100 protein-coding genes, 1 tRNA gene, 3 rRNA genes and 2 pseudogenes (2 of these 106 only partly in view) are annotated in these 115,343 nt (G+C 66.8%); 62 read left to right on the forward strand and 44 right to left on the reverse strand.

Going from position 1 to position 115,343, the window contains the following annotated elements; genetic code table 11:
• Both FOE78_RS09070 and FOE78_RS09075 read right to left on the reverse strand, forming a co-directional pair.
• Positions 1–134, reverse strand: partial view of an ABC transporter permease gene (locus FOE78_RS09070; RefSeq protein ID WP_143985995.1) — the 5' end (the start) only. 817 nt of this gene lie to the left of the window's left edge; 134 of the gene's 951 nt are visible here — the first part of the coding sequence; it begins with the start codon at positions 132–134; the stop codon falls past the left edge of the window.
• Positions 134–1,231, reverse strand: a complete 1,098-nt coding sequence (locus FOE78_RS09075; protein ID WP_228266120.1) for an ABC transporter permease — start codon at positions 1,229–1,231, stop codon at positions 134–136. Before FOE78_RS09075 ends, FOE78_RS09070 begins: the two co-directional genes overlap by 1 nt.
• Positions 1,232–1,483: 252 nt before the next feature.
• Here FOE78_RS09075 and FOE78_RS09080 point away from each other — a divergent pair, with 252 nt between their 5' ends.
• Positions 1,484–3,670, forward strand: a complete 2,187-nt coding sequence (locus FOE78_RS09080; RefSeq protein ID WP_143985996.1) for a glycoside hydrolase family 5 protein — start codon at positions 1,484–1,486, stop codon at positions 3,668–3,670.
• 99 nt (positions 3,671–3,769) lie between these two features.
• Here FOE78_RS09080 and FOE78_RS24765 read toward each other — a convergent pair whose 3' ends face one another.
• Positions 3,770–4,225: a GrpB family protein gene (locus FOE78_RS24765; RefSeq protein ID WP_143985997.1), complete on the reverse strand. Its 456-nt coding sequence runs from the start codon at positions 4,223–4,225 to the stop codon at positions 3,770–3,772.
• Between the two features lie 19 nt (positions 4,226–4,244).
• Between FOE78_RS24765 and FOE78_RS09090 the strand changes: the two genes are divergently transcribed.
• A complete protein-coding gene (locus FOE78_RS09090; RefSeq protein ID WP_143985998.1) occupies positions 4,245–5,168 on the forward strand; it encodes a phosphotransferase in 924 nt (307 codons plus the stop codon).
• Between the two features lie 86 nt (positions 5,169–5,254).
• Complete coding sequence (locus tag FOE78_RS09095; RefSeq protein ID WP_143985999.1) at positions 5,255–5,596, forward strand: VOC family protein; 342 nt, start codon at positions 5,255–5,257, stop codon at positions 5,594–5,596.
• Positions 5,597–5,665: 69 nt separating this feature from the next.
• Here FOE78_RS09095 and FOE78_RS09100 read toward each other — a convergent pair whose 3' ends face one another.
• The gene (locus tag FOE78_RS09100; RefSeq protein WP_143986000.1) at positions 5,666–6,259 is read right to left on the reverse strand and encodes a nucleotidyl transferase AbiEii/AbiGii toxin family protein; all 594 of its coding nucleotides are present in this window, start codon (positions 6,257–6,259) and stop codon (positions 5,666–5,668) included.
• Between the two features lie 113 nt (positions 6,260–6,372).
• Here FOE78_RS09100 and FOE78_RS09105 point away from each other — a divergent pair, with 113 nt between their 5' ends.
• The 6 genes from FOE78_RS09105 to nrfD all read left to right on the forward strand — a co-directional run bounded on the left by FOE78_RS09105 (position 6,373) and on the right by nrfD (position 13,247).
• Positions 6,373–6,915 carry an AAA family ATPase gene (locus tag FOE78_RS09105; RefSeq protein WP_143986001.1) on the forward strand — a complete coding sequence of 181 codons (543 nt, stop codon included), beginning with the start codon at positions 6,373–6,375 and terminating at the stop codon, positions 6,913–6,915.
• Positions 6,916–7,130: 215 nt separating this feature from the next.
• Positions 7,131–7,616, forward strand: a complete 486-nt coding sequence (locus FOE78_RS09110; RefSeq protein ID WP_143986002.1) for a DEAD/DEAH box helicase family protein — start codon at positions 7,131–7,133, stop codon at positions 7,614–7,616.
• A gap of 61 nt (positions 7,617–7,677) precedes the next feature.
• A complete protein-coding gene (locus FOE78_RS23575; RefSeq protein ID WP_168207442.1) occupies positions 7,678–7,839 on the forward strand; it encodes a hypothetical protein in 162 nt (53 codons plus the stop codon).
• Between the two features lie 88 nt (positions 7,840–7,927).
• Positions 7,928–11,287 (forward strand): formate dehydrogenase, encoded by a 3,360-nt coding sequence (fdh, locus tag FOE78_RS09120; protein WP_266095011.1) that lies wholly within the window; start codon positions 7,928–7,930, stop codon positions 11,285–11,287.
• Positions 11,284–12,231 (forward strand): 4Fe-4S dicluster domain-containing protein, encoded by a 948-nt coding sequence (locus tag FOE78_RS09125; RefSeq protein WP_143986004.1) that lies wholly within the window; start codon positions 11,284–11,286, stop codon positions 12,229–12,231. Before fdh ends, FOE78_RS09125 begins: the two co-directional genes overlap by 4 nt.
• A complete protein-coding gene (nrfD, locus tag FOE78_RS09130; RefSeq protein ID WP_143986005.1) occupies positions 12,228–13,247 on the forward strand; it encodes an NrfD/PsrC family molybdoenzyme membrane anchor subunit in 1,020 nt (339 codons plus the stop codon). Before FOE78_RS09125 ends, nrfD begins: the two co-directional genes overlap by 4 nt.
• Positions 13,248–13,250: 3 nt before the next feature.
• On the opposite strand, the gene selD is transcribed toward nrfD, so the two are convergent.
• A complete protein-coding gene (gene selD / locus FOE78_RS09135; protein ID WP_143986006.1) occupies positions 13,251–14,246 on the reverse strand; it encodes a selenide, water dikinase SelD in 996 nt (331 codons plus the stop codon).
• A gap of 57 nt (positions 14,247–14,303) precedes the next feature.
• Here selD and FOE78_RS09140 point away from each other — a divergent pair.
• The 3 genes from FOE78_RS09140 (at position 14,304) to selB (ending at position 17,580) form a co-directional block, all read left to right on the forward strand.
• Positions 14,304–14,399: transfer RNA gene (locus FOE78_RS09140), tRNA-Sec, on the forward strand.
• A gap of 40 nt (positions 14,400–14,439) precedes the next feature.
• Positions 14,440–15,753: an L-seryl-tRNA(Sec) selenium transferase gene (selA, locus tag FOE78_RS09145; RefSeq protein ID WP_143986007.1), complete on the forward strand. Its 1,314-nt coding sequence runs from the start codon at positions 14,440–14,442 to the stop codon at positions 15,751–15,753.
• Positions 15,754–17,580: a selenocysteine-specific translation elongation factor gene (selB, locus tag FOE78_RS09150; protein WP_143986008.1), complete on the forward strand. Its 1,827-nt coding sequence runs from the start codon at positions 15,754–15,756 to the stop codon at positions 17,578–17,580.
• 6 nt (positions 17,581–17,586) lie between these two features.
• Here selB and FOE78_RS09155 read toward each other — a convergent pair whose 3' ends face one another.
• From FOE78_RS09155 to FOE78_RS09160, 3 genes and pseudogenes are all read right to left on the reverse strand, one after another.
• The gene (locus tag FOE78_RS09155) at positions 17,587–18,648 is read right to left on the reverse strand and encodes an MATE family efflux transporter (RefSeq protein WP_210414897.1); all 1,062 of its coding nucleotides are present in this window, start codon (positions 18,646–18,648) and stop codon (positions 17,587–17,589) included.
• A gap of 119 nt (positions 18,649–18,767) precedes the next feature.
• Positions 18,768–19,013: pseudogene (locus tag FOE78_RS24770) on the reverse strand (hypothetical protein); the annotation flags it as partial.
• Positions 19,014–19,115: 102 nt separating this feature from the next.
• A complete protein-coding gene (locus FOE78_RS09160) occupies positions 19,116–19,562 on the reverse strand; it encodes a MarR family winged helix-turn-helix transcriptional regulator (RefSeq protein ID WP_143986009.1) in 447 nt (148 codons plus the stop codon).
• 133 nt (positions 19,563–19,695) lie between these two features.
• Between FOE78_RS09160 and FOE78_RS09165 the strand changes: the two genes are divergently transcribed.
• Entirely contained in the window at positions 19,696–20,820 is a 1,125-nt protein-coding gene (locus tag FOE78_RS09165) for a serine hydrolase domain-containing protein (protein WP_143986010.1), read from the forward strand.
• Positions 20,821–20,823: 3 nt separating this feature from the next.
• Here the strand turns inward: FOE78_RS09165 and FOE78_RS09170 are convergent, their stop codons facing one another.
• The 4 genes from FOE78_RS09170 to FOE78_RS09185 form a co-directional block, all read right to left on the reverse strand.
• Positions 20,824–21,279, reverse strand: a complete 456-nt coding sequence (locus FOE78_RS09170) for an iron chaperone (protein WP_210414898.1) — start codon at positions 21,277–21,279, stop codon at positions 20,824–20,826.
• A 111-nt stretch (positions 21,280–21,390) separates the two neighbouring features.
• Complete coding sequence (gene ku, locus FOE78_RS09175; RefSeq protein ID WP_143986012.1) at positions 21,391–22,365, reverse strand: non-homologous end joining protein Ku; 975 nt, start codon at positions 22,363–22,365, stop codon at positions 21,391–21,393.
• Positions 22,366–22,486: 121 nt separating this feature from the next.
• The gene (locus FOE78_RS09180) at positions 22,487–23,707 is read right to left on the reverse strand and encodes an MFS transporter (protein ID WP_228266121.1); all 1,221 of its coding nucleotides are present in this window, start codon (positions 23,705–23,707) and stop codon (positions 22,487–22,489) included.
• 207 nt (positions 23,708–23,914) lie between these two features.
• Complete coding sequence (locus tag FOE78_RS09185) at positions 23,915–25,123, reverse strand: FAD-dependent monooxygenase (protein ID WP_210414899.1); 1,209 nt, start codon at positions 25,121–25,123, stop codon at positions 23,915–23,917.
• A 90-nt stretch (positions 25,124–25,213) separates the two neighbouring features.
• Here FOE78_RS09185 and FOE78_RS09190 point away from each other — a divergent pair, with 90 nt between their 5' ends.
• A complete protein-coding gene (locus tag FOE78_RS09190; RefSeq protein WP_143986014.1) occupies positions 25,214–25,897 on the forward strand; it encodes a TetR/AcrR family transcriptional regulator in 684 nt (227 codons plus the stop codon).
• 13 nt (positions 25,898–25,910) lie between these two features.
• Here FOE78_RS09190 and FOE78_RS09195 read toward each other — a convergent pair whose 3' ends face one another.
• From FOE78_RS09195 to FOE78_RS09210, 4 genes are all read right to left on the reverse strand, one after another.
• Positions 25,911–26,330: a VOC family protein gene (locus FOE78_RS09195; protein ID WP_143986015.1), complete on the reverse strand. Its 420-nt coding sequence runs from the start codon at positions 26,328–26,330 to the stop codon at positions 25,911–25,913.
• A 2-nt stretch (positions 26,331–26,332) separates the two neighbouring features.
• Complete coding sequence (locus tag FOE78_RS09200) at positions 26,333–28,522, reverse strand: elongation factor G-like protein EF-G2 (RefSeq protein WP_143986016.1); 2,190 nt, start codon at positions 28,520–28,522, stop codon at positions 26,333–26,335.
• Positions 28,523–28,674: 152 nt separating this feature from the next.
• Positions 28,675–29,445 carry an ankyrin repeat domain-containing protein gene (locus tag FOE78_RS09205; protein WP_143986017.1) on the reverse strand — a complete coding sequence of 257 codons (771 nt, stop codon included), beginning with the start codon at positions 29,443–29,445 and terminating at the stop codon, positions 28,675–28,677.
• Positions 29,446–29,462: 17 nt separating this feature from the next.
• On the reverse strand, positions 29,463–30,020 hold the full coding sequence (locus FOE78_RS09210; RefSeq protein ID WP_210414900.1) for a GlcG/HbpS family heme-binding protein: 558 nt from the start codon (positions 30,018–30,020) through the stop codon (positions 29,463–29,465).
• A 156-nt stretch (positions 30,021–30,176) separates the two neighbouring features.
• On the opposite strand from FOE78_RS09210, the gene FOE78_RS09215 reads away from it, so the two are divergent.
• Together FOE78_RS09215 and FOE78_RS09220 are read left to right on the forward strand one after the other, a co-directional pair.
• Positions 30,177–31,394 carry a sensor histidine kinase gene (locus FOE78_RS09215; protein WP_143986018.1) on the forward strand — a complete coding sequence of 406 codons (1,218 nt, stop codon included), beginning with the start codon at positions 30,177–30,179 and terminating at the stop codon, positions 31,392–31,394.
• Positions 31,394–32,029, forward strand: coding sequence for a response regulator (locus tag FOE78_RS09220; RefSeq protein ID WP_143986019.1), 636 nt, complete (start codon positions 31,394–31,396; stop codon positions 32,027–32,029). The genes FOE78_RS09215 and FOE78_RS09220 overlap by 1 nt, the downstream gene beginning before the upstream one ends.
• Positions 32,030–32,050: 21 nt before the next feature.
• Here FOE78_RS09220 and FOE78_RS09225 read toward each other — a convergent pair whose 3' ends face one another.
• Both FOE78_RS09225 and FOE78_RS09230 read right to left on the reverse strand, forming a co-directional pair.
• The gene (locus FOE78_RS09225) at positions 32,051–32,656 is read right to left on the reverse strand and encodes a TetR/AcrR family transcriptional regulator (RefSeq protein ID WP_143986020.1); all 606 of its coding nucleotides are present in this window, start codon (positions 32,654–32,656) and stop codon (positions 32,051–32,053) included.
• 29 nt (positions 32,657–32,685) lie between these two features.
• Positions 32,686–34,386 carry a 3-ketosteroid-delta-1-dehydrogenase gene (locus FOE78_RS09230; RefSeq protein ID WP_143986021.1) on the reverse strand — a complete coding sequence of 567 codons (1,701 nt, stop codon included), beginning with the start codon at positions 34,384–34,386 and terminating at the stop codon, positions 32,686–32,688.
• Between the two features lie 194 nt (positions 34,387–34,580).
• On the opposite strand from FOE78_RS09230, the gene FOE78_RS09235 reads away from it, so the two are divergent.
• From FOE78_RS09235 to FOE78_RS09295, 13 genes are all read left to right on the forward strand, one after another.
• Positions 34,581–35,951, forward strand: a complete 1,371-nt coding sequence (locus FOE78_RS09235; protein WP_143986022.1) for an MFS transporter — start codon at positions 34,581–34,583, stop codon at positions 35,949–35,951.
• 314 nt (positions 35,952–36,265) lie between these two features.
• Complete coding sequence (gene argC / locus FOE78_RS09240; protein WP_143986023.1) at positions 36,266–37,303, forward strand: N-acetyl-gamma-glutamyl-phosphate reductase; 1,038 nt, start codon at positions 36,266–36,268, stop codon at positions 37,301–37,303.
• The gene (gene argJ, locus FOE78_RS09245) at positions 37,300–38,451 is read left to right on the forward strand and encodes a bifunctional glutamate N-acetyltransferase/amino-acid acetyltransferase ArgJ (protein WP_143986024.1); all 1,152 of its coding nucleotides are present in this window, start codon (positions 37,300–37,302) and stop codon (positions 38,449–38,451) included. The genes argC and argJ overlap by 4 nt, the downstream gene beginning before the upstream one ends.
• On the forward strand, positions 38,448–39,479 hold the full coding sequence (gene argB / locus FOE78_RS09250) for an acetylglutamate kinase (RefSeq protein WP_143986025.1): 1,032 nt from the start codon (positions 38,448–38,450) through the stop codon (positions 39,477–39,479). The genes argJ and argB overlap by 4 nt, the downstream gene beginning before the upstream one ends.
• The gene (locus tag FOE78_RS09255) at positions 39,476–40,729 is read left to right on the forward strand and encodes an acetylornithine transaminase (RefSeq protein ID WP_143986026.1); all 1,254 of its coding nucleotides are present in this window, start codon (positions 39,476–39,478) and stop codon (positions 40,727–40,729) included. Before argB ends, FOE78_RS09255 begins: the two co-directional genes overlap by 4 nt.
• A complete protein-coding gene (gene argF, locus FOE78_RS09260) occupies positions 40,726–41,658 on the forward strand; it encodes an ornithine carbamoyltransferase (RefSeq protein WP_143986027.1) in 933 nt (310 codons plus the stop codon). The genes FOE78_RS09255 and argF overlap by 4 nt, the downstream gene beginning before the upstream one ends.
• Entirely contained in the window at positions 41,634–42,137 is a 504-nt protein-coding gene (locus FOE78_RS09265; protein ID WP_143986028.1) for an arginine repressor, read from the forward strand. The genes argF and FOE78_RS09265 overlap by 25 nt, the downstream gene beginning before the upstream one ends.
• Before the next feature lie 75 nt (positions 42,138–42,212).
• Positions 42,213–43,616 carry an argininosuccinate lyase gene (argH, locus tag FOE78_RS09270; RefSeq protein ID WP_143986029.1) on the forward strand — a complete coding sequence of 468 codons (1,404 nt, stop codon included), beginning with the start codon at positions 42,213–42,215 and terminating at the stop codon, positions 43,614–43,616.
• A gap of 35 nt (positions 43,617–43,651) precedes the next feature.
• Complete coding sequence (gene tyrS, locus FOE78_RS09275; protein WP_143986030.1) at positions 43,652–44,929, forward strand: tyrosine--tRNA ligase; 1,278 nt, start codon at positions 43,652–43,654, stop codon at positions 44,927–44,929.
• A 937-nt stretch (positions 44,930–45,866) separates the two neighbouring features.
• Positions 45,867–47,382 (forward strand): 16S ribosomal RNA (locus FOE78_RS09280).
• 317 nt (positions 47,383–47,699) lie between these two features.
• Positions 47,700–50,820: ribosomal RNA gene (locus FOE78_RS09285) — 23S ribosomal RNA — on the forward strand.
• A gap of 99 nt (positions 50,821–50,919) precedes the next feature.
• Positions 50,920–51,036 (forward strand): 5S ribosomal RNA (gene rrf / locus FOE78_RS09290).
• Together the 16S, 23S and 5S rRNA genes form the textbook arrangement of a ribosomal RNA operon.
• A 451-nt stretch (positions 51,037–51,487) precedes the next feature.
• A complete protein-coding gene (locus FOE78_RS09295) occupies positions 51,488–52,918 on the forward strand; it encodes a collagen-binding domain-containing protein (protein WP_143986031.1) in 1,431 nt (476 codons plus the stop codon).
• Positions 52,919–52,966: 48 nt separating this feature from the next.
• Here FOE78_RS09295 and FOE78_RS09300 read toward each other — a convergent pair whose 3' ends face one another.
• The 3 genes and pseudogenes from FOE78_RS09300 to FOE78_RS24775 all read right to left on the reverse strand — a co-directional run.
• Positions 52,967–53,311 (reverse strand): cupin domain-containing protein, encoded by a 345-nt coding sequence (locus tag FOE78_RS09300; RefSeq protein WP_143986032.1) that lies wholly within the window; start codon positions 53,309–53,311, stop codon positions 52,967–52,969.
• A 25-nt stretch (positions 53,312–53,336) separates the two neighbouring features.
• Positions 53,337–54,098 (reverse strand): hypothetical protein, encoded by a 762-nt coding sequence (locus FOE78_RS24140; protein ID WP_168207277.1) that lies wholly within the window; start codon positions 54,096–54,098, stop codon positions 53,337–53,339.
• Positions 54,099–54,112: 14 nt separating this feature from the next.
• Positions 54,113–54,214 (reverse strand): annotated as a pseudogene (locus FOE78_RS24775) (hypothetical protein); the annotation flags it as partial.
• A gap of 33 nt (positions 54,215–54,247) precedes the next feature.
• On the opposite strand from FOE78_RS24775, the gene FOE78_RS09315 reads away from it, so the two are divergent.
• The gene (locus FOE78_RS09315) at positions 54,248–54,856 is read left to right on the forward strand and encodes a TetR/AcrR family transcriptional regulator (protein ID WP_168207444.1); all 609 of its coding nucleotides are present in this window, start codon (positions 54,248–54,250) and stop codon (positions 54,854–54,856) included.
• On the opposite strand, the gene FOE78_RS09320 is transcribed toward FOE78_RS09315, so the two are convergent.
• Positions 54,837–55,253: a VOC family protein gene (locus FOE78_RS09320; protein WP_143986035.1), complete on the reverse strand. Its 417-nt coding sequence runs from the start codon at positions 55,251–55,253 to the stop codon at positions 54,837–54,839. The two genes, FOE78_RS09315 and FOE78_RS09320, sit on opposite strands and share 20 nt — an antisense overlap.
• Before the next feature lie 198 nt (positions 55,254–55,451).
• On the opposite strand from FOE78_RS09320, the gene FOE78_RS09325 reads away from it, so the two are divergent.
• The 8 genes from FOE78_RS09325 (at position 55,452) to FOE78_RS09360 (ending at position 64,517) form a co-directional block, all read left to right on the forward strand.
• Positions 55,452–56,723 (forward strand): MFS transporter, encoded by a 1,272-nt coding sequence (locus FOE78_RS09325; protein ID WP_143986036.1) that lies wholly within the window; start codon positions 55,452–55,454, stop codon positions 56,721–56,723.
• The gene (locus FOE78_RS09330) at positions 56,723–57,982 is read left to right on the forward strand and encodes an amino acid deaminase/aldolase (RefSeq protein WP_143986037.1); all 1,260 of its coding nucleotides are present in this window, start codon (positions 56,723–56,725) and stop codon (positions 57,980–57,982) included. Before FOE78_RS09325 ends, FOE78_RS09330 begins: the two co-directional genes overlap by 1 nt.
• Positions 57,979–59,295 (forward strand): D-arabinono-1,4-lactone oxidase, encoded by a 1,317-nt coding sequence (locus FOE78_RS09335; protein ID WP_143986038.1) that lies wholly within the window; start codon positions 57,979–57,981, stop codon positions 59,293–59,295. The genes FOE78_RS09330 and FOE78_RS09335 overlap by 4 nt, the downstream gene beginning before the upstream one ends.
• A 54-nt stretch (positions 59,296–59,349) precedes the next feature.
• Entirely contained in the window at positions 59,350–59,997 is a 648-nt protein-coding gene (locus FOE78_RS09340) for an FMN-dependent NADH-azoreductase (RefSeq protein WP_143986039.1), read from the forward strand.
• Between the two features lie 84 nt (positions 59,998–60,081).
• On the forward strand, positions 60,082–61,098 hold the full coding sequence (locus FOE78_RS09345; protein WP_143986040.1) for a LacI family DNA-binding transcriptional regulator: 1,017 nt from the start codon (positions 60,082–60,084) through the stop codon (positions 61,096–61,098).
• Between the two features lie 140 nt (positions 61,099–61,238).
• Positions 61,239–62,348, forward strand: coding sequence for a substrate-binding domain-containing protein (locus FOE78_RS09350; RefSeq protein ID WP_143986041.1), 1,110 nt, complete (start codon positions 61,239–61,241; stop codon positions 62,346–62,348).
• A 91-nt stretch (positions 62,349–62,439) separates the two neighbouring features.
• Positions 62,440–63,303 (forward strand): ATP-binding cassette domain-containing protein, encoded by an 864-nt coding sequence (locus FOE78_RS09355; protein WP_228266122.1) that lies wholly within the window; start codon positions 62,440–62,442, stop codon positions 63,301–63,303.
• Positions 63,300–64,517 carry a sugar ABC transporter permease gene (locus FOE78_RS09360; RefSeq protein ID WP_143986043.1) on the forward strand — a complete coding sequence of 406 codons (1,218 nt, stop codon included), beginning with the start codon at positions 63,300–63,302 and terminating at the stop codon, positions 64,515–64,517. Before FOE78_RS09355 ends, FOE78_RS09360 begins: the two co-directional genes overlap by 4 nt.
• A gap of 16 nt (positions 64,518–64,533) precedes the next feature.
• Here FOE78_RS09360 and FOE78_RS09365 read toward each other — a convergent pair whose 3' ends face one another.
• Together FOE78_RS09365 and FOE78_RS09370 are read right to left on the reverse strand one after the other, a co-directional pair.
• Complete coding sequence (locus tag FOE78_RS09365) at positions 64,534–65,034, reverse strand: YbaK/EbsC family protein (protein ID WP_143986044.1); 501 nt, start codon at positions 65,032–65,034, stop codon at positions 64,534–64,536.
• 11 nt (positions 65,035–65,045) lie between these two features.
• Entirely contained in the window at positions 65,046–65,603 is a 558-nt protein-coding gene (locus FOE78_RS09370) for a gamma carbonic anhydrase family protein (protein WP_143986045.1), read from the reverse strand.
• A gap of 81 nt (positions 65,604–65,684) precedes the next feature.
• On the opposite strand from FOE78_RS09370, the gene FOE78_RS09375 reads away from it, so the two are divergent.
• Entirely contained in the window at positions 65,685–66,395 is a 711-nt protein-coding gene (locus tag FOE78_RS09375; protein ID WP_143986046.1) for a lysoplasmalogenase, read from the forward strand.
• 331 nt (positions 66,396–66,726) lie between these two features.
• On the opposite strand, the gene FOE78_RS09380 is transcribed toward FOE78_RS09375, so the two are convergent.
• Positions 66,727–67,248: a rhomboid family intramembrane serine protease gene (locus FOE78_RS09380; protein WP_143988701.1), complete on the reverse strand. Its 522-nt coding sequence runs from the start codon at positions 67,246–67,248 to the stop codon at positions 66,727–66,729.
• Between the two features lie 224 nt (positions 67,249–67,472).
• Between FOE78_RS09380 and FOE78_RS09385 the strand changes: the two genes are divergently transcribed.
• Positions 67,473–68,369 (forward strand): alpha/beta fold hydrolase, encoded by an 897-nt coding sequence (locus FOE78_RS09385; RefSeq protein WP_143986047.1) that lies wholly within the window; start codon positions 67,473–67,475, stop codon positions 68,367–68,369.
• Here the strand turns inward: FOE78_RS09385 and FOE78_RS09390 are convergent.
• Complete coding sequence (locus FOE78_RS09390; RefSeq protein ID WP_168207445.1) at positions 68,341–69,636, reverse strand: glycosyltransferase; 1,296 nt, start codon at positions 69,634–69,636, stop codon at positions 68,341–68,343. The two genes, FOE78_RS09385 and FOE78_RS09390, sit on opposite strands and share 29 nt — an antisense overlap.
• Positions 69,637–69,919: 283 nt before the next feature.
• Here FOE78_RS09390 and FOE78_RS09395 point away from each other — a divergent pair, with 283 nt between their 5' ends.
• The 3 genes from FOE78_RS09395 (at position 69,920) to FOE78_RS09405 (ending at position 73,152) form a co-directional block, all read left to right on the forward strand.
• On the forward strand, positions 69,920–70,963 hold the full coding sequence (locus FOE78_RS09395) for a DMT family protein (protein WP_143986049.1): 1,044 nt from the start codon (positions 69,920–69,922) through the stop codon (positions 70,961–70,963).
• Positions 70,964–70,974: 11 nt separating this feature from the next.
• Positions 70,975–72,153 (forward strand): glycosyltransferase, encoded by a 1,179-nt coding sequence (locus FOE78_RS09400; RefSeq protein ID WP_143986050.1) that lies wholly within the window; start codon positions 70,975–70,977, stop codon positions 72,151–72,153.
• Between the two features lie 174 nt (positions 72,154–72,327).
• On the forward strand, positions 72,328–73,152 hold the full coding sequence (locus FOE78_RS09405; protein ID WP_143986051.1) for an endonuclease/exonuclease/phosphatase family protein: 825 nt from the start codon (positions 72,328–72,330) through the stop codon (positions 73,150–73,152).
• Between the two features lie 21 nt (positions 73,153–73,173).
• Here FOE78_RS09405 and FOE78_RS09410 read toward each other — a convergent pair whose 3' ends face one another.
• Positions 73,174–73,875, reverse strand: a complete 702-nt coding sequence (locus tag FOE78_RS09410) for a class III extradiol ring-cleavage dioxygenase family protein (protein ID WP_143986052.1) — start codon at positions 73,873–73,875, stop codon at positions 73,174–73,176.
• On the reverse strand, positions 73,872–74,747 hold the full coding sequence (gene folP / locus FOE78_RS09415; RefSeq protein WP_143986053.1) for a dihydropteroate synthase: 876 nt from the start codon (positions 74,745–74,747) through the stop codon (positions 73,872–73,874). The genes FOE78_RS09410 and folP overlap by 4 nt, the downstream gene beginning before the upstream one ends.
• A gap of 108 nt (positions 74,748–74,855) precedes the next feature.
• Here folP and FOE78_RS09420 point away from each other — a divergent pair, with 108 nt between their 5' ends.
• The 5 genes from FOE78_RS09420 (at position 74,856) to FOE78_RS09440 (ending at position 80,574) form a co-directional block, all read left to right on the forward strand.
• Complete coding sequence (locus tag FOE78_RS09420; RefSeq protein ID WP_168207446.1) at positions 74,856–77,165, forward strand: ROK family protein; 2,310 nt, start codon at positions 74,856–74,858, stop codon at positions 77,163–77,165.
• A complete protein-coding gene (locus FOE78_RS09425; protein ID WP_143986055.1) occupies positions 77,162–78,184 on the forward strand; it encodes a Gfo/Idh/MocA family protein in 1,023 nt (340 codons plus the stop codon). Before FOE78_RS09420 ends, FOE78_RS09425 begins: the two co-directional genes overlap by 4 nt.
• A gap of 64 nt (positions 78,185–78,248) precedes the next feature.
• Positions 78,249–79,466, forward strand: coding sequence for a Gfo/Idh/MocA family protein (locus FOE78_RS09430; protein WP_210414902.1), 1,218 nt, complete (start codon positions 78,249–78,251; stop codon positions 79,464–79,466).
• 248 nt (positions 79,467–79,714) lie between these two features.
• Entirely contained in the window at positions 79,715–80,203 is a 489-nt protein-coding gene (locus tag FOE78_RS09435; protein WP_143986056.1) for a fluoride efflux transporter FluC, read from the forward strand.
• Positions 80,200–80,574 (forward strand): fluoride efflux transporter FluC, encoded by a 375-nt coding sequence (locus FOE78_RS09440; protein WP_143986057.1) that lies wholly within the window; start codon positions 80,200–80,202, stop codon positions 80,572–80,574. Before FOE78_RS09435 ends, FOE78_RS09440 begins: the two co-directional genes overlap by 4 nt.
• 16 nt (positions 80,575–80,590) lie before the next feature.
• Here the strand turns inward: FOE78_RS09440 and FOE78_RS09445 are convergent, their stop codons facing one another.
• Both FOE78_RS09445 and FOE78_RS09450 read right to left on the reverse strand, forming a co-directional pair.
• Positions 80,591–81,592: an aldose epimerase family protein gene (locus FOE78_RS09445; protein WP_143986058.1), complete on the reverse strand. Its 1,002-nt coding sequence runs from the start codon at positions 81,590–81,592 to the stop codon at positions 80,591–80,593.
• Positions 81,593–81,682: 90 nt separating this feature from the next.
• Positions 81,683–82,444: a DUF4352 domain-containing protein gene (locus tag FOE78_RS09450; protein ID WP_143986059.1), complete on the reverse strand. Its 762-nt coding sequence runs from the start codon at positions 82,442–82,444 to the stop codon at positions 81,683–81,685.
• Positions 82,445–82,580: 136 nt separating this feature from the next.
• Between FOE78_RS09450 and FOE78_RS09455 the strand changes: the two genes are divergently transcribed.
• From FOE78_RS09455 to FOE78_RS09480, 6 genes are all read left to right on the forward strand, one after another.
• The gene (locus FOE78_RS09455) at positions 82,581–83,705 is read left to right on the forward strand and encodes a DUF4192 domain-containing protein (RefSeq protein ID WP_143986060.1); all 1,125 of its coding nucleotides are present in this window, start codon (positions 82,581–82,583) and stop codon (positions 83,703–83,705) included.
• Between the two features lie 48 nt (positions 83,706–83,753).
• Positions 83,754–84,692: a carbohydrate kinase family protein gene (locus tag FOE78_RS09460; RefSeq protein WP_143986061.1), complete on the forward strand. Its 939-nt coding sequence runs from the start codon at positions 83,754–83,756 to the stop codon at positions 84,690–84,692.
• Positions 84,693–84,748: 56 nt separating this feature from the next.
• The gene (locus tag FOE78_RS09465) at positions 84,749–85,627 is read left to right on the forward strand and encodes a class I SAM-dependent methyltransferase (RefSeq protein WP_143986062.1); all 879 of its coding nucleotides are present in this window, start codon (positions 84,749–84,751) and stop codon (positions 85,625–85,627) included.
• Between the two features lie 423 nt (positions 85,628–86,050).
• Entirely contained in the window at positions 86,051–86,950 is a 900-nt protein-coding gene (locus tag FOE78_RS09470) for a hypothetical protein (RefSeq protein ID WP_143986063.1), read from the forward strand.
• A 48-nt stretch (positions 86,951–86,998) separates the two neighbouring features.
• Positions 86,999–87,319 (forward strand): MazG nucleotide pyrophosphohydrolase domain-containing protein, encoded by a 321-nt coding sequence (locus FOE78_RS09475; protein ID WP_143986064.1) that lies wholly within the window; start codon positions 86,999–87,001, stop codon positions 87,317–87,319.
• A 72-nt stretch (positions 87,320–87,391) separates the two neighbouring features.
• Positions 87,392–87,832, forward strand: a complete 441-nt coding sequence (locus FOE78_RS09480; protein WP_143986065.1) for a DUF6918 family protein — start codon at positions 87,392–87,394, stop codon at positions 87,830–87,832.
• A gap of 1 nt (position 87,833) precedes the next feature.
• On the opposite strand, the gene FOE78_RS09485 is transcribed toward FOE78_RS09480, so the two are convergent.
• From FOE78_RS09485 to FOE78_RS09535, 11 genes are all read right to left on the reverse strand, one after another.
• Positions 87,834–90,113: a [protein-PII] uridylyltransferase gene (locus FOE78_RS09485; protein ID WP_143986066.1), complete on the reverse strand. Its 2,280-nt coding sequence runs from the start codon at positions 90,111–90,113 to the stop codon at positions 87,834–87,836.
• Positions 90,114–90,196: 83 nt separating this feature from the next.
• Positions 90,197–90,535, reverse strand: coding sequence for a P-II family nitrogen regulator (locus FOE78_RS09490; protein ID WP_143986067.1), 339 nt, complete (start codon positions 90,533–90,535; stop codon positions 90,197–90,199).
• A complete protein-coding gene (locus tag FOE78_RS09495) occupies positions 90,532–91,887 on the reverse strand; it encodes an ammonium transporter (RefSeq protein ID WP_143986068.1) in 1,356 nt (451 codons plus the stop codon). Before FOE78_RS09495 ends, FOE78_RS09490 begins: the two co-directional genes overlap by 4 nt.
• A gap of 159 nt (positions 91,888–92,046) precedes the next feature.
• Positions 92,047–92,670 (reverse strand): peptide deformylase, encoded by a 624-nt coding sequence (locus FOE78_RS09500; protein WP_143986069.1) that lies wholly within the window; start codon positions 92,668–92,670, stop codon positions 92,047–92,049.
• A gap of 115 nt (positions 92,671–92,785) precedes the next feature.
• Entirely contained in the window at positions 92,786–93,787 is a 1,002-nt protein-coding gene (galE, locus tag FOE78_RS09505) for a UDP-glucose 4-epimerase GalE (RefSeq protein ID WP_143986070.1), read from the reverse strand.
• A gap of 30 nt (positions 93,788–93,817) precedes the next feature.
• The gene (locus FOE78_RS09510; protein WP_228266124.1) at positions 93,818–94,534 is read right to left on the reverse strand and encodes a FadR/GntR family transcriptional regulator; all 717 of its coding nucleotides are present in this window, start codon (positions 94,532–94,534) and stop codon (positions 93,818–93,820) included.
• Positions 94,531–95,499, reverse strand: a complete 969-nt coding sequence (locus FOE78_RS09515; protein ID WP_168207447.1) for a dihydrodipicolinate synthase family protein — start codon at positions 95,497–95,499, stop codon at positions 94,531–94,533. Before FOE78_RS09515 ends, FOE78_RS09510 begins: the two co-directional genes overlap by 4 nt.
• Positions 95,496–96,776: a sialidase family protein gene (locus FOE78_RS09520; protein WP_143986072.1), complete on the reverse strand. Its 1,281-nt coding sequence runs from the start codon at positions 96,774–96,776 to the stop codon at positions 95,496–95,498. The genes FOE78_RS09515 and FOE78_RS09520 overlap by 4 nt, the downstream gene beginning before the upstream one ends.
• On the reverse strand, positions 96,773–97,915 hold the full coding sequence (locus tag FOE78_RS09525; RefSeq protein WP_143986073.1) for a winged helix DNA-binding domain-containing protein: 1,143 nt from the start codon (positions 97,913–97,915) through the stop codon (positions 96,773–96,775). Before FOE78_RS09525 ends, FOE78_RS09520 begins: the two co-directional genes overlap by 4 nt.
• 48 nt (positions 97,916–97,963) lie before the next feature.
• Positions 97,964–98,707 (reverse strand): ArsR/SmtB family transcription factor, encoded by a 744-nt coding sequence (locus FOE78_RS09530; protein WP_143986074.1) that lies wholly within the window; start codon positions 98,705–98,707, stop codon positions 97,964–97,966.
• A complete protein-coding gene (locus FOE78_RS09535; protein ID WP_168207448.1) occupies positions 98,697–100,124 on the reverse strand; it encodes an MFS transporter in 1,428 nt (475 codons plus the stop codon). Before FOE78_RS09535 ends, FOE78_RS09530 begins: the two co-directional genes overlap by 11 nt.
• Before the next feature lie 124 nt (positions 100,125–100,248).
• Between FOE78_RS09535 and FOE78_RS09540 the strand changes: the two genes are divergently transcribed.
• From FOE78_RS09540 to leuS, 6 genes are all read left to right on the forward strand, one after another.
• Positions 100,249–102,633 carry an FAD-dependent oxidoreductase gene (locus FOE78_RS09540; protein WP_143986076.1) on the forward strand — a complete coding sequence of 795 codons (2,385 nt, stop codon included), beginning with the start codon at positions 100,249–100,251 and terminating at the stop codon, positions 102,631–102,633.
• The gene (locus FOE78_RS09545) at positions 102,626–103,435 is read left to right on the forward strand and encodes a helix-turn-helix domain-containing protein (RefSeq protein ID WP_168207449.1); all 810 of its coding nucleotides are present in this window, start codon (positions 102,626–102,628) and stop codon (positions 103,433–103,435) included. The genes FOE78_RS09540 and FOE78_RS09545 overlap by 8 nt, the downstream gene beginning before the upstream one ends.
• Positions 103,436–103,495: 60 nt before the next feature.
• On the forward strand, positions 103,496–104,836 hold the full coding sequence (locus tag FOE78_RS09550) for an ABC transporter substrate-binding protein (protein WP_143986078.1): 1,341 nt from the start codon (positions 103,496–103,498) through the stop codon (positions 104,834–104,836).
• On the forward strand, positions 104,833–105,813 hold the full coding sequence (locus FOE78_RS09555) for a carbohydrate ABC transporter permease (RefSeq protein ID WP_228266125.1): 981 nt from the start codon (positions 104,833–104,835) through the stop codon (positions 105,811–105,813). The genes FOE78_RS09550 and FOE78_RS09555 overlap by 4 nt, the downstream gene beginning before the upstream one ends.
• The gene (locus FOE78_RS09560) at positions 105,810–106,703 is read left to right on the forward strand and encodes a carbohydrate ABC transporter permease (protein ID WP_143986079.1); all 894 of its coding nucleotides are present in this window, start codon (positions 105,810–105,812) and stop codon (positions 106,701–106,703) included. The genes FOE78_RS09555 and FOE78_RS09560 overlap by 4 nt, the downstream gene beginning before the upstream one ends.
• A 195-nt stretch (positions 106,704–106,898) precedes the next feature.
• Positions 106,899–109,418, forward strand: coding sequence for a leucine--tRNA ligase (leuS, locus tag FOE78_RS09565; RefSeq protein WP_228266126.1), 2,520 nt, complete (start codon positions 106,899–106,901; stop codon positions 109,416–109,418).
• Positions 109,419–109,506: 88 nt separating this feature from the next.
• Here leuS and FOE78_RS09570 read toward each other — a convergent pair whose 3' ends face one another.
• Genes FOE78_RS09570 through FOE78_RS09580 form a run of 3 tightly spaced genes read right to left on the reverse strand, consistent with a single transcriptional unit; the run spans position 109,507 to position 113,001 of the window.
• Positions 109,507–110,883, reverse strand: coding sequence for a cobyrinate a,c-diamide synthase (locus FOE78_RS09570; RefSeq protein ID WP_210414903.1), 1,377 nt, complete (start codon positions 110,881–110,883; stop codon positions 109,507–109,509).
• A 43-nt stretch (positions 110,884–110,926) separates the two neighbouring features.
• Positions 110,927–111,955 carry an endonuclease/exonuclease/phosphatase family protein gene (locus FOE78_RS09575; protein ID WP_143986081.1) on the reverse strand — a complete coding sequence of 343 codons (1,029 nt, stop codon included), beginning with the start codon at positions 111,953–111,955 and terminating at the stop codon, positions 110,927–110,929.
• On the reverse strand, positions 111,952–113,001 hold the full coding sequence (locus tag FOE78_RS09580) for a GNAT family N-acetyltransferase (protein ID WP_143986082.1): 1,050 nt from the start codon (positions 112,999–113,001) through the stop codon (positions 111,952–111,954). The genes FOE78_RS09575 and FOE78_RS09580 overlap by 4 nt, the downstream gene beginning before the upstream one ends.
• Positions 113,002–113,277: 276 nt before the next feature.
• Between FOE78_RS09580 and FOE78_RS09585 the strand changes: the two genes are divergently transcribed.
• A complete protein-coding gene (locus tag FOE78_RS09585; RefSeq protein WP_143986083.1) occupies positions 113,278–114,303 on the forward strand; it encodes a helix-hairpin-helix domain-containing protein in 1,026 nt (341 codons plus the stop codon).
• Positions 114,300–115,343: the beginning of a ComEC/Rec2 family competence protein gene (locus tag FOE78_RS09590; RefSeq protein WP_143986084.1), read on the forward strand. 1,284 nt of this gene lie beyond the right edge of the window; only the first 1,044 of its 2,328 coding nucleotides appear in the window; it begins with the start codon at positions 114,300–114,302; its stop codon lies off the right edge, out of view. The genes FOE78_RS09585 and FOE78_RS09590 overlap by 4 nt, the downstream gene beginning before the upstream one ends.

Consider the following 115,343-nt stretch of genomic DNA (forward strand, 5'->3'; position numbering starts at 1 on the left):
TCGATGGCATCGGCCGGCATCTGCAGGACGTGGTTGACGAATGGCGGCCCGGCGATGGCCACGAGGATGAAGATGGCCAGAATCGCAAAGCCGATCCGGGCACGCCAGGAACGGAACAGGCGTCGTACGGACATCAGTTGCTCTCCCTGGTCCGCGGATCGAGCAGGACGTACAGCGAATCGGCGAGGAAGTTGGCCGCCAGCGTGGTCAGCGTGATCATCAAGAACACGGTCTGCATCACGGGGAAGTCGTGGGCGCCGATCGCCTTCAGCAGCAGGTAACCCATGCCCGGGTAGGTGAAGACGATCTCGGTCAGCAGCACACCGCTGATCACGCCGCCGATGGACAACGCCAGGCCGGTCACGTTCGGCAGCAGGGCGTTGCGGGCGGAGTACTTGAACAGCACTCGCCGGCTGGACAGGCCCTTCGCGCGGGCCAGCAGCACGTAGTCCTCGGCCACGGTGGTGACCATCACGTTGCGCATCGAGAAGAACCAGCCGTTGAAGCCGACGAAGATCAACGTGAAGGCCGGCAGCGCGCCGTACTTCAGCACCGACAGCAGGAACCAGATGTTGTTGAGCTGGAACGGGACGCTGGGGTCGTAGCCGCCGGCCAGCGGGAACCAGCCGAGCACGAATCCGAACAGCCACAGGGCGAGCAGGGCGAGCCAGAACGGCGGAACCGAGTGCAGGAAGGTGGTCACCGGGGTGAAGATCGTGTCGACGCGGCTGCCCGGCCGGGTGCCGATCCAGGCTCCCAGGAAGGTGCCGATGACCCAGGCGAAGATCGTGGTCACGCCGACCAGCAGGACGGTCCAGGGCAGCGCCTGGCCGACCAGCTCGGAGACCGGGGTGGGGAATTCGCTCAGTGAGGTGCCGAAGCGGAACCGGGCGATGTCGGCCCAGTACTGCAGGTACTGCCCGAACAGGTTTTCCGTGGGATCGCCGTAGAAGGTGTGGATGGCGGCGATCTGATCGGGGGTCGGGGTCTGCCCGGTCTGTTGCTGCAGGTTGTTCAGCAGATCCTGGGCCGGATCGCCGGGGACGAAACGCGGAATCAGGAAGTTCAACGTGATCGCTGCCCACGCGGTGAACACATAGAAGCCGAACCTGCGGGATAGGAAACGCAGTGGATTCTTCCGCGCCCGGCCCGCGGTCGCGGTCTTGGCGTCGGACGGTTCGCCGGCTTCGGCGGGCAGTGGCTGGGCAAGCCCGGGCTGTGACGCGGTCACTGGTTGAGTCCGAACGGCGTGACTGCACGGACGGCAGCCCGGTCCGTGGCCGTGATCAACATTGAGAGCCCCCCGTCGCGCTCGGCAGCCGTGAGTTGGCCGCCCGGAAGAAGCGATCGTGATCCCCGGACGCCAACCGATCTAGCATGTCTAGTCAGGGCTACATATATAGTCACACCGGAGCAGGGATGTCAACGCCGACCCCCGCGATCTGGACCGGAGCCGTCAACCGTAGGAGTAGGAGCCCAGACCATGAGCAACGGCGACCCTCACGTTCGGCCGGCGCCGTACGTTGTCGATCATCACCAACGTGCCCGGTCGGAGGCCGATCTGTCGCACCTGCTCGACGCGCCGGCCGGCCGGGACGGGTTCATCGGCGTCCGTGACGGCCACCTGGTCCAGCCGGACGGCCGTCGGCTGCGCATCTGGGGTGTGAACCTGACCGGGTGGACGAAGGGCTCGACCCTGCTGCCGCCGAAGGAGGAGGCGCCGATCTGGGCGGCCGCGCTGGCCCGCTTCGGCATCAACTGCGTACGGTTCCACTTCCTGGATCTGCCCACCCTCGACGAGGAAGACGTTGATCACCAGCAGCCCGGCGGGTTGATCGACCGGCGCCAGGAGCACACCCGGTCCTTCGATCCCGAACAGCTGGACCGGCTCGACTTCTTCGTCGCCGAACTGAAGCAGCGTGGGATCTACACGAACCTGAACCTCAACGTGGGTCGCACCTACACCGAGGGCGACGGCGTGCCGGACTGGGACGCGGTGCGGATCTGGAAGGGCATGACCTTCATCGGCGAGCGGCTGATCGAGCTCCAGCGAGACTATGCGCGGGACCTGCTGACCCACCACAACCCGTACACCGGGAACGAGTACCGGCATGAACCGGCGGTGGCGATCGTCGAGATCGTCAACGAGAACTCGCTGTACGAGTTCTGGATGCGCAACTGGCTGAGGGGAGAGCGGACGAAGGACAATCCGGACATCCAGCTCGACTTCACGCCGTTCTATGCGGAGCAGCTCGACGCCAGGTATCAGGACTGGCTGGCCGGCAACCGAACCGAGGACCAGCTCGCCGAGTTGCGGAAGCTCGCGGGCGTCGCGGCGGATGCGCCGATTCCGCGGCTGCGGGTGGAGCAGTTCGCCGAGGCACCGGCGCCGCTGTTCCATGCCGAGGGCGAGTTCTACGGCGCGGTCGAGCGCGACTTCTTCCTGGACATGAAGCGATATCTCACCGACGACCTCGGCGTCGCGTCGCTGATCGTCGGCTGCGCCGACCACACCTACTGGATCCCCAACCAGCCGATTGTGCAGGGCACTTCGCAGCTCGACATCGTCGACGGGCACGTCTACTGGCAGCACCCGGCCATCTGGGGCGCCCGGAACACGCCGATGGTCGACGATCCGCTGAACTCGACGATCGTCAAACTCAGCCGGTCACCGGTCGCCGGCAAGCCGTTCATGGTGAGCGAGGTGAACCACCCCAATCCGAACGAGTATGCAGCCGAGATGATCCCGATCCTGGCCGCATACGCCGCCTTCCAGGACTGGGACGGGATCTTCTTCTACACCTTCGAACCCAAGGCGCTGGGCGACTACCAGCGCTATGTGGCCGACAACTTCGACATCACTCTCGATCCGGTGAAGCTGATCCAGCTGGCAGCCGGAGCCCTGATCTTCTGCCGAGCCGACGTCCGGCCGGCGCGCCGGACCGTCACCCGGTCCTATTCGGCCGAGCAGGTGCTGGAGAGCATCCGGCTGCCGGAGTCGGCGCGGCCCTACTTCACGCCCGGCTTCCCGACCTCGACCGCGTTGCGCCACGGTCTGCGGATCTCCTCCTTCGACGGCGAGCCGACCGCCGCCTTCGCTGCGGATGAACCCGGCCCCTACCTGACCGACACCGGCGAGCTCGGCTGGCACGTCTCGCCCGAGCACGGCGGCCTGGTCACCATCGACACCGATCGCACTCAGGCACTGGTCGGCTTCGTCACCGCCAACGGTCGCACGACACGGCATCTGGCAGCCGACGTCGCCAACCGGTTCTGCGCGATCACCCTGAGCTCGCTGGACGAGCAGCCGATCGCCCGTAGCGAGAAGCTGTTGCTGACCGCGTGTTCGAGGATCGAGAACACCGGTACGCAGTGGAACGCTCGGCACACCTTATGGGAGACCTGGGGCCACGGGCCCACGCTGATCGAACCGGTGACCGGTTGGCTGGTGCTGACCGACCTCCAGGGGCCCATAGACATCCAGGTGACCCCGCTCGACGGCTCCGATCGGCCTATCGTCGAGCCCGTCCACGCGCGCCGGCTGGAGATCGGCTGGGAGATCCCGCTCGGCGATCCCGCCACGACGCAGTACCTGATCCACCCCGTACGCTCTGCGGAGCAGGCCAAGCGACTCGCGCGGGGTGGTCCGCGGTCCGAATTCTTCGGCTGACCCGTCGGGCCGCGGCAGGTCCGAACCACCTTGTCGGCTGGGGTCCGTTGGACGCGTTGACCTACCGGGTTTGGTCGTCGGACCAGCGCCGAGCGGGGTTCATGATTGCGTCGCCGATGGGGATCTTGTTGTCCACGTACCAGTCGCGGTCGCCGGCGCACTCCTGCAGAAGTGGCCGTTTGCGGCTGCGTACGACGTCGCCGCCTCCGGATGACTCCGCAGGTAGTCACGAAACGCCGGATAATCCCGTGCCACGCGCGAGCCGGCATCGACGACGTGGAGGTGCTCTCGTCGACCAACTTGCTTGTCCCGAAAGAAAGACGACGCTCGGTGCTCTCCGCGGAAGATCGCACACTGGCAGAGCGGCCAGTCGAAGCGCGCTGACCTGCTCGACGAAATTGCGAGGATTCGGCGCTTGACAAAGAGGGGGAAACCGCACTTTCGTCGAGCAAGTTCAGTTGGCTCGGATCGAGGACCGGATCTCGGCTGCCCGGTGGCTGCGCTGGCGCCGCAGGCAGGGCCGCGCGTGTGCGGCGACGGACGGTGAGTCCTCATCCAGGCTAATGTCCAGCGGATGGATCTTTCGTTTCTGGGAGTGCCGGTCGCGCCGATGGTGCGAGTCCACGGCGGGGCTGCCAACCGGATGTTCCGGCTCGATACGGAACAGGGTTCGTTCGCGGTGAAGGAGTTGAACGTCGTCGATCGGCGCGAGGCCTACCGGGTCGAGGACGTGTTCAGATTGGAGCGTGCCGCCTTCGCCGCCGGGATCCCGATGCCGGAACCGATCGCGGCCGACTCTCAGATCCTTGTTCACCGGTGGGTCGAGGGTGAGAAGGTGCCCGAGGCGCCCGTTTCGGCGGCGTACGCGTTCGAGATCGGTGAGATCCTCGCACGCCTCCACGCTCTCGACGTCGACTGGCCGCAGGAGCCGGTCGAGCCACTGACGCCGCGGGATTGGCCCGAGCTTGCCGAGCGGGCGATGGCGACCGGCCAGCCCTGGGCGGACGACCTCGCCGACCGGGTCGAGACGTTCCTCGCCATCGCAGACTTCGTCGACGACTGTCGGCTGCCGGGCCCGATGGTGCTGACGCACAAGGACATCCAGCCGTGGAACCTGCTGGCCCGAGAGGGACGACCGGTGCTGCTGGACTGGGAGCTCTCGGGGATGTCGGACCTGTCCGGTGAGCTGGGCTCGACCGCGCTGGGGCTGGCGAAGGGGCCTGGTTTCGACGACATCGAGCCGGCCATCTTCGGTTCGGTGCTGGAGGGGTATGTCGCCGGCGGTGGAGTGCTGCCGCGGCCGGGTCCGAGCTGGTTCGTGTTCATGATCGGTGGCTGGCTGGGCCACACGCGATGGAACATTCTCCGCTGCCTGGCCGGAGTCGAGGCCGGCAGCGGCCCTGAACTCGCGCAGTCACAGTTGTCCGCGGGTGCCGGGGTACGCGGTCTCCCGGACATGTTCGGCCGGCTTGCGGAGTTCCAGACGCTGCTGGTGTGACGCGGGCCTGATCCTGACGCGGGATGTCCGGGATGCGGCCGATAATCTCGGTCGACCCAGCGGTCGCCGGCCGGTACGTTGAGGCGGTGACAGCATTCGTCAAGTCGGTCACCTTTGATTGCCACGCGCCGCTCGTCGTCGCGGCGTTCTGGGCCGCAGCGCTGGGTTCAAATGTTGACGAGGACAGCACCGAGAACCGTGCCTGGGTTGAGCCGCCGGGCTGGGGTGGCCCGAGTCTGTGGTTCCAACGCGTGCCTGAGCCGAAGACGGCCAAGAACCGCCAGCACTTCGATCTGAGGGCGATCGGCGATTTGGGTGCAGAGGTCGACCGGCTTTGTGCGCTGGGTGCCACGAGGGTGCGCGATGATGGCGACGATCTTGTCGTCATGGCCGACCCCGAGGGAAACGAGTTCTGCGTCGAGGCATGAGCGCCCGGTGACTTCGCCACTGGTGATCAGTCGGTACGGGGTCGAGGTTTTTGTTGCAGGCAGGCATGTTCAGTGGTTGGCTCGCGGAGCTTCCAGCCAGGTGTCCAGGGCTGACGGGAGATCTCGTCCGCGGTGGTAGCCGCGCCCGGTGATCACAGTGATCAGGTGACGGGCGTCCCGGAGGTCGTCGGCGTTTGCGCGCTCGATCAACGCGCGCAGGTCGCGGTCGCGTTTTTCGCTACGCCGCCAGCAGAGCTTGACCGCGATCAGGTGCCCGATCCGGGCAACCGGGATTTTCAAGCCCGGCCGGACCTCCAACCTCTCCGCCGCGGTCACGGTCTCGACTTCGACGCCGGAACTGGCAAAGAACAGGTCGACGGCCACGTCCTCGCCGGCGACAGTCGCGAGTAACCGTACCGTCGCGAGTCGACCCGTCTGGTCATGCACGATCGACTCCCTCGGCCGGTAGCCGATCGAAATCAGGTCATCGACCCGTGCTTTGGCGGTCGCATCATCGGGCACGGCGACGGCGATGTCGACGTCCGCGGTCGGTCGCGATTGTGCCCGGGCGCAAACAGCGAGGCCGCCGACCAGCGCCCAGGGCGAACGGAGTCCGTGAAGGTCATCAACGATTCGCGGGAGGGCATCCTCCGGCATGATCATGAGGACACCCTTGCAGTCACCGCCGGCCGTGGCCACAGATTTTCGCGCAGCACAAGCAGGACTCGCATGCCCGCGGAAGCCGGGACGGGCGGCGAAGGTGGAAGAGTCTGCGTATGCGACCAGTCCTTGTGGTGATCGGTGGCCTGCCGGGCACCGGGAAGTCGACGATTGCGGCAGCGCTCGCCCGCGAGACCGCGACCCCGTACCTGCGGGTGGACCGGATCGAGCAGGCGATCGTCGCAGCGTCGTCCTTGTCTCATCCACTGGGGTCGGTCGGCTACGCGGTGGCACACCAGTTGGCGACAGAACAGCTTCAAGCTGGCCTGGATGTCGTCGTCGAGTGTGTGAACCCGCTCGCACTCACTCGGGACGCCTGGTCCCAGACGGCAGCGAGGTCCGGTGCGGCGATCGTAGAGGTCGAGGTCGTCTGCTCGGATCGGGCGGAGCATCGTCGACGAGTGGAGACGCGTGACTCGGATGTGGACGGTCTGGTGAAGCCGACCTGGACCGAAGTGATCGAGCGCGAGTACGAACCATGGGCGAGGCAGCCGGTCAGAGTCGACTCTGCCGAAACCCCCGTAGCACGCGCGGTTCAGCAGATCGGAGAGCAGATGCGGGCCGTACGCGAGGGTCATCACCCGGCGTCAAGGGGGTGAATCGCCGCCGGCGATCTGGTGCTTTGCCAAGAAGGAAGAACAGAGGCAGAGCCTTCCCGCGATTCGTCGACTCCAGGTCGCTTGGCGAAGTTGCGTAACGAAGGTGCAAGGGATCGACGCCAGATTTCGCATTTTCGTCACGCAAGTTCGGGGTCGGCGCATGCCGACGCAAACGGGTGGCTGCTGACTGGTGGGTCGGGTTAGCGTCGTCGATCGTGATCAACTACGTCCTCGGCGCGCCCGGTGCCGGCAAGAGCCTGATCGTCCCGCGGCTGCGCAGGCTGATGCCCGGTCGGGTGGTGCTGGACTGGGACGCTTTGATGGGGCCGGCCGGCGAACTCGCAGGCGCTCCGATCCCACAGACGCCGCAAACCTGGGAGCCGTACGGACGGCTGATCCGAGCGATCGCCGACGTGATTCTCCCGGCAGACCTGGTGCTGCTCGGCGTCTGCACTCCGGGCGAGCTGGCTGATTGGCCGGATGGGCCGTGGCTTCTGCTGGACTGTGCCGACGATGTGCGGCGGCAGCGTCTGACGGCACGCAACGAACCCGACGACATCGAGGAAGTGCTGTCCGATGCCGCCGATTACCGGAACCTGGGGCTACCGGCGGTCGACACGACCCAGCTCTCGCCGGACGAAGTCGCCAGGGCAGTCGCTGCCAAGATCATCGAGTCCTCAGCAGCCGTCCCGCCCGACTGACGCGTCGCGAAACCGCACAGTTCTGGGCGGTCGAGTCTCGCCCTGCTCGGCGTTCTTGATCATGGTCAGTACGAATCTGGCGGTGCCGCTGGCCACCGCCTGCTCGGCGCCGGCGTTCGGACTGGCGTTGCTGCTGTCGTACCGCTTCTTCCGACGAGCCGTGCTGGCCGCCGGCCTCGTCCTGGACTGGGGTGGCGGCGCGCGGCCCCCGGCTGAGGATTGAGGGCTGCCCCCGCCGGGCAGATGTCGTTATGGTGAGCAGGCGAGCAACGCAGCAGAATCACGCGGCTGGACGCCGACGGAGGTGACCGATGGGTAGGGGCAGGACCTTCCTGGACTGGCCGGTGGTGCGCCAACTCACCGGGGCCGATCCGCTCGGCCGCGGGGCTGCGGTGGAGTCGGCGCGAACGCGGGACTGGACCGCCCGGACCGAGACCGCGGACCGCGTGGTCAAGAGCGTGTGCCCCTACTGCGCGGTCGGCTGCGGCCAGAACGTGTACGTGAAGGACGATCACGTGGTACAGATCGAAGGCGACCCGGATTCGCCCGTGTCCCGCGGCCGGCTATGCCCCAAGGGATCGGCCAGCGAACAACTGGTCAACGCCGACAATCGACTCAAGCACGTGCTCTACCGTCGACCGGGAGCGGCCGACTTCGAACGGCTCGACGCCGACACCGCCTTGGACATGATCGCCGACCGGATGGTGGAGTCCCGGCGGCGATGGTGGCAGGACACCGACGAGGACGGCCGGCCGCTGCGCCGCACCATGGGCATCGCCGCACTCGGCGGGGCGACCCTGGACAACGAAGAGAACTACTTGATCAAGAAACTCTTCACCGCCCTGGGCGCGATCCAGATCGAGAACCAGGCGCGTATTTGACACAGTGCAACGGTTCCCAGTTTGGGAGCCTCGTTCGGCCGTGGCGGCGCCACCGGCTTCCTGCAGGACCTGCAGAATTCTGACTGCATCGTGATCCAGGGCTCGAACATGGCCGAGTGCCATCCGGTCGGGTTCCAGTGGGTGACCGAGGCCAAGGCGCGTGGTGCGACGGTGATCCACGTCGATCCGCGATTCACTCGCACCTCGGCGTTGGCCGACGCGTACGTGCCGATCCGGGCCGGCAGCGACATCGTCTTCCTGGGCGCCATCGTCAACTACATCCTGAGCAACGAGAAGTACTTCGACGAGTACGTCCGCGCCTACACCAACGCCAGCCACATCGTCAGCGAGGACTTCGTCGACGTGGACGACCTGGACGGGGTGTTCTCCGGCTACGATCCCGAGTCCGGTACGTACCAACCGGACAGCTGGGCTTATGCGGGGCAACAGGAGGAGCACGCCGCGGCCGGCGATCGCAAGCCGCACGAGGATCCCGAGACCGAGTCGCCTGGATCGACCGGCGATCTCGAACATCCTGAATCCAAGGCGTCGCGCGGCTCCGGCCACGAGCTCGGCGGTCACGGGCCGGCCGTGGGTACGTCCGGGATCGAGACCGACCCGACCCTGCAACACCCGCGCTGCGTCTTCCAGATCCTGCGCCGGCACTTCGCCCGCTACACACCCGAGTTGGTGCAGGAAACGTGCGGGATCAGCCCCGAGCAGTTGCGGATGGTGTGCGAGGCGGTCACCGCCAACAGCGGTCGTGATCGGACCACGGCCTGGGTCTACTCGGTCGGCTGGACACACCACACGGTGGCCATCCAGTACATCCGGACTGCGGCGATCATCCAACTGCTGTTGGGAAACATCGGCCGTCCGGGCGGCGGCATCCTGGCGTTGCGCGGCCACGCCAGCATCCAGGGATCCACCGACATCCCGACCCTGTTCAACCTGCTGCCGGGCTATCTGCCGATGCCGATGGTCGGTTCGCACGAGACGTTGGACGACTTCGTGGCCGGCATCGTCAGCCCGGACCAGAAGGGGTTCTGGGCCGATGCGAAGGCCTACACGGTCAGTCTGTTGAAGTCCTGGTGGGGCGATGCTGCCACCGCCGACAACGACTTCTGCTTCGACTACCTGCCTCGGCTGACCGGTGATCACGGCACCTACCAGACCGTGATGGACATGCTCGAGGACAAGATCGACGGCTACTTCCTACTCGGGCAGAACCCGGCGGTCGGCTCGGCCCACGCCAAGATGCAGCGGCTCGCGCTGTCCCATCTGCAGTGGCTGGTGGTCCGCGATCTCAACCTGATCGAATCGGCGACCTTCTTCAAGGACGCGCCGGAGATCGACACCGGCGAGCTGAAGACCGCCGACATCGGCACCGAGGTGTTCGTGCTGCCGGCGGCGGCCCACACCGAGAAGTCCGGATCGTTCACCCAGACGCAGCGGATGCTGCAGTGGCATCACAAGGCGGTCGAGCCGCCCGGTGACTGCCTCAGCGATCTGCAGTTCATGTTCCTGCTGGGGAAGAAGATCAAGCAACGGCTGGCCGGCTCCGACGACGACCGAGACCGCCCCTTGCTGGACCTGACCTGGGACTATCCGACCGACGCCGCCGGGGAGGTGGACGCCGAGGCGGTGCTGGCCGAGATCAACGGCAGCCACCTGACCGGCGAGCAGGCGGGACAGCCGCTGTCGAGCTACACCGAGATGGCCGAGGACGGTACGACCTCGGGCGGCTGCTGGATCTACACCGGTGTTTATGCGGACGGGGTCAATCAGGCTGCGCGCCGCCGTCCCGGCTCCGAACAGTCCTGGGTGGCGCCGGAATGGGGCTGGGCGTGGCCGTCCAACCGGCGCATCCTCTACAACCGGGCCTCCGCCGATCCGGACGGGCGACCGTGGAGCGATCGCAAGGCGTACGTGGTCTGGGACCAAGATCAACAACGCTGGACCGGTCCGGACGTGCCGGACTTCGAGGCCGACAAGGCCCCGTCCTATCGACCGCCCGAGGGCAGTAGTGGGGTGGCGGCGCTGGCCGGCGACGACCCGTTCATCATGCAGGCCGACGGCAAGGGCTGGTTGTATGCGCCGACCGGACTGCTGGACGGTCCGCTGCCCAGCCACTACGAGCCGCAGGAGTCACCGGTACCGAATCGGCTGTATCGCCAGCAGGCGAACCCGGCACGGCAGACGTTCCCGCGTCCGGACAATTTGCAGAACCCGTCCGGTGACGCACCGGGCGCCGACGTCTACCCGTACGTGTTCACCACCTACCGGCTGACCGAACATCACACCGCCGGCGGGATGAGTCGCTTCCAGCCCTATCTCGCCGAACTGCAACCGGAGTTCTTCTGTGAGGTGTCTCCACAGCTGGCCGCCGAACGTGGGCTGGAGCAGCTCGGCTGGGCCACCATCGTCAGTGCGCGGACCGCCATCGAGGCTCGGGTGTTGATCACCGAGCGGATCCGGCCGCTGCAACTGGGTGATCGGACGGTGCATCAGGTGGGTCTGCCGTATCACTGGGGCGTGGGCGACCAGGCCGTCGTGAGCGGTGACTCGGCCAACGATCTCTTCGGGGTCACGCTCGATCCGAACGTGCACATCCAGGAGAGCAAGGTCGCCTCGTGCGACATCCGACCGGGACGACGCCCGCGGGGCCCGCAGCTGCTGGCCTTTGTGGCGGACTATCGTCGCCGGGCAGGGATCACGTTGGACACCGGCCAGGCCCACCGGACTCCGCCGCCGGACGTCGCGGACAGCCCAGCGAAGGGGGACCGATGAGTCGCTCGTTCTTTGATCACGCGTTTGCCGCCGGCCCGACCGGCCCGGCTCCCGACGCCGGCTGGTCGGAACCCCCACCACGCAAAGGATTCTTCACCGACACGTCGATCTGTATCGGCTGCAAGGCCTGCGAGGTTGCCTGCAAGGAGTGGAACGGGGTGCCGCAGGACGGCATCTACGAACTGCTCGGCAGCTCGTACGACAACACCGGGGCGCTCGGCGCAAGCACGTGGCGACACGTCGCCTTCATCGAACAGCCGGTTCGGCAAGCTGATCATGAAGGGGCTGATCATGATCGGGCGGTCGACCTCGGGATGCCGTCGTTCGACAAGCCCGGTGACAGCGACGGCGAACGGACCGAGTTCCGCTGGCTGATGTCCTCCGACGTCTGCAAGCACTGTACGAACGCTGCCTGCCTGGACGTCTGCCCGACCGGTGCGTTGTTCCGGACCGAGTTCGGCACCGTGGTGGTGCAGGACGACATCTGCAACGGCTGCGGCTACTGCGTGCCGGCCTGTCCGTATGGGGTGATCGAACGCCGGGAAGGTGAGCCGGAGGTGAAGAACGTCGGCGTCGCCCAGAAGTGCACGTTGTGTTACGACCGGCTGGGTGCCGGGATGACGCCGGCGTGTGCGAAGGCCTGTCCGACCGAGTCGATCCAGTTCGGCGATCTGGACGAGTTGCGGGAGCGGGCCGATCAGCGGGTCCGGCAATTGCACGAGTCCGGCGTCGCCGATGCCCGGTTGTACGGCGCCGACCCCGACGACGGGGTCGGTGGTGCGGGTGCGTTCTTCCTGCTGCTGGACGAGCCGGAGACCTACGGACTGCCGCCGGACCCGCAGGCGTCGACCAACGATCTGCCGGCGATGTGGAAGCGGGCCGGACTGGCCACGTTGGGCATGCTCGCCGCGGCCGGCGCCGCTTTCCTGGGGAGCCGGCGATGAGCCCGCGCGGCAGCGGCAACAAGGGCGAACGACCGGTGGTCCCGGACGCCGACTTCGGCTCCTACTACGGCCGGCCGATCGTCAAGGCCGCTCCCTGGAAGGCGGACATCCCGCTCTACTTCTTCTTCGGCGGGTTGGCCAGTGGGTCGTCGCTGCTGGCCGCCGGTGCCGACCTGACGGATCGGCCGGCGCTGCGCCGGATCGGTCGTTTCGGCGCGCTGTTCGGAGTCTCGGCCAGTCTCTACACACTGGTCCACGATCTGGGCAAACCGTCGCGGACGTTGAACATGCTGCGGGTGATCAAGCCGACCTCGCCGATGTCGGTCGGCACCTGGTCGCTGGCTGCGTTCGGTCCGCCGGCAGGCCTGGCCGCGGTGGCCGAGCTGTCCCGGCTGCTGCCGGTCGACCTCGGCCGCCCCGGCCGGTTGCTGCAGGTCGCGGCCCGGCCGACCGGCCTGATGGCCGCAGCGGTGGCCCCGGCGGTCGGCACCTACACCGCGGTGCTGATCAGCGACACGGCGACGCCGGCCTGGCACAGCGCCCGACGTGAGTTGCCGTTCGTCTTCGCCGGCTCGGCTGCCAGCGCTGCCGCCGGCCTCGCGATGGTCGCGACCCCGACCGATCAAGCCGCACCGGCCCGCAGGCTCGCGGTGATCGGCTCGGCCGTGGAGTTGGTGTTCAGTCAGCGGATGGAACGATCGATGGGGGTGACCGCGGAGACGCTGCATCGCGGCCGGGCTGGTCGATTCATGGCGGCGAGCCGGATCCTGACCGGGGTCGGCGCCGCCGGCGCACTGTTGCTCGGCCGACGCAGCCGGATCGCGTCGGCGCTCAGTGGGGCGGCTCTGCTGGCGGGATCGGTGTGCACCCGGTTCGGAATTTTCCAAGCAGGGCAGGATTCTGCGGCCGATCCGAAGTACACCGTACGACCTCAGCGGGAGCGACTTGCCCAACGTGAACGGGTGGCGGAGCGGGAGCGGCTGTATCGCCAGCGCACCAACGAGCCGAAGGCGTGAGCCTCAGCGGACGATCAATCGGCGTTCCGCGGCCGGGACGATCTCGCCGATGATCGGGTAACCGGGCAATTCGCCGGCCACCAGCAGACCGCCGCTGGTCTGCGCGTCGGCCAACAGCAGCAACTCGTCCTCGTCCAGCCGGGTGTCCAGTTGACCCTGGACCCAGGCCAGATTGCGGCGGGTGCCGCCGCTGACGTAGCCGTCGGTCAGTGACTGCCGCGCGCCATCGAGGTAATCGACGGCCGCATGGTCGATGACGAAGGACACGTCGGAGGCTCGGGCCATCTTGTAGCCGTGACCCAGCAGCCCGAACCCGGTCACATCGGTGGCCGCGAGTACGCCCCGGGTGTGGGCGGCGTCGGCGGCGGCTGCGTTCAGCGTCGTCATCGTCTCGATCGCCTGGTCGAACACCTCGCCGGTGGCCTTGTGCCGGTTGTTCAGCACGCCGATGCCCAGCGGTTTGGTCAGCGTCAGCGGCAGACCCGGCTCGGCGGCGTCGTTGCGGAACAGCCGGTTCTCGTCGGCCAGTCCGGTCACCGCCAGGCCGTACTTCGGCTCGGGGTCGTCGATGCTCTGCCCGCCGGCCAGGTGCAGGTGTGCCTGCCTGGCCACCTCGGCGCCGCCGCGCAGCACCTCGGCCAGCAACTCCATCGGCAGCACCTCCCGCGGCCAACCGACCAGGTTGAGCCCGATCAGCGGCTCGGCCCCCATCGCGTAGATGTCGGAGAGTGCGTTGGCGGCGGCGATCTGGCCGAAGTCGTACGCGTTGTCCACCACGGCGGTGAAGAAGTCGGTGGTGGCGACCACGGCCCGTCCGCTGTGGTCGATGCGGACGACGGCGGCGTCGTCGCCGGTGTCCAGGCCGACCAGCAGATCAGGTGTCGTCCACGGCGCCAGACCGGCCAGCGTCTGCTCCAGCTCGCCCGGCGGGATCTTGCACGCGCATCCGCCGCCGTGGGCGTACTGGGTCAGTCGGTAGTCGCTCAGCTCGATGGCCATGTGACGCACTCTAGGGGCCGCGGTCCGGACCGGATCATGATCGCTACGCTGCTGCGCGGAGGCGTACAGGTGCCTGGTGGCCCTCCCGGTCTTCAAAACCGGTGAAGCCGAGTAGCTCGGCTTGGCGGGTTCGATTCCCGTCCGTCTCCGCCAAGTACGTGCGGGTTGTTGCCGGACACGGAGGGTGCCGAGGATGGCGCACGACGAGCAGGATCCGCGCCGGGCGGTGCCACGCACCGACCTGGTGCTGGCAGATCCGCGCCTGCAGCGGGCCGGTTCGGCGCTCGGCCCGCGGCTGATCAAGCAGGCGGTCCGGACCGCGCAGGATCGGGCCCGAGCCGGGATGATCGCACCGTCGGAGGTCACCGACGTGGCCGTCGGACTGCTGCCGTCGGCGGCCACCAGCATCCAGCCGGTGCTGAACGCGACCGGGATCGTGCTGCACACCAACCTCGGCCGGGCCAGGTTGTCGACGGCTGCCCTGCAGGCGATCGAACGCGCCGGTGGTGCCACCGACGTGGAGTTCGATCTGGACACCGGCCGGCGAGCCCGGCGCGGCCGCGGAGCACTCGCCGCGTTGCGGGCCGCCGTGCCCGCTGCCGGCGCCGTGGCGGTGGTCAACAACGGGGCGGCCGCGTTGCTGCTCGCCGTGACCGCGTTGGCGGCCGGTCGTGAGGTCGTGATCAGCCGAGGTGAGCTGGTCGAGATCGGTGACGGATTCCGGCTGCACGAGTTGATCACCTCCACCGGCGCCCGGCTGCGTGAGGTCGGCAGTACGAACCGGACCAAGCTCAGCGACTACGCCGACGCGATCGGCCCGGACACCGGCTGCATCGTCAAGGTGCATCCGAGCAACTTCAGCATCTGCGGCTTCACCTCCAGCGTTGCGGTCGATGATCTTGCCGGCCTGGGCGTGCCGGTGGTGGCCGACATCGGCAGCGGGCTGCTGGCTGCCGATCCGCTGCTCGCCGACGAACCTGATGCGGATTCGATGTTGCGGTCCGGCGCTGCGGTGGTCACCGCAAGTGGCGACAAGCTGCTGGGCGGACCGCAGGCAGGTCTGCTGCTCGGCGAGGCGGAGATCATCGAACGACTCCGGCGACATCCGATGGCACGTGCCGTACGCGTGGACAAGCTGACGCTGGCAGCGCTGGAGGCGACCGTGTCCGGCCCGGCCACCCCGACCTGGCACTCCCTGCACGTCGAGCCGGAGGCGCTGCGGGCTCGGACCGAGGCCGTCGCGGCAGCGGTCGCCGACGTTCTGGGCGCCTCCGTGGTGCCGTCCGACGGTGCGGTCGGCGGTGGCAGCGCGCCGGGTTTGTCGTTGCCTGGTTGGGCTCTCGCGCTCCCGGCCCCGTACGCGCATCGGTTGCGGACCGGACAACCGCCGGTTGTGGGCCGGGTCGAGGACGGGCGGTGCCTGCTGGATCTGCGCTGCGTGCCGGCCGAGTGTGATCCGCTGATCATCGACGCGATCAACAACGCCGCTCGGCAGGAGGCGCGCTAGGTGCACGTGATCGCGACCGCGGGTCATGTTGATCATGGAAAATCGACCCTGGTCCGGGCGCTGACCGGGATGGATCCGGATCGGCTCGCCGAGGAGAAGCGGCGCGGGCTGACCATCGAACTCGGTTATGCGTGGACCACCTTGGATCCGGAAGGTCTCGCCGATCCGCAACTCGCCTTCGTCGACGTGCCCGGCCACGAACGCTTCATCGCCACCATGCTCGCCGGTCTCGGACCGTCGCCGGCGGTGATGTTCGTGGTGGCCGCGGACGAGGGCTGGCGGCAACAGTCCGAAGATCATCTCGCGGCCGTGGACGCGCTGGGGATCACCGACGGACTGCTGGTGGTCAGCCGCAGTGATCTTGCTGATCCCGAACCGGCTCTGGCACAGGCGGCCGCGCGGATCGCCGAGTCGAGCCTGGGCACGGTGCCTGCGGTCGCGGTCTCGGCAAAGACGGGCGCAGGACTTCCGCAACTGCGTACGGAGTTGGCCGGGCTGGCCGGCCGGCTCCCGAAGCCGAACCTCGACGGCCGGGTCCGGCTGTGGATCGATCGCTGCTTCTCGATCCGGGGTGCCGGGACCGTGATCACGGGGACGCTGGGCTCCGGTCAGCTGGCCGTCGGCGACCAGCTCGAGCTGGACGGTCGCCGGGTCCAGGTGCGTGCCCTGCAGTCACTCGGTCAGGATCACCAGCGGGTCGACGCGGTGGCCAGGGTGGCGGTGAATCTGCGCGGAGTCGGCACCGGCGAGGTGGGCCGCGGAACCGCCCTGCTCACCCCAGGCGCGTGGCCCCGGTCGGCGGTCGTTGACGTCCGTTGCCGGGCCGCGATGCCGCCCGAGGGCCTCCCCATAAACCTGGTCGGTCACCTGGGCACGGCCGCGGTCCCGGTCCGACTGCGACCGCTCGGCGGACCGATCGTCCGGCTCACCTTGCAGCACCCGTTGCCGGTCGCAGCCGGGGACCGGTTGGTGCTGCGCGATCCGAGTCGGCACACCGTCGCCGGTGGGGCGATCGTGCTCGACGTCGACCCACCGGAGTTGCGCCGGCGCGGCGCAGCACGACAGCGTGCGCAGGAACTGCTGGAGCGTGAAGTCGCGCCGGACGATGCCGTGCTGGCCGGGGAGGTCCGCCGCCGTGGCGCGGTCCGACGGTCCGAGCTGGAGCTGCACGGGGTGCCGGTGTCCGATCCGGGCGAGTTGATCTTGGTCGACGACTGGCTCGTCGACCCACAAGCCTGGCTTGGCTGGCAGCAGGAGCTGCGGAGGGTCGTCGGCGACCGGGCTCGTACCGATCCGCTCGACCCGACTGTGACCATCGACGCCGTCCGGCACTTGATCGTGGTGCCTGATCGACAGTTGATCCCACAACTCGTGCGTGCCTCCGGGCTGCTGATCCGTGACGGCCGGGTCACCGACCCAGACGTGGCCGCCCGCGGTCTGGGCGCGGCCGAGCTCGGCCTTGGAGAGCTGGCCAGGCAACTCGACGCGGCACCGTTCGCCGCGCCGACCCAACCCGAGCTCGACGGCTGGGGGCTCGGCCGGCAGGAGTTGGCCGCAGCTGAACGGGCCGGCCGGATCATCCGGCTCACCGACGAGGTGGTGCTGCTGCCGGCGGCACCCGAGCTCGCCGCCCGCATCCTGGCCGAGCTGCCGCAACCGTTCACCGCCGGCGAGGCCCGGCAGGTGCTGAACACGACCCGCCGGGTGATCATCCCGCTGCTGGAGCACCTGGACCGTCGCGGTTGGACCACCCATATCGACCCGAATCACCGGCAGGTGCGGGCCGATCGGCCCAGCACATCCGATCGCCCCAGCACACTTGGGTGATCGCGATCAGGCGTGTTCGAGGACGGCCTCGGCGCGTTGCAGACTTCCTTCGCCCAGCCCCCGGTTGATCGCCGTACGGGAGATCATCCACATCGTGACGCCGGCGACCAGCACCAGACCTTCACTGACGGTCAGCGCCCAGATGATCCCGTCGAGCCCGAACCAGAGGTTCGCCAGGATGACGATCGGGATGAACAGGATCCCCTGTGTCGTCGACATGATCGTGGCCGGCAGGGCATGTCCGGTGGCCTGGAACAGCGAAGTGATCAGGCCGCTGAACCCGTTGAAGATCATCGAGACGAGCTGTGCGGTGATGATGGTGGCGCCGAGCGTCAGCAGGGAGGGATCGGCAACGAACGCGGAGAAGACCTGGTCGCGGAAGCCGAAGACGATCACCGAGAAGATCAGCGCGATGCCACCGACCGTGATCGCGGCCCCGCGCAATGATGCCGACAGGCGCTGACGGTCTCCTTTCCCGAACGCGTACGCGAGCAACGGCAACACGCCGAGGGTCACGCCCATGATCAGGAACTCGGGCACTTGAGCGATCCGGACCGCGACCCCCATCGCCGCCAGCGGGCCGTCCCCATAATGTGCGGCAAGGTTGTTCAGCACCAGCGAGGTGACGATCAGGAAGCCGGCCTGCACGAGCTCACCGACGCCGACTCCGAGGACGGGCTTGAGCACGTCGGGGGAGAGGGTGAACCATTTCGGCGCAAGGCTGACGTGCTCGCCGTGCCGGGACAGCCAGCCGACGAAGTAGATCACGCTGATCAGATTGGCCAGGCCGACCGCCAGCGCGGCCCCGGCAACACCCAGGGGCAGGACCAGGATGAACAGCACGTCGAACACCAGGTTGCCGAGGGTCGACAGGATCAGGCCGATCATCACCTGCCGGGCTGCTCCCTGCGCTCGTACGAGTTGTTCGAGACAGAACGCGGTGGCCAGCACCGGTACGAACGCGAGCAGCAGGCCGACGAAATCGCTGGTCGCCGGTAGTGCGGTCGAGTTCGCGCCCAGCGCGGAGACCAGCGGATGCAGGAAGACGAGCCCGATGCCACCGAGCACGGCTCCGACTCCGGCGGCGCCCCAGACCGAGAAGGCTGAGACGTGCTTGATCCGGGCTGCCTGGCCGGGTCGTGCTCGGATGCGCCGAGCAGCCGGGACACCAGTGCACTACCGCCGCTGCCGAAGACTCCGCCGACGGCCATCACCAGGCCGAGAATCGGCGAACCGAAGGTCACTGCGGCCAGCAGCGTGGGATCGTGAAGTGAGCCGATGAAGCCGGCGTTGATCACGTTGTAGACGGCGCTGACGATCAACGCGGCCGCCATCGGCACACAGAGGTGGATGATCGCGCGCACGATCGGCGCCGACGACAGATACCAGCGGTTGGTGCCGACCGTGTCGGCACTCGTGTTCGAGGTGCTCATGGTGCTCCTTCAGGGCAGGATGCAGCGATTCGGTTGCCTTATGGGCGTGGTTGGGTGCGCGTCGACAGTCTCGACGCGATCAAGGGGCTGTCCGGCCCGCGGCTACGAGCGGGTGGGTCGCGGCAGCGCCGAGGTCACCTTGGTCAGCAGGGAGTGCAGGGTGTCGCGTTCGTCTTGATCGAGCGGGGCGAGGATCGTTTCCTCGGCATGCTGCATTGCGACGTCGAAACCGGAGATGAGCTCGGCCCCGGCGTCGGTCGCATAAACCCGTTTGCTGCGCTCGTTTCCCTTCTCCGTACGGCGTTCGATCAGGCCTCTGCGCTCCAATCCCTGCAGCAGGCTGGAGACGCTGGCCGCGGTGGTCCGGGTCAGTTCGACGAGGTCGCGTTGGATCGCGCCCGGGTTCTGCGTGACGTAGCCGAGCACGAAGCTTTGCTGATGGGTCAGATCGCGCTCACGGATCCACTCCATCCCGGCTTGCTGCTGCGCCCAGCCGACCCAGCGGAGCAGCTCGAGGTTGCTGGTGGGATCCATCTCGCGCTCGGTCATAGTAAGAAGTATGACTGTTAGAGCTCTAACTGTCAAGCTTCGAACTGTGCGCTGAGCTGACATCCGTTCAAGACCCACCCGGGCGACGCCGGGATGCTGACGACATGACTGGTCCAGGTAAGGAGAAACGCTGATGTGGGTGAAGTCCTGCGCCGCAGTTGTTGCAGCGCTGATCATGGTCGCCGGGCCGACTCCGGCTCGCGCGTCGGCTGACGCGTCACCTCGGCCCGGGCTGCGGGCCGAGCTCGGCAAGCTGGTCGAGGTCGACCGCATTCCTGGCGCCGCTGCCGTGGTCAGCCAGGACGGGCGGCCGGTCCGGCGCGCTGCTGCCGGTCTGGCCGACATTCCGGCGGGAAGGAGGATGCGGGCCGATGATCGCTTCCGGATCGCCTCGGTGACCAAGACGTTCGTGGCGACGGTCGTCCTGGAGTTGGTGCAGGAGCACCGGCTCGCGCTCGATCAGCCGATCGCCGGGCTGCTGCGAGAACCCGTACCGAATGCCGACAAGATCACCGTTCGCGAGTTGCTCAATCACAGCAGCGGGCTCTTCGACTACTCGTACGCGACCGGTTTCGATCCAGGTGCCGACTACACGCCGGCTCAGTTGATCGCGATGGCCGTCCAGCACCCGCCGTACTTCGCGCCCGGCACGGGATTCTTCTACTCCAGCACCAACTACATCGTGCTGGGCGAGGTCGTCCGGCAGCTGACCGGGCACTCGATCGCGTACGAGGTCCACAGCCGCCTGATCGACCGGCTCGGGTTACGCGGCACCAGCTTTCCCAGCACGGCGACGCCCGTCCCCAGGCAGGCTCGTGGGTACGCGTTCGCCTCGCCGCTGCCGTCGGACCGGGGCCCGGCCGTCGACGTGACGACCCGGACCAGTGCCAGTGCGGCCGGTGCGGCAGCGGCCATGGTGGGCACCGCCGGCGATGCCGACCGGTTCCTCGCCGCGCTGTTGGGCGGTCGGCTGCTGTCGCGCAGCCTGCTCGCCCAGATGAAGGAGCCGACGCCCGGATCGGTGGCCTTCTTCACCGCCGCCGGCCTGCCGGGGATGAGCTACGGGCTCGGGCTGATGATCGGTTCGACCTCCTGTGGCACGGTTTATGGGTCGATGGGAGACATCGACGGCTATGCCACCAGCGTGCTGCAGTTGCACCGCCGGCAGGTCGCGTTGTTCCTCAACACGAACTCGCTGCAACCCACGCTCTACCAGCGCACGATCGCCATCGCCGAAGCGCAGCTCTGCCCGCGCTAGAGGTCAGCCGGCGGCCCGGCGCACCAGCTCGATGATCTTCTTCTCGGTCGCCGGAGTGATCTTGGTGATCGCGTACTCGGTCGGCCAGATGTCTCCGTCATCCAGCGCGGCCTGATCACTGAATCCGATGGTGGCGTAGCGAGTCTTGAACTTGGCCGCGTTCTTGAAATGACAGACGACCTTGCCGTTCTTGGCATAGGCGGGCATCCCGTACCAGGTCCGCGGCGTCAGCTCGGGTGCGGTCTCGCTGACGATGTCGTGGAACCTCGTCGCCAAGGCCCGGTCGACGTCGTTCATCTCGGCGATCTTGGCCAGTACGTCGGCCTCGCCGTCGGTCTTGCTCGTGCTGCCGCCTCGGCTGCGTTGGGCCTTCAGCTCATCGGCGTGTGCCTTCATCGCGGCTCGTTCGTCGGCGCTGAATCCGTCGTTCTTCGCCGTGCCGGTCGTCTTGGTTGCCATGATCATTTTCCTTCCGTGGTGATCAACAAGACCAACCTACGGGGGAGCAGTGGTGGGGTGCTTCTTGAATCCTGATCGGTTCGCCGACTCGATCACCATCGGCGACCAAGATCAGGATGCGGCCTGAGTCGACTGAGCGTCGCGGATCGCCTGTTCGAGATCCTTGCGGTTCATGCCGGACCGGCCACCGATGTCCAACGACTTGGCCAGGTCGTACAAGTCAGACTTGGACAGATCGGCCAATTCCGGCTCAGACTTGGACGACTCGCCCTTCCCGCCGGACTTGCCAGATTTGGCGGATCCACCGGACTTCCGCGCTCGTTCCACCGACGCCTTCAAGGCGGCTGTCAGGTCGACCACCTTGGCCTCGGGCTCCTCCTCGCCGGTCTCGAACTTCTCGTCCTTGCTCTTCGCCGCGACGAGTTCGTTGACCCGTTCGGTGTAGCGGTCGCGATACTTCTCCGGCTCCCAGTCGCTGGTCATCGAACCGATCAGGTCGGCCGCCATGTCCAGGTCGCGCTTGGACAGGGACTTCGCATCCGGCGGATTGTCGATCACCGACTTCACCGATCGCACCTCGTCGGCGAAGAACATCGTCTCCAACATCAAGATGCCCTGGTACGGCCGGATCACTGCCAGATGTTCCTTGTTGCGCAGCACGAACGAGGCGACGCCGGCGCGACCGGACTTGTCGATCGCCGCCGCCAGCAGAGCGTACGGTTTGCCCGCACCCTCACCGCGCGGAGCCAGGTAGTAACTCTTCTGGTAATGCACCGGGTCGACCGCGGCGAGATCGACGAAGTCGTTGATCTCGATCGCCTTCGTCCGCTTCGGCTCGACCTCCTCCAGCTCCTTGTCGGTCAGCGTGACGTATTCGCCGTCGGGCAGTTCGGCACCCTTGACGATGTCGGAGTAGTCGACCTCCTCGCCGGTCTCGGCATTCACCCGCCGGTAGCGGATCCGCGACGTGGTGCCCTTCTCGAACTGATGGAAGCGCACCTCGTGTTCCTGCGTTGCGGGGTAGAGCCCGACGGGAATGCTGACCAGGCCGAAGGACAAGGTTCCGGTCCAGATCGCGCGTGGCATCGGGTGATCACCATCCTTGACGATTTCGGTCGACGGCCAGACCTCAGCATCGCACGTGGCTCGTACCCCGGCTGGCATCGCTGACACGCGACCGGCCGCGAGGCCGAACCGATCTGCTTGCTCAGGCCGCGGCGGCCGCGGTACGACGTGCGGTCAGCCGAGCCACCACCAGATGCAGGATCAGGGTTGCGGTGAGCACGATCGCGGCTACCCCCAACAACTCGTACGGCGCCAGCCCGGCGGTCAGCGACGCGCCGCCGAGTCCGCTGCCGAGGGCAGATCCGAGCGAGATCGCACTCGCGTTCAGCGCCATCACGATCGCCGCGGACTGCGGTGCCATCGACGCCAGCCGGGCCTGCTGCGGCACCGCCGCGCCGCCGTTGCCGATGCCGGCCACGAAGAACCACACCAGTCCCAGCACGGCAATTGCCGACAGTGACGCGACCTGGAAGGCGACCGCGCCGACCAGACTGTTCAGCAGCAACCCGATCAAGATCACCGTCAGCACCCGCAGTGGAGTGAACCGGTCGGCCAGCCGGCCGGTGAACGCGTTGCCGAGCATGCTGGCCAAGCCGTAGCCGAACATGATCAAGATGATCATCCAGCCGGCTCGATGGGTCGGACCCAGGATCAGCACCGCATAGGTGAAGCAGGTGTAGCTGGCGCACAGGATCCCTGTGGTGACAAGGAGTCCGGCCACCAGCCGCGGCTGTCGCAACGGCGTCAGCCGCTCCGCCAGGGTGGTCACCGGCAACCGGAGATGGGGAAGTTTGATCATGATGCCGATCAACGCGATCGTGCCGACCACGGCGACCATGATCAACGGGAAGCGCCAGCTCGACTGGCCGAGCAGCAGCCCGACCGGCACTCCCAACGCGGTGGCCGTCATCCAGCCGCCGAGCACGAAGGACAGCGCCTTGCCGCGATGTTGTTCGGGGGCGAGGTGGATCACGTAGGAGGAGATGGCTGCGTTGAGCAGGCTGGCGCCGAGAGCGGCGACGACTCGACCGGACAGCGCCACCGAATAGCCAGGGGCAAGACCGACGATCAGGTTGCCGAGGACGAAGACGGCCAGCGACAGCACGATCGTCCGCCGGCGTTCCCAGCCGCTGGTGGCCGCACCGAGCACCGGCGCGGCGATCGCAGAGGTGAGCGCGAACACCGAGACCAGCTGGCCGGCCAGCGCCTCGGTCACGCTCAGGTCGGCGGCGATCTTGGGCAGCAGACCGGCCAGCACGTAGCCGTCGATGCCGGTGGAAAAGGTCGCCACCGCAAGCCAGATCAGCGAACGATAGGGCAGCGGCGAGGTCGTCGTCGCCGTCATCGGCTGGGTTGTGTTCACCGGTGAATCCGATTCATCTCGTACTCGGCAAGAGTTGTCAGGTTAGCGGCAACGGCCCGTCCGCGGTCAATCGTTTAGGTTCTGTTCGCAAGCTGGACTCATCGACGGTCGGCCCCGGGGAGATGACAAGGATCCTGCACCAGTGACCCCGAACCCCTCGAAAACGGCGGCCAGGACCCGACTGGTGCAGGATTCTTGTCATCGAGGTCAACTCATGGCCGACTCGGCGTAGTCGGGCAGCTCGATGTCGGTGGCGAACTTGTCGGTCATCCTCATCATCAGCCCGAACAGCGTCCGGTTGCGGAAGGTCAGGTCACGCAGCTTGATCCGCAGCCGGCTCGGTGGCGCCAGAAACGGTCCGGCGCTGCCCGACCGGGCGACCTTCGCGTAGCGGTGCATGATCCGGTCGTACCCGGCGAGTGCTGCATTCAGATCGCCGTTCGCGGTGGCCAGTTCGCCGGCCAGTACGTAGGCGCCGACGACGGACATGCCGGTGCCGAAGCCACCGAGGGTGTTGCCGTAGGCGGAGTCGCCGACCAGCACCACCCGGGGACGGGTGTAGCTGTCCATCCGGACCCGGTTGATCCCGTCCAGGTAGAACTCCTCCGCGTCGGCCAACCCGGCCAGCATTTCCGGCACCCGCCAGCCGACATCGGCGTACCGGTCCATGATCAACTTCTTCTGCTGCCCGATGTCGCCGCGGACGTAGGCGTTCTTCGGCGCGGAGAAGACGTACAGGTTGGGTGCCTTCGGCCCGCCGATCGCCGCCAACCGTCCCGGCACGTTGTACCAATAACCGATCGCCCGGCCGCGTCGATTGTAATCGCCGGATTTGATTCGATCATGGTCACCGGACTCGATCGCCGCCGCGGAGTTGCTGCCGACCACCGCGTAGCAGTTGCCGAGGAACTCGACGAAATCGTCCTCCGGACCGAACGCCAGCCGCCGGACGCCGGAGTGGATGCCGTCCGCGCCGACCACCAGGTCGTAGCTGTCCCGGCGGCCGCTGCGCAGCTCGACCTCGACCCGATCGGCGTACGAGGTCAGTGCGGTGATCCGATCATCGAAGACGTACTCGGCAGTGTCGGCGGTGCGTTCGTACAGCAGCCGGCCGAGATCACCGCGCAGCACCTCCACGTCGCCGCCGGTGAACTCATGCGGGATCACCGCCCGGACGTGGCCCGCGGCATCCACGATGTGCTGGTCGACCGGAGCCGGCCGAATCGCCTGGATGTCATCCCACAGACCCATCCGCTCCAGCACCAGCCGATGCGTCGCACCCTTGAAGTCGACTGCCTGGCCACCGGCCCGGACGGTCGGCGCCTGCTCGACGACGGTCACCTGATGGCCCTGCCGCACCAGCCAGTAGGCCACCGCGGGCCCGGCGATGCTTGCCCCCGAAATCAGCACCTTCATGATCAACATCCCCTTGTCGGATCAGAACTGTGTCTACCGGAAACAGATTAGTATCTGGTAGACACAGTTGGCAAGGGGTGAAGTGCACAAATGTCAAACGAGTCGGTGGCCGCCGTGCTGTGGTCCGAGCCCACGCTCGGCAGCCGTGGCCCGAAACCGCGGGTCGATCGCGCGCTGATCGTGGCGACGGCGATCCGGATCGCCGATGCCGAAGGGATCGAGGCGGCGTCGATGCAGCGGATCGCGGGCGAGGTCGGCGTGACCAAGATGGCGCTCTACCGGCACGTGCCGGCAAGAGCCGAACTGGTCGCGCTGATGATCGAGGCCGCGATGGGGCCGGCGCCGGATACGTCCGGTTCGTGGCAACAGGGGTTGCGAGCCTGGGCCGACGCGATCCGAGCGGGTTTCGGGACGCATCGCTGGTTGTCCGCGGCCGCGTCCGGCGGCAGGCTGATCGGGCCCAACGAACTCGGCTGGATGGAGGCCGGCCTGGCCGCACTCGACGAGTTGGAGCTGACGGCGGCGGAGCGGCTGGACACCCTGGTGCTGGTCAGTTCGCACGTACGCGGGATCGTTCAGCAGCAGGGTGCCGACGATCCGGAGCAGGCGATCGGGGCGCCGCTGGCGGCGGTGGTCGGGGACCGGGCCGCCGACTTTCCGCTGAGCATCGGGGCCTTCGCCGCATCGGCCGAAGCCGGACAGACCGACCAGGCCTACGAGTACGGCCTCCAGCGGATCCTCGCCGGAGTCGAGGCGCTGGTCAGCGACCGCTGATGGCGAGCGTTGATCACTCCGCGTCGAACGCTGCTTGCTCCCGCGCTTCGGGGATCGTCGGCTGGAAGAGTTCGATCGGATTCCCCGACGGGTCCTCGGCCAGCGCTTGATTGCCGCCGATCCCGAAGACGATCTCGCTGCGGAACCGGACTCCGTGCTGCCGCAGCCGCTCGACGGTCTCGGCAAGGTCGTCCACCTCGAGCGCGAACCGGTTCCAGCCGCCCGGTCGCTGGGTCGTGCCGTCGGCCATCGGCCGGGAGCCGCCGCCCGGATGATCGGCAGCCACCGGCGAGGAAAGTGTCAGCCGCAGGTCACCGGCGGTCAGCATCGCGAACTCCGGCGCGGGATGCATGATCAGCCGGAAGCCGAGTTCGTCACGGTAGAAGTCGACCGCGGCCTGGACGTCGTCGACGATGTAGCGAACGGTGGCCATGATCAGCCGGCAAGGTCATACTGGGTGCCGGTACGGGTGAAGGTCGCGGCTCCGGCGGTCATCGCGCGAAGATCGACGGCGTACCGCAACAGCTCCGTGCGGGGCACCACCGCGCGGATCAGGGTCCGGCCCGGGCTGACCAGATCGGTGCCGTGGACCCGGCCGCGGCGTCCGGACAGGTCCGCCAACACCGCGCCCAGGTGGTCGTCGGGCAGCAGCACCGACACCTCGTCCAGCGGTTCCAGCACCACCGTGCCGGCGTCGGCGGCTGCTTCCTTCAACGCCAGCGCGCCGGCGGTCTGGAAAGCCGCGTCGGAGGAGTCGACGCTGTGGGCCTTGCCGTCGACCAGGGTCGCCTTGATGTCGATCACCGGCTGTCGATCCTCGGTGACACCGCGTTGCATTTGCTCCCGGATCCCCTTCTCGACGCTGGGGATGAACTGATGCGGAACCGCCCCACCGAACACCTTCGACTCGAAGACGAAGCCGCTGCCCCGAGGCAACGGCTCGAATTCGACCTGACAGATCGCGTACTGGCCATGGCCACCGGACTGCTTGACGTGCCGCCCGGTGGCCTTGGTCGACCCGGCCAGTGTCACCCGCAGCGGGACCCTCACCGGTTCGGTGTCGACCTCCGCTCCGCCCGCCCGCAGCCGGGACAGCAACACGTCGGCATGTGCCTCGCCCATGCACCAGACCACTGTCTGGTGGGTCTCCGAATTTCGTTCCAGCCGCAACGTCGGGTCGGCGGCCACCAACCGGGCCAGGCTTCGTACCAGCGCGTCCTCGTCGCTGCGGCTGTGCGCCACGATCGCGATCGGCAGCTGCGGCTCGGGCAGATCCCAGATCTCCAGCAGCAGCGGATGGTCCTTGGCCGAGATGGTGTCACCGGTCTCCGCCGTCTCCAGTTTGGTCAGCACGCAGATGTCGCCGGCCACGCAGGACTGGATCTCCCGCAACGTCGCGCCGAGTGGCGAGAAGAGGTGGTTGATCCGCTCGTCGTCGTCGTGTTCCTCCTCGTCCGGCCCGGCATCGTCGTCGGCGCCGGGATTGGCCGAGGTGGCCGGCAGTCCGGCCAGATGATGCCCGCTGATGTGCACCGAGACATCCGGACGCAGGGTGCCGGAGAACACGCGTACCAAGGAGACCCGGCCGACATAGGCGTCGGCCGAGGTGTGTACGACCTCGGCCGCCAGTGGTCCGCCGGGATCGGTCGTCAGTGGCGGATGCGGCCCGCCGTGCAGCCGCGACACCGGTTGCGGACGTCGTTCCAGCGGGCAGCCGAGACCGCCGGCCAGCACCTCCAGCAGCGCATCCAGCCCGATCCCCGCCGGCGCGCAGACCGGGATCACCGGATAGAAGTTGCCGCGGGCGACAGCCGTCTCCAGGTCGGCGATCAGAGTGTCGACCTCGATCGTTTCGCCGCCCAGGTAGCGATCCATCAGGGTCTCGTCCTCGGACTGTTCGATGATGCCCTCGATCAGCTCGGCGCGAGCGTCGTCGGCGTTGCCGGACGGGGCATGGTCGGCCGGGGTCTGGGAGAGCAGTCCGTAGAGTCCGGTGACCCCCTTGGCATCGTTGTTCGGGCCGTCCTCGCGGATCGGCAGATAGAGCGGCACCACGCCGCCGCCGAACGCCTGCCGACAGGCCGCGACGGTGGCCTCCGGATCGGCCCGCGGGTGGTCGACCTGGGTGATGACGACCGCACGGGGCATGCCGACCGCCGCGCATTCCTCCCACTCGGTGATCGTCTTCGGATCGATGGCTCCCTCGCCGCCGCGCTGACCGGACACCTCGGTCGCCGAGATCACGAACAGGGCCGCGTCCGCGGCCCGCAGCCCGGCCCGCAACTCACCGACCAGATCCGGGTATCCGGGGGTGTCGATCAGGTTGATCTTGACGCCCTCACAGAACAGCGGCGCGACCGCGATCGACACCGAACGCTGCTGCCGGATCGCGGCCGGATCATGATCACAAACCGTGTTGCCGTCGACGACGGTGCCGGCCCGATTGATCACCCCGGTGTGCGCCAGCAGCGCCTCGGCCAGGGTCGTCTTGCCGGCGCCGGACGGGCCGACCAGCGCGATGTTGCGAATCGTGGCCGGATCGTCGGGCGCCAGTTCGCCCGATCTGCCCTTCGTCCGCGCGCCGGAACTCTTCGTTCCCGCTTGAGGTTCTGTCTTGACGGCCATCGACGACCACCCCTCCGCACCATCGCAGCGCAACCCCGGACGTCCCCGCGTCCTGGCCCCATGACACTCCGGTTGCCGTCCGCCCGCAAGGGTTCGCGGCAGTCGGCCCGGACAAAGCGGATGCCGATCCACGGACCGAATCGTCGGGACGGTCAGTGGTGCCGATCGATCTCGGTGGCGATCTTGTCGAAGCCGCGATCGGCGGCCAGTTGCCTGGGCAACCGCCCGTTGCCGTCCGGGAGCGACGGATCAGCTCCCGCGGCCAACAGCATCCGCACGGCTTCGACGTAGCGGTCGGAGCCGGTGCCGAGCACGATCGCCTCGTGCAGCGCGGTCCAGCCGAGGTTGTTGACGTGGTTGACCGGTACGCCGGCGTCGATCAGGATCCGGATGGTCTCCAGTTGCGCGTGCTCACCGGCCGGGATCAGCGCGGTGCCGCCGTACCGGTTGATGCTCTTGACGTCGGCACCATGCTCCAGCGTCAGCTTCAGGATCTCGTCGAGTCCCTCGGCACCGGCGTAGAGGAAGGCCGAATCCCGGATCGAGTCCTCGGCGTCGGGATCGGCACCGGCCTCCAACAGTGCCCGCACGATCGCGACCCGGTTCGCCCGAGTCGCGATCAGCAGCACCGGCCGGTCGGCCTGGCTGCGGGCATCCGGGTCGGCACCCTCGGCCAGTGCCTTTCGTACGGAGTCCAGGTCGCCCGAGCGAGTGGCCCGGATCAGGTCCCGGTTCGCCGCCGCCCGACTGCGTCCCGATGGCCGAGCTGTCGGAGTCGGCTCCGTCGGCTGCGGCGTACCCGCCGAGGATTTGCTGGCAGGCGGCCGATCCGGCCCGGAGGTCGGGCCGGTGCACGCCGACAGGATCAACGCTACGGCCGCCAGCGGTATCAAGATCCGGCGCCGGCGGGGGAATCGAGTCATCCTGAGTCCGCTGCTGCTCACTTGGCGATCGCGGCCAGTCCGGCGGCGGCGCACTTCTGGTCCAGCATGCCGTCCGGCGCGCCCGCCACACCGATCCCGGCGATCGACGCCTTGCCCTGCTTGACCGAGACGCCGCCCGGCAGGAACAGGGTGTCCGGCAGATCGCGGAGCCCGCCCTTGTCGGCCCGTTCGACCAGATCGCTGGTGTCGGCGCCGAACGCCGCGGCGGTGTAGGCCTTCAGCCGGGACGACTCGATCGTGTGCTGGGCCGCGGTGTCTCCGCGTACGAAGGCCTGCAACTGTCCGGCACGGTCGACCACCGAAACACTGACGAAGCCGAGCCCGTCCGCCTTGCACTGGGTCAGCGCGGCCCGGGCCGCCGTCATCGCGGCGTCGTCGGTCACCCGCGGCAGGGTGACGGTGTTCTTCTTCGCCACCGTCACCGGGGTGGCCGGCTTGTCCGCTCCGCGGCCCCGATCGGCGGGATCGGCGCTTGCGGCGGTGGCGCAACCGACCACGGTCAGGCCCAGTACGACGCCGGCAGCGGCGAGCGGAGCGAATCGGATCTTCTTCACGGCAATTCTCCTTGCAGGCTTGGGAAATCCAACGCACTCCATGCTGGTCGGCCAAGAACGAGGAGACATCGAGCGATCGGCCAGGAACAGATCAATCGAACGATTGATGCGTTGCCGGGGCGGAATGCCTGCCTGCTGCGGCAATACTTGCCGGTGATGTCGACCTCCCAAGCCCTCGCCAACCGGCCGGCCGAACTGCGCCGGATCGACCGGGTGGTGGACGTCGCGCTGTTCTTGATCACCGCGATCTGCGCGGCCCGCTTCGTCACCAACCACGGCCTGAGCACGCGCGGCACGGTGATCTTGGTCGCCGCCGGGGTCTGCCTGCTGGTGTACGCGCTCGGTGTCGTCGGCGAACCCTCGCCGCTGCGGCAGCGGGTCGCGATCACGGCGGCGGCGGTGATCTGGATCGGTCTGGTGATCAGCGCGTCCAGCTTCGCCTGGTGCGCGTTCCCGCTGTTCTTCGCGATCCACCGGGTGCATTCCGGGCGGACAGCGACCGTGCTGAACGCCGGCCTGGTGGCTGCGGTGGCGATCAGCCTGTATCTGTTGTCCGGCGGCCGGGACTTCGGTCTGGTGATCGGGCCGATCGCCGGTGGAGTGGTGCTCTCGATGGCGTACGCGACTCTCGAGCGGCTGTTCGACGCCCGGCAGAAGTTGATCAACGACCTGATCACGACCCGTGATCAACTCGCCGCCTCCGAACGCAACGCCGGCATGCTCACCGAGCGGCACCGGGTCGCGGTCGAGCTGCACGACACCGTCGTCCAGGGCACGGCCAGCGAGTTGCTGCTGCTGGAGGCCGCGGATCAGACCTGGGCAGAAGATGATCATGGTCCCGCCCGGACCTCGGTCCGGGAGGCGGAGCAGGTGCTCCGGGACAACCTCAGCGAGACCCGGCGGATGCTGCACCGGCTGGCCAGCGAGCGACTCAGTGGTCAGGATCTCGGCCCGGCCTTGCAGGACCTCGCAGACGAAACCGGCGCCGAGCTGCAGCTGGTCGGCAATCGGCGGGCCTTGCCGGCCGAGGTCCAGCACGCGTTGCTGCGGGTCGCGCAGGAGGCGATCACCAACGCCCGCAAGCACGCCGAGGCGTCCATGATCAAGATCACTCTGACCTTCCACCACGACGAGGTCGGTGTCGACGTCGCCGACAACGGCATCGGCTTCGACGCCGATCAACCGGGGGAATCGGATGAACCGGGCGAACCGGGGGAGCGGGGCGGTTACGGCCTGCGGGCGATGGCCTGGCGGGTGCAGAACCTGGGCGGCGAGTTCACCGTGGAGAGCCGGCCCGGCGGCACGGTCATCGCCGCCACCGTCCCGATCGACGACACTCCTGCCGACGTGCCCGATCCTGCCGGAGAGAACTGATGATCAAGATCATGTTGGTGGATGATCATCCGGTGCTGCGTCACGGGATGACGTCGTTGCTGTCCACCCAGTCCGACTTCGAGGTCGTCGGTGACACCGGTGATCATGATCAGGTGCTCGAGCTGGCGGCTCGGCTGCGTCCCGACCTGGTGCTGATGGATCTTGATCTTGGTGCCGAGGTCGGCGGCGTGCAGCTCACCGGGCAACTGATGAAGACCGAACCGGGCATCCGGGTGCTGGTGTTCACCACGTACGACTCGGACGCCGACATCGTCGGTGCGCTCGACGCCGGCGCGGTCGGCTACCTGCTGAAGGAGAGTCGACCGGCCGAGTTGTTCGACGCGATCCGCAGCGCGGTCGCCGGCGGCACCGCGCTCTCACCATCGGTCGCCGCGCGCATGGTCGGCCGGCTGCGTACCGGCTCGGATGCCTTGACCAGCCGGGAGATCGAGGTCCTCGAGCTGCTCGGCCAGGGCCACTCCAATCGGGCGATCGGCCGCGAACTGTTCGTCAGCGAGGCCACGGTCAAGACCCACCTGCATCACATCTTCACCAAGCTCGGCGTGGACAGCCGGGCCGCGGCGCTGGCCGAGGCCAATCGGCGCGGCATCATCCAGCTGCACCGCACTTCGTGACGCCGAGTCGGCCGGCCAGGATCAGGAACGGTCCTCCAGAAAGGGGTCGGCAAGATCGAGATTGGCCAACACGTAGGTCGATGCCGGCGCGTCCCGCGGTGAGTCGAGCCAGCCGTCGAGTCCGGTGATCATGGCGACCAAGATCAATCCGGCTCGCAGCCGCCAGACGTCGCCCCGACTCGGATCGGCAGATTCTCCTGCCGGGCGGAGGATGTCGGCGATCCGATCCTGCTGCTCGAACATGGTGGCCAGCCAGGTCGCCCGCGCCGCCGGATCATCGGCGGCCTGCCGCAGCGGCGGGCGGGAGACCTCGTCGATGTCGTCCAGGTCGAGAGCACCGATCGCCGAGCGCAGTCGCTCGTTGATCGGTGCCTCGGCCGGTGTCTCGGCCAGCCGGGCGGTGAAGGCGTCCGCCCAGCCCTGCGCCGAGGCAGCGACCAAACCGCTCTTGCTGCCGAAGTGCCGGTAGATCGTCCGCGGGGACACGTCGGCCGCGAGCGCGATGGACTCCACAGTCACTGCCGCGTAGCCGTGCCGGCGGAATTCTTCGGCCGCCGCCTCCTCGACCCGGCGGCGTACCGCCGCGTAGCGTTCCTTGGCCGGTGTCGGCTGATAGCGCTCTGCCATGGCTGGAGTATGGCGGACCGGGCCGCCGATCAGGCCGCCGATCGGGCTGCGTGCCGAGCCGCGACGTAGCCCATCACCAGGCCCTGACCGATGGTCGCGCCGGCGCCGGGATAGTAGTGCCCGTAGGCGTTTCCGGCGGTGTTGCCGATGGCGTAGAGACCCTCGATCGGGGTTCCGTCGGCACGCAGAGCCCGGGCCTGCCCGTCGGCCCGGACGCCGCCGCAGGTGCCGAGATCGGCGAGCACCACCTTGACCGCGTACAGCGTGTTGCCGGACAGAGCGCGCAGGTTGGGGTTCGGTCGCTGGGTTGGATCACCGTAGTAGCGGTCGTAGGCACTCTGGCCGCGGCCGTGATCATGATCAACACCGGACCGGGCCAGGTTGTTGAACCGGTCGAAGGTGCCGCTGAACGCGTCGAGGGGCAGCCCGACCGAGGCGGCCAGGTCGGTCGCGTTGCCTGCCCGGTGGGCGATGCCGGCCCCGTACCACGCCTTCGGCAGCGGCTGCCGCGGGAAGATGCCGGCGGCGAAGACATAGCTGTTGCGATAGGCCTGATCGAAGATGAGCCACATGCTGGTGATCGGATCGCCGGCCTTCTCCCGGGCGATCACCGCCTGCCCGAAGGACATGTAGTCCCTGGCCTCGTTGGTGAACCGTCGACCGTGTTGATCAACCATGAAGCTGCCTGGCAGCGATCGCTCGGCCAGCAACACGGTTGGTGAGCCGCCGTCCAGCGGCGCGACCGACGGGAACCACCAGGCTTGGTCCATCAGCGCGGTGTCGGCGCCGGCCTCCTGGGCGATCCGGATGCCGTCGCCGACGTTGCCCGGGTTGCCCAGGCTCCAGTCCTGCAGTCCGGCGGACTGGTACTGCCGACGCCAGGCGACGTTGTGATCGAATCCGCCGGTGGCCAGGATCACCCCGCGGCGAGCGGTGACGGTGGCCTCGCGACCGTGATGATCAAGGACCGCACCGCTGACCCGGCCGTCGGTGGTGATCAGCCTCGTCAGCGCGGTCTCGGTCCAGATCGGGATGCCGGCGCCCAGCACCCCGGCATACAGGCCGGCGGCCAGACCCTGCCCACCGGCCACGTACTCGCGGCCGACGGCCATCCCGCCGATTCCCTGGACGGCCCGGCGAACGATTGCCGGGACGCCCTTGGACGGCAGCTTGGTGACCAGGTTCATCAGCCGGTAGTCCACGCTGGTCACCGGCATCGGCACGGGTGCCTCGAGATTTCCCTTGCGCAGAAGGCGTCTGGACTCCTTCAACCGTTTGGCGTCGAACGGTTTGGCCTCGCAGGTCCGGCCGGTGGCACTGCCGCCGGGGTGTTCGGGGTGGTAGTCGGAGTAGCCGGGTGCCCACATGAAGCGCAGCGGAGTCGTCCGCCGCAGCAGGTCGAAGGCGGCCGGACCATGATCAACTGCCGAGCTCCAGCGCTCGACGGGTGAGCTGTCGCCGACCAGGTCGCCGACGTAGGTCTTCGCGTCCTCGATCGAGTCGCCGGTGCCCGCCTCGCCCAGGGTCGAGTTGCCGGGGATCCACAGCCCGCCGCCGGAGAGAGCAGTGGAGCCGCCGACGTACTCCGTCTTCTCCACGATCAGCGTGTCGAGTCCCTGATCGGCTGCCGCGAGTGCCGCACCCATCCCCGTACCGGATCCGACCACGAGCACGTCCACCTCGGTGTCGACCACCCTCGGCGTCGCCGGTGCCGGCGCTGACTTCCTCATCCTGTTCCTCCTTCGAACCGTACGCAGCAGACCTGCACACTCCTGTCAGGATATGACACTGTCGCAATCTGACAACTTCCTCGATTGGCGCTCGGTCCTATTTCCTATACGATCCCGAGTCTGTGTCCGGACTGAAGGGGCGCCCTGCGGCGCTCTTGGGTGTCCGGCATGTGCCGCCGATCAAGGGAGAGACGATGTCCACGCCAGGACGAGCTGCCGGCACAGTCGACACCAGCAGTCCGCAGCTGAAATCAGCGATCAGCAAGACCGCGCGGCACCTGATGCCGATGTTGGTGATCTTGTACTTCGTCGCCTTCCTGGATCGTACGAACGTCGGCTTCGCAGAGGAGGCGTTGCAGGTCGACCGTGGTGTCTCCGACGGCGCGTTCGCGCTCGGTGCCGGCATCTTCTTCATCGGGTACGCGATCTTCGAGATTCCCAGCAACCTGATGCTGAAGAAGTTCGGTGCCCGGTTCTGGCTGGCCCGGATCTCCATCACCTGGGGGATCGTGGCGTCGCTGTTCGCGTTCACCCATAACGACACCATGTTCATCATCCTGCGGTTCCTGCTCGGTGTTACCGAGGCCGGCCTGTTTCCCGGCGTGATCATGTACCTGTCCGAGTGGTTCCCGAACAAGGTCCGGGTGCAGATGCTGGCGATCTTCTATCTGGCCCAGCCGTTCTCGCAGATGATCGGCGCACCGCTCAGCGGCGGCCTGATCAGCTTCGGCGAGAAGGTCACCCCCTGGGAGGGGTGGCAGGTGATGTTCATGGGCGAAGGAATTCTGGCGGTCGCGGCCGGCATCGTCGCCGTCTTCGTGTTGATCAACGGCCCCGCCGAGGCCAAGTTCCTGACCGATCCGGAACGAACGGCGCTGACCGACTCGATGGCTCGAGAGGATCACGCGAGGACCTCCGACGGGCCGTCAGGCATCTTGAAGGCATTGACCAGCTGGAAGGTCTGGTACTTCACGATCATCTACTTCTGCCTGCAGATCGCGGTCTACGGCACCACCTTCTATCTGCCGCAGCAGGTGTCGTCGTTGATCGGCCAGGACATCGGCTGGCAGGTCGGCCTGGTCTCCGGCATTCCGTGGCTGGTCGGTCTGATTGCCTGCTACCTGGTCGGTCGCAGTGCCAACACGGTCTTCCGCCGCCGGACCTGGGGTACCGGCTTCTACCTCGCCACCGGACTCTTCATCTTCGGCTCGGCCTGGGCCGGCGCGAACGGTCAGCCGCTGCTCGGCATCGTCTGCATCGTCTTCGCAGTTGCCAGCTTCCTCTCGGTCGGCCCGATCACCTGGGCCTACCCGACCGCGTTCCTCACCGGCGCCGCCGCCGCGGCCGGCATCGGCCTGATCAACTCGCTCGGCAACCTCGGCGGCTTCGTCGCCCCGCTGATGCGCACCGCGATCAACAAATCCGTACCGACCGACAGCGGCGCCTGGGGCGTCGTCTCCCTCGGCGTCTTCGCCTTCCTCGCCGCCGCCCTTCTCTTCGGCACCAAGTTCTTCCGCCAGAGCAAGAGCGACCAGATGTTGGCGGAGGAGGTCTCGGGAGTCTGATTCGCGCTCGGGTTTGTACGGCTGCCGCGGTCGTGGTCTGGCGTCCTCCGTGTGCGGGGAGGGCCCCGCGCCCCCGGCCGTGGTGGCGTAAGCACCGCCAGCCCCACCCCGATCCGTCTCGCGCCCCACAGCCGCGCGCGAACGATGCCGCCGCGCGCGAAAAGTCCCGTGCCCTCCACAGCCGCGCGCGAAAGATGCCGGCGCGCGCGAAATTTCGGGTGCGGCGGCATCTTTCGCGCGCGGCTGTGGTCGCCACTGCGGTGCCCGCCCCAAACCAAGTGGCATAAATATACAGAACCTGGCATAATCATGCCGTGACCACATACAGAGCGGCGGTGGCCGGAGCCACCGGGTACGCCGGGGGTGAACTGCTGCGGCTGCTCCTCGGCCACCCGCAGATCGAGATCGGGGCGGTGACGGCGGCGAAGAGTGCCGGCAGCCGCCTGGGTGAACATCACCCACACCTGGTCCCGCTCGCCGACCGACGCGTCGAGCCGACCGACGCCGAGCACCTGGCCGGTCACGACATCGTCTTCCTCGCGCTGCCGCACGGCGCCTCCGGCGAGATCGCCGAGCAGCTGGGCGACGAGGTGCTGGTCGTCGACTGCGCCGCCGATCACCGGCTCGTCGACGGGAACAAGTGGCAGCAGTACTACGGCTCGACCTACCACGGCAGCTGGCCGTACGGCTTGCCCGAGCTGCCCGGCCAGCGGGAGAAGCTGACCGGCACCAAGCGGATCGCCGTCCCCGGTTGCAATCCGACGGCCTCCACGCTGGCCCTGTTGCCGGCGGTCGCGGCCGGTCTGATCACCGTCGACGACATCGTGGTGGTGCTCGCCACCGGACCCTCGGGCGCGGGCAAGAAGCTGGCCGTCACCTACCTTGCGGCAGAGATCATGGGCTCGGCCACCCCGTACCAAGTGGGCGGGATCCACCGGCACACCCCGGAGATGGAGCAGAACCTGATCGCCTGCGGAGCGGCCGATCCCAAGGTGAGCTTCACGCCGATGCTGGTGCCGATGGCCCGTGGCATCCTCGCCACCTGCACGGCCAAGCTGGCGGATCCGACGATCACCGCCGACGACGTGTACGCCGTCTACCAGCGGGCGTACGCCGACGAGCAGTTCGTGCACCTGCTGCCGCAGGGCAGCTGGCCGCAGACCCAGGCCACCGTCGGCGCCAACACCGCCCACGTGCAGGCGACTGTGGACCCGCACACCGGCCGACTGGTCGCGATCGCCGCGATCGACAATCTGGCCAAGGGCACCGCCGGCGGGGCCATTCAATGTACGAACATCGCCCTCGGCCTGGACGAGGCCACCGGGCTGACCACGATCGGAGTGGCACCGTGAGCGTCACCAAAGCCTTGGGTTTCACCGCCGCCGGGATCGCCGCCGGTATCAAGGAGAACGGCAATCCCGATCTTGGGTTGGTCCGCAATCTCGGACCCGATCACACCGCCGCCGCGGTCTTCACTTCCAACCGGGTGAAGGCCGCGCCGGTGCTGTGGTCGGAGCAGGTGATCAAGGACCACAAACTGCAGGCCGTGATCTTGAACTCCGGCGGTGCCAATGCGTGTACGGGGCCGGACGGCTTCGCCGACACTCATCAGACCGCCGAGACGGTAGCCGCCGGGCTGGAGATCGGCGCCATCGACGTGGCGGTCTGCTCCACCGGACTGATCGGCACCCGACTGCCGATGAACAAGATCACCGAGGCCGTGCCGACGCTGATTCAGCAGGCAACACCGGAGGGCGGCGCCGACGCGGCCCGGGCGATCATGACCACCGACACCCATCCCAAACAGGCCGTGGCGCACGGCGACGGCTGGGTGATCGGCGGGATGGCCAAGGGGGCCGGCATGCTGGCGCCGGGTCTGGCCACGATGCTGGTCGTGATCACCACCGACGCGGTGATCGGCGCCGATGATCTTGACTCCGCACTGCGCACCGCGACCGGAGCCACCTTCGACCGGCTGGACAGTGACGGCTGCATGTCCACCAACGACACGGTGATCGCGATGGCCAGCGGCGCCTCCGGCGTCGACGTGTCCTGGCAGCCGTTCACCGCTGCGCTGACCACGGTCTGCCATGAACTGGCGCAGCAACTGCTCGGTGACGCCGAAGGCGCCTCGCATCAGATCTCGATCAACGTCCGCGGCGCCGCCAGCGAGCAGGACGCGATCACCGTCGGCCGGACGATCGCCCGCAACAACCTCTTCAAGTGCGCGGTCTTCGGCCAGGATCCCAACTGGGGAAGGGTTCTGGCGGCCATCGGCACCACCGACGCGATCTTCGAACCCGATCACCTGGACGTGTCGTTCAACAAGATCAAGGTGTGCATCGGCGGCTCGATCGGTGAGCCTCGCGAACTGGTCGACCTCAGCGGCCGGGCGGTCGAGGTCGAGGTCGACCTGCATGCCGGCGAGCACGAGACCACGATCTGGACCAACGACCTGACGTACGACTACGTCAAGGAGAACGCGGAGTACAGCTCATGACGATCATCAGGAAGGCGGAGAAGTTCTCCCTGGTGGAGAAGGCGTCCATCCTGACCGAGGCGCTGCCGTGGCTGGAAACGTACTCGGGCAAGACGGTCGTGATCAAGTACGGCGGCAACGCCATGATCGACGAGGATCTGAAACGCGCGTTCGCCCAGGACATCGTGTTCATGAAGCGCTGCGGCGTCCATCCGGTGGTGGTACACGGTGGCGGCCCGCAGATCTCCACCATGCTGAACAGGTTGAACATCGAGTCCGAGTTCAAGGCCGGCCTGCGGGTCACCAGCCCGGAGGCGATGGAGATCGTCCGGATGGTGCTGGTCGGCCAGGTCGGGCGCGATCTGGTCGGACTGATCAACGAGCAGAGCGCGCTCGCGGTCGGCATGTCCGGCGAGGACGGCGGCCTGTTCACCGCGGTGAAGAAGCTCGCGGTGATCGACGGCGAAGAAGTTGATCTTGGGCTGGTCGGCGAGGTGGCGAAGGTGCGGACCGAGGCCATCAACGGTTTGATCTCGGCCGGGCACATCCCGGTGGTGGCCAGCATCGCGCCGGACAGCAACGGTGTGGTGCACAACGTGAACGCCGACACCGCCGCCGCCGCGCTGGCCATCGCACTGCAGGCCGAACGGATGGTGATGCTCACCGACGTCGAGGGCCTGTACGCCGATTGGCCGAACAGCACCGACGTGATCAAGGAACTGCCGGCATCCCAGCTGCGGGAGCTGCTGCCCACGCTGGAGTCCGGGATGGCGCCGAAGATGGCCGCCTGTCTGAAAGCCGTCGAGGGCGGACTGACCCGGGCCACCGTGATCGACGGCCGGGTCTCGCACGCCCTACTGTTGGAGATCTTCACCAACGCCGGCATCGGCACCATGGTCACCCAGGACGGTCTGATCCGGTTGGGCAGCCGCGTTTTCCCAGCTGCGGAAGGGATTCCGCCGGAGGAGCTGGCCAACGGCGAGTTCAGCTTCACCGATCCGGCGGAGCCGATCGCTGCGACTGTCGACGACTCGGAGGACAACTCATGACCGGCACCGACCTGCCCGGCGAGCTGTCCGCCGTCAGTGATCAACTTGCTGCTGCCGGTGGCCGGAGTTCGGCCGCCGTGCTGAAGAGCTATGACGACCATCTGATGCGCACGTTCGGCCCGCCCAAACGGGTCTTCGTCCGCGGCGAGGGCTGTTACGTCTGGGATGCGGACGGCCGCCGGCACCTGGACCTGCTCTCCGGCCTGGCGGTCAACGCCCTCGGCCACGCGCACCCGACGGTGCTCTCCGCGATCACCGGCCAGATCGCCACCCTGGGCCACGTGTCGAACTTCTTCGCCACCCCGTCCCAGGTCGCCCTGGCCGAGCGGCTGGACCGGATGGTGACCGGCGGCGACGCCGGGGCCCGGGTGTTCTTCGCCAACTCCGGCACCGAGGTCAACGAGGCCGCGTTCAAGATCACCCGGCTGACCGGCAGGACCAAGATCATCTCGACCGAGGGCGCCTTCCACGGCCGGTCGCTCGGCTCGTTGGCGCTGACCGCGAGCGAGAAGTATCGCAAGCCGTTCGAACCGCTGCCCGGTGACGTCGAGTTCATCCCGTACGGCGATGTCGCGGCACTCGAGGCTGCCGTCGATGACCGGACCGCCGCCGTCGTGCTGGAACCGATCCAGGGTGAGAACGGTGTGGTCGAACCGCCGGACGGTTACCTCGCGGCCGCGCGCGAGATCACGTCGGCAGCCGGCGCCCTGCTCTGGATCGACGAGATCCAGACCGGCATGGGCCGGACCGGCTACTGGCTGGAGTCACAGAGATCCGGCGTGGTCGGTGACATCGTCACCGTGGCCAAGGGGCTCGGCAACGGTTTCCCGATCGGCGCCTGCATCGCCACCGGGCCGGCTGCCGACCTGCTCGGGCCTGGATCCCACGGCAGCACGTTCGGCGGCAACCCCGTTGCCTGCATCGCCGGTCTGGCGGTGATCTCGGTGATCGAACGCGACAACCTGCTGACCAACGTGACCGAGCAGGGCGCTCGGCTGGCCGACGCGATCACCGCTGTTGATCATCCGCTGATCGATCATGTCCGCGGCCGTGGCCTGCTGCGCGGGGTGGTGCTGAGGAAGGACCGCGCCCAGCAGATCACCGACGCCGCCCTGGATGCCGGCTTCATCATCAACGCGCCGCGGCCGAACGTGTTGCGGATCGCACCGCCGTTGATCATCACCGCCGATCAGATCGACAGCTTCGTCCAGGCGCTACCCGGGTTTCTCGATCAAGGAGCACGTGCATGAGCAAGATCAGAAGTTTCCTCGCCGACGACGACCTGAGCCCTGCCGAACAGGCCGAGGTTCTTGCCCTGGCAGCGAAGTTGAAGGCCGACCCGTACGGGCACAAGCCGCTGGCCGGCCCGGTCAGTGTGGCCGCGATCTACGACAAGCCCACACTGCGTACCCAATCCTCGTTCGGCGCCGGCATCGCCGAACTCGGCGGATTCCCCTTGCAGGTGGACGGAAAACTGGCCGGCATCGGCGTACGGGAGTCGGTGCCGGATGTCGCCCGAGTGATCGGACGGCAGGCCGGCATGATCGTCTGGCGTACCTTCGAGCAGTCCAAGATCGAGGAGCTGGCCGCCTTCGCCGGTGTGCCGGTGGTCAACGCGTTGACCGACGAGTATCACCCGTGCCAGCTGCTTGCCGACCTGCTGACCGTGCAGGAGCACAAGGGCAGACTCGCGGGCCTGACCGCAGCCTTCGTCGGAGACGCGGCCTGCAACATGGGCAACTCGTGGGCGCTGGCCGGCGTCACCGCCGGCATGAAGATCAAGTTCGGCGCACCGCACGGCTACACACCGGACCGGGCAGTTCTGGACCGCGCCGCCAAGATCGGCGAGACCACCGGCGGGTCGGTGGATGTTGATCATGATCCGGTTCAGGCGGTTGCCGATGCCGACGTGGTGATCACCGACACCTGGGTGTCGATGGGCAAGGAGGACGAGGCCGCCGCCCGAACGGCGATCTTCGCGCCGTACTCGGTCACCGCCGAGCTGATGGCCACGGCGAAGCCGGATGCGATCCTGCTGCACTGCCTGCCCGCCTACCGGGGCAAGGAGGTCGCCGCCGAGGTGCTCGACGGACCGCAGTCGGTGATCTGGGACGAGGCCGAGAATCGACGACATGCACAGAAGGCGATCCTGACATGGCTGTACCAGCAGCCCCGATGACCAAGTCCGCCCGGCACGCGAAGATCATCTCGCTGCTGGAGCGGCATCAGGTCAGGTCCCAGGCCGAGTTGGCCGAGCTGTTGTCGACGGAGGGAGTCACGGTCACCCAAGGCACCGTCTCCCGCGATCTGCTGGATCTCGGCGCGCTGCGGGTGCGGGGCGAAGGCGGGCAGTTGATCTACGCCGTCCCGGGCGAGGGCGGCGACCGGACTCCGGTCGTCGGCGAGCAGGTCGCCTTCAACGAGCGGCTGGCCAGGATGTGCGCGGAGATCATGGTCTCGGCCGAGGCCTCGGCCAATCTGGTCGTGATCCGTACACCGCCGGGCGCCGCGCAGTACTTCGCCTCGGCCATCGACCGGGCGAGTTGGAACAGCATCCTGGGCACCATCGCCGGCGACGACACGATCATGGTGATCACCCGGGACCCGAACGGCGGCACCGACCTCGCCGAAGAATTCATCCGCCTGAGCGCACGATAATCACCGATTTGTCAGCGTGAGGACGCGTCATAGCGCCTTCTGCCGCTGACAAGTCGGGGGAGAGGAACGAGAGATATGACCGGGACCGCGAGCGGGCAGTTGTGGGGCGGGCGCTTCTCCGGAGGCGCCGCCGACGCGATGTTCGCGTTGAGCAAGTCCACCCAGTTCGACTGGCGCCTGGCCCGCTACGACATCGCCGGCTCGCGCGCGCACGCCGGCGCCCTGCAGCGTGCCGGGCTGTTGACCGGCGACGAGCACAACGCCATGATCAACGCCCTCGATCGACTCGAGGCGAACGTCGTCGACGGCACCTTCACACCGGCCGACTCTGACGAGGACGTGCACGGCGCACTGGAACGCGGCCTGCTGGAGATCGCCGGTCCCGAGTTGGGCGGCCGGCTGCGAGCAGGCCGGTCCCGCAACGACCAGATCGCCACGTTGTTGCGGATGTATCTGCGCGACACTCTCGGCGCGGTACGAGCCGACGTGGCCGATCTGATCACGGTGCTGCACGACCAGGCCGAGAAGTATCTCGGTGCCCCGATGCCCGGCCGCACGCACCTGCAACACGCCCAGCCCATCCTGTTGTCGCATCAGCTGCTGGCGCACGCGTGGCCGCTGATCCGCGACCTGGAACGCATCCGGGATCTCGACCGCAGGCTGGCCGTCAGCCCGTACGGATCGGCCGCACTGGCCGGCACCTCGCTCGGGCTCGACCCCGAGGCCACCGCCCACGATCTCGGATTCAGCACCAGCGTGCCGAACTCGATCGACGGTACGGCGGCTCGTGACCTCGCCACCGAGGCCGGCTTCGTGCTGGCCCAGATCGCCGTCGACCTGTCCCGGTTGAGCGAGGATGTGATCCTCTGGGCGACCCATGACTTCGGCTACGTCACGCTGGACGATGCCTGGTCCACGGGGTCGTCGATCATGCCGCAGAAGAAGAACCCCGATGTGGCGGAGTTGGCGCGGGGCAAGGCCGGCCGGCTGATCGGCAATCTGTCCGGGTTGCTGGCCACCTGCAAGGGGCTGCCGCTGGCGTACAACCGGGATCTGCAGGAGGACAAGGAGCCGCTGTTCGACTCGGTCGACCAGCTACTCATCCTGGTGCCGGCGATGACCGGGATGATCTCCACTCTCACGTTCGACACCGAGAAGATGGCATCCCAAGCGCCGCTCGGATTCTCGCTGGCCACCGACGTCGCCGACTGGCTGGTCCGCCGGCGGGTGCCCTTCCGGGAGGCGCACGAGATCTCCGGCGCCTGCGTGCGCTACTGCGAGCAGAACGCGTTGGAGCTTTCCGAGCTGACCGCAGAACAGCTTGCCTCGATCGACGAGCGACTCACGGCCGGCGTACGTGACGTGCTCACCGTGCAGGGTTCGATCGACTCCCGGGACGGTCGCGGCGGAACGGCCACGGCGCGGGTACGAGATCAGCTGGGTGAAATCACGGCGCAACTGGCCAAGCTGCGTCGATAGGGAGGGCCGGTGGCCCGGCCGATAGGGTGGGCCCCGTGGGAGTACTCGATGAACTGACGTGGCGTGGCCTGCTGGACAACAGCACTGATTTGGAGGCGCTGCGTGCGCACCTGGACGCCGGGCCGGTCACCTTCTATATCGGCTTCGATCCCACCGCGCCGAGCATTCACTTCGGCAATCTGGTGCAGTTGATCGTGGCCCGGCATCTGCAGCGGGCCGGCCACAATCCACTCATCCTGGTCGGCGGTTCGACCGGGCTGATCGGCGATCCGAAGGAGACGTCCGAGCGCGTCCTCAACTCCAAGGAGACCGTCGCCGGCTGGGTGGAACAGATCCGCGCCCAGGTCAGCCGGTTCGTCGACATGGACGGTCCGCATGCTGCCAGGCTGGTGAACAATCTCGACTGGACCGGGGACGTGCCGGTGCTGGACTTCCTCCGCGACGTCGGCAAGCACTTCCCGGTCAATCGGATGCTCGCGCGAGACGTCGTACGGAAGCGGCTGGAGGCGGGGATCTCGTACACCGAGTTCTCCTACGTCCTGCTGCAGGCCTTCGACTACCTCAATCTCTACCGGCAGTACGGCTGCACGCTCCAGTTCGGTGGCAGCGATCAGTGGGGCAACATCACCGCCGGCGTGGAACTGGTACGACGCTCCGACGGCGCACATGTGCACGCCATCGCGACTCCGCTGCTGACCAAGGCGGACGGGACGAAGTTCGGCAAGACCGAGGGCGGCAGCGTCTGGCTGTCGTCGGAGCTGACCAGTCCCTTCGCCTTCCACCAGTTCTTCCTGAACGCCGAGGACGAGAAGGTGATCGAATACCTGAAGGTGTTCAGCCCCAGGAGTCAGGACGAGATCGCCGAGCTCGAACGACAGACGCTGGAGAAGCCACACCTGCGTGCGGCGCAGCATGCGTTGGCCGACGACGTGACGACCCTGGTGCACGGTGAGCAGGACACCAAGGCCGCCAACGAGGCGGCCGAGGCACTGTTCGGACGGTCGGAGCTGGCCTCGCTCAGTGCGTCGGTGGTCCACGACGTGGCCCAGGAGCTGGGGGCAGCCGAGCTCAAGTCGGACGGTGAATGGCCGGGGTTCGTCGAGGTGTTGGAGGCCAGCGGGGTGGTGGCGAGCAAGTCGGCGGCCCGCCGTGCGATCGCCGAAGGCGGCGCCTACCTGAACAACGTGAAGGTCGCTGACCCGGAGCTGCGGATCAGCGACTCCGACCTGCTGGCCGGCGGGTATGTCGTGGTCCGCCGCGGGAAGAAGACGGTGGGCGCCGCCAGAATCGGGCGAGAATCGTCAGGATCCTGACTTCAGGGGATGCAGATGCCTGCGCCTGCGACGATTCGGCAGGTGTGACCAGCGTCACACGAGGGCAATTTGACCCCCGCAGGACGGCCGCGTAATGTTCTCTGAGCCGCCGGGGAGCGGGACGCGGGAAGCCAGGAGCTGAACGCGGCCGGCCCGAGCGGAATCCAACGGTAACGAAGCAGCCGTGATGGCGTGCGCCCGAGAGCGCAGCAGCCGGATCGCGGTGGGTGGGCTTGCCCGCGGGGAGGTCGGAAAGCCGAGTTTGACTCGGCCGGAGGATCTCACTAAGCTTGGTCGGGTTGCCCCGGATGCGGACCTCAGGGTCTGGGACGGACAGCAATCCAACCAGCCAGGACAATTCAACGAGTTTGACTCGGAGAATGAATCTGGTAAATTAAGCGAGGTTCACTTCCCGAAAGGAAATGGACAAAAAGCTTAACCAGAGCGATTCACCGAATTTGACGCGGAGAATGAATCTGGTAGGTTAAGACAGAAGCTTAAAGGCCGAAAGGTCGGCCGGCTTCAGACTTAATCAGGGAAATTCGCCGAGTTTGACTCAGGCAAGTGGAACTGATAAAGTCGGTCGGGCCGAATCGGGGAAGATCCGAAAGGATCGCAACCAGTCGGCACGACAACGTGAAAAGCGAAAGTCCGGATTTGACACGGGCCCGAGCGGATCACTAAAGTAAGACGAGTTGCCCCAAGCGGGAATCGGAAGATGACCGCGCGGTGTGCGCCCGAAACTTGAGAACTCAACAGCGTGCTAAAAGTCAATGCCAGTTTATGCACAAGAAATACCCCGTGCTCAGGCATTCAGGTAACTGAATTGTGTGAGTTACGGATTCCTTTGATTGATTGACGCAGTCATGATGACTGTCTGTCAGCGATCGAACTTGTTGACGGAAACCAGCACCTCGTGTGCTGCAACCGATATTTTTCAACGGAGAGTTTGATCCTGGCTCAGGACGAACGCTGGCGGCGTGCTTAACACATGCAAGTCGAACGGTAAGGCCCCTTCGGGGTACACGAGTGGCGAACGGGTGAGTAACACGTGAGCAACCTACCCTTGACTCTGGAATAACAGCTGGAAACAGCTGCTAATACCGGATACGACCTCAAGCGTCATCGCTTTTGGTGGAAAGCTCCGGCGGTCAAGGATGGGCTCGCGGCCTATCAGCTAGTTGGTGAGGTAACGGCTCACCAAGGCTTCGACGGGTAGCCGGCCTGAGAGGGCGACCGGCCACACTGGGACTGAGATACGGCCCAGACTCCTACGGGAGGCAGCAGTGGGGAATATTGCACAATGGGCGCAAGCCTGATGCAGCAACGCCGCGTGTGGGATGACGGCCTTCGGGTTGTAAACCACTTTCAGCGCCGACGAAGCGAAAGTGACGGTAGGCGCAGAAGAAGCACCGGCCAACTACGTGCCAGCAGCCGCGGTGATACGTAGGGTGCGAGCGTTGTCCGGAATTATTGGGCGTAAAGGGCTCGTAGGCGGTCCGTCACGTCGGAAGTGAAAACTCGGGGCTCAACCCCGAGCCTGCTTCCGATACGGGCGGACTAGAGGAATGCAGGGGAGAATGGAATTCCTGGTGGAGCGGTGGAATGCGCAGATATCAGGAGGAACACCAGTGGCGAAGGCGGTTCTCTGGGCATTTCCTGACGCTGAGGAGCGAAAGCGTGGGGAGCAAACAGGCTTAGATACCCTGGTAGTCCACGCCGTAAACGGTGGGCACTAGGTGTGGGACTCATTCCACGAGTTCCGTGCCGAAGCTAACGCATTAAGTGCCCCGCCTGGGGAGTACGGCCGCAAGGCTAAAACTCAAAGGAATTGACGGGGGCCCGCACAAGCGGCGGAGCATGCGGATTAATTCGATGCAACGCGAAGAACCTTACCTGGGTTTGACATATACCGGAAAGCTGCAGAGATGTAGCCCCCGCAAGGTCGGTATACAGGTGGTGCATGGCTGTCGTCAGCTCGTGTCGTGAGATGTTGGGTTAAGTCCCGCAACGAGCGCAACCCTCGTCCTATGTTGCCAGCACGTAATGGTGGGGACTCATAGGAGACTGCCGGGGTCAACTCGGAGGAAGGTGGGGATGACGTCAAGTCATCATGCCCCTTAAGTCCAGGGCTTCACGCATGCTACAATGGCCGGTACAAAGAGCTGCAATACCGCAAGGTTGAGCGAATCTCAAAAAGCCGGCCTCAGTTCGGATTGGGGTCTGCAACTCGACCCCATGAAGTCGGAGTCGCTAGTAATCGCAGATCAGCAACGCTGCGGTGAATACGTTCCCGGGCCTTGTACACACCGCCCGTCAAGTCATGAAAGTCGGTAACACCCGAAGCCGGTGGCCCAACCTTTTGGAGGGAGCCGTCGAAGGTGGGACTGGCGATTAGGACTAAGTCGTAACAAGGTAGCCGTACCGGAAGGTGCGGCTGGATCACCTCCTTTCTAAGGAGCCATATGGCGCACTAGCTGCGTCCATGCGCTCAGTTCCGAGGCGTACGTCCTCGGCTGAGCAGGCACCGGAATGTGGAACATTGACCATTAAGTCTTCACGCCGGCCGATCTCGTCAGTACAACTGCTTGCAGAGTGGAACATCGAGTGACGCTGGAAGAAGACCTGAGGCACGCTGTTGGGTCCTGAGGGGTCGGTCGCAAACGCGATTGGACAACTCAGCGGACCGAGGCCCAGCTCAACCGAGCAGGGATCGGATCTCGCCCGTATTTTGAGAACTTCACAGTGGACGCGAGCATCTTTGTAGTAACAACAAGCTACTAAGGGCAATCGGTGGATGCCTTGGCACCAAGAGCCGATGAAGGACGTTGTAACCTGCGATAAGCCCCGGGGAGCTGGTAAACAAGCTTCGATCCGGGGATCTCCGAATAGGGAAACCTCGAAGGAAACCGGAGTCATGTCCGGCGACCCCTGCCTGAACACATAGGGCAGTGGGAGGGAACGTGGGGAAGTGAAACATCTCAGTACCCACAGGAAAAGAAAACAACAGTGATTCCGTCAGTAGTGGCGAGCGAACGCGGAAGAGGCCAAACCTCACTTGTGTGATAGCTGACAGGCGTTGCAAGTGTGGTGTTGTGGGGCCGCCCCGACCGGGCTGTCGACCGGTCAAACAGTCAGAAATGCTCAATGAAGTCGAAGCGCTCTGGGAAGGCGCAGCATAGAGGGTAATACTCCTGTAGACGTAAGTTGAGCACTGTTGGGCGTCACCCCAAGTAGTACGGAACCCGTGAAATTCCGTACGAATCTGGCGGGACCACCCGCTAAGCCTAAATACTCCTTGGTGACCGATAGCGGACCAGTACCGTGAGGGAAAGGTGAAAAGTACCCCGGGAGGGGAGTGAAATAGTACCTGAAACCGATTGCCTACAATCCGTCGGAGCTCTTCGGAGTGACGGCGTGCCTTTTGAAGAATGAGCCTGCGAGTTAGTGGTATGTGGCGAGGTTAACCCGTGTGGGGAAGCCGTAGCGAAAGCGAGTCCAAATAGGGCGATTGAGTCGCATGCTCTAGACCCGAAGCGAAGTGATCTATCCATGGCCAGGGTGAAGCGACGGTAAGACGTCGTGGAGGCCCGAACCCACCTCAGTTGAAAATGGGGGGATGAGCTGTGGATAGGGGTGAAAGGCCAATCAAACTTCGTGATAGCTGGTTCTCCCCGAAATGCATTTAGGTGCAGCGTCGCGTGTTTCTTGCCGGAGGTAGAGCACTGGATAGTCTAGGGGGCCCACAAGCTTACCGAAATTAGCCAAACTCCGAATGCCGGTAAGTGAGAGCGCGGCAGTGAGACTGCGGGCGATAAGGTTCGTAGTCGAGAGGGAAACAGCCCAGAACACCAGCTAAGGCCCCTAAGCGATTGCTAAGTGGAAAAGGATGTGGAGTTGCGGAGACAACCAGGAGGTTGGCTTGGAAGCAGCCACCCTTTAAAGAGTGCGTAATAGCTCACTGGTCAAGTGATTCTGCGCCGACAATTTAGCGGGGCTCAAGCAATCCGCCGAAGCTGTGTCATTGACGCATTTGCTCGCCATCGTTCTTCGGATCGGTGGCCAGGCGCGTTGATGGGTAGGGGAGCGTCGTGTGCGCGAGGAAGCGGCAGGGTGACCTAGCCGTGGAGAGCACACGAGTGAGAATGCAGGCATGAGTAGCGAATGACGGGTGAGAAACCCGTCCGCCGAATGACCAAGGGTTCCAGGGTCAAGCTAATCTGCCCTGGGTAAGTCGGGACCTAAGGCGAGGCCGACAGGCGTAGTCGATGGACAACGGGTTGATATTCCCGTACCGGCACCGGAACGACCCTGCCGAGGCGAGTGATGCTAAGCACGGAAGGTCAACGGATGTCTTCGGATTGATGTTGACTGACTCTGCGACCCGAACTCGTATTAGGCAAGCTGCGGAGTGACGCAAGAAGGTAGCCCGACATCGGTGATGGTTTCCGATGTTAACTGTGTAGGGCGAGGTGTAGGCAAATCCGCACCTCACGTGCCTGAGACAGGAAGAGTGGTCCGGACTTGATCCGGGCGAATTCGGGTGATCCTATGCTGCCTAGAAAACCTTCGTGAGCGAGTGACGTGTGCCGCCCGTACCCTAAACCGACTCAGGTGGTCAGGTAGAGAATACCAAGGCGATCGAGATAACCGTGGTTAAGGAACTCGGCAAAATACCCCCGTAACTTCGGGAGAAGGGGGGCCGAATCTGTTGAGGGACTTGCTCCCAAAGGCAGATGAGGCCGCAGAGACCAGGCCCAAGCGACTGTTTACTAAAAACACAGGTCCGTGCCAAGTCGAAAGACGATGTATACGGACTGACGCCTGCCCGGTGCTGGAACGTTAAGGGGAGATGTTAGCCGCAAGGCGAAGCATTGAACTTAAGCGCCAGTAAACGGCGGTGGTAACTATAACCATCCTAAGGTAGCGAAATTCCTTGTCGGGTAAGTTCCGACCTGCACGAATGGCGTAACGACTTGGGCGCTGTCTCGACCACGGACTCGGCGAAATTGCACTACGAGTAAAGATGCTCGTTACGCGCAGCAGGACGGAAAGACCCCGGGACCTTTACTATAGCTTGGTATTGGTGATTGGATGAGCTTGTGTAGGATAGGTGGGAGACTTTGAAGCAGTCACGCCAGTGGTTGTGGAGTCATCGTTGAAATACCACTCTGGTTCTTCTGGTTATCTAACGTAGGTCCGTTATCCGGATCACGGACAGTGCCTGGTGGGTAGTTTGACTGGGGCGGTCGCCTCCCAAAAGGTAACGGAGGCGCTCAAAGGTTCCCTCAGCCTGGTTGGCAATCAGGTTTCGAGTGTAAGTGCACAAGGGAGCTTGACTGTGAGAGAGACATCTCAAGCAGGGACGAAAGTCGGAACTAGTGAACCGACGGCGGCATGTGGAAGCGCCGGAGATCAACGGCTAAAAGGTACCCCGGGGATAACAGGCTGATCTTGCCCGAGCGTTCATAGCGACGGCATGGTTTGGCACCTCGATGTCGGCTCGTCGCATCCTGGGGCTGGAGTCGGTCCCAAGGGTTGGGCTGTTCGCCCATTAAAGCGGCACGCGAGCTGGGTTTAGAACGTCGTGAGACAGTTCGGTCCCTATCCGCTGCGCGCGTAGGAGTCTTGAGGAGAGCTGTCCTTAGTACGAGAGGACCGGGACGGACGAACCTCTGGTGTGCCAGTTGTTCTGCCAAGAGCACGGCTGGTTGGCTACGTTCGGAAGTGATAACCGCTGAAAGCATCTAAGCGGGAAGCACGCTCCAAGATGAGGGCTCCCACAGGATAACCTGGTAAGGCCCCCAGCAGACCACTGGGTGATAGGTCGGATGTGGAAGTGCAGTAATGCATGGAGCTGACCGATACTAATAGGCCGAGGGCTTGTTCCTACGAAGATGCTACGCGTCCACTGTGCAGTTCCCGAGATACGGTCGTAGATCGGTGAGCTGAATCGAGTTCACCTCGATCCGATCACATCTCCATAGAGTTTCGGTGATCATGGCGAGGGGGAAACACCCGGCTCCATTCCGAACCCGGAAGTTAAGCCCCTCAGCGCCGATGGTACTGCACTGGAAACGGTGTGGGAGACTAGGACGTCGCCGGACACTTACACCTCAAGGGTGGCCATTCGTGGCCACCCTTGAGGTGTTTTTGCGTCCAGCGCCGGGTGCGTCGTGGCGGCTGGCCGGGGGCCGGCGGGGGCGAGCGGGTAGCTTTCTTCCTGCCATCGGGGAGTCGGATCGTTCTTCGAATCGTTCTGCGCACTCCGGCGGGACTGGTTGAGGTTTTGACCGGGCCTCGTCGGTGCGGCAGAGTGTCGGCCAGGTGTTCTCTCGGTGAACGGTTCGGAGCCGTTGTGGTGGACTGTTTGCCCGGGGCGCACGTGGTGATCGATCTTCGGTTCGTGGGACCGGAGTCTCGACTCGGGAGCGATTGGGCATTTCATTGGGTAGCGAACACGACACTTCTGGGGACAGCTCGTCGGCGGGTCCGATCGATCGTCGAGCCGCGACCGCCCGAGCTCGCCGGCGATCGCGGCGACTTCGGGGTGCTGTCGTGCCCGGCGCGATCGCGGCCGGCGCGGTCGGGGCGCTCGTCATTGGCCTGACCATGGCCGGCAGCCCGGCGTCATCCGCCGCGGTGAACGGCATCAACCCGGTTCGGGTCCAGGTTGACGGCCATCCCGCCAACAGCGGCTTCCTCACGTTCGTGGAGAGGAACGTCGGGATCCATGCCAACGAGTCCGAGGGCACGGTAGCCATGGGCGGTGACCTGCTGATCGACAGCAACTACAACGTGGCGGCCGGATCACCACCCGTTTTCGACACGATTCAGCCCAGCGGGGACGCACGGCCGACTTATCTCTACGTGGGCGGTGGTGTGCAGTGGCTGGACACGAATGCTCGCGTTCAGGTGCATAACCAGGGCTTCACCAAGATCGCCGACACCAGCACCTATGACGCGTTCGACACCGACAACAACGGTGCAGCGGTCAACTATCGGATCGTCGAGGACGGGGCGAGCTACCTCGACGTTCCGCCGGCCATCGACGGCACCACCAGACAGTCGCCGGAGTCGATCGCGAGTCCCGCGGCGGACCTGCTGGACATCTCGGATGCCTTCGTCGCCTACCGCAGCATCACCGACGACCTGGCAGCTTGCGCGGCCACGGTGCAGTTGACGGACGCACAGGGCAATCCGCTGGACGAGATCACCCCGGGCACCCAGGGTTATGTTCACCTCCAGCAGGGCGTGACGAACGTGCTGACCCTCCATCCGGGTGAGTTGGGTAACTTGTCCGAGCTCAGTTTTCGCGATCAACCCAGTGCGGACACCCCGTTGTTGATCAACATCGTCGGCGGTGGCTACGACGGGGTGTTCCCCAACCTGGCTGGCGTCTCCGGTGCGCAGGCGCCGTACATGCTGTGGAACTTCCCGGATGCGACCAACATCACTGCGCGGCAGAACAGCGCCACGGTGGAGGGCACGATCTTCGCCCCGAACGCGACTTTGCGGTGGTTGTCGACCGGAAACATCGAGGGCAACATCATCTCGGTCAATCTCCAGCATGGCGGCCGGGACGAAAACAACGCCAACGAGTTGCACGACTTTCCGTTTCAGGCAGAGCTGACCTGCTCCGATGCGACGCCCACGCCCTCCCCAACGCCTACTCCGACGCCGAGCCCGTCACCGAGTGAGTCGACCTCACCGACGCCGAGCCCGAGCCCGTCACCCAGCGAAACGACGACCCCCACGTCGTCTCCTTCGGCCAGTTCGCCAGCACCGTCCAGCCCGGCACCGTCTAGCCCGGCGCCGTCAGCGTCGGAGTCTTCGGCTGCGCCGGTCCCGGGTCAGAGCCCGTCGAGTTCGGCCGGCGGACTGGCCAGCACCGGCGGGCCGCCGATCGGACCGCTGGTCGGCGGCGTTGTGCTGATTCTCGCCGGCTCGGCTGTACTGATCCTGCGTCGGGTCCTCAACCGGAGCTGATCGAACAGCGCGGCGGCCGATGGTGAGCCTCTCGGCCGCCGCGACGAATCAGGCGCGGAGATGCCCTCGCGGCACCGCACTCAGCAGCACCGCCGAGTCCTCCAACGCGTGCAGAGAATGCGGCGCGTCCGGAACGATCAACAGATCTCCCTGGCCACCACGCCATTGATCGGAGCCGGCGCGTAACTCGACCTTCCCCGACAACACCAGCACCGTCGCCTCACCCGGGTTCTCATGCTCGTCCAGGCTCGCATCGGCCTGAAGCGCGATCACCGTCTGTCGAAGCGCGTGCTCGTGCCCGCCGAAGACCGTACGGGCCGAACGCGCCGCAGGGCTGCGGCCGGCCGCTTCCAACTGCTCCCGGGCAAGTGCCTGAATCGACAGCTTTTGCATGTGCTGACACAAGCACACATCCTGCTCAGAAGTCCAGGTACTCGGGATTCATCGCCGCCGCCAGCGCCAAGTGCTTGTCGGCCAGCGGATCACGCATCCGCTTCAGCGTCTTGCCGAGCAGCAGTTGCAGGTAGGCGTCGTCGGGATGTGCCGCGAGCAATTCCTCCAGCTTGGCTCGAGCCGGCGCCAGGCTGGCCGAGGCCGCCAACGCCCGTGCGGTCAGCGTTTCCAGACCGCGGACGCCGTCATAGTCCGGCCGCAGCGGCTGCAAGAGATACAGACAGCCGTGGGGATCGCGCTGCTCCAACAAGGTACGAGCGGCGCGGAGCCGTCGTACCTCGTCGGGAACCACGGCCGGCGGAGCTGCCAACGTCGCCCGGAACCTTTCGGCCAGCTCTTCGGACGGCTGATCGCCAACGGCGATGATCGTGTCGTTGATCACGTACGTGGGTGACTCCGGCACCCCGATCGCCCGACCGAACAGCAGACCTTCCCGGGCAGCCCGCTCGACCGGATCGCCGGCCGCGAAACCCGGCTCGAGGTAGGCCAATCCGCTGTGGCCGTCCGGCCCGGCGACCGGGCCGGGCAGCGAGTACCGATCGGCGATGCCACGCAGGAAGTCAAGATCGTTGAGGTCGGTCCGTCGACGAAATGCGCCGCCATGATCGCTTCGGCGACCTCGCCCTGGGCCCGCGGCCCGTGCACCAACGCCGACGCGATCAGCCGGTGCGCCGCCCAGCTGCTGGCCGGCCCGGAGCCGGTGGGATCGATCAGGTACGGGCGCCACACGACCTCGACCTCGGTGCGATCGAGCGCTGCCAGCGCTCGGTCCAGTTGCTGCTTGCCGACGTACGCCCAGCCGGACAACACGTCCGCGTAGACCTCGATCACCAGGACGATCACCTCTCGTAGGGGCAGCGCGTTAGCATCAGGGCCGTGCCCGTCAAACCACCCGTGACCCGTCTTCGTACGGTCGCCAATCCGGCCGATCCGCGCTATCGCCGTACCCGGGCCCAGATCTGCGACGCTACCCGACGACTGCTGGAGGTCACCGACGTCCAGCGATTGACCTTCGGCCAGGTCGCCGCGGCGGCCGACGTGAATCGGAGCACAGTGCATCAGCACTACGGCAGCCGGCATGAACTGGTCGCCGATGCCCTGGCGACCGATCTTGCCGGCCTCGCCGACGCATTGGATCGCTGCCCCTTCGATCGGTCCGGCGGGGTACCGGCCGAGCTGGTCGAGATGTTCGCCGCGGTCGAAGATCAGGCAGCCGTGCTTGATCGGCTGTCCGGTACCGACCGCGGACTGGTCGGGGCGCGCCTGACCGAACTACTCGCCGACCGGCTGGCCGATCGCTTCGCCGCCGGCGTCCGGCCGGCCGGCTTCGACGACGTCCCGCCGGTCGAGCATGCGCGCTACCTGGCCGCGGGGCTGGTTCAACTGCTCCTGCTGCCGCCGTCCGGGGCGTCTCGGCCGACGCCGACACAACGAGCAACCCGAGCGTGGCGGCTGATCGCGCCGGTCAGCTCGGCTGTCCGGTGATGTTCACCAGCCACTGGGTGCCGTAACGATCGGTGCACATCCCGAAGACATCGCCCCACGGCGCGGCCTCCAAACCCATCGCGACCTGACCGCCGTCGCTGAGCTTGTCCCAGTAGCCGCGCAGCTCGCTGTCGTCGTCGCCGCTCAACGAGACCGAGATGTTGCTGCCGGACGCGAGCTCCATCTGTTTCGGCGTGTCCGCGGCCATCAGGACCAGCCCGTTGGGCGCCTCGAGCCGCGCGTGCATCACTTTGTCCTGCTCGTCGACCTCCTCACTGGCGTGGAATTCACCGAACGTCGACACAGTCAGGTCGCCACCGAAAACCGATTGATAGAACTCCATCGCGCTGCGGGCGTTGTCGCGGAACGACAGGTACGGGTTGAGTTGAGTAGCCACGGGTCCTCCTCGAGGTGATGGCAGAGACGGGCAATCAACCATTCTGCTGCCTCGACTGCGATCCGTCAGCGGATCGGCGAATCTGGTGGAGGAGTCTGTGCGTTTCCGGTGACGCAGTCTGTGCGATGGCCGGTCCCGGCTGAGTTTCGCCGTCGGTTGCTTGGCAACCGGCGGGTTTGCTGCCAGGATCACAGCACCATGCCCGAGCCCGTCCTGATACCGTCGTCCACCCAGCCGCGACGCCGTGTCTCCCGAGGCTGGATCGGCTGGTTTTCCCTTGCCTGGTTCGGGATCTGGATGGCTCAGCTGACGCCGATCCAGCTGCTGTTGCCGGCCCAGGTGACCGTCGTACTCGATCTCGATCCGGCCGACTGGATCCGCAACGTGGTCGCCTTCGGTGTGGTCTCGGGCATCGCCGGGATCTGCGCCGTGGTCGCCTACCCGTTGACGGGCGCGTTGTCCGATCGGACCACGTCGGCCTTCGGGCGACGGCGGCCGTGGATCGTGGCCGGGGGAGCAGTCTTCGCGGTCTCGTTGATCCTGCTCGGCCGGCAGCAGTCGATCGTCGGGGTGGCGGTCTTCTGGCCGCTGACGCTGATCGGCTTCTGCATGATGACGGCCGCCCTGACCGCAGTGATCTCCGATCAGGTGCCGGTGCTGCAACGCGGCACGGTCTCCGGCTGGATGGCCGCGCCACAACCGGTCGGTGTGCTGCTCGGGGTCGGCGTGGTCGTCGGACTCGGATTGTCGCAGCAGCAGGGCTACCTGCTGGTCGCGGTGGTGCTGCTGATCGCCGCGATCGGTTTTGTGGTGCGAATGCCGGACGCCGTGCTGGACCGCTCCGATCGCCCGCGGGCGAGTCTGCGCGCGTTCGTCCGGGGCTTCTGGATCTCACCTCGGCGCTATCCCGATTTCGGCTGGACGCTGGCCAGCAGGGTCCTGGTCAACATCGGCAACGCGTTGACCACTACCTTGTTGCTCTACTTCCTGATGTTCGGGCTTCACCTGGCCTCCGGTCCGGCGTCGACCATGCTGGTGGTCGTGACCGCGATCTATTCGATCGCGTCGATGGCGGCGTCGCTGATCGTCGGTCGCTGGTCGGATCGAGCCGGCCGGCGCAAGCGGTACGTGGTGATCACCGCGATCCTGCAGTCCGCAGCTGGACTGATCTTGATCATCGCCCCGGCATTGCCGACCGTGATCATCGCGGGAATCCTGTGTGGCTTCGGATTCGGGGCGTTCCTGGCGGTTGATCAAGCACTGGCCACCGAGGTGCTGCCGGCGGCCGAGAGCCGTGGCAAGGACCTCGGCATCATGAACATCGCCTACGCCATCCCGCAGGCCTTCGCGCCACTGGCCGGAGCCGGGCTGGTGGTGCTCGCCGGCGGCTTCTGGCTGCTGTTCGTCGCGGTGGTGATCTTCGCCGGCGCCGGCGCGCTGGCCCTGCTCCCGGTTCGAAAGGTGCTCTGATGATCGATCTTGCCGCGGTGGACCGGGTTTCCGCCTGGACCGATCCGGCACAGTACTGGCCCGGCGTCGATGCCGCCACCGCCGAACTCGACCCGCCGCTGGCGGTGGGACAGCTGTCCGCGCTGCGGCACAACCTGGCCGAGTTGATCAAGCGTGCTCGCGGCAAACCGATCAGGATCGCCAGCAAATCGCTGCGGGTACGAGGTTTGGTCGAGGCCTGCCTGCGGGTGGACGGCGTTGCCGGAGTGCTGGCCTACACGCTGGCGGAGGCCGTCTGGCTGGCCGCCACGATCGACGACGTCGTCGTCGGTTACCCGACGGCCGACCGGTCCGCGATCGCCGCGTTGGCCGGCGACGAAGCCGTCGCCGAGCGGGTGACGATCATGATCGACGACGCGCAACAACTTGATCTTGTGGATGCGGTGGTGCCACCCGATCGACGTCCGACGATCAAGGTATGCCTGGAGTTGGATGCCTCACTCGATCTGGCCGGGCTGCATCTGGGCGTCTACCGTTCGCCGCTGCACAGCCCCGAGGCGGTGCTGTCGATGGCACGCAAAGTGCTGTCTCGTAAGGGATTTCGGCTGGTCGGCCTGATGGCGTACGAAGCTCAGGTCGCCGGCCTGGTGAACGCGGTGCCGGGCGCCGCGATCAAATCCGGGGTGGTGCGGGCGATGCAGCACCGGTCGGTTGCCGAGCTGGCCGAGCGACGCGGCCGGGCCGTCCGCTCGATCCGATCCCTGCTGGAACACGCCGGTGCGCCGGACCTTCAATTCGTCAACGGCGGCGGGACCGGGTCGGTGGAGACGACGACGGCCGACAGCTCGGTGACCGAGATCGCGGCCGGTAGCGGGATCTTCGGGCCGCATCTGTTCGACAACTACCGCGCCTTCACCCCGGCGCCGGCAGTAGCCTTCGCGCTGCCGGTGGTGCGGCGACCACGCCCCGACGTCGCCGTGGTGCACGGCGGCGGCTGGATCGCGTCCGGCCCACCCGGCTGGGACCGCTCGCCACATCCGGTCTGGCCCGCCGGGCTGGAGTACGTCGGCACCGAGGGGGCCGGCGAGGTGCAGACCCCGCTGCGGAGCGCACGGGCTGGGGATCTTGCACCGGGGGACCGGGTCTGGTTCCGGCACACCAAGGCCGGCGAACTCAGCGAGCACGTGAACTCGCTGCTGATGGTCGACGGACCGCGACCCCAGTGGTCGATCGTCGACGAGTTGCCCACCTATCGCGGCGAGGGAAAGGATTTTCTGTGAGTCGATCGACGACCGCCTGGCGGAACTGGGGCCGTACCGAGCTCGCGGTGCCGGCGCAGCGGTTCGTTCCGTCGCATGTCGGCGAGGTGGCCGAACTGGTTCGCGGAGCGGCGTCCGACGGTCGCCGGATCAGGCCGGTCGGCGCCGGGCACAGCTTCAGCTCGATCGCGGTCGCCGACGATCTCCACGTTGATCTTCGCCGATTGTCCGGGCTGCTATCGGCCGATGTTGATCATGGACAGGTCACGCTCGGGGCCGGGACCCGGCTGGCCGAGATCCCGGCACTGATCTCCTACTACGGGCTGGCGATGCCGAATCTCGGCGACATCGACGCCCAGACCATTGCCGGTGCGATCTCGACCGGGACGCATGGCACCGGCAGCCGGTTCGGTGGACTGTCGACCCAGGTGGCGGCCGTCCAGCTGACCACCGGCACCGGCGAGTTGATCACGGTGTCGGCCGCTGATCATGCCGACTGGCTGGACGCGGTCCGGGTCGGCCTCGGCGCGCTCGGCGTGATCACCGCGGTGACGCTGCAATGCGTACCGGAATTCGTGCTGGCCGCTGACGAGCGGCCCGAGCCACTCGAGCGGGTGCTGGAGGAGTTCGAGTCCCGGTGCGACGGCGCCGATCACTTCGAGTTCTACTGGTTTCCGCACACCCGGACCGCGTTGACGAAGACCAACACCCGGCTGCCCTTCGGGGCCCAACGCGCCGCCCTGCCGCCGCTGCGTCGGTTCGTCGACGACACGCTGGTGTCCAACGAGCTCTACCGGATTCTCTGTGCACTCCAGTCCCGGGCTCCCGCGACGACGCCGACGATCAACCGGCTGGCGGAGAAGATCACCGGCAACCGCTCCTTCACGGACCGGTCCGATCACGTCTTCACCACCAAGCGGACGGTCCGCTTCCGCGAGATGGAGTACGCGTTGCCGCGCGGCCAGGTGCCGACGGTGCTGCGCCGGCTGCAGAAGTTGATCAAGGAACGGGACTGGCGGATCTCCTTTCCGATCGAGGTCAGGTCGGCGGCCGCCGACCCGCTGTGGCTGTCCACCGCCCATGATCGACTCACCGGTTACATCGCCGTCCACCGTTACTGGCGCGACCGCGACACAGAGCCCTACTTCGACGCCACCGAAGAGATCATGCTGGCTCACGACGGCCGGCCGCACTGGGGCAAGATGCACACCCTGACCGCCGATCAACTGCGGACGAGGTATCCGCGGTTCGACGACTTCCGCGCAGTCCGCGATCAGCTCGACCCGCAGCGCGTCTTCGCCAACCCCTACCTGGATCGGGTGCTCGGACGATAACCGACCGCGCGCCCGCCTGCGCCGCACTCACCGCAGACCGGATAGGTTTCGGCCATGCCCGTGTTGCTGCAGCTGGATTCGTCGGCCGACCTGACCACCTCGGTCTCCCGTGCCGTCACCGCGACCTTCGTCGACGCCTGGCGTGGGCTGGGCGACGACCAGAGGGTCGTACGCCGTGATCTTCATGCCGATCCGCTGCCGCATCTGGCCGACGCCTCGTTGCACTGGCCGCCGCGGTTGCGCTCCGCCGACGCCCGCCCGCCGCAGGACGCCGAGAGGCTGCAGCAGCAGATCATCGATGAGTTGCTGGGCGCCGACGCGGTGGTGATCGGTGCCCCGATGTACAACTACTCGCTGCCGTCGACCCTGAAGGCCTGGATCGACTACATCCACGTGCCCGGTGTCACGGCACCGTTCGATGTGCCCAGCCAGCCGATGGCGGGCCGGCCGGCCGTGATCATCAGCAGCCGGGGCGGCATCTACGACGACGGCAGCGCGAACGCCGGCTGGGATCACACCGTGCCACCGCTGCAGATCATCCTCGGCGACGCTCTCGGCATGGAGGTGTCGGTGATCACCGTCAGCCGGACGCTGTCCGCGGTCGTTCCGGGGTTGGCGGCCGAAGCCGGCCGGGCGGCCGAAGAATTGGCCGCGGCCCACCGGCAGGCGGCCGAGGCCGCCGCGGCGATGGCATCACGTTGACGACCGGCGGACCATCGTCCTAGGCTCGGAGCCGGGTGATGACAACGATGTCATGGATGGCCCGTTGAGGCCGAGGAGCAGGACATGAACGAAGCGGCGCCGTCGACCGGCGCCCCGACCCTGGCCCAGGTGGCCAAGCTCGCCGGGGTCAGCGTGAAGACCGCGTCCAGGGTCTTTCGCGGTGAGCGCTATGTCACGGCCGAGACCGCGCAGAAGGTCCATCAGGCCGCTTCGATGCTCGGCTTCCGGCCGAACCGGATCGCTCGCGAACTGCGTCAGGGATCTCGCTCGACCTTGATCGGCATGATCACCGGCGATCTGGGCAATCCGTTCTACGCCAGGATTGCGAGCGTGCTGGAGCGCGAGCTCCGGGCCGCCGGCTACCAGCTGATCACCGTCACCAGCGAGGCGGACGGCAGTGCCGAGGACCGGTTGGCCGAGGAACTGCTGGAACGTCGGGTGGCCGGCCTGGTCGTGGTCTCGTCGGCCAGTGATCATCATCGCTATCTGGCCAGTCCCGGTGGTGCTCCGGTGATCTTCCTGGATCGGCCGAAGACGGGTGTGTCGGCCGATGTGGTGGTGTTGGATGATCGAGCCGGTGCGCGAGCAGCGGTCCGGAATCTCTTGCAGGCAGGGCATGAGCGGATCGCGATCATCTCCGATCGTGGTCAGCTCGCGACCCATCGGGAGCGGATGACCGGCTTCTCGGAGGCACTGGTCGAAGGCGGCATCGCCAACTGGGAATGCTACGTTCGCGACGAGGCGCACACCGCCCGGACCGCGAAGAACGTGGTCGCCGCGGTGATGTCGCGCGGTCTGCCGCCGACCGCATTGGTGACCACCAGCAGCTTGATCACGATCGGTGCGATCACTGCATTCCAGCGACTCAATCGGACCGCCGGGGTGGTCGGCTTCGACGACTTCGAGCTGGCCGAGGTGCTGGGCATCAGCGTGATCACCCATGATTTCGCCGCGCTGGCTCGCGAGGGTGCCCGGTTGCTGTTGGATCGATTGCAGGACGCCGGTGCCGCACCGCGTTCGATCGTGGTGCCCTGCCGGCTGATCGATCGCGGCTCGGCCGGCCGCTACGAACTCGTCTGACCTCGACCCGTCGCGAATCGCGACGTCCCTGCCGGCCGGATGTCTGCCAGCTCACGTCGATCCCCGCTTGACAACCACCCGTCCGCGGCGCAAAGTTGGCCAGGTCATTTTTATGACAACGATGTCAGAGAGGGAATTTCGTGGTGCATCAACGTGCAATTCGTGGGCTGGCTGCCGGTGCGGTCGCCCTGGCTGCGCTGGCGGCGTTCGCCGGCTGTGGCAATCAGAAGGGGCAGGGCAACGACGGCGGGGCCGCGGCCGACGGCGGCAGCGCCGGCGGAGCGACCAAGATCGCCTTGCTGCTGCCGGAGAACAAGACGACTCGGTACGAGTCCCAGGATCGGCCGAACTTCGAGAAGGACGTCAAGGCGCTGGACCCGTCGGCCCAGGTCGTCTACAACAACGGCAACCAGGACGCGACCCAGCAACAGCAACAGGTCGAGGCAGCGCTGACCGACGGCGCCAAGGTGATCGTGCTCGATCCGGTCGACGCGTCGTCGCTGGGTGCAGTGCTGGCCAAGGCGAAGGCCAAGGACGTGCCGGTGATCTCGTACGACCGGTATTTCGAGGGCTCGGCCTACTACACCTCGTTCGACAACGAGAAGATCGGTGAGCTGCAGGGCAACGCCGTACTGGCCGGGCTGAAGGCCAAGGGCGTCGACCCGAAGTCCGGGCCGGTCTGGATGGTCAACGGCGACCCCAAGGACCCGAACGCGGCCGACTTCAAGAAGGGCGCCACCAAGGTGCTGAAGGATGCCGGCGTCAACATCGCCGCCAGCCACGACACCCTGGACTGGAACCCCGACGATGCGCGGCAGTGGGTGGCCGGTCAGTTGCAGGGCGGAAAGCCCAAGCCGATCGCGATCTACGCCGCCAACGACGGCACCGCCGGCGGCGTGATCGCCGCCGCCAAGAAGGCCGGCCAGACCCCAGTGGTCACCGGTCAGGACGGCGAGGTGGACGGTCTGCAGAACATCCTCAAGGGCGATCAGTACGCGACCATCTACAAGTCCTACGCACCGCAGGCGAAGTACGCAGCCGAGGCGGCCGTCGCGCTGGCCAAGGGCCAGAAGCCGGATGCCAAGGACACCTACAAGAACACGCCGACCGACTTCGTCGAGGCCGACGTGATCACCAAGGACAACATCAACAAGGTGTTCAAGACCGGCCAGACGAAGGTCTCCGACGTCTGCAACACCGCAGCGGTGAAGAAGTTGTGCACCGACGCGGGCATCAACACAACCAACTGAGTCACCATCGACGAGCGCGTCGGGTCGGCAGATCCGACGCGCTCGTCGGATGCTCAAGCCAACAAGGCGAAATGAGAACGAGGGAGTTCGGGTGTCCGAACAAGAGCCGGTCCTTCAGCTGACCGGCATCCACAAGCGATTCGGCGCGGTGCAGGCGCTCGCCGACGTCAACCTGACGGTGCATGCCGGCGAGGTCGTCGGCCTGGTCGGCGACAACGGCGCCGGCAAGTCGACCTTGATCAAGATCATCGCCGGCGTGCACGGCGCCGACACCGGAGAGATCAAGGTCCGTGGCAAGGCGGTCAGCTTCAGCACCCCGCAGGCAGCGCAGAAGGGCGGTATCGCGACCGTCTTCCAGGATCTTGCGCTGTGCAACAACCTGGATGTGGTGGGGAACCTCTTCCTCGGCCAGGAGGAGCTGATCGGCCCGATTCTGGACGAAGTCGCGATGGAGAAGCGATCGTGGGAATTGCTGCGGGCACTGTCGGCGAAGATCCCCAGCGTACGGATCCCGATCGCGGCGCTGTCCGGCGGACAGCGGCAGACGGTGGCGATCGCCCGGTCGCTGCTCGGCTCGCCGGCGTTGGTGATGTTGGACGAGCCGACCGCGGCATTGGGCGTGGCTCAGACCGCGGAGGTGCTGAATCTGATCGAACGGCTGCGTGAGCAGGGACTCGGCGTGCTGCTGGTCAGTCACAACATGGCCGACGTGCAGGCGGTCTGCGACAGGATCCACGTACTGCGACTCGGCCGCGACGCGGGCGACTTCCCGGGCGACACCACGTCGGAGAAGTTGGTCGCGGCGATCACCGGTGCCTCGGACAACGTGGTCAGCCAGCGCGCGGCCCGACGGCACGGCGATGATCTGCCGCAACACACCGACGGCCTGCCGCAGTACGCGGACACGTCGTCCGGCCCTTCGGCGAATGTCGAAGCAGAGAAGGGGATTCGATGAGTACCGACACCGTGAGCACGGTGGTTCCCGATGAGCGGATCCAGCGCTTGAACCCGGTCGCCGCCTTCATCCGGCGGGTGCGCGAGGGCCAGCTCGGCGTGATTCCGGTGATCTTCGCCCTGATCGTGATCGTGATCGTCTTCCAGTCGATCAACCACAACTTCGTCTCGCCGTCCAATCTGGTCAACCTGTCCACCCAGGTCGCCTACGTCGGCATGCTGGCGCTGGCGATCAACTTCATCCTGTTACTGGGCGAGATCGATCTTTCGCTGGCCCAGTTGGGCGGCTTGTGTGCCTCACTGCTCGGTGTGTTGATGCTGCGGCACGGGATGAACCCGTTGCTGGCGGTGTTGATCATGCTCGGCTTCGGTGTTCTGGTTGGTCTGGTACAGGGCTGGTTCTTCGCTGTCGTGGGGATTCCGGCCTTCGTGGTCACCCTGGCCGGCTTGTTGGCCTATACCGGACTGACGCTGACGATCCTGGGCACGCAGAAGAACCTGTCGATGTCTGACACCTTTGCCGCAGACCTGGCGAACTTCTACTTCCCGGCACCGGTCGCGTACACCTTCGGGGTGATCGTGGTCGGCTGTTACCTGATCGGTCAGCTGGTCGGTGCGATCCGTCGGCGGCGCGCCGGGCTGCAGTCCAGTTCGTACGTGGCGATCGGCATCCGCAGCGTGATCTTGGCCGCGGTGCTGTTCGCATTCTTGATCACGGTGAACTACGACTTCGGTCTGGCGCTACCGTTCTTCGCCCTCGGCGTGGTGGCCATCCTGGTCGACCTGATGCTGCGGAAAACCAAGTACGGAAGGGCGATCTACGCGGTCGGCGGCAACGTCGAAGCGGCTCGCCGGTCCGGCATCCGGGTCACCGCGGTACGGATCAGCGTGTTCATGATCGCCGGCCTGTTGGCCGCCTTCTTCGGTCTGATCAAGGCCGGCGTGACCACCAACGCGGGCTCAACCCTGGTCGGCACCCAGGACCTACTGAATGCGATCGCCGCCGCGGTGATCGGTGGTACGTCGCTCTTCGGCGGCCGCGGATCGGCGTGGGCCCCGGTGCTCGGCGCGTTGGTGGTCGGCTCGATCAACAACGGCCTCTACCTGATCGGCTTCAACTCCGACGCCCAGCAGATCATCACCGCACTGGTGTTGCTCGCCGCCGTCGTGCTGGACGCACTGTCCCGCCGCGGCCAACGCAACGTCGGCCGCTGAGGTTCAGCCAGCGATCTCAGTCGCCGACCCGTTCCACCTGGCCGTCGGTGATCTTGATCAACTCTGGACAGCTGAGTGGGAAGATCGTGTGCGGGGTGCCGCCGGCAGCCCACAGGGTGGGGTAGTCGGCCAACGCCTCATCGATGATCGTTCGCAGCGGCTCGGGATGTCCGGTCGGTGCGACGCCACCGATTGCCTGCCCGGTGGCGGCGCGGACCTGGTCCGGGTCGGCGCGGATGATCTTGGTCAGCTCGAGCCGCCGAGCCAGCGCGTCGGTATCGACCCGATGCCGACCGCTGGTCATCACCAGCAGTGGCGATTCGTTGCCGTGATCATCGACCGCCATGAAGATCAGACTGTTGGCGATCGCGCCGATCTCGCAGTCCAGCGCGGCCGCTGCGAGCACCGCGGTCTTCGCGGAGTCGGGCAGAACCCGGATCGCCGGCTCGACGCCGGCAGCCAGCAGGGCAGCGTGCACCGTACGGCTTCGTTCGGGCAACTCGTCCAGGGATGTCATGACTCTCCTGATCACAGTCGGCGGTGATGGGCGGTCAGGTCGAGATACTCCTGGGCGTTCTCGATCACCTTCTCCACCTCGGACTCGGACAGCTCGCGGCGTACCTTGCCCGGGACGCCGGCGACCAGCGAGCGCGGCGGGATCACGGTGCCCTCCAGCACCACCGTGCCGGCCGCTACCAGCGCACCGGTACCGATCTGAGCACCGTTCAAGATCGTCGCGTTCATCCCGATCAGCACGTTGTCGGCGATCGTGCAGCCATGGATGACCGCCAGATGTCCGACGCTGACGCCGCGTCCGATCAGGCTCGGGAAGCCGGTGTCGGTGTGGACCACGACGTTGTCCTGCAGATTGCTCCCGACACCGAGTCGGACCTCGGCCATGTCGGCGCGTACGACGGCCCCGTAGTAGACCGATGATTCGGCGTCCAGGGTGGCGGCCCCGATCACGGTGGCGTTCGGCGCCAGCCATGCCGTCGGGGCGATGACCGGTCGGGCCTCGCCGTAGGGGAGCACCAGGGCGGAACGATCTGGCGCCGGGATCTGCCGGGATGTCGAGTCGTGAGCCATGGCCTCATCGTGTCATTCGTCACGTCGAACCGGCACGGCGCCAGGCCGAGAACTGTCACCCCCGCCGTCTACATTGACGCCATGTGCATCCTCGGGAGCTTCGGTCCGCCGCCGCCATCGCTGCGTCCGGCGTACCGGTTCCCGACCGTGATGCTCGCGATCGGCTACCTGCTCTGCACCGTGCTGGACGGGGTGGCCGAGGCGACCGGGGCGGAGACGATGTCGTTCGTGCTCCGACTACTGGCCATGCCGCTGTTGATCGGGGTGCTGATCACCGCTCGGCCGCTGCTTGATCGCACGGTGCTGCTGGTCCTCGGGGCGTTGATCTTCTCCTGGCTCGGCGATACCGCCGGCGGGGTCAGCTTTCTGATCAAGATCGGGCTGTTTCTGCTGGCCCAACTGTTCTTCATCGCCGCATTCTGGCCGCATCGGCAGCGGAGCCTGGTGACGCGCCCGTGGGCCGTGATCGTGTACGCGATGGTGTTGGTCGGGATCGGAGCGCCGATGATCATCCAGGCGGACAGACTGGCGGTCCCGGTGATGATCTACGGCTTCAGCCTGGTCGCGATGGCGATCCTCGCCACTGCCTTCGGCAAGCGTGCAGCCCTCGGCGGTCTGCTGTTCGTGATCAGCGACTCGTTGCTCGGGCTGACCTGGTTCTACCCGTCGACCGCCGGTCACCTGATGGACATGGTGATCATGCTCAGCTATCTGTCCGCCCAGGGCCTGCTGGTCTGTGGTCTGCTGGCCCACCCGGCCGAGCAGCCTGACCCAGCGCGTACCGGATCGTGACCGCGCGCACCTGATCCGTCGAGCAGACCACGATCGGCCTGCCGCGGCGCACGCAGCCGAGGTGCCGTACCTCCTGAAATCCGAACATTTGGCCGGGGAAGTCGGCCGTCCACGGGCCGGCGTCTGAACGGGCCAGACGTTCCCGCCGAAGCGTCCCGACCCGACCGCGCCGCCGCACCACTGTGATTCAGGGTGCCCCTGTGTCGACTGCCCGCACGCCCCGGACGAATCCAAGGAGGTTGGGCAGTCAGGGGCTCGGCTATGGGTGCCGTACCTCCTGGGATCCGAAGAAGGCGACCGTCGACATCGCCAACTTGGATCGCGGGTTAAGTCAGGTTGAGCGCCGGTGGATCCTGCTTGCCGCGATCACTCCGCCGATCGCGCCGCCGAGGTGAGCTTGCCAGGAGATCCCCGCCTGGCTCGGGAAGACGCCCCACAGCATCCCGCCGTACAGCAGCAGCACGGCGAGACCGACGACGATCGGCAGCGGTCGACGGTCGAAGGCGCCGCGGGCGATGATGTAGGTCAGCCAGCCCATGATCAAACCGCTGGCGCCGAGCACGATCGTGTTCGCCGGGGTGAGCAGCCAGGCGGACAGGCCGGAGACGATCACGATGATCAGCGAGGCACCGAGCCAGCGGGCGAAACCGCCGAGCGCGACGATGAACCCCAGCACCGCGAACGGCATCGTGTTGCCGAGCAGATGTTCGAACCCGCCGTGCAGCAGGGGAGCGGTGAAGATCTCCGGCAACCCGTCCAGCTCGCGGGCGTGAATCCCGTACTGGTCAAGGGATCCGCCGGTCGACTGGTCGAAGATCTCCAGCACCCACATGAACGCCAGCAGGCCGCCGATCAGCACCGCGGCGGCGAACGGATTCATCCGAGTCCGGGCGGTCGTCGGGCTCAGCTGCCGTCCGTCGCTCGCGTCGTATCGAGGCTGTGGTGTGCCGGTGGGAGTCCAACTCATAGTGGGTCCGAGCCTATGCAGCCCGGGCAAGGCGGCCGAGTCGACGCGATCACACCCTGCGGGTCGAAGCTCGGCCACGGTGGGGACACACCGCCCGGTAGCCTCCGGGCATGGCGATTCCCGATCTGTCCCCCGATCCCGTACCGGTGTCCGACGGTGAAGCAGTGCTGGCCGGCTCCCGTACGCGGTGGTGGGAGTGGGGCGAGCCGGCGCGGGACGCCGGGACCACGACGACGATCATCGCCGTGCACGGCTTTCGCGGTGATCATCACGGTCTGCTGCCGATCGTCGCTCGACTGGACGGTTATCGGGTGATCACGCCGGATCTGCCCGGCTTCGGCGAGTCGACCCCGTTTCGGCGGGGCAAGCACGACGTCGCGGCGTACGCGGGTTGGCTGGCCGACTTCTGCACTCAGTTCCAGCACGACGGACCGCTGGTGCTGCTGGGCCACTCGTTCGGATCGGTGATCACCTCGGCGGCCGTGGCGGCCGGATTGCGGCCGGCTGCGCTGGTGTTGATCAATCCAATCGCGGCTCCCGCACTGCAGGGTCCTCGGGCGGTGCTGTCCAGGATCGCGGTCGGCTACTACAAGCTGGGGGCCGCGCTGCCCGAGCGACTTGGCCGGCCGCTGCTGGCCAACCGACTGATTGTCCGCGGACTCAGCGAGGTGATGGCCACCAGTGACGATCCGCAGTTGCGGGCCTGGATCCATGATCAACATCATCGCTACTTCTCGAACTTTGCCGATCGACGGGTCGTGGTGGAGGCCTTCGAGGCGTCGGTGTCGGACGACGTCGGCGAGTACGCCGACCGGATCGCGGTGCCGACGCTGCTGATCGGCGGTGATCGTGACGACATCGTGCCGATCGCTGCCCAGCAACGGCTGGTGTCCCGGCTGAGCGACGGCCGGTTGTTGATCTTGGCCGACGTCGGCCATCTGATTCACTACGAACGTGCTGAGCCGGCAGCAAAGATGATCATCGAATTCCTCGGCCGCCGGATCTGATCAGACCGCGGTACAACTTCAGCAGGGTGGCCGCATGGCACCCGGGTGAGAACTGCTCGCGTTCCTCGGCCGCGGCCTGCGAAGCCTTGATCACCTGCTCCGGGTGCCGGACCAGATCGACGAACGTGTCGCTCAACGCGTCGTCGGAGGCGGGCGAGGAGATCCCCGGCCCGGCGAGCCCCTCGGTCAGTGCCGGATCGCAGTAGACCACACCGCGCATCGCCATCACCGCCTCGACGATCGTCATCGGCTGGTTGTCGAAGCCCCGGGAGGTCAGCGCCAGCAGGTGTGCGTCGGCCAGCAGGGCACCGATTCGATCATGATCTTGACGGCCGAGGAATCTGATCTGCCGGTGACCCGCGGCAATCTCCCGGGCCTCGGCCAGCTGACTGCCGTCGCCCGCGACGGTGAACTGGATCTGTCCCGGATCGAGCCGCTCGGCGGCGCGTACCGCCGCGTTGACGAAGGTCAGGATTCGCTTCTCGGGTACGCAACGGCCGATCCAGATGATCTTCAACGGCGCGACGACGTCGGTCAGCGGAGCGGCCTCGGGCAGGGTGGACACGGTGTTGGCCAGGACCGTCACCTGCTCCAGCCCGGCAGTCCGCAGCCGCTCCGCCTGATGCGCTGACGGCGAGATCACCAGGTCGGCCTGCCGAGCGACGGTGAGGGTCATGTTGCGCAGCGCACTGTCGGCCCGCGGGTCGGCCAGTCGTACGCTCGTCGGGACCAGCCCGGTGACCCGGCGATGAAAGCGCCGGACCAGGCCCGCGATCAGGAACTGTCCCCGTCGCGGCGCCTGCCAGAAGAACGTGTGCACGGTGTGCACCACCGGTAGTCCGAGCCGGCGTGCGGCCATCGCCGCGGCCGCGGACAGACCGAACTCCGATTGCAGGTGGACGATGTCGATCGACCGTTCGACCAAGATCGTTTGCAGCTGCCGGCGCAGACCCTCGGTGTTGCGCAGGACCGGCAGCTGGAGGCCGGGCAGTGTCCAGCGGGCCGGCATGGTCACGTGGTCGATGCGATCATCGGGGCAGACCTGTTGCCATACCTGCTGCGACGACGGCGACAGTACGACCACCCGGCCGCCGGCCGCGACCACCGCAGCTGCCTCCTGCAGCAGTGCGGTCTGCGCGCCACCGAGATAGTCCAGCGCATAATCGCAGACCACCGCGATCTGCAGGGGCGCAACCCGCGGCGAGTCCGATTTCATGATCAACTTCGTCCGGTCCGATCGGCTGGAGAACGGCAGGTGGGCTCGCACGGGCCGTGGCCTCGTACGGTGGTGTGACGGCCCCAGTCTTCCAGATCGGTCAGCGACGCCTCCGTCGGCAACCGGATCGACGCGTGGACGCCGGGCGGCTGTCGTCATACTGCGGGACGATCTTGTCGCGTCGGCCGTCCGCCCGAGGTCTGCTCTGGATAACCCCACAGTGGAGAAGGTGGGCTTCTGGATGGTTGCCAGCCAGTCCGAATGAAACGGTGGTTCCCGTGAACGCAACCACCACCACTGGTACGGCAACGCGCCGGGCTCATCGGGGGAGTCGATGATGGGCTCGTCAGGGTGGATCGTTGTCGCGATCGTCCTCGCCGTGATCGATGCGATCTGCTTCGCTGCGGCCGCGGTCTACCAGCAGCGCGCCGTCCGGCGGACGGTGCTCAGTGATCTTCCGACCACAGGCGCCGACCAGCGGTTTGGCAGCAGTACGGGGCACATCCGCCAGCATCGGCTGAGCCTGCGGCGGATCCCGACGCTGGTGAGCAAGCCGGGATGGCTGGGCGGCGCGGCGCTGATGGTGCTCGGCGGCAGTCTGCATGTGATTGCGCTCTGGCTCGCGCCGGTCTCGGTGATCCAGCCGATCGGGGTGCTCGGGGTGCCGATCGCGGTCCTGTTGGCCGCCAAGCTCGCGCATCGCCGACCGTCGCGGCGCTCGGTTCTGCCGATCTTGCTCTGCGTGGTCAGCATCGGGGCCTTCGTCGGGATCGCGGCCGAACAGGTCTCCACCGATCGGCCGGTGCCGATGACGGGTCTGTTGATCACCGAAGCGGTCGTGCTGTTGGTGATCGGATCGACGATCTTGATCACGCGCAGGATGCACGGCTGGATCCGATGCCTGTCCAACGCAGTTGCCGGCGCGCTCGGTGTCGGCATGGTTGCAGTCCTGATGCGGGCGCTCGGCCAGCATCTGCAGGCGGGCAGCGGCGGAATTGATCTTGGCCGACTGTTCGATCCGGCTGGATCGGCCATGATCGGGCTGATGATCTTGAGCGGCGCCGCCGGCGGATGGCTGGTTCAACAGGCGTACGCGAGCGGGCCGGCCGAGGTGGTGCTGGCCAGCCTGACGGTGGTCGATCCGATGATCGCGGTGGTGATCGGACTGCTGCTGCTGGGTGAGGGCGCGACGCTGACGGCCGGGGCGACGATCGGCATGATCATCTGCGGTCTGGCTGCCGTCGGTGGGGTGATCGCGCTGGCCCGGACCCATCCGGATGCCGAAGCGTCCCCGCGCCGTCAAGAACTTGACATCGCTGTTCACGAAACCGCTGAAGAATCTGACCGGCTCGTTCGGGCCGGCGCCGGTATTGGTTGAAAGGACGAGACGTGAAGATCGTGATCGGAGCCGACAGCTACGCGCCCGACATCAACGGGGCTGCCCGGTTCGCCGAACGGCTGGCGGAGGGACTGGCTGGTCGCAGACACGAGATCCATGTGGTCTCCGCCTCGACCGATGGCCCGGCCCGGACCGAACACGTCGGCGAGCTGACCGTTCATCGGCTGCACTCGATTCGCTATCGGCTGCACGAGAGTCTGCGGGTCTGCCTGCCCTGGCAGACGATCCCGGAGTCGCGGCGGCTGCTTGCCGAGCTGCGGCCCGATGTCGTGCATGTCCAGTCGCACATGGTGATCGGCCGCGGCCTGGCCTACGCCGCTGCCGATCGCGCCATCCCGCTGGTCGCCACCAATCACTTCATGCCGGAGAACGTGTTCGGCTACGTGCCGCTGCTGCCGCGGCCGTTCTACCAGGCAGCCGGACGGATCGCCTGGCGCGATCTGGCCAGGGTGTTCGGCCGGGCGGACGTGATCACCGCGCCGACGCCCCGCGCGATCCAGTTGTTGCAGGACGCGACCGGTCTGTCCGGTGAGGCGATCTCCTGCGGCATCGACTCCGAGCGCTACTGGCAGGCCAGCCAGCAGGCGCAGCCCGGGACCGGGCCGGTGATCTTGTTCGTCGGACGGCTCGACCAGGAGAAACGGATCGACGAACTGATCGCCGCATTCGCCAGGATCCCGGCCGGCACCGGGGCCCGGCTGGAGATCGTCGGCCACGGTGATCAACATGACCTGCTGGTTCGGTTGGCCGCCGAGCTGGGCGTGAGCGACCGGGTCAGCTTCCTCGGTCACGTCAGCGAACAGGACTTGCTCACCGCGTACGGGCGGGCCGCGATCTTCTGCATGCCGGGCGTCGCCGAGCTACAGAGTCTGGTCACCCTGGAAGCGATGTCGGCCGGCAAGCCGGTGGTTGCCGCCAATGCGATGGCGCTGCCGCACCTGGTGAAGCCGGGGCACAACGGTTGGTTGTATACCCCCGGTGACATCGGTGAACTGGCCCTGCGATTGTCCACCCTGGTCTCGGATCCCGCGCTGCGCAGACGGATGGGCCAGCACAGCCGTGAGCTCGTCTCGGTCCACGATTTCGGCGCCACCCTTGATCGTTTCGAGGACATCTACGCCCGCGTCGCCGCCCGCCGCTCCGTGCACCTGCTCACCCGCGCAGCCTGAACCTCGAGTTGTCAGAACGTAGTTGGCCATAGCCCAGCTGCGTTCTGACAAGTCGGTCAGGTCGCGTCCGCGACGGTGGACGTCTACGATGGCCGGGTCGAGATCGTCGGCTTCGACCGGGAGCCGGCCTGTACGCTCAAGATCAACTCCTGACCCGACGAGGTGTTGTCAAGGATGCGCAAGTCTCTGTTCGCCGCCATCGGTGCGGTAGCCCTGTCCATGCTGGCCGGGACTCTTACGGCCGTTCCGGCGCAGGCCGCTCCCGGGGCTCGGCCGCTGACCGTGATGACGTTCAACATCCACCACGCGGCGGGCACCGACGAGGTGCTGTCGCTGCCGCGAATCGCCGACGTGATCAAGGCCAACCGCGCGGACGTGGTCGGCCTGCAAGAAGTCGATCGGCACTACTCCGAACGCAGTGACTGGGCCGACCAGCCCGCCGAACTGGCCAAGCTGCTCGGCTATCACGTCGTGTTCGGCGCGAACATTGACGAAGCCCCGCCGGCGGAAGGCAAGCCGAGGATCCAGTACGGCACCGCGATCCTGTCCCGCTACCCGATCACCGCCTGGCAGAACACGCATTTGTTCCGTTCGCCTGATCAGGAACAGCGCGGCCTGCTGCAGGCCACCATCGACGTCCGCGGCAAGACGTTCCACTTCTACGACACGCATCTGGCGGCCAGCTCGCAGACCGATCGACTGCAGCAAGCTCAGCAGATCGTCGAGCTGGTCGACCATGATCAGCCGGGCATCCTGGTCGGTGACCTGAACGCTGAGCCGACGGCACCGGAGATCAAGACCCTGGCCGCGGACCTCGACGACACCTGGTCGGCCGCCGGTCGGGGTGACTCGTCCAGCTATCCTTCCGAGGCGCCCGCGAAGCGGATCGACATGATCTTCAGCACCGGTCGCGTGCAGGCGATTCGCAGCTCCGTCGCTCACACCGACCCGGTGGCCTCCGATCACCTTCCGGTGGTGGCGAAGATCATCATCCGGTGATCATTCGGCGTTGAGCGTCGGTCAGCTCCAGGACGCGATCAGGTAGTAGACGCCGAACGGGGCATCGGCGAAGCTGATCCGGCTCCGGTACGGGGTCGATCCTCGTTGCTGCGCGGCGATTCCGGCCGCCAGTCGCCATACCGCCGTACCGTTGGACAGCACCTCGGCCGCCAGGCCGGAGTCCAGCGCGGTCAGTCGTCCTGGCTGGCCGGAGAGCCAGGCCTCGGTCAGTGCTCGATCGAATTCGTCGGCCCGGGGGTGGACGACGTCCGGGCCGCCGGCCTTGCCCAGGGCGCTGCCGTCGGCCACGGTCACCACAAGGTCATCGTCACCAAGATCGTCACGTCCAAGATCATCGAGCAGCTCGGCGAACGGGGGCGCCGAATCGTCGGCGACCGTGATCAACGTGAGCCGATCACGATCAACGCCGAGCAACGCGCGAGCCACCGCGAGAGGCAGCGGCAGCGAATCGCCGATCGAACTCGTGGTCCGATCCCGCTCGACGCGAGACCGGCCGAGCAGCCGGCCCAGGTCGTACGGGGTTGCGACGTCCCAGGTTCGAGTCCGGATGCCACCGGCCGTGACGATCACTCGTCCGCGGTCGGGCAGAATCGCCGCGATCGCTTCCCGTGCGGCAGCTCGGAGCTCCGCGGCCGGATCGGACGAACCGGCGACCCGAGGCAACAGGACGGGCGCACCGGGGAGGTTCACGAAGCGGGTCACACCAGGCCCCTGACGGTGCGCAGCGGATCACGATCGCCACGGATCGCGACCACCAGGTCAACGACCTGACGTGCCTCGGCCACCTGGTGCACCCGATGGATGCGTGCGCCCTGCCAGGCGCAGATCGCTGTCGCCGCCAACGTCGCCGGGACCCGCCGGGCAACCGGAAGGTCGAGCGTCTCACCGAGAAAGTCCTTGTTGGACACGGAAACCAAGACCGGCCAGCCGGTGTCGGCCAGCTCATCCAGCCGGCGGGTGATCTCCAACGAATGCCAGGTGTTCTTGCCGAAGTCGTGGGCCGGGTCGATGATGATCGAATCCTCCGCGACGCCGGCCGCCCGAGCGCGCTCGGCCAGCCCGGTGATGATCTTGATCGCGTCGGCGACCACGTCGTCGTACTCGGCCCGGACCGGTCCGGTGCGAGGACGCAGGCCGCCGGTGTGGGTGCAGACGATCGCGGCGTCGTAGTCCGCCGCAACCCCGGCCAGGTCCTGATCGAATCCGCCCCAGGCGTCGTTGATCAGATCCGCGCCCGCCTCCAGTGCCCGCGCGGCCACCGCGGCCCGCCAGGTGTCGATGCTGATCACCACGTCCGGATGTCGGCGGCGGACGACGTCGATGAAGTCGATCGTGCGGCGGATCTCCTCCTCGGCGTCGACGGCCTCACCGGGACCGGCCTTGACGCCACCGATGTCGAGGATGTCGGCGCCCTGGCTGATCGCCTCGTCCACTCGGTGCAGCGCCCGGTCGGTGGACCAGGTGGCGCCGTGGTCGTAGAACGAGTCCGTGGTCCGGTTCACGATCGCCATCACGAGTTGGCTGCCGGGCTCGTACACCTTGTCCCGGAAGCGGAGTTGCCGGTCGGTCGTCATGTCTCCTCTTGCTGCTGACCTGCGGTGGCGGATGTCTCCGGACCGACTGCCGAGTCTTCCAGGCGACCCCCTTGCCTAATTCTGTAAATGGCCTTAGCGTATTTCGCGATGTCCCAGGACCTTCAGCGCCAGGCCAACACGGCCGCGGTGTTACGCACGCTCGCGGCCGGTGGGCAGGCCAGCGTCACCGAGCTGCGCGGTTCGGTCGGATTGTCTCGGCCGACCCTGGACGCGATCATCTCCGACCTGCTGGCCGGCGGCATGATCCGGCAGCAGGATCCGGGATCGTCGGCCGGGACGGCGATTTCCTCGACCGGAGAGCGACCATTGATCGAGTCCGCGCGACCAGCCGCCGGCACCCCGGTACGCCGTCGGTCGGGCGCGGGGCGGCCGGCCCGCAACTTCGTGATCAACGCCGACGCCGGCTACGTCGCCGGAATCGACGTCGGCCGGCACAAGATCCTGGTGATGATCATGGATCTGGCCGGCGTTGTCCGCGTGTCACGTCGGGTCGAGGTGCCGGCCAGCATCGACGGCGCAGGGCTGCTCGCGTTGCTTCAGCACACGCTCTCCGCGGCCACCGCAGAGCTTGGGATCGGCCTTGATCGACTTCGGGCGATCGCGGTCGGTGTGCCCGGTGTGGTGGACGCGGCCGGCAGGATCACCCGCTCCGTGGTGGTCCCACAGTGGAGCGGCTTCGACCTCCGACCGTTGATCGCCAACTGGGCTTCGGTGCCGGTGGCCGTGGCCAACGACGCCAACCTGGCCGTGCTCGCCGAGCAATGGCGTGGTGCGGCGCAGCGTTGCACCGACGTCATCTACATCCTTGCCGGCCGGCGGACCCGGGCGGCGATCATGATCAACTCCGAGGTGCTGACCGGCCGACACGGCGAAGCCGGCGAGATCGGTTCGGTGCCCGAGTTGTTCTTCGACACTCCCGAGGTGCTGCTCGGCGATCCGGGCGCCGACAGTGCCAACCTCGCCCAGGTCTTCGCCGCCGCCCGCGCCGGCGACCCTGACAGCCGGCAGCGGGTCGAGCGCTTCTGCGCCGAACTCGCCCGCGGCATTCGCTTCCTGGTCACGGTTCTGGACCCGGAGATCGTGGTGATCGGCGGCGGGCTGTCCGGCGCCGGTGAGCAGATCATCAGCGGGCTCCATGATCAACTGGATGCTCAGGTCGAGCCGGACACGGACCGGCAGCCGATGGCGCTGGTGTCCTCACAGCTCGGCGACACCGCGGTCGCGCTCGGTGGCATCCGCCGGGCCCAGCTGATCGCCGCGGCCGCCGATCCCCTGATCAACGCCGTGATCGACGGACAGCAAAAAACCCGAAGCCCTCATGGTGAAAACGCTGGAACAGAAGGAGAAATCGTGAATCAACCGGTTCGGTCGGCACCGTCGGTGCCGCCCGCTACCTCACCGCTGCGGGTCGGCATGATCGGCGCCGGCGGCATTGCCGGTGCCCATCTGCCGGCCTGGCTCGCGCTCGGCGCCCAGGTCGCGCACTATTCCTGGGAAGGAGCGCCGCAACTGGCGGCCGGTCACGGCGGGGTCGTCGCCGACTCGGCGGACGAACTGCTCGCCCGGGTCGACGTGGTGGACATCTGCACGCCCACCCCGTACCACCGCGAATACATCGAGCTGGCCGCGGCAGCGGGCAAACACGTGTTCAGCGAGAAGCCGCTGGCGCGTACCTCGGCCGATGCTCGGGCGGCCATCGACGCCTGCGCGGATGCCGGCGTACAGCTCTATCCCGGCCATGTCGTCCGGTTCTTCAGTGAGTACGAGGCCATGCACCGCCAGGTCGCGGCCGGGACCATCGGCACCATCGCCGTCCAGCGGTTCACCCGCAGCGGATCACGGCCGGAGAAGGACTGGTTCCACGACGAGGAACAGTCCGGCGGCATCATCCTGGATCAGATGATTCATGATCTTGACTTCGCCCGCTGGAACGCCGGCGAGGTGCGTACCGCGTTCGCGCGCAAGTCCCGGGTCGGCGAGGGCAAGGACGCGGTGATCAACGCACAAGTGATCTTGACCCACGACAGCGGCGCGATCTCCTACGTCGGCGGCACCTGGGCCCGGCCGGGCACCACCTTCCGCACCACCTTCGAGATCGCCGGCACAGCAGGGATCCTGCGGCACGACTCGACCCAGTACCGCCCGGTCGTTGTGGATCTTGGACAGGCCAAGGCCGACGAGGAGGGCACCGGACTGCTGCCGGCGGTGCACGGGGTCAGCCCGTTCGCCACCGAGATCGCCGAGATCGCGGCTGCCTTCACCGGCGGCCCGAGCCCGCGGGTCACCGCCGAGGACGGCTACGCCGCGATCTTGATCGCCGAAGCAGCCATTGCTTCGCTGCAGACCGGAGAACCGGTCGACGTCGCGACGAACGAGCAGGCAGGAGCCCTGGCATGAGTGAGCCGATGAAGATCGCCGTGCTGTCCTTCGCACACCTGCACGCGATGTCCTACCTGTCCGCACTTTCCGGGCGTTCCGAGATCGAACTGGTTGCGACCGATCCTGATCATGACCAACGCCCGGCCGGTGAGTCCGGCGGTCCCGAGCTGGCCGCCGGACTCGGCGTCCGCTACCTCGACGACTACGACGCCGTCTGGCAGTGGGGACCCGATGCGGTGGTGGTCTGCTCGGAGAACGCCGGACACCGGGCGCTGGTCGAACAGGCCGCGGCGCACGGTGCGCACGTGCTCTGCGAGAAGCCGCTGGCGACCTCGGTCGCCGACGCGGAGGCGATGGTCGCGGCCTGCGAACAGGCGGGCGTCAATCTGATGATCGCCCACCCGGTCCGCTTCTCCACCGCCTTCGCCGAACTGAAGGCCAACTACGACGCCGGAGTCCTCGGCGAGGTCAAGTCGGTGCTGGGCACCAACAACGGCCAGTTGCCGATGCACGTTCGGCAGTGGTTCGTCGACCCGGAACTGGCCGGCGGCGGGTCGATCACCGATCACACCGTGCACGTGGCCGACCTGCTGGACAGCCTGTTCGGCGGATCCCCGGCCCGCAGTGTTTACGCGACCAGCAACAAGATCCTGCATTCGGACGAGGTCGCGGTGGAGACCGCCGGGCTGGTCTCGATCGAGTATGCGAACGGCGTGGTCGCCAGCATCGACTGCAGTTGGTCCAAGCCGGACTCGTACCCGACCTGGGGTGGGCTGACGCTGCAGCTGACCGGAGACCGTGGCATTGCGGACATGGACGCCTTCAACGCCCGGGTCGACGGCCACTCCGAGACCGCCAAGAACGGGCTCTGGTTCCCGTACGGGGTGGACGCGGACGCGGCGATGATCGCCGAATTCCTCGACTCGGTGGCCGAGCACCGGCCGCCGCAGCCGGACGGCCGATCCGGGCTGCGGACGGTCAGGATCGTCCAGGCGGCCTACGAATCCGTGCGTAGTGGAGCCGCCGTCCAACTGTGAGGCGCGTCCGTCGGGTGGGACGGCGGTTGTCGTCCCACCCGAGGGTGCTGAAAGGATGATCGGCATGAAGATCGGTGTGATCGGTACCGGGCAGTTTGCGCGCAGTTTCATCGCCTTGTGGCAGCTGCATCCCGATGTTGAGGCGGTGTATGCCTGCGACGTTGTTCCGGAGCGGGCGAAGGAGCATGAGGAGAAGTACGGCCTGGCCGGCACGTTCGACTCGTTCGAGGAGGTGCTCGCCTCGGACGTGGATTCGGTGGCGATCATGACTCAGCGGTGGACGCACGGGCCGTTGGTCTTGCAGGCGCTGGAGGCCGGTAAGAACGTCTATTCGGCGGTGCCGATGGCGATCAGTGTGGACGAGATCAAGGCAATCGTGCAGAAGGTGCGCCAGACCGGCCTGATCTACATGATGGGCGAGACTAGCTACTACAACCCTGCGGTGGTGTGGGCGCGGTCCACGATCGCCAAGGGCGAGCTGGGCCGGGTGTTCTACTCCGAGGGCGATTACGTCCACGACATGGACAACGGCTTCTACAACGCCTACAAGTACAGCGGTGGCGAGGACTGGAAGAAGACGGCCAGCTACCCGCCGATGCTGTATCCGACCCACGCCGTCGGTGGCGTGCTCGGTGCGGTGCCGTCGTACGCCACCAGTGTGAGTTGTATCGGGATCCGTGATGATCGCGGTGATGGTGTATTTGATGCGGACGTTTCCTTGTGGGGCAACGAATTCTCCAACATGACCGCTCTGTTCGAGCTGGCCGACGGCGGCACCATGCGGACCAACGAGTTCCGCCGGGTGGGCTACTGGAAGGGCCACGAGTCGCGGTTCCGGTTCTACGGCACGGATGCGGTGATGGAGCAGTCCGGGCAGGGGGCCACGTACAGCGTCAAGACCGAGGGTGAGGACTACGCCAAGGGCGAGACGCTGGACATCAGCGACCTGTTCTACACCCACGGGCATCAGGTTCCGACCGACTTCGGCGACATCGATCCGGCGTTGCTGCAGAGCTTCGCCTCGGGTACGGCGAAGGTGCAGGACCGCAGTCGGCTGCCGAAGGAATTCGACGGCGCGCACAACGGGCACGAGGGGTCGCATCACTTCCTGGCCGATGACTTCGTCCGGGCGGTGACGACCAAGACTCAGCCGCCGGTGAGCGCGTGGAAGGCGGCACGGTTCACGCTGCCGGGTGTGGTTGCGCACGAGTCCGCGAAGCAGGGCGGGGCTCGGCTGCCGGTGCCCGACTTCGGCGACGGCCCGGCGAACCCGAACTGGTGATCGACCGGCTCGGACTCGAGTAACGCCTCGGAGGCGAGTAGAACGTCGGACGGGATGCGATTCACCCCGCGTGTTGCGCGGGTCACACGCATCCCGTCCGACGTTCTTACCGTCCTGCGATAAGATCGCGGCGGCGATGGACCCCGCCAGGGCTCGACCCGAACCGCGACGACGCTGATGGCTCCTGACCAGTTCAGCGTGTCGCGACGTGATGACGCCGTGGCGTACTCGTGGGTCCGGGAGTGTTCATGACAACTCAGCCGTCCGCCGCAGCGCGGTCCGCCCGGGCGCAGGCAGCCAAGCCACCGCATCAGCAGGTGCGCTACCTGATCGTCGTCGGCATCGGTGGTGCCGTCGGCACGTCGGCCCGCTTCCTGACAACGCAGTTGAGCGCGCCGTGGCTGTCCCAGCCGGCCGCTACCATGATCATCAACGTGATCGGCAGCCTACTGCTGGGACTGCTGCTGGAGGCGTTGGCCTGCCGAGGACCGGATGTCGGTCGCCGGCGGATGGTGCGGCTGCTGCTGGGCACCGGGGTGCTCGGCGGATTCACCACCTACAGCACCTTCGCCACTGACGTGCAGAGCTATCTGCAGCAGGGGCAGTGGCTGCTCGCCGCGGGATACGGCATCGGCAGTGTGCTGCTGGGGCTGCTGGCCGCCGGTGTCGGCGTCTGGCTGGCCACCGTCCTGCACCGCGGCGGGCGCCGTCCGATCAAGCGGGGGAGCGCTTCATGATCATCAATGTGCTGCTGCTGGCGCTCTGCGGCGGTCTCGGAGCGGTCAGCCGATTCCTGCTCGACGGTGTGCTGCGGCACCGGATCGGTGGCAGCTTCCCCGGCGGGACCATGATCATCAATCTCAGTGGATCGCTGCTGCTCGGCTTCCTGACCGGGCTGGTCGCCGGCGGGCTGCCCGGTGAGTTGTCCACGATCGCCGGCACCGGCTTCCTCGGCGGCTACACCACCTTCAGTACGGCCTCGGTGGAGACCCTGCGGCTGCTGCAGGAACGCCGCTACGCCGGCGCCGTCGGCTTCGCCCTCGGCACCCTGATCCCGGCCGTTGTCCTTGCCCTGTTGGGATTCCTGCTCGGCCGGGCGATCGGCTGACCGGTCCCGGTACGGCTCAGTTCACGGTGCAGATCTTCAGCGAGACGGTGGTGCTGCGCTCCTCGCCGCTGGCCAGGGTGAGGGTGCTGGACGCGATCCGGCGGGCGTCGTGCAGCCCGTGCGCGGGCCAGCTGCTGTTGGGCGTCAGCGCCAGGTAATAGCCGGTGCCGAACCACGGATGATCTTCGGTGTCGCCGGCTTCGAGCTGATACCACAGGTGCGGCAGACTGATCTGGTCCCAGGTCAGCTCGACCCGGCAGTCGAGCGTCGAGTTGGTGATGGTCGCTACGCCGGCGGTGAATTCGGTCAAGTAGGCCATCCGATTTTCCGAACCAGGCTTGGGAATCGTCCGCAAGTTGATCATGCCGGATGCGCCGGGCGTACGCGGCCAGACCGTGACGTCGTCGTAGTCGACGTCGTACAGGATGGTGGCGTCCGGGTGGACCAGACCGGCCGCGCAGTCGACCTCGGCCTCGGGTGCGATCAGCGGCGCGCCGAACTGCAGTTGGCTGCCCCACATCACCTCGTGCTCGTCCGCGCCGACGTTGCGTACGGTCTCGGTGACGGACACCTGATCACCGTCCATCTTGATGATCTTGGTCATCTCGATCGGGCTGCGCCGCATCCGAGCATGCAGCCGGAGGGTGCCTTCGTCGGTTTGATCAAGGTCGGTCTGCTGCTGGTCCTGGTCCGGTTCGAACAACGCGACCCGGGCCTCGCCGTCCTGGCCCTGATCGGCGCCGTCGACCACCACGGTGTCGCCGCCGTTGGGAAAGATCGACTGCCAGCCGCCGGGATTGAGGTCCTGCCGGATCACCTCGGCGGTGCCGCTCAGTCCGGTCCCGCCGTAGCGTGGCAGACCCCAGGGTGTCTGATGCAGGATCTCCAGATCGTCGCCGAGACGGCGGATTGAACAGATGGTGGCGCCCAGCTCCGGTACGACCTCGACCGCCAGCGTTTCCGAGCTCAACCGAACGACCTGCCAGCCGCGCCGGGTCAGCTGCTCCTGATGCGCCATCGACTTCCTCCTCGCTCGGCGGGCACCCCAGCCCGGCCGCAGCAGAGCCTACGCAATCGCGCCGCCGCGGCGGACATCGGGCGAGCCGGATCAGTCGGCGATGCGGATCGCGGTCACCGATTCCAGCAGCGAGTTGCTCATCAGCAGGGTGACCGGGCCGCGCGGCATGTCGAAGGCGATGCCGCCGCGTACCGTCTGTCCCGGCCGGAGGTAGCCGGTGGCCAGCAGCGGCGGACGAGCACCGGCTTCGCTGGTCTGGTAGACGTTGCTGGACTTGTCGAAGGTCTGGAAGTACTGCGGGCCGTAACTGATCCGGCCCTCGGTCGCGCTGATCTCCACCTCGAGTTGGAGGTAGTGGCCATAGATCGGGTCACCGGTCGCACTGCTGGTCCAGCGGTGCGACCGGACCGTGAGCCGGCCGCTTCCCTCGGTCGAGCTGAACGTGATCGAGTCCTTGGTGTCCTTCGGGACGGCCGACGGGGTCGGCGTCGGGGTGTTGCCGCCGGCGGTCGCGTTCTCGCGGTCGGCGACATTGGCACGTACGGTGGCGATCACGACGATCAGCGCAACCAGCGCGATCACCGCCGCGGTCAGGATCGCCGGCAGCCGGTTCTTCGGCGGCCGCTCGGGCTGCGGGCGTGGGGGCTGTGAGGGTCGATCGCCGGTGGGCTGCCACGGACCGGTTGGTCCGCCGCCGTGGCCGGTGCCGCCGAGTTCGGGCGGGCGTTGACCTGGTGCGCCCCACTGCGGGCCGGGCGCGCCCCATTGCGGGCCGGGCGGGCGGCCGGCATCGGGGCGTTCAAATCCGGGACCGTGTTGTTGCGGTCCCAGTCCCGTCGGTTCGGAGCTCATCGCGTCCCAAGTTACCTGGCGACAAGCGGTGCCGTGCGCGGCGTCCTGCCCCGGGTTGTGCACAGGCCTGATCGGGCCGCGAGGGCCCCTGTGGACAGAGGTGATCACTTCGTCGTCGACGGCGGTATATCTAGGCATGACGACTTCTCTTCCAGCCATTTCGCCGACCGATGCCGCACCGGTACGGCTGCGCGCCGAGGATCCCGGCGACCTGCTCGCGGTCTTGCCCTATCTGCTCGGTTATCACCCCACCGAATCATTGGTGATGGCGGTGGTGTCCGATCGCACCATCGCCGTCGGCGTCCGAGTCGACCTGATCGAGGACCCGGCCGCGATCGCCGACCGGTTCGAAGAACTGGCTCGCGTGAACCGGGCCGACGGTGTCCTGCTGGTCGCCTACAGCGCCGATCCGGCCGCAGCGGACCGGTTGCTGCTGCCGACGATCACCGCGCTCGCCGAGATCGGCGTGATCGAGGCGCTCTACGCCGACGGCCACCGATGGTGGTCGCGGATCTGTGACCAGGGGTGTTGCCCGCCCGAGGGGACCGAGTATCGGATCGACGACAACCGGCTCGCTGCCGAGGCGGTCTTCTCCGGGCTCACCGCCGGGAGCGACCGGTCGGCGATCGAGGAACTGGTCCGCGGGCCGGCACCGGCGCTGATGCCGGTGTTGGACGAGGTGGGCGAACGCATGGTTGACGAGGTCTGCCGGATGGACGTCCAGTGCCGACGCCGACTCATCCGCGAGCTGGTCGACGACTACGTCGGCCGCCGATCCGCCGGCCAGGCCGTGCAGCTGACCGACGAGGAACTGGTTCGGCTGGCCTGCCTGGTCGTCGATCTGTGGGTCCGGGACGAGGCGTGGGCGAGGATCACCCGGGAGACGGCGTCGTTCCACGTCGAGCTCTGGCAGCAGGTCGTGTCGCGGTCCGAGGAGGCGTTGGCCAGTGCGCCGCTGTGCCTGCTCGGGATGGCTGCCTGGGTGGCCGGACAGGGCACGCTGCAGGTCTGTTGCATCGAGCGGATGCGCCGGATCGACCCCTCCTACTCGATGACCGATCTGTTGCAGGACATCAACGACCGAGCCATTCCGCCCGGGTTCTGGCGCAACGTACGACCTGGCCTGGTTGCCGCGCTGGATGAGTTGAGCGACGAGTCGGCCGGGCGACTGGACCGCGCCGAGAGGCGACCGAACCGCGCCGAGAGGCGACCGAACCGCGCCGAGAGGCGACGGCGAGCTCGGCGGCGATCCCGGTGCTGACGGCCAGCGGACGGGGCGCGTCCGCGGCGGGGTCGTTAGATTGACGCCATGACCTCTGAGGCCGGGCGCAGGTTCGTGGTGTGCGGCGAGACCTTGATCGATCTGGTGCGCGACGAGCGGGACCCGGGCAACACGTTCGCCAGTGGCTGGCAGGCATTGTCGGCCGGCGGACCGATGAACACCGCGGTTGCGCTGGCAAAGCTCGGTGTGGACAGCCACTTCCTGGGACGTGTCTCCACCGACGAATTCGGCCGACAGCTCCGCGGTCACATGATCGGGGCCGGCGTCGACCTCGATCTGGCGATCACCAGTGATCAGGTCACCTCGTTGGCGGTAGTGAGTCTGGACGAGCACGGCAAGGCGAGCTACGCCTTCCACTTCGACCAGACCGCGAACTTCAACTGGCAGTGCGACGAGTTGCCCAAGCTGACCGACACCGACTGGCTGCATCTCGGGTCGCTGGCGCTGGTCGTTCCGCCGGGCGGCGAGGTGCTGCTGGACTGGGTCCGGGAGGTGCCGGCGCCGATCTCGATCGACATCAACGTGCGGTCCTCGGTGATCTCGGATCCCGACGCCTATTGGCGCCGGATCGAACCCTGGCTGCAGGTCCTGGCCGGGAAGGGGATCGTCAAGGCCAGCGACGAGGACGTCGAATTTCTCGGCTCCGAGGGCTGGCGTCGGGTGGCCGAGCAGTGGCATGTCCGCTACGAGCTGCCCATGATCGTGATCACCCGAGGGGAGGGCGGCGCAAGCGCGCTGACCGGCGACGGCTGGACCGAGGTGGCCGGCTATCCGACCGCGGTCGTTGACACCGTCGGCGCCGGCGACACCTTCATGGCCGGCTTCCTGGACGGGCACGTCCGGCTCGGTATCGGGCTGGCGGAGTCGCTGCGGCGTGGTGCCGCCGCGGCCTCGATCGTCTGCTCCCGGCAGGGTGCTCAACCGCCGACGGCCGACGAGGTCGCCGCCTTGCAGGAGGGGTCCTGACGCATCGGCGACCGGCGGGTCGGCCGAGTGAATGAATCGAGTCGAGGAGGAACACGGTGCCGAAGTTGTCGCCGGTCGCCGCTACCGCGCAGGGTCCGATGGTGATCTCGGCGGTCGAGCAGTACGTGCCCGCCCGGCAGCGTCTGCTGGACGACGCCCTGGCGATCAAGATGCTGCCGCGAGCGCAGCGTGCCTTCGTGAGCTGCTGTCGCTTCGGACCGATCCGCCATGCGCTTCAGTCGGCCAGCGAACGCTCGGTCCCCGGCAGTTGGGGTGGGCTGATCGGGCGGAAGCGTTACGCCGACGATCAGGTCGCCGCCGCACTGTCCGACGGCATCGATCAACTGGTGGTGCTGGGCGCCGGCCTGGACACTCTCGCCTGTCGATTGGGGTTACCGGCCGGGATCGGCACCTACGAGATCGATCTGGCCGAGAACATCGCCGCGAAGCGAGCGGCGCTGGAGGCGATCTACGGCCGGGTGCCCGAACGGCTCCGCCAGGTGCCGATCGACTTCGATCATGACGATCTCATCACCACGCTGCGCGCGGTCGGCTGGGATTCGGCCCGGCCGACGATGTTCGTCTGGGAGGCGGTCACCCAATACCTCACCGAGGCGGGCGTCCGCGCGACCCTGCAGGGGCTGGAGTCGGCAGCTGCCGGCAGCCGGCTGATCTTCACCTACGTCCTGCGCGATCTCGTCGAGGGCAAGGATCTGCACGGCGCCGAGCGACTGCATCAGCAGTTCGTGGTCAAGAACCCGATCTGGAAGTTCGGCCTGGATCCCGACCAGGTCGGTCCGCTGCTGAGCGAGCACGGCTGGACCAAGATCGAGGACGTCGGGCCGAAGGAGTACGCCGAACGCTACTTCGGCCCGGCCGGACGTGAGCTGTCCGCGATGGAGATCGAGAGGTTCGTGCTGGCGCGGCGACCATGATCACCGGGCCTTGATCATTTCGCGCCGGTGTCGAACAGCTCCGGATCGTAGGGCTGGGTTCCGTCGTCGGTCGTCCAGCGGGAAGCGTACGGCACCGGGTGCGGACACGGCGGCGTGCGGGGTCGGTGCCGCACGTTTTCCATCCGGGCGTGGGGGATCGGCTGGGGTCATGCCGTGGGGTGGTGTCGTATTCCATCCGAAGCGGGGAAGCGTACTCACGAACTTGCGTAACGAAGGTGCAGGTCTCGCCGCCCGAAACCTGCGCCTTCGTCACGCAAGTTGACCCGAGCGGCCATGCTCGGTGCTCACGCGGCGGGCGGTGGGTCGCCGTTCGGTTTCCATCCGCGGTTGGCAAATGCGTGACACCGCCGGCATCCGGGCTGATATGCGTCGCCGGCATGCGTGGCGGATTAGGTTGCAGGAGTGTTCGTCGACGACTATCTGACGTTCCGCACGGATGCGGAGCTCAATCTGCACAACCTTCTGTACTCGGACGCGTGGCGGCAGGAGGCAGCCGAGTCCGGTACGCGGCCGAAGGCGCAGACGATCGACGACGAGCTCGCGCTCCGAGATGGTGCGGGCTATCCGGCGGCCGTGCGCTTCTACCGGCAGCAGCTGATCGACAGGGATCTGCTGTTCGACGCGTCGATGCGGGACCTGTCATCCCGGCTGGTCGGACGCGACGGTACAACCCCGGCCGGCTGGCGGGAGATCTTCGACCCACTCGTCGAGGACTATCTGGCGACCGACTGGGACCGACATCGCGACCGCAACGAGACCTGGACCCGCGAGGTTGCGGACGGGCTGAACCAGCTGCTGCCGGAGGTGATCGCACGCCTGCAGGACGTCTTCGGCCAGGTGTTACCGGAGCCGCCGGTACTGGTCAGCACCGTGTTGGTCGGCCGGACCGGACCGGCGTACACGGCGGACGACCCGGCGCACATCATCTGTTCCACCACGCACCGCAAGGCCCAGGGACTGGCCGCGGTGGAGATCGTCCTGCACGAGGCCTGCCATCTGCTCGCCGATCCGCTCTACCGATCGCTCGACGCCCGCCTCGACACCGCCGCCGTGCATCGGCCCGAGCTGTGGCACGTGGTGCAGTTCTACCTGGTGGGCGAGGTGGTCGCCGCGGCCTGGCGCCGTCGCGGTGTCGACTACGAGCCTTACCTCAGCGCGACCGGGCTGTTCGATCGTGCCTGGCCGCAGCTGCGTGACTGCGTCCCGCGGGCCTGGTCGGGCTACCTCGACGGGTCCTGGGGATGGGATTCGGCCTGCGATCGACTCGTCGCGGCGGTTGCAGGTGACGTCGCACGTGAGTGAGTGCGACCGTGGCCGTTGAGGATCACGCTCGACGAGAGGAATCGGCCCATGGAGCTGCAGGAGTTGCAGGAGTCGGCGCGGCAGGTGCGATCGCGGTTCGGCGAATACGAGAGCCGGCGATACGGGCGATCCTGGACGCCGGAGGAGATCATGCTCGGTTTCGTCGGCGACGTCGGAGACCTGGCAAAGCTCGTTCAGGGCAAAGACGGAGTCCGCGACACGATCGACCTCGACGCCAAGCTGGCGCATGAACTGGCCGACTGCCTGTGGTCGGTTCTCATCCTCGCCGACAGCTACCACGTCGACGTGCAGCAGGCGTTCCGCTCGACGATGGCCGACCTGAACCGGTGGCTGGATTCGCAGGAATGACCGAGTCGACCGCTGCAGCCGGTACGGTATCGGGCGAATCGCACCCAGCTGCATCGAACCTTGAGGAGTCACGTGAGTCTGTCGGAGAAACTGCTGGCCGAGCCGGCACGCACTGCCGTGATCAGTGATCTCGTGGTGGTCGTGGAGCAGGAGGTCGGGGAGAAGAAGGGCATTTCCGGCACGGCGGTGAAGGCCGGCTACGGAGCGGTCCGCAAGGTGATGCCGGATCTGAGCAAACGAGCCGTGGTGCGGTTGTTGCCCGACTGCGCAGTGGCACTCGATCCGTTCTGGGACGACTTCCGGACCTCCGGCGAGGCCGAGTTCGGCAAGTACCTGGCCGGCCGCGGCGACGAGGCGTCGCAGGCGCTGCTGGCGGTCACCGACGCGAAGGTCGCCGCCACCTCGCGCGAAGTGATCAAGAAGGCGTACAAGCCGCTGCGCGGCAAGGCCGGCGATCACGTCCAGGCCGCGTTGCCGCGGCTGGGCTCGACGCTGCAGAAGCACGCCGGCTGAGTCAGCGGGCCGGTCCGGCGGCGGCTTCGGTCAGGATCCTGACGGCCCGCCGGCAACGGTCCTGACTCGGGCGTGTGTCGTCGGGCTCGGTGACGTAGAAGGTGTCGATCGCCTGTCCGGCCAGGGTGGTGATGTGCGCCGACCGGATCGACAGCCCGGCCTCGGCCAGCGCGGCGCCGAGCGCGTACAGCAGTCCGGCGCGATCGGTCACCCGGACCTCGATCACCGCAGCGGTCCGGCTGGCGGAGTCGAAGAGTTGCACGTACGGCGGTTGATCCTGGCGATGCGCCCGCGCCTCCCGGCGGCGTACCGGACTGAGCACCCGTTGATCATGGTCGGCCAACCGGAGCAGTTCACCGGCCAGATAGGCACGGTCGGGCAGATCTGCGACGAGGTTGGCGTCCGTCCGCCAGGTGTTCACCGCGACGCCGCCGATGGTGCCGACGACCGCCGACCGGACGGTGACCTGGTGAGCCGCCAGCAGACCGGCCGTGTCGCTGAACAGTCCGACCCGATCGGCGCAGGCGATGATCAACTCCACTCCGCCGGGCCGTTGCTGCATCTCGATCCGTGGCCGGCCGTCCAGCAGCACCGACCGGGCCAACCCGATGCCGAACTCCGATCCGACATCGGCAGGGACTTCCTCCCCCTCCAGTTGCAGCAGCACCCGATCACCCAGCGCGTTGATCAACTGCGCGCGCCAGGGCGACCACGCCTGCGGGCCTGCCGCCCGGGCATCCGATTCGGTCAGCGCCCGCAGCAGCTTCAGCGTCGACGCCTTGCCATCGACGGCGGCGATCAGCGCGTCGACGGTGGCCGGATCAGCATGATCACGACGGGTCGCCAGCGTCGCCAGCGTCAGATGCTCACGCACCAGCAACTCGATCAGGGCCGCATCCTCGGCGGCGACACCGAGCGACAGCACGATCTCGCGCGCCACCGGCGCGCCACCGGCGGCATGATCAACTCCGGCGACTCCGCGAGCCTTCAGGCCCTTGCCGATGTCGTGGAAAAGGCAAGCCAGCAAGAGAATATCGGGCCTCTCGACGGCGGTCAGGTGGCGGTGCGCCTCGATCGCGGTCTGCACCGAGTGCCGATCGACGGTGTGCCGATGGATCGGGTTGTACTGCGGTTCGGCCTTGATCAACTCCCACTGCGGGATCCAGCGACCGATGCAGCCGTTGAGTTCCAACGCCTCCCAAACCGGGGGCAGCGCGGGCCCGGTCGACAGCATCGCGAGCAGGGACTCCCGGGCCTCGTCCGGCCACGGGTCGGGAAGCGCCGGGGCCAGATTGCCCAGGTGTTCGGCCGTGACGGGGGAGAGCACAAGCCCACGTTGTGCCGCCAGTGCGCCCGCGCGGAGGCCGATCAGCGGTTCGCTTGGTGAGGTCAGCCGATCCAGACTCACCTCACCCAGATGGACGACCAGACCATGCGGCGCCCGTTCGTAGTTCGGACGTCGGCCTCGGCGCGAGAATCCGATCACCCGCCGGGCCGGTACGACCTGACGCGCCTCCCGGACCGTCAGGTCAATCGCGTGGCCGATCCGGCGCGCCGCCAGCGACACCGAACGGTGCAATCCATCGGTGGGGTCCAGGGCGTCGGTGGAGTTGAAGCCGAGCCGCTGCGCCACGTCCGGCGCCTCGGTGGCCAGCAGCCGGTCGACGTTGCGGCCCGCGGACAGATGCAGTGCGTCGCGCACGTCGAGCAGGAAGGCGTACGGATCTCGTACGCTCTGATGCGGCCGGTCGGTCAGCCAGGTCGCCGCCAACGCCCGCAGCATGATCATGTCCCGGAAGCCGCCGCGGGCCTCCTTCAGATCCGGTTCCAGCAGGTAGGCCGCGTCGCCGAAGGTCTGGTTCCGCTCGACGATGGAGGCGATCAGCTCGTCCAGCCGTTTCCGGGCGCCGGACCGCCACCCGTCCAGCAACCGGCTGCGGGCGTTCGCGGTGAGCCCGGCGTCGCCGGCGATCACCCGAAGATCGAGCAGGCCGACGCCGGCGGTGAGCTCCTTGGCGGCGACGTCGGCGCACTCGGCCGGTGTGCGAACCGAGTGATCCAACTTGATCTTGCTGTCCCAGATCGGATACCAGAGCCGTTCGGCCAGCTTGTTGATCTTGCCGAGATCAGCGCCGTCGTGCAGCAGCACAAGATCAACATCGGAGTACGGTCCGAGCTCGCGGCGGGCCAGGCTGCCGACAGCGGCCAGGGCGACGCCGAGCTCCGGCCCGCCCGCCCGCTCGTACAGCTCGACCAGAGCGGTCTCGACGACCGCGGTCATCGAACGCCGACGATCCGGCCCTGCGCTGGTTTCCCAGGAGGACCGGATCGCGACGTTGAGGCGCTCGGTGGTCAGGTTGAGCGTCAGAGCGCGTCCAGCCCGCGCTCCCCGGTGCGGACCCGTACGACGTCGTCCACACTGGTGGTCCAGACCTTGCCGTCACCGATGCGACCGGTCCGGGCACTCTTGACCAGGACGTCGACGATATCGGCTGCATCACCGTCGTCGACGAGCACCTCAAGTCGGAGCTTCGGCACCAGGTCGACGGTGTACTCCGCACCGCGATAGACCTCGGTGTGGCCGCGCTGGCGGCCGAAACCGCTGGCTTCGCTGACCGTCATGCCTTCGATGCCGAATGCTTCGAGAGCGGTCTTGGTTTCATCCAACATGTGCGGCTTGATGATCGCGGTCACGAGCTTCATGCCGTCACCTCCTGGTCACGTTTGGTGGTGTCGTGTGATTTTGGCGTGCTGGGTGCGCCACCGCTGAAACCGGCCCGCAGGCCACCGGCGATGGTGCCGAAATCGTATGCCGACTCGGCATGCTCCACCTCGTCGATCCCAGTTCGCTCGGTCTCCTCCGAGACCCGGAAGCCGATCGTCTTCTCCAGCGCGAACCCGATCGCGTACGCCATCACGAAGCTGAACACCATCACCGAGACCGCGCCGACCACCTGCCGCCAGAGCTGATCGAAGCCGCCGCCGTACAGAAGCCCGTCCACCCCGGCCGGGGCGCCCTTGGTGGCGAAGAAGCCGACCGCGATGGTGCCCCACAGGCCGCCGACCAGATGAACACCGACCACGTCCAACGAGTCGTCGAAGCCCAGCTTGTACTTCAGGCCGACCGCCAGCGCGCAGACCACGCCGGCGATGCCACCGAGCAGAATCGCCCCGATCGGGCTGACCGACGAGCAGGACGGAGTGATCGCGACCAGCCCAGCGACCACGCCGGAGGCCGCGCCGAGCGAGGTGGCGTGCTTGTCCCGGATCCGTTCGGTGAGCAGCCAGCCGAGTGCGGCGGCGCCGGTGGCGGTCAGGGTGTTGACCCAGACGATGGCGGCCGAGTTGTTCGCGGCCAACGCCGAGCCGGCGTTGAAGCCGAACCAGCCGAACCAGAGCAGACCGGCGCCGATCATCACCAGCGGCAGGTTGTGCGGCCGCATCGGATCACGCCGCCAGCCGATCCGCTTGCCGAGCACCAGGGCCAGCGCCAGACCGGCCGCGCCGGCGTTGATGTGCACCGCCGTACCGCCGGCGAAGTCGATCGCCTTCAACCGATTGGCGACCCAGCCGCCGACCACAGAACCGTCGGAGCTGTCGAAGGCGAACACCCAGTGCGCGACCGGGAAGTAGACCAGGGTGGACCAGATCAGGGCGAAGATCATCCAGGTGCCGAACTTGGCCCGGTCGGCGATCGCGCCGGAGATCAACGCGACGGTGATGATCGCGAAGACGGCCTGGAAGCCGACGAAAGCCATGCTGGGAAGGGAACTTCCGGTGTCGGCCATCAGACCCTTGAGGCCGAGGAACTCGAGCGGATTGCCGAGCAGGCCGCCGCCGACGTCGTTGCCGAACGCGATCGAGTAGCCGAACAGCACCCAGGTGACGGCGATCAGGCAGAGCGCGCCGAAGCTCATCATCATCATGTTGAGCACGGTCTTCGCCCGCACCATCCCGCCGTAGAAGAGGGCGAGGCCGGGTGTCATCAACAACACCAGGGCGGCCGAGGTCAGGATCCAGGCGGTGTCGCCTGAGTTGACGTCCAAGACTGTCATGGTCGTGTCCTTCGGTGAACAGAGCGAGGAAAGCTGGACCCTCGGACAGCGGCCGGCTGGACGGCCCCGAGGTTGCAGCACACTCTGCAAGACCCGTGTTGCAGCAATGCGTTGCTGCGTTACGACCCTGTTTCAGCTGCACGGGAAGGTGCGCGCGGTTCAGAAGCCCAGTGCGGTACGAGCCGGCTGCAGGTCGGCGCCGCCCCAGTAGGCGAGGTAGTTGGTGGTGTCGGTGAGCGAGCGGGGCACCGCCTGATCCAGGTAGAGGATGCCGTCGGTGTGGTCCGTCTCGTGTTGGACGATCCGGGCCTGCCAGCCGGTGAAGCGTTCGCAGACCGGGGCCAGGTCCTCGTCCAGGCAGCGCAGTTCGACGGTCACCGCGCGTTCGGTCGCCGCCTGCAGCCCGGGCACCGAGAGGCAGCCCTCGTACCAGAGCGCGGTGTCGTGCCCGATCTGCCGGTAGTGCGGATTGATGATCACCGTGTACGGCAGCGGCCGTCGCTCCCGCGCCTCGGCGACGTCGGCGCTGACCTCGGCCGCGTCCTCGAGCACCGCCAACCGCAGTCCGAGCCCGATCTGCGGAGCGGCCAGGCCGACGCCGGGTGCGGCGTGCATGCACTCCCGCATCGCCGCCAGCAACTCGGCCAGCAGACCACGATCAAGATCAGCCGGAACGTCGGCGGCCGGCCGCCGCAGCACCGGGTCCCCGACCTGGACGATCTCCAGCGGACTCGGCCCGGCCAGCTGCTTGCGGATCTGTTCGGTGATCATCGCGGTGTCCACGCCCTGAGCGTACGAGGTGGCGATGAGATCTGCATACGCGTCGCGCTCTACTGCCCGAAACCGAACGAATCGTCGAACGCGTAGACAAATCTCATCGCGGCGGCGCGGCCACCCGTCAGCTCGGCGGCACCGCGGGTGCGCCGTGGGTCGGCTCCCAGGCCTGCCAGGCCGAGTCGACCATGGCGGCAAGGTCACGGGTGGCGGTCCAGCCGAGCGCGTCGCGGATCCGGGAGACGTCGGCGACCAGATCGGCCGGGTCGCCGGCACGACGATCGCCGATCACCGGTTGCACGTCGTAGCCGGTCGTGCGGCCGATCTTGGTGAGCACCTCGCTGACCGAGGAGCCGGTGCCGGTGCCGACGTTGAAGACGTCGTAGTCACGGTCCTCACGGTCGAGGTAGTCCAGCGCGGCCAGATGCGCGTCGGCCAGATCGAGCACGTGGATGTAGTCGCGGATGCAGGTGCCGTCGGCGGTGGGGTAGTCGTTGCCGAAGATCACCGGCTGCTTGCCCTCGGCCAGGGCGCCGATCGCGATCGGAATCAGATTGAACTTGGTCGGGTCGCCGAGTTCGGGCCAGCCGGCACCGGCCACGTTGAAGTAGCGCAGCCCGACACCACGCAACCCCCAGGCCGCGGCCGCGTCGCGCATCATCCATTCGCAGACCAGCTTGGTCTCCCCGTACGGGCTGATCGGTGCGCTCGGCACGTCCTCGCTCATCCGCGATCCCGGCGGCACGTCGGGATTGCCGTAGGTGGCGGCCGAGGAGGAGAACATCAACTTGTTCACCTCGGCGCTTTCCATGGCCTGCAGGAGATTCGCCATCCCGCCGACGTTCTCGGTGTAGTACCAGGCAGGACGCTGGGCCGACTCGCCGACCTGCTTCTTGGCGGCGATGTGGATGACCGACTCGACCTCGTACTCGCCGATCAACGTCACCAGCGCGTCGATCGCCTCGGGCCGTGACAGATCGAGCTGCACCAGCGGGGTGTCGCCGATGTTGTCGGCGACACCGCTGCTCAGGTCATCGACGACCACCACGTCATCGCCGCGTTGCCGCAGCAGCCGCACCACGTGGGAACCGATGTAGCCGGCACCGCCGGTAACCAGAACAGTCATGGCGCCAACCTATCGAAACCGTGCTGCCGGTCAGGTCCCGGAGGCGTCGAAGCGGACCCTGATGCCGGTGAAATGATCTTTCATCGCGCGGGTGAACCGGGCCGACGAGTTCTCCCTGATCGCCTCCAGCAGATTGCGGTGCCAACGGGCCGCATCGACCGGGGTGTAGTGATCACCGGGCAGTCGTTCGTTGACGTCGGCGAAGGTCCGCCAGAAGACGCTGAGCAGGTCGATGATCAACTGATTGTCCAGCGGCTCGTAGAGGGTGCGGTGGAAGTCGAGGTCCTGCTCGGCGAAGGTCTCGCCCCGCTTCGCCATCTCCTCCATGGTCTGGACGATCTCGCCGAGCCGGTCCAGGCCTTCGCCGCGATAGTGCTCGATCACCCGGTCGGCCATTCCGACCTCCAGCGCCTCCCGGACGTCGAGCACATTGCGTACGTCCTTCAGGTCGCCGGCCATCGACTGCGTCATCCGGAACGCGAGTCCGTCCTCCAGCGAACGCAGCGAAAGGTTGCCGACGTAGGTGCCGTAGCCGTGCCGGATCTCCACGATGCCGACGGCCTCCAGAGCCTTCATCGCCTCCCGCAGCGGATGCCGGCCGACGCCGAGCCGGCTCATCAGTTGCTGCTCGGTCGGCAACGGATCACCGGCGTGCAGGTCGGCGGCCAGGATCAGCGACTTCACCTGTTCCTTGATGAAGTTCTGGTTGTCCAGGGCGGTGCGGGGGCGACTCCGGGCAACGTTCACGAGGAAACCTGGAGCACACCCGACCGGATCAGCACCTCGCGAACTCCGGCGATCTCGGCCGCCTCGATCGGCAGCAGCGGCGGCGCGACCTGCACCGAGTCGATCACCCCGAGGACCTGCAGCGCACCCTTCACCGCACCGATGGAGGCCGAACTGCTGCTCATCCGCCGCTGATCCGGTACGCCGAGCACCTCCATCAGGGTCAGCAGGCGTTGCTGCTCCAGCTCGGCCTTCTCCAGCTCTCCGGCTCGGACCAACTCGATGATGTTGACGAAGGTGGCCACCTCGACGTTGCCGAGTCCGGGGATGATGCCGTCCACGCCGAGCAGCACGCAGAGGTCGGCGGTGTTCTCCGAACCGGTCAGGATCGAGAAGCCCGTCAGGCCGAGCCGCTCCCGTTCCAAGATCAACTTTCGAAGCCCGGTGATCACTCCGCTGGAGTCCTTGACTCCGGCGATCACTGTGTCCTCGGCGAGCCGAAGGACCACGTCGGCCGGGAGTTTGCTGCCCGCACGGACCGGGATGTCGTAAGCCAGCAAGGGAATCTCGCCGGTCACCTCGGCGATCAGCCGATAGTGCTGCTCGACCTCGACCGGGTGGGTGGCGACATAGAACGGGGCCGCCGCCACCAGCGCATCGGCCCCGGCGTCGATGCTGCTGCGGCACAATTCGGCGGCCAACGCCGTACTCGGCGCCAGCACGCCGGCCAGCACCGGTCCGCGCCCGGCAACGTGCTGCACGGCCGCACCGATCAGTTGCTCTCGCTCGGCGATGGTGAACGACGTGCCTTCGCCGGTGGAGCCGAGTAGGAAGACACCGCTCGCGCCGCCGTCGAAGACGTGTTCGATCAGCCGGCCGAGCGAGTCGGTGTCCAGGTCGCCGGCCGGAGTCAGTGGTGTGACCAGCGGTGGGATCACGCCGCCGAACCGTCGGTGGCGGTCCGAAGCGGCGGCTATGTGGGTCACGATTGTGCCTTCCTGTCGGAGGTCGTGCCGACGAGTTGATCTTGGTTCGGTTCGGCGTCGGTCCGGCCGGGCCGCCCGAGGTCTGAAGGAGTGACCAGGCAGGACAGCGATGCCGTACGGAATCGGACCCGCTCGTGGGCCGCTTCCTTGCCTGCCTCGTAAAGTACGCCGAATTGATCGGAGCCGAGCGCGGCGACGTCGCAATAGCCGGCGGGGCCGGCCGTGATCAGTGCGCCGCGACGCCAGCTCGCGGTGTCGTCGCTGACGTAGACGGTCAGCTCGCGCCGCGACGTCGGGTGCGCCGGGGTGGTGAGCAGCAGTTGCCGCCCGTCCGGGCTGAGCAGGCCGGCCTGCACGTTGGGCGCGACGATGTCCGGACATTCCCGGTAGGGCGTGGTGAGGGTCTCACCACCGTCCTCGGAGATCGCCTGCACCCGGGCGGAGCCGGTGCCGTGATGGTTGCGGGCGTTGAAGATCAACCGGCCGTCGGCCAGTTCGGCCACGGTCGTCTCGTTGGCGTTGATCAAGGTGTCCGGATTGTCGTCGGTGAAGCCGATCCGCCAGCTGTGCCCGCCGTCGTCACTGAGAATGCAGTGGCCGCCGTTGGAACTCAGCCGATCACGAGCCGCCACGTCGATCCGGTTGTGGTTGGCCGGAACGACGAGCCGGCCGGCGTTTTCTCCATGCTGCAAAGCGATTCCGTGACCCGGACCGGTGGCGTACCAACCCCAGCGGGGGTCCTTGACCGAATCGGTGATCTCCGCTGGATCGGTCCAGGACAGACCAAGATCAGCACTGCGTTGGACGAAGACACGGCGGCCGTCAGCCGGATTTGCGGTGCCGAGGGCGAGTGCGCCCTCGTCGACCCTCGCACCGTTCTGCGTGGTCAGCAACACCACCTCGCCAGAAGCGGGGTCGAGCACCGGCACCGGATTGCCGCAGGTCTTCTGGTCGGCCTGGCAGACCACCTGCAACGGCTGCCAGTTCCGACCGCCGTCCAGCGAGCGGCGCAGCACCAGCTCGATCGGACCGCTGTCGGATGCGGACTCGATCCGTCCCTCGCAGAAGGCCAACAGGACGTGATGATCTTGGTCGGTTCGACCCGTCGACCCGCTGGGGATCGCCAGCAGCGCAGGGATGCGGAAGGTGTCGTATCCGGTTCCGGCCGGGTCGAAGACGACGATGTCGTCAGAGGACGACGCTGTTCCGGAGGAGGCGGACATGGGACGTACTATGTCATGGTTTCGGATCGAAAGCACCTGGCTGATCGTGATCACTCGGCGGCGATGATCCGGACGTCGGTGATCTTGAGATCGAGGGCGGCTGCGGTGTCGGCGACCGGGCCGGCCAACACATCTTCACCAGGAACTTCCTCACCGGGGAAGGGGTGTAGTTCGATCACCGTGGCAGATGCAGGGCGACCCGGCATCGTACGCCAGCGGCCGATGATCTTGCCCCGATACAGCATCGTCGGCGCGAACAGGCCGTTGGTTCTGGCCCAGATCCGGGCCAAGTTCTCTTGATCAACGAAGCGACCGCGGCCGGACGGTGCGTAGCCGAGCAGCAGTCCGTCGAACTCGGGCAGCAGCCGCAGGCCCGGGTCGCGGCCGGTGGTCGGCGCGTCGGCGAGATCGATCAAGGATTCGCCGTCCGGGCCGGTGTGTCGGGCCAACTCGTGGTCGAGGGCGGCCACGGCCTGGTCGATCTGGGTGAGCCGCGAACCCGACCACCAGGCGATGTCCTCGCGGGTGGCCGGCCCGTAGGCAGCCAGGTGAGTCCGGACGATCGTGATCATGGACGCCTCGACCGGATGCGGGGCCAGCGCCGGGTCGACATCGGCCGCCGTGCGATGGAACGTATCGGTGCGCTTCTCCCAGTGATCATCGCGAGGCCGGCGCAACAGCCCGCTGTGACCCCAGATCAGATTCGCCGCCATGGTTGAACTGGTGCCCGGATTGATCACCGCGCCGCGTTCGGCCAGCCAGCACCGGATGTGTTCGGTCAGATCAGTACGAGGCCGCCAGTCCCCGCGGCAGAAGGCCTCGATCTCGTTTCTCAACTGGGTGGTCGAGATGCCGGCATCGGACAGGCCGAGCGCACGCCGCTGGGTTACCGACAGCGACTCCCGCGCCGTGGTGTCGAGTGCGCCGAAGATCGCCGGGCGGCTGGTATGCACCGTTCCGCGCAGATTCGTGGTCCTCAACAGTTCATGATCAACAAACGCGTCTCGTACGGTCTCGTACCGCACGCCTGGCAGTCGGGACGCCGCGGTCAGGAACGGCGCTCGCGGCACCTGCGACTGGATCGGCCCCAGCTGGTCGAAGAGGCGAAGCACGGCGGTCCGGCCGCGGCCCCGGACGGCGGGGAACTGCCGGCTCAAGGCCATCCTGGCCAGACGCTCTGCACTGATCGGCATGCACGAAACCTAACCGGTGTTGCGGACAGCAGGTGGCCGGTTGTCCAGTCAGGATGCAGCCAAGTCCAGCCCGAACTCGTTGCGGATGACCTGCTTACCCGATTGGGTGATCCGCAACGCCCGATGGGTGTCGCGTCGTTCCAGCCAACCGGCATCGAGAAAACGATCACGTAACCCACGGCCGACCTGTCCGGCCAGATGATGCCGGGTCTCGGTCCAGTCCACGCAGTAGCGCACCAGTTGACGACGGCCGCCCGGCAACTCGACGCCGAGATGATCAAGGAACGCTCGGCCGTCGTCGGTGAGCTCGTAGTCAAGATCATTTCCAGGTCCGGCGGGATGATCACGGTCGGCTCGGTCGCGGTCGTAGTCGCCGTCGCCGCCGGACAGCAGCCCGCGCTGCAGAAGGCTGGACATGATGCCGACGCCGAGGCGGCCGGCAATGTGGTCGTAACAGGTACGAGCCAGCCGCAGCTGCGCTGCCCGGGTGCTGGATCGCAGCGAGGTGATCGGCTCGGCTGGCGAGAGCCGGGTCAGCCGCTCGAGAATGTCGGCGACCTGCGGACCGGACAGCCGGTAGTGCCGGTTGCGCCCGTCAGCCCGTACGGCGATCAGCCCGCCCTCGGTGAGCTTGCGCAGATGCGCACTGGCGGTGGAGCGACCGACGCCCGCCTCGGTCGCCAGCATGCTGGCCGACAGTTCGCGGCCGGAGGACAACGCCAGCAGGATCCTGCTGCGCGCTCGATCGGAGAGCAACTCGCCGATCCGCGACAGATCCGCGTCACCGGTCATGTCCCGCTCCTGTCGATGTGGTTGCTCTGACCGTACTCAGGAGTGCGACGGCGCAGACGATCGCTGCCAGCAGGAGCGCCTCGACGAAGCCGAATCGGGCGCCCCCGACGTTCAGGATCGCGCCGAGCAGGGCAACGCCGATCGCTCCGCCGAGCTGCCGGGTCGTGTTCAGTGCGCCGCCGGCCAGTCCCGCGTGCTCGATCGGTGCGGAATTCAACGCGACCGAGGTCATCGCCGGCATCGCCAGCGAGCACAGGCCGACCACCGTCAAACCGGCGATGATCATGGTCGGTGATGCGGCCCAGCCTCCGACGGCGATGACCGCCGAGCCGATGGCGGCCGAGGTGAAGCCGGCGATCATCGGTGGCCGAGGCCCCACTCGCGCCGCCAGGTATCCGCTGCCGGTGGCCCCGATGCTGACCACCAGCGCCATCGGCAGCACCGCCAAACCTCCTTGCAGGACGGAGAAGTCGTAGCTCGACTGCAAGGTCAGACTGACGCACAGCAACGCCCCGTACATCGCCAGGTTGAAGCAGAGACCGGTGAGCAACGCCCAACGGAAGGCCGGAGGACGAAGCAACCCGGGCGGAATCAGCGGCTCCGGTGGTCGCGATCTGCGGTGGCCGCGAGCCGTGCGACGTTCCGTCCGGACGAAAGCACAGCCGGCGATGACGGTGATCGCCGACAGTCCGGCGGCCATGATCAACTCGCCTTGGCCCGCTTCGATGACGGTTCCGGTCAAACCGGCCAGTCCGATCATGCCCAGCACAGTACTGAGGGCGTGGATTCGGTGCAGTCCGGTCACATCGGTGGGAGCCAGGATTCCAATGGTGGTAGCGATCACGGCCGCCGCCGGTACGTTGATCCAGAAGATCGACGGCCAGCCGAAGTGCGTGATCAACAGGCCGCCGAGCGCCGGACCCGCGGCGAATCCGGTGGTGGCCACACCGCCCCAGACGCCGAGCGCCCGGGACCTGCTCCGGGGTTCGGAGTAGAGCCGGCTGATGATCGCCAACGATGCCGGCAGCATGACCGCCGCGCCGACACCCTGCAACGCCCGGGCGGTGATCAACAACGCCCAGCTGCCGGACACCGCGGCCAGGATCGAGGCCAGGCCGAAGATCACGAAGCCGACCAGGCAGCCGCGCCGGTGACCGAAGCGGTCACCCAGCGCGCCGGCGGCCAGCATGCAGGCCGCGAACGGGACTGCATAGCCGTCGATCACCCATTGGGCCGCGCCGATGCCGCCGCCCAGATCCGTCCGCAGGCTGTCCAACGAAACCTGCACGATCGTGGCATCCAGTTGCACCAGCCCGAAGGTGAGAGCGCACGCGATCAGGGCCGCGCCGCGCCGTACCCCGACCACCCGGTCCGGCGCGGTCAGCTTCTCGGTTTGCTCGAGCCTCGTCGATTGCACGCGACCAGCGTGACCAGGGATTGATTCGACGCCCGGCGAACTGTTCATCGCGCTCAACCATCCCGACGTGTATTTCCCATGATCACCCTTGACTATGCGTACGGCGCATGGCAATACTTTCGCCATGCGAGATCAAGGCCAACGAGGGCCGGCGTCGCGGGGTGCGACCGAGCCGGGCAGGCAGCGTTTGTTGATCGCACCGGCCAGTGGTCCGCGGAGCTACCGGATCGAACGGTTGGATGCTCAGTTGGCGATCGTCGGCGGCGGTTTGGCCGGCACCTGCGCCGCGATCACGGCCGCACGCGCCGGCGTGCGGGTGATCTTGGTGCAGGATCGTCCGGTGCTGGGCGGGAACTCCTCGTCCGAGGTGCGGTTGTGGGTGCTCGGCGCAACGGCCCACATGGGCAACAACAACCGCTTCGCCCGTGAGGGCGGCGTGGTGGACGAGATCCTGGTCGAGAACACCTATCGCAACCCGGACGGCAACCCGCTGATCTTCGACACCATCCTGCTGGAAAAGGTCGTCGAGGAACCCAACATCACCCTGCTGCTGAACACTGCGATGACCGACGTGCAGCTGGACGAATCGGCGGCCGGCACCCGGATCAGCGGCGTTACCGCCTTCTGCAGCCAGAACTCCACCCGGTACGAGATCGCGGCCGAACTGTTCCTGGACTCCAGCGGCGACGGGGCGCTGGCGTTCCTGTCCGGTGCGGCGTTCCGGATGGGCGCGGAAGCCGAGTCCGAGTTCGCTGAGTTGTTCGCGCCGAGCGAGGAGTTCGGTGACCTGCTCGGGCAGTCGATGTACTTCTACACCAAGGATGTCGGGCATCCGGTCCGCTTCGTTCCGCCGTCCTACGCGCTGCCCAGCCTGGACGAGATCCCGCGTGCCCGCAGCTTCACCACGAACCTGAACGGCTGCCGACTCTGGTGGATCGAGTGGGGTGGCCGGCTGGACACCGTGCACGAGACCGAGACGATCAAGTGGAAGCTATGGCAGGTCGTCTACGGCGTTTGGGATCACCTGAAGAACTCCGGCGAATTCCCCGACGCGGAGAACCTGACCCTCGAGTGGGTCGGCACCATCCCCGGCAAGCGGGAGAGCCGCCGCTTCGAGGGGCTCTACATGCTGCGCCAGGACGACGTGATCAACCAGACCCAGCACGACGACGCGGTCGCCTTCGGCGGCTGGTCGATCGATCTGCATCCGGCCGACGGCGTGTTCAGCGAGAAACCGGGCTCGACGCATCTGCATCCCCGTGGTGTCTACCAGATCCCGTACCGCTGCTTGGTCAGCCGGGACATCGACAACTTGTTCTTCGCCGGCCGGATCATCAGCGCCAGCCACGTCGCGTTCGGCTCCACCCGGGTGATGGCGACCTCCGCGCACGGGGCTCAGGCGGTCGCGCTGGCGGCCGCGATCTGCCTGCGCGACGGACTCCGGCCGGCCGACATCCTGCGGCCCGGGCCGATGGCCGAACTGCAGACGCAACTGCTCCGCACCGGCCAGCACATTCCGCAGCACGGGTTGCAGGATCCCGATGATCTTGCTGCAACGGCCACCGTCACCGCATCCTCCGAACTCCGTCTGGGCGCGATCCCGGATTCCGACGCCCCGGTCGCGCTGAACGTCGATCGCGGTCAGCTGCTGCCCTTGCCGGCCGGCCGCGTGCCACAGCTGGGTCTGCGGCTCGATGTGGCCGCGTCCACCAAGCTGCGAGCGCAGCTGCGCCGCGGCATCCGCGGCGACGACTACACCCCCGACCAGCTGCTGGCCGCGTGCGAGCTCGACCTCGACCCCGGCGATGATCAGTTGATCAAGATCGACTTCGATGCCGAGCTGGATCGGCCGGCGTACGTGGTGCTCTCCCTGCTGCGCAACGACGACGTCGGCGTGCACACCTCGGATCTGATCGTCACCGGGCTGATCCCATTGCAGCATCGCACGGATCAGCCGGAACGGGCAGAGATCGGCCAACCCGGCTTGGAATTCTGGACTCCGGTGCGCCGGCCGGACGGACGAAACCTCGCACTGGTGTTGGATCCTCCCGTTGTCATCGGCCCAGCGGTATCGGTGATCAACGGCGTCGATCGACCCACGGCTGCCAGCAACGCCTGGATCGCCGCGGTCGATGATCAACAGCCGACGTTGAGGCTGCGGTGGGACGAACCGCAACGGATCGGCCGGATCGAGCTGCGCTGCGATACGGATTTCGATCACGCGATGGAGTCGGTGCTCTACACCCAGCCGGAGGCCGCGATGCCGCAGTGCGTACGAGATCTGACGATCACCGCCGACGGCCGCGTCGTCATCGAGATCCATGATCATCATCAGAGCGCGCTGACGATCACACCGGACGACGTGCTCGAGGTGAGCGAACTGGCGATCACCGTCAACGCCACCAACGGCAACGCGCCGGCCGCTCTGTTCGCCGTACGGTGCTACGCCGCCCCCGACGGCCGCATCCTGACCGATGCGCCGACCAGCTCGGGGCACCGGCATGGCTGACAACTCGACGGCCGACCGGCGATCGAACATCCCCGGTGCCGCCAACAGTCAGGCCCTGGCCAGGGGGTTGCACATTCTGCGGATGCTCGTCGACGAGGGGGAGTCGATGACCGCGACCGAGATCGGCCGCCGGATCGGGTTGCATCAGAGCTCGGCGTCCCGGATCCTCGCCACCCTGTCCGAGGCCGGCTACGTCCGCAAGAACGAGGCCGGCCGGTTCGTTGCCGACTATGGCGTGCTGGCGCTGGCCTCGGCCACAACCAAGCTTCCGCTGATGCAACGCCCCCGCCCGGCCCTGGAGGAATTCCTCTCCGAGCATCCGACCCTGACCGTGTCGATCTGCATGCTGTTCCGGGACGAGATGATCTACCTGCTGCGCGCACACAAGGACCGTGATCCGTTGGTGTACTGGTCCGGCGGCTTCCCGTTGAACATCTCCAGCCCCGGCCTGCGGCTCGTTGTTGATCTTGACGACGACGACGCGATCGCGATCTTGAAAGTGTCCCGTCAACGCTTCGGCTGGGGCGGTCGGCCGGAGGTCGTTCCGGCCACCGAGGAAGGCGTTCTGGCCAAGGCTCGCAGCTTGGTCGACGACGACGTGCTGATCCTCAGTGAGTGGTTCCACCAAGGTCACATCGGCGGCGCGATCCCGCTGGACACGCCCGAACCCCATCCGGTCGCGTTGGCGATCGTGGACGAGCGGGCCGAGATCTCGCCGGAGAAACTCACCGTCCTGCTGCACCAGGCCCGACGGGTGGTCGAACACAGTTTCCTCAACCCGGCAAGGGATTCCAATCTCTAGCCCTCTCGACCGACGACAGCTGATCCAATCCATCCGAATCTGCTCAAAGAGGAGTGCACCGTGTCCCATCCCACCTCAATCAGCCGACGCGCCCTGATCGGCGGCGCCGCCGCCATCGGCACCGCGACCCTTGCCGGTTGCAACCTGGCCAAGGGCGGCGGCGGGTCCGGCAGCGGCTCGAACAGTGTCAGCCTGAACGTCTGGGGCGGTGTCCCCAACGAAACCGGTCCCGACGACCTGTGCAAGGCCTTCATGGCCGAGCATCCCGACATCAAGGTCACCTACACCCGTTACGTCAACGACGAGCAGGGCAATCTCAAGCTCGACACCTCGCTGACCGGCGGCGTACCGATCGACATGTACTTCAGCTACAGTCCGGCCCGGCTGTCCCAGCGCGCCAGCAACGGGCTGGCCGTCGACCTTACCGACAAGATCACAGCAGAGAAGGACTTCAGCCAGTTCGCCGTCGACGCCGACCCGCTCGGCAACTACGTCTTCGACGGCAAGCAGTACGCCGTACCGGCGGCCAGAGCACCCTCGCAGGTCTACATCAACCAGTCGATGCTGGACGAGGCCGGCATCAAACTGGGCGACAACTGGACCACCGACGAGTTCGTCCAGGTTGCCAAGGAGTTGACCAAACCTGGCCGGTTCGGATCACTGGACTACCCGCCGCAGGCGCGGGCCGTGCTGGGCCCGGACTATCGCTACAAGAACGACGGCAAGGCATCCAACTTCGCCGATCCGTGGTTCGCCAAGGAACTTCAGCTGGCACAAAGGTTGAAGCAGGACAAGGTGGTGATGGATCAGAAGACGATCATCGCCGAGAAACTGCAGACCTTCAGCCAGAACCCGTACATCGCCGGCCGGGTGGCGATGCTGATCGCCTCCGGGCAGATCATCCGATCGATCAACGACACCGCGCAGTATCCGCACGACTTCAAGACCTTCGTGATGCCGATCCCGTCGCCGCAGAAGGGCAAGCAGGGTTGGAACACCGGACAGATCGGCGACTTGATCACGGTCAGCCCGAAGTCGCAGCACCAGGACGAGGCGTGGGAGCTGGCGAAGTTCTGGGTCCGCAACGCGGGCAAGTACATGACCAAGGGCGGCCGGCTGCCCACCATGCCCGGCTCGTCGACCGAGGACGACATCCTCGCCCAGTTGCTCAGCGACAAGGCCGACACGCTCTACGACGTGGAGTCCTGGCGACGCTTCCTGTTCAGCCCGAATCTGAAGATGCCGGTGGACACGATCTTCACGGCCGGCACCGAGATCGACACCATCCTGCAGAAGCTCAACGACGAGACTCTGCTGGGGACGCGCAGCGTTTCCTCCTGGGTGCAGCAGGCCGTCAAGCAGTCGGATGCGGCGATCAAGAAAGCAGGAGCCGGGTCGTGAGCGTGCTCTCGGGGAGAGCGCCGGCCTCGCCGCCGGGCACCGCACTCACCGGTCCGATCACCCCGGCGCTGAGGCCGCGTCGCCGCAGCCGCGGCACCGGTGGCATGTCGACCCGCGTCGGCTGGTTGTTCATCCTGCCCAACCTGATCGGCTTCCTGATCTTCACCCTGGTGCCGTTGATCGGCGGCGTCGGGATCTCCTTCACCGATTGGAATGTGATCTCCGGACTGTCCGGGATCAAGTGGGTCGGGCTGCAGAACTTCGCCGAGTTGATCACCGACGGCACGTTCTGGGCGGCGGTCGGTCGAACCGTGATCTACGCCGGGGTCGGGGTTCCATTGACGATGGCCGGCGGGCTGGTGCTGGCGCTGTGCCTGAACGGTCCGGTGTTCGGCCGCGCGGTGCTGCGAGTGATCTTCTTCATCCCGCACATCGTCAGTTCGATCGCGCTCGGCTTCGTCTGGTTGATCTTGCTGCACCCGACCGCAGGTCTGGTCAACCTGGCCCTGGAGTCACTGGGCATCAACGATCCGCCGGGCTGGCTGGTTTCCCAGCAGTGGAGCCTGCTGTCGTTGGTCTTCATCACGTCCTGGGCCGGGATGGGCTTCCACGCGGTGATCTTCCTGTCCGCGATGCAGGCGTTGCCGACCGAGCTGTACGAGGCCGCCGAGTTGGACGGTGCGGGAGCCTGGACCCGCTTCACCACGATCACCTGGCGGGCACTGATGCCGACCACCACCTTCCTGTTCATCATGTCTCTGATCGGCCATTCCCAGGGCTTCGGACTGATCGCCTTCCTCACCCAGGGAGGTCCGGGCGACTCGTCGACCACGTTGTCCTACTTGATGTATCAGACCGGATTCCAGAACTACCGATTCGGTGACGCGGCCGCGATGGGGATGTTGAGCTTCGTCGGGGTGTTGTTGCTGACGGTCTTCTTCTGGCGTTTCCAGCGCGGACGGGGGTTGTACACATGATCAGCACCGAAGTGACCGGCGGGCCGGTCGGGGTCAAGACCAAACTCGTACCGCGCCGTCGGCGTCGCAACCGGACCACGTACGTGATCAAGTCGATCCTGCTGTGGACGTTCTCGCTGCTGTTCCTGCTGCCGTTCGCCTGGATGGTGTCGTCCTCGCTGAAGCGCAACATCGACGTGTTCTCCATCCCGCCGAAATGGATCCCCAACCCGATCGAGTGGGCGAACTACGTCGAGGTCTGGCTGCACGGCGATCCGTCGATGGCGATCTTCTTCTCCAATTCGATCACCGTCTCGTTGATCGGCGTGCTCGGCGATCTCACCACTGCGTCGATGGCCGGTTACGCCTTCGCTCGCTTGAGTTTCGCCGGCCGGGACAAGATCTTCCTGCTCTACCTGGCTACCGCGATCGTGCCGTCCCAGTTGTTGCTGATCCCGCGCTTCATGTTCTTCCAGCAGCTCGGGCTCTACAAGACGTTGTGGGCGTTGATCTTGCCCGGCATCTTCACCGTCTTCGGCACGTTCCTGTGCCGGCAAGCATTTCTCTCGCTGCCCGGCGAGTTCGGTGAGGCGGCACGGATCGACGGGGCGGGGGAGTGGCGGGTCTTCTTCAACGTGTACCTGCCGCAGATCCGTCCCACTCTGGCGGCGCTCGGCATCATCAGTTTCGTCGGCTCCTGGAACGACTACGAAGGCCCGTTGATCATGCTCTCGGACAAGGAACTCTTCACCGTGCCGCTCGGCCTGACCAGGTTCGTCGACGCCGACGGGGGCTTGTCGGCAGGTTTCGCGATGGCCGGCTCGGTCTCCTCGGTGATTCCGATCATGATCATCTTCCTGCTGTTCCAACGCCAGTTCATCGCGGCACTGGCCAGCTCCGGGCTGAAGTAGTCCGCCCGGAGGGCGACTTCGCCTGGGCTCACCGGAGCACGCTGCGGTAGGATGAGCCGCATGTATCGCAAGGAGCTCCTTAGGTAGCCGCGTGGACCCGTCCGCGCGGCTGCCCCTCATGCCCTAGGGCCGAGGGGTTTTTTCATGTCCACCGGGGCATTCAGAACTGGCGATACAGAGGTTGAGGAGAGAGCAGTGACGCAGGTCGCAGGGACCCGGGCCGCCGGCGAATCCGCCGAGCCGGGGTCGAGCACACGAGAGCCGGCTCGATACGACGCCGACGCCGCCCAGCGGCGCTGGCAGCAGTACTGGCAGGAGCACGAGACCTTCAAGGCCCGCGACGACGGGTCGAAGGAGCGCTGCTACGTGCTCGACATGTTCCCGTACCCGTCCGGCGATCTGCACATGGGCCACGCCGAGGCGTTCGCGATGGGTGACGTGGTCGCCCGCTACCAGCGGCTGCGCGGCTACGACGTCCTGCACCCGATCGGCTGGGACTCCTTCGGTCTGCCGGCCGAGAACGCGGCGATCAAGCGCAACGAGAATCCTGCCACCTGGACCTACGCCAACATCGAGACCCAGGCGACCTCGTTCAAGCGGTACGGGCTGAGTCTGGACTGGTCCCGGCGGCTGGCTACCTCCGATCCCGGCTACTACAAGTGGACCCAGTGGCTGTTCCTGAAATTCCGCGAGCGCGGCCTGGCCTACCGCAAGGAAAGCTGGGTCAACTGGTGTCCGCAGGATCAGACGGTGCTGGCCAACGAGCAGGTCGTCAACGGGCTGTGCGAGCGCTGCGGCACCCAGGTCACCAAGCGTGACCTGACCCAGTGGTTCTTCAAGGTCACCGAGTACGCCGACCGGCTGCTGGACGACATGGCGCAACTGGAGGGTGCCTGGCCGGCCCGGGTGCTGACCATGCAGCGGAACTGGATCGGCCGATCCTCCGGTGCGTACGTCGACTTCCGGATCGAAGGCCGCGACGAGCCCGTGACCGTCTTCACCACTCGCCCGGACACTCTGTACGGTGCGACCTTCTTCGTGGTCGCTCCGGACGGCAAGCTGGCGCCGGAGATCGTCACCGATGATCATCGGGCCGAGTTCGAGGCGTACCTGGAGAAGACCAAGTCCGAGACCGAGATCGAGCGGCAGTCCACAGACCGGGAGAAGACCGGCGTCTTCCTGGGCGTACACGCAGTCAATCCGATCAACGGCGAGCAGATCCCGATCTACGCGGCCGACTACGTGCTGGCCGACTACGGCACCGGCGCGGTGATGGCCGTACCGGCTCATGATCAACGCGACCTGGAGTTCGCGCAGAAGTTCGGCATCGCTGTCCGGGTGGTGGTCGACACCGGCGAGGCCGATCCGAACGAGACCGGAGTGGCCACCGCGGGCAACGGCTCGTACGTCAATTCTCCTGTCTTGGAAGGGATTTCCGACAAGACGGCCGGTGTCGCCAAGATCATCTCCACGCTGACCGAGCAGGGCGTCGGCCGGGAGGCGATCACCTATCGGCTGCGGGACTGGCTGCTGAGCCGGCAGCGATTCTGGGGTGCGCCGATCCCGATCATCCACTGCGAAGAGTGTGGGGAGGTGCCCGTGCCCGAAGATCAATTGCCGGTCGAGTTGCCGTATCTGTCGGGCACGGATCTCAACCCCAAGGGCACATCCCCACTGGCCGCGGCGGCCGATTGGGTCAACGTCGCCTGCCCGCAGTGCGGCGGCCCCGCGAAGCGGGACACCGACACCATGGACACCTTCGTCGACTCGTCCTGGTACTTCTTCCGCTACTGCTCGCCGAACGATGATCAGCAAGCCTTCGATCCGGCGGCGGTGGAGCGCTGGATGCCGGTGGCGCAGTATGTCGGCGGCGTCGAGCACGCGATCCTGCACCTGCTGTACATGCGCTTCTTCACCAAGGTGCTGTACGACATGGGTCTGGTGAAGTTCACCGAGCCGATGAAGCGGCTGCTCAATCAGGGCCAGGTCATCAACCAGGGCAAGTCGATGAGCAAGTCGCTGGGCAACGGGGTCGACCTGGGCACCCAGATCGACGAGTTCGGCGTGGACGCGGTCCGGCTGACGGTGGTGTTCGCAAGCCCGCCGGAGGAGGACGTCGACTGGGCCGACGTGTCCCCGGGCGGTTCGCTGCGGTTCCTGCAGCGGGCCTATCGGATGGCCGCGGACGTGACCAGCGAGCCCGGCGTCGACGTCACCGGCGGCGATCCGGCGCTGCGCTCGACCGTGCACAAGCTGATGGCCGACATCACCGATTGCGTTGAGGGACAGCGATTCAACGTCGCCATCGCCCGGGTGATGGAGATGGTGAACGCCACCCGGAAGGCGATCGACGGCGAGATCGGTGCCGACGATCCGGCCGTCCGCGAGGCGGCAGAGATGATCACCAAATCGCTCAGCCTGTTCGCTCCGTACGTGAGCGAGGAGATGTGGGAGCTGCTGGGACATCAGCCTTCGGTGGCCGACTCCGGCTGGCCGGAAGTTGATCAAGCTCTGCTGGTGACCGAACGGGTGACCTGTGTGGTGCAGGTCAAGGGCAAGGTCCGCGCCCGCCTGGAGGTCTCGCCGACGATCGGCGAGGACGACCTGCGCGAGCTGGCGCTGGCCGACGAGAACGTGCAACGCAGCCTGGACGGGCGCGAGGTGGCCAAGATCATCGTCCGGGCACCCAAGCTGGTCAGTATCGTCCCGGCCTGATCGCCTCGTACCCTCACAGCCGCACCCAAGATCGACCGCCGCACCCGAAATTTCGGGTGCGGCGGTCGATTTCGCGTGCGGCTGTTGATCAGCGACGGGCGAGCGCGGCGGCCATCAACGAGTCCGCCACCTGGGGTGTACGGGACAGGTGCAGGTGCAGATAACTGGCCACCACCTTGCCGACCTGGTAACCGGCGGCGAACTTCTCTCCCGAGCTGGTGACGCCGTCGAAGAGATTCGGTTCAAGATCATCGGCGATGATCCGGGACTGGTGAAACTCCTGTGCCCACAGTCGGCTGCTGCTGGGACCCAGGGGTGAGTCGGAGCGCGTCCGAAGCTCGGCGTAGCGAATGCTGAGGTAGTCCCGATCCATGATCACGTCGATCGGCAGTACCCCGGCCAGCCGATGCCGTACGCCGTCGAAACCGGTCAGCGATCGGGCCAGGTACATCATCCCGCCGCACTCGGCCCAGATCGGCATCCCGTCCGCGGCTCGGCGGCGCAGCTCGCTCAACAGGCTCCGATTACCGGCCAGTTCGGCGGCAAAGCTCTCCGGATAGCCGCCGCCGAGATAGACGGCGTCGACATCTGCGGGCAGTTCATGATCAACAGTGGGACGGAACTCGACCAGCTCGAATCCGGTCCGACGCAGCATCTGCAGATTTTCCTCGTAGTAGAAGCAGAATGCGCGATCCCGAGCAACGGCCAACCGTGCCCGAGCGGGGTGTTCTGCCGACGGCTTGTGAGGCGTGGTGATCACCGCGTCACCCGGGTCGGCGGCGGCCCTTGCGAGCAGCCGATCAAGATCGAGCCCGGCGGCTGCCCGGCGTTGATGATCACTCCGTACGCCGATCGTGGCCTCGTTCTCGTCGACCGTGAGCAGACCGAGGTGCCGTTCGGGCACCGCCAGCCCGGGATCGCGTTCGATCGCGCCGATCACGGTCTGCTGCAGGTCGGTGGGCAGCCCGTTCATGATCATCCGGGTATGGCCCGGGCTGCCGGACCGGTTGACGACACAGCCGGCCCAGCGCAGTTCGGAGTCGAAGTCGCGCAGCCCGGACAGGATCGCTGCCGCCGTACGAGTCATGCCCCAGACGTCGATGATCACCACCACCGGAACGCCGAGGAGCTTCGCCACGTGGGCAGCGCTGCCGTGGCCGGTGCCGTCGGTCCCGTCGAACAGCGCGCCCATCGATTCGATCACGCAGATGTCGGCGCCCGCGGACCAGCGTCGAAAGCTGTCCCGTACGCCGTCGGAGCCCATCAGCCACAGGTCGAGATTGATCGACGGTCGGCCGGTGATCTCGCGGTGGTAGCCGGGATCGATGAAGTCCGGGCCCAGCTTGAACGACTGCACCCGAAGTCCACGATCGATCAGACCGCGCAGGACGACACCGGTAGCCGTGGTCTTGCCGGCGCCGCTGTGCGTTCCGGCGATCATGATCGCCAGAGGCTGAGAGGTCACCCGGTCAGCCTACAAACCAACAGGACAAGGTGAGAGCGGGCAGTCACCCGGTCCCGGCCAGCCGGGCGATCAGCCCGAGGTGATCGGTGCCGGCGATCTTGAACCGGTCGATCGAGGTGACGGTCAGCCGGTCGTTCACCAGGACGTGATCGATCTGGATCAGTGGTGGGACGATCCGCCGGTTCGCCGGATAGGTCGGCATCCAACCGGCGCCGGTGATGTCGGTGCCGGAGACGAAACCGTGCCGGGCGAGCCGGCGCATCGGACCATGATCAGCAGTGGCATTGAAGTCACCGGCCAGGAACTCGGGCCGATGGTCGAGCTGCTCGGCGCGATGCAGTAGGGCGCGGTGTTCGCTGGTCCAGTGACCGTGGCCGCAGAGCGGATTGCAGGGATGGGCGGCGATCAGATTGACCTGGCCGAGCTGGGGAATCATCGCCTCGGCCGACCATTGAGGGTTGGTCGACTCGAGCTTGCGGGCATCCCGCAGCGGGTAGCGAGACAAGATCATCGATTCGTTGTTCGCCTCGATCGTGGACGGCACCACGTCCGGGAATCGCGGCTGGAGTGCGTCCTTGATGGTCCGGTAGGCGGTCGGTGTGACCTCGACCAAGATCACCACGTCGGCCTGTTCGGAGATCTTCCGCAGTTGCGGCACGTCCACCGATCCGAGTTCGGTGTTCAGGCTGATCACGGTGAACGGTTCGGTCGTCACCGGTCGTGGGTTCGCCACGAACTGCGGACCGATCCAGACCAGCTGCAAGATCAACAACAGCGCGCTGAGTCCGGTCATGATCGCCAACACCACACGCTGTCGGCCACGAACCAGCGCGATCGCGAAGCAGACCAGCGCGATCAGGTCCGCGATCATTCCGTACGGGATGAACGAAGCGGTCATCCCGCTGGCGTCGTCGGCGGGTGGGACGAGTCGCATGAACGCCGCCACGATGCCCGGGATCACGGCTAGCGCACCGATACTGACCAAGAGCGCCTGGTACGGCCGCGGAGCGGGCGAACGGTAGACCCGGACGTGATGATCAGGTTCGAGCCGGGGACGGGCGGGATCGGTCATCGACTGCGGCGCGCCAGATGCGGGTTGCGGCGGATCATCCGCAGCTCCGGCGGATTCGGCGGAAACTCGGCCGGCCGTTCGTCATCGGTCTCGGACCAACCGTGATCACGGTAGAACGCTCGGGCGACGCTGTTCTCGGTCAGCACCCACAGCTCGATCTCGGGGATGGACGGGTCGGCGAAGAGTTCTTCCTCGGTTGCTTCCAACAGGACCGATCCGACGCCCTGTCGTTGATACGGCTCGGCAACGCCGAGGTGCAACACCCGGACGCCTCCCCAGGCGGCATAGCCGACCGGCTGCCCGTTCACCTCGGCGATCATGGTCTGCCGGGTGCGATCGCCGAGAACCTGCTGCCAGCGTCGGCAGATCTCCTCGTCCGGATAGGGGAATTCGTCCGGCGGGAAGATATGCGCCAGCCGAGCCACGCTGGCGGAGCGTTCCAGTTCGGTGAGGAGTTCTTCCTCACCGGGATGGGCGAATCTGAGCACCGTACGGTCGTCGTCCGGTTCGTAGAGCGGCCGCCGATAGCGATCACGAACCTCAGTCAACTCCGCGCAGACCTGATCGGCTCGGGTGTGCCGTCCGGCCTTGATCGCGCCGGTCGGCTTCTGCACGCACCAAGCCTCGGCCCCCGCTTCCGCACTGCCGACGATCAGACCGTCGCCGCCGGGTGTCAACAACGTGACCTCGGCGAGGTCGAAGGTGTGCCGGCGGAACGGGTTGATGATCAGCAACCGGTCGCCGTCGACGCGTAGCCGCGGATGCAACGCCAACCGCCAGCCGAAGGCCAGCGTGAGCAGTCCGAGCACGCCGAGGACCGACAACACCAGTGCTTGTTGGCCACCGAAGGCGGTGACCCCGGTGAGCAGGCTGATCACGGCGGCGGCCGGCACCGCGATCCCGATGATCACCATCAACGCCAGCACGAGTCCGATGGTCGCGGGCGCGCAACGCCAGGTCTTGGGCGCCGAAGGCTGATCCGCCTCGACCAACGTCGCCGGTGCGGCGGCAGCGGTCAATGCTGGCTGCTCGATCTCGGCTGTCATCTGGGCTGTTGATCCTGAGTCGGCTGGCGGGTCCAGGCAAAGCTTCCTCAACCTCGGTCAAAGGTTGGCGCAAGCGGTGCCAAACATACCGTTTGCGGGGTCGAGGACCCGAACGCGGCCCGTCCGGAGCAGCGAACCGCGCGCCGGAAGTTATCCCCAGCCCGGGCAGCAGTTCGAAGCGTCGTCCACAGATTCTTTCGGACCCGGCCACTTCGGGGTGTCCGTTCTTAATGTCAGGGTGTGGGAGCCCAGCAACGATCCGTGCACGATCGTCAGGTGGAGGAGCGCCTGGCTCTGTTGCTGCGCCCGGGCCCGCGGCGGGTGCGGCCGGATACCAGCAACGGTTCGGATCAGGCGCCACCGCCGACGCGGACGCAGGGCGAACGACACTCGGCCTGGAGCGCGCCGGCTGAGCTCGGTGGATCCGGTGAGGAACTGCGCGACATCGACGACACGGTGGATTCCGACTTCGCGCGGACTCGGACGGGCAGCGCGATGGATTCGCCCTCGGACCCGGCGTCGGCACCGCAGTCAGCGGCATCGGCGACCGGAGCAGATCGCCGTTCCGGGCGCGCAACGCTGCGGTGGCGCTTCGGACGGCCGCAGTTGCTGGTGATCGTCGCCGTGGTTGCGGTCGGCGTGTTGTTGGGCGGCTGGGCCGTGCTGCGAGCCCGGCCGATCGCGATCGCTTCACCGCCGCCGTCGACGACCGAGGCAGCCACGCCGTCGGCGCCCGCCTCGGCGCCCGCCTCGGCGCACGACCCGCCCGTCCCGTCGCCGACCGCAGCGGCGGCCCACTCGGCGACACCGAAGATCAAGATCCACGTGCTCGGGGCGGTGCAGCATCCCGGCGTCGTGGCGCTGGCCGAGGGCGCCCGGGTCCAGGACGCGCTGAGGGCGGCCGGCGGCGTCAAACGGTCGGCCGAGCTGGGCGACCTCAACCTCGCTCAGCGGTTGACCGACGGGCAACAACTGTTCGTCTCGCACGATCCGGACCGGACCGAGCTGCGCGATCCCGGCGTCTCCTCCGGTTCGGGCGGCGTCACCGACTCCTCGGGAGGTGATCTCGCAGGCGAGTCGGGGGCCTCGCCTGCCGGGTCCGGCGGGGCGAAGATCAACTTGAACACGGCCACGGTGACCCAGCTTGATCAACTTCCCGGCATCGGCCCGGTGACCGCGCAGAAGATCATCAGCTGGCGCGAACAGCATCAGCGATTCAACTCGGTCCAGGAATTGCAGGAGGTCGACGGCATCGGCCCGAAGACCTTCGCCGACCTCGAGCCGCTGGTGACCGCACCATGACCGACGAACGCCCTGATCTTCGCTTGCTGCCGATCGCGCTGGCTGCCTGGGGCGGCAGTTGGCTGGGCACCTCCGGCCGGACGATGTTGATCATGATCGGCGCCGCAGCGGCGATGGCGGTGCTGCTGGGACTGATCCTGCGCCGGTCCTGGCTGATCGCCGCCACGGCGCTGACCCTGGCCGGACTGCTGTTGATCGGCTGGCTGCATCAGGCCGCGCTGACCGGTACGGCGGCAAGTCGGCTGGCCCGGTCGAGAGCGATCGTCACCGCCGACCTGGTGATCAAGAACGATCCCGTCGTGCAACCCTCCGACGGCATCCGGCCGCCGTACCTGAGCCTGCGCGCTTCCGAGAACCGACTGGCCGGCCGCGGCCGGCAGTGGCGTGAGCGTGCTCCGGTACTGGTCACGGCCAGTGGGGAGGCGGTGGCGAGGTGGCAGCGGGTACCGGTCGGCAGCATGGTTCGGGTGACGGCCCGGCTCGACACCGCGCGGCCGGGATCGGACTTCGCTGCGGTGGCCCGCGCCGCCGGTGCGCCGTTGATCATGGAGCAGCCCGGCCTCGGCGCCCGATCGGTCGAGCACGTCCGAGCCGGGCTGCGGCGGGCAGTGGCTCGCGGCTCGCCGGAGCAACGGGCGTTGGTGCCGTCGCTGGTGCTGGGCGACACGGCCGGCATCACGCCGCAGATCCGAGCAGACTTCCTGTCCACCGGTCTGACCCATCTGACCGCCGTTTCCGGGGCGAATCTGGCAATTTTGATCGCTTTTCTGATGATCATCGCGCGCTGGATCGGGGTGCGAGGTTGGTGGCTGCGGATGATCGGGCTGGCCGGCGTCGCCGTCTTCGTGCTGCTCTGCCGGACCGAACCGTCGGTGCTGCGGGCCGCAGCGATGGGCTTGGTCGCGTTGGCGGCGCTGGGCATGTCCGGCCGATCCCGGGGACTGCGAAGCCTCTGCGTGGCGATGGTGATCCTGTTGATCATGGATCCGTGGCTGGGCCGATCCCTCGGCTTCGCGCTGTCGGTGCTGGCCACCGGCGGA

Origin of the sequence: Microlunatus elymi, assembly GCF_007362775.1 — a bacterium.
GTDB classification, from domain to species: Bacteria; Actinomycetota; Actinomycetes; order Propionibacteriales; family Propionibacteriaceae; genus Microlunatus; species Microlunatus elymi.

What these genes read in the sequence shown, in the direction of transcription:
- FOE78_RS09530 (WP_143986074.1), bottom strand. Translation starts at nt 98,707, where the DNA reads ATGACCGGTGACGCGGATCTGTCGCGGATCGGCGAGTTGCTCTCCGAT.
- folP (WP_143986053.1), bottom strand. Translation starts at nt 74,747, where the DNA reads ATGACGACCGACCGGCAACTCCGCTTCCGGGACAAGGTGTACGAGCCC.
- FOE78_RS09375 (WP_143986046.1), top strand. Translation starts at nt 65,685, where the DNA reads ATGTGCATCCTCGGGAGCTTCGGTCCGCCGCCGCCATCGCTGCGTCCG.
- FOE78_RS09325 (WP_143986036.1), top strand. Translation starts at nt 55,452, where the DNA reads ATGCCCGAGCCCGTCCTGATACCGTCGTCCACCCAGCCGCGACGCCGT.
- FOE78_RS09405 (WP_143986051.1), top strand. Translation starts at nt 72,328, where the DNA reads ATGCGCAAGTCTCTGTTCGCCGCCATCGGTGCGGTAGCCCTGTCCATG.
- FOE78_RS09160 (WP_143986009.1), bottom strand. Translation starts at nt 19,562, where the DNA reads ATGACCGAGCGCGAGATGGATCCCACCAGCAACCTCGAGCTGCTCCGC.
- FOE78_RS09455 (WP_143986060.1), top strand. Translation starts at nt 82,581, where the DNA reads ATGACGACTTCTCTTCCAGCCATTTCGCCGACCGATGCCGCACCGGTA.
- galE (WP_143986070.1), bottom strand. Translation starts at nt 93,787, where the DNA reads ATGACTGTTCTGGTTACCGGCGGTGCCGGCTACATCGGTTCCCACGTG.
- FOE78_RS09395 (WP_143986049.1), top strand. Translation starts at nt 69,920, where the DNA reads ATGATGGGCTCGTCAGGGTGGATCGTTGTCGCGATCGTCCTCGCCGTG.
- FOE78_RS09195 (WP_143986015.1), bottom strand. Translation starts at nt 26,330, where the DNA reads ATGGCCACCGTTCGCTACATCGTCGACGACGTCCAGGCCGCGGTCGAC.
- FOE78_RS09265 (WP_143986028.1), top strand. Translation starts at nt 41,634, where the DNA reads ATGGCTGTACCAGCAGCCCCGATGACCAAGTCCGCCCGGCACGCGAAG.
- selD (WP_143986006.1), bottom strand. Translation starts at nt 14,246, where the DNA reads ATGGCCATCGAGCTGAGCGACTACCGACTGACCCAGTACGCCCACGGC.
- FOE78_RS09330 (WP_143986037.1), top strand. Translation starts at nt 56,723, where the DNA reads ATGATCGATCTTGCCGCGGTGGACCGGGTTTCCGCCTGGACCGATCCG.
- FOE78_RS09525 (WP_143986073.1), bottom strand. Translation starts at nt 97,915, where the DNA reads ATGCCGATCAGTGCAGAGCGTCTGGCCAGGATGGCCTTGAGCCGGCAG.
- argH (WP_143986029.1), top strand. Translation starts at nt 42,213, where the DNA reads ATGACCGGGACCGCGAGCGGGCAGTTGTGGGGCGGGCGCTTCTCCGGA.
- FOE78_RS09220 (WP_143986019.1), top strand. Translation starts at nt 31,394, where the DNA reads ATGATCAAGATCATGTTGGTGGATGATCATCCGGTGCTGCGTCACGGG.
- FOE78_RS09460 (WP_143986061.1), top strand. Translation starts at nt 83,754, where the DNA reads ATGACCTCTGAGGCCGGGCGCAGGTTCGTGGTGTGCGGCGAGACCTTG.
- FOE78_RS09205 (WP_143986017.1), bottom strand. Translation starts at nt 29,445, where the DNA reads ATGACTCGATTCCCCCGCCGGCGCCGGATCTTGATACCGCTGGCGGCC.
- FOE78_RS09450 (WP_143986059.1), bottom strand. Translation starts at nt 82,444, where the DNA reads ATGAGCTCCGAACCGACGGGACTGGGACCGCAACAACACGGTCCCGGA.
- ku (WP_143986012.1), bottom strand. Translation starts at nt 22,365, where the DNA reads ATGCCACGCGCGATCTGGACCGGAACCTTGTCCTTCGGCCTGGTCAGC.
- FOE78_RS23575 (WP_168207442.1), top strand. Translation starts at nt 7,678, where the DNA reads ATGGTCAGTACGAATCTGGCGGTGCCGCTGGCCACCGCCTGCTCGGCG.
- FOE78_RS09165 (WP_143986010.1), top strand. Translation starts at nt 19,696, where the DNA reads ATGTGGGTGAAGTCCTGCGCCGCAGTTGTTGCAGCGCTGATCATGGTC.
- FOE78_RS09300 (WP_143986032.1), bottom strand. Translation starts at nt 53,311, where the DNA reads ATGCAAAAGCTGTCGATTCAGGCACTTGCCCGGGAGCAGTTGGAAGCG.
- FOE78_RS09100 (WP_143986000.1), bottom strand. Translation starts at nt 6,259, where the DNA reads ATGATCATGCCGGAGGATGCCCTCCCGCGAATCGTTGATGACCTTCAC.
- FOE78_RS09230 (WP_143986021.1), bottom strand. Translation starts at nt 34,386, where the DNA reads ATGAGGAAGTCAGCGCCGGCACCGGCGACGCCGAGGGTGGTCGACACC.
- FOE78_RS09080 (WP_143985996.1), top strand. Translation starts at nt 1,484, where the DNA reads ATGAGCAACGGCGACCCTCACGTTCGGCCGGCGCCGTACGTTGTCGAT.
- FOE78_RS09125 (WP_143986004.1), top strand. Translation starts at nt 11,284, where the DNA reads ATGAGTCGCTCGTTCTTTGATCACGCGTTTGCCGCCGGCCCGACCGGC.
- FOE78_RS09225 (WP_143986020.1), bottom strand. Translation starts at nt 32,656, where the DNA reads ATGGCAGAGCGCTATCAGCCGACACCGGCCAAGGAACGCTACGCGGCG.
- FOE78_RS09540 (WP_143986076.1), top strand. Translation starts at nt 100,249, where the DNA reads ATGCGAGATCAAGGCCAACGAGGGCCGGCGTCGCGGGGTGCGACCGAG.
- FOE78_RS09490 (WP_143986067.1), bottom strand. Translation starts at nt 90,535, where the DNA reads ATGAAGCTCGTGACCGCGATCATCAAGCCGCACATGTTGGATGAAACC.
- argB (WP_143986025.1), top strand. Translation starts at nt 38,448, where the DNA reads ATGACGATCATCAGGAAGGCGGAGAAGTTCTCCCTGGTGGAGAAGGCG.
- FOE78_RS09435 (WP_143986056.1), top strand. Translation starts at nt 79,715, where the DNA reads ATGACAACTCAGCCGTCCGCCGCAGCGCGGTCCGCCCGGGCGCAGGCA.
- FOE78_RS09575 (WP_143986081.1), bottom strand. Translation starts at nt 111,955, where the DNA reads ATGACCGATCCCGCCCGTCCCCGGCTCGAACCTGATCATCACGTCCGG.
- FOE78_RS09580 (WP_143986082.1), bottom strand. Translation starts at nt 113,001, where the DNA reads ATGACAGCCGAGATCGAGCAGCCAGCATTGACCGCTGCCGCCGCACCG.
- FOE78_RS09090 (WP_143985998.1), top strand. Translation starts at nt 4,245, where the DNA reads ATGGATCTTTCGTTTCTGGGAGTGCCGGTCGCGCCGATGGTGCGAGTC.
- FOE78_RS09370 (WP_143986045.1), bottom strand. Translation starts at nt 65,603, where the DNA reads ATGGCTCACGACTCGACATCCCGGCAGATCCCGGCGCCAGATCGTTCC.
- FOE78_RS09385 (WP_143986047.1), top strand. Translation starts at nt 67,473, where the DNA reads ATGGCGATTCCCGATCTGTCCCCCGATCCCGTACCGGTGTCCGACGGT.
- FOE78_RS09255 (WP_143986026.1), top strand. Translation starts at nt 39,476, where the DNA reads ATGACCGGCACCGACCTGCCCGGCGAGCTGTCCGCCGTCAGTGATCAA.
- FOE78_RS24765 (WP_143985997.1), bottom strand. Translation starts at nt 4,225, where the DNA reads ATGAGGACTCACCGTCCGTCGCCGCACACGCGCGGCCCTGCCTGCGGC.
- FOE78_RS09485 (WP_143986066.1), bottom strand. Translation starts at nt 90,113, where the DNA reads ATGACCGCGGTCGTCGAGACCGCTCTGGTCGAGCTGTACGAGCGGGCG.
- FOE78_RS09170 (WP_210414898.1), bottom strand. Translation starts at nt 21,279, where the DNA reads ATGGCAACCAAGACGACCGGCACGGCGAAGAACGACGGATTCAGCGCC.
- FOE78_RS09440 (WP_143986057.1), top strand. Translation starts at nt 80,200, where the DNA reads ATGATCATCAATGTGCTGCTGCTGGCGCTCTGCGGCGGTCTCGGAGCG.
- FOE78_RS09425 (WP_143986055.1), top strand. Translation starts at nt 77,162, where the DNA reads ATGAGTGAGCCGATGAAGATCGCCGTGCTGTCCTTCGCACACCTGCAC.
- FOE78_RS09365 (WP_143986044.1), bottom strand. Translation starts at nt 65,034, where the DNA reads ATGACATCCCTGGACGAGTTGCCCGAACGAAGCCGTACGGTGCACGCT.
- FOE78_RS09340 (WP_143986039.1), top strand. Translation starts at nt 59,350, where the DNA reads ATGCCCGTGTTGCTGCAGCTGGATTCGTCGGCCGACCTGACCACCTCG.
- argF (WP_143986027.1), top strand. Translation starts at nt 40,726, where the DNA reads ATGAGCAAGATCAGAAGTTTCCTCGCCGACGACGACCTGAGCCCTGCC.
- FOE78_RS09445 (WP_143986058.1), bottom strand. Translation starts at nt 81,592, where the DNA reads ATGGCGCATCAGGAGCAGCTGACCCGGCGCGGCTGGCAGGTCGTTCGG.
- FOE78_RS09235 (WP_143986022.1), top strand. Translation starts at nt 34,581, where the DNA reads ATGTCCACGCCAGGACGAGCTGCCGGCACAGTCGACACCAGCAGTCCG.
- FOE78_RS09360 (WP_143986043.1), top strand. Translation starts at nt 63,300, where the DNA reads ATGAGTACCGACACCGTGAGCACGGTGGTTCCCGATGAGCGGATCCAG.
- FOE78_RS09185 (WP_210414899.1), bottom strand. Translation starts at nt 25,123, where the DNA reads ATGAAGGTGCTGATTTCGGGGGCAAGCATCGCCGGGCCCGCGGTGGCC.
- FOE78_RS09105 (WP_143986001.1), top strand. Translation starts at nt 6,373, where the DNA reads ATGCGACCAGTCCTTGTGGTGATCGGTGGCCTGCCGGGCACCGGGAAG.
- FOE78_RS09215 (WP_143986018.1), top strand. Translation starts at nt 30,177, where the DNA reads ATGTCGACCTCCCAAGCCCTCGCCAACCGGCCGGCCGAACTGCGCCGG.
- selA (WP_143986007.1), top strand. Translation starts at nt 14,440, where the DNA reads ATGGCGCACGACGAGCAGGATCCGCGCCGGGCGGTGCCACGCACCGAC.
- FOE78_RS09200 (WP_143986016.1), bottom strand. Translation starts at nt 28,522, where the DNA reads ATGGCCGTCAAGACAGAACCTCAAGCGGGAACGAAGAGTTCCGGCGCG.
- FOE78_RS09430 (WP_210414902.1), top strand. Translation starts at nt 78,249, where the DNA reads ATGAAGATCGGTGTGATCGGTACCGGGCAGTTTGCGCGCAGTTTCATC.
- FOE78_RS09475 (WP_143986064.1), top strand. Translation starts at nt 86,999, where the DNA reads ATGGAGCTGCAGGAGTTGCAGGAGTCGGCGCGGCAGGTGCGATCGCGG.
- FOE78_RS09545 (WP_168207449.1), top strand. Translation starts at nt 102,626, where the DNA reads ATGGCTGACAACTCGACGGCCGACCGGCGATCGAACATCCCCGGTGCC.
- FOE78_RS09345 (WP_143986040.1), top strand. Translation starts at nt 60,082, where the DNA reads ATGAACGAAGCGGCGCCGTCGACCGGCGCCCCGACCCTGGCCCAGGTG.
- FOE78_RS09190 (WP_143986014.1), top strand. Translation starts at nt 25,214, where the DNA reads ATGTCAAACGAGTCGGTGGCCGCCGTGCTGTGGTCCGAGCCCACGCTC.
- nrfD (WP_143986005.1), top strand. Translation starts at nt 12,228, where the DNA reads ATGAGCCCGCGCGGCAGCGGCAACAAGGGCGAACGACCGGTGGTCCCG.
- FOE78_RS09420 (WP_168207446.1), top strand. Translation starts at nt 74,856, where the DNA reads ATGTCCCAGGACCTTCAGCGCCAGGCCAACACGGCCGCGGTGTTACGC.
- FOE78_RS09495 (WP_143986068.1), bottom strand. Translation starts at nt 91,887, where the DNA reads ATGACAGTCTTGGACGTCAACTCAGGCGACACCGCCTGGATCCTGACC.
- FOE78_RS09560 (WP_143986079.1), top strand. Translation starts at nt 105,810, where the DNA reads ATGATCAGCACCGAAGTGACCGGCGGGCCGGTCGGGGTCAAGACCAAA.